The sequence below is a fragment of the Pseudomonas sp. 9.2(2024) genome, assembly GCF_039695385.1.
Taxonomy (GTDB): Bacteria; Pseudomonadota; Gammaproteobacteria; order Pseudomonadales; family Pseudomonadaceae; genus Aquipseudomonas; species Aquipseudomonas paraglycinae.
This window is the reverse complement of record NZ_CP155585.1, coordinates 2,870,172-2,985,514: the sequence shown is the minus strand read 5'-3', so window position 1 is coordinate 2,985,514 and position 115,343 is coordinate 2,870,172. Positions and strand designations below refer to the sequence as shown.

Genomic DNA, 115,343 nt, shown 5'->3' with positions numbered 1-115,343 from the left:
CGCACGTTGGGCCAGCCGCTCGGACCCGCATCGGTGCTGATTCGCGAGGGATCGACCACCGCTTGCGCGATGCGATACGCCATCAACAGCAGTTCGGCGGCGGCCCAGGACTCGTGACGCGGTTCAAGCACCACAGCCCCGGAATAACGCTGGCGCAACTCGACCAAAAAGGCCTCAGCAAGCGCTTCGTCGAACGCCAGCGACGGCGGCAACTGCAGCAGCAGACAACCCAGGCGATCGCCCAGCCCCGAGCACTGTTCAAGAAATGCATCGAGCTCATGTTCGCAGTCCCGCAGACGCCGCTCATGGCTGATCGACTTGGGCACTTTCACGCAAAAGCGAAATCCGTCCGGCACCGACTCGGCCCAACGGGCGTAGGTTTGGCGTTGGTGCGGACGGTAGAAGGAGCTGTTGATTTCCACGCCATTGAGGTGTGCGGCATAGCGTTGCAGGTGAGTGCCCTGCTCCGGGAATGACGGCCAGTATTCGCGGGGCAGGCTCCAACCGGCGCTACCGATGAAGATCGCCGACGCACTCAAAACAGCACCTTGCCTGCTTCACGCATGAAAATTTCCACGGTTTTCGGGCCGATGCCGTCGAAGGCTTGCAAACGTTTTTCGAAGTCCTGGCGGCCGGCGCTCGCCTCGACCATGTTCATTACCCGCCCGGCATATTCTTCATTCAGTTTGGCAGCCAGCGCGAGCAGGCGCTCGGCGGTGGTTTCGTCGTAACGCACGTAATGCGCCTCGCCGAGCATCCGCACCAGTTCGCGGTGAGTGCAATGGCCGAGTTTGCGCGGCGTATCCCGCTGGTGTCGTTCAACGATCACTCGATAGGCTTCGGCGGCAATCTCGGCCTGGATTCGTTTGCCCATCAGGAAACTGGCGAGCAGCCATTTGAACAGCGCTGATTCGTTCAGCGGATGCAGGTCGATGTGCAAGTCTTGGGCGTTGATGGTTTTGGTCATGCAGCTTTTGAGCGAGGGGCGGCGTGATGAGTGCGGGGCTGGCGACGAATGGTTTTGGAGCTTAAAGCGTCAGGTTTCTCCTCGTCGGGCGATGATCGATAAACAGGTTTGAATCACGCCGTTTAAAGACATGTCGGAATGCTTCCGGATGCCTACAAATCCTTGCGCCAGAGCCTACCGCTACGCCAGAATCCGCCGGCTTGTGCGCCTTGGGGTCGGCCGGTAACTTGGATCGGGTCACTGATTTGCAGTGATCGGGTTTAGTAGCCCGTTGGTATTTGAAGAGTGCACAAGTGTCTGTCAGTCAGGTATTCCCATACCTGTATTTGATGGTGGCTGTGCGTAGGGTGCCCCCGGGCACGCCGGCTTTCTTCTTTTCCCCGGTCTACTAACCTGCGCACAGCTGCCACCACCCCTGTTTAGTAGCTCGGGTCTGGCGGCTTCAAAACAGGAAAAGAATGAACATGTTCAAAGTCACGCCAAATCCTCCGGTCACCGAACCGTCCAGCATCACCGACCCAACGTCCCCCTACGAATGCCCTGACTCCAAGAGATTCAACGAAGCCGCCAACCGCGCCCTCGACTACCACCTCGGCCCGATCTCAGCCCACATGATGGCCGCGCCCTACTCCCCCAACCGCCTCTACCAGGCCAACCCGGCCAGCAACAACGAATCCCTGCTCGCCGACGCCGTCGAAACCCTGGGCTCAGCCAACGTCATGCTCAACAACTTCGTCGACCTCCTCGAAGGCCCCCACCGCAAAACCGCGCAGGGCATCGCGCAGATCGTGATGCTGGCGGAACTGGCGGTGAATCAGGTACTGGATAACGTTGTGCCGACGGAATAAAACCCTTGGCGGCAGGTCTCTCCCTGCCGCCCCTGCATCAGTCGATCAATCCCCGCCACTGGATATCCCCCCAATCCCAATTATGCTCAATGAAACCCCGCCCTCCCGCGCGGGGCGGTGATTCTGTGCACGCTCCACGAAATACCTGAACCGGCATCCGCCACAGGCCTTGGGTACGCGACGTTGATGAAGTGCTCCGGCCTACAAAAACAAGCACGACGGAGAACACCCATGGCAGTACTCGACAGCATGTCCACAGGCAGTGCCCCGCACCACAGTGTCAGCCGGGAGGAACGCAAGGTCATTTTTGCGTCGTCGCTCGGCACGGTGTTCGAGTGGTACGACTTTTACCTCTACGGCTCCCTGGCGGCGATCATCGCCAAGCACTTCTTTGCCGGGGTGAACGAGACCACGGCGTTTATCTTCGCCCTGCTCGCCTTTGCCGCCGGTTTTGCGGTGCGCCCGTTCGGGGCAATTGTGTTTGGGCGACTGGGTGACATGATCGGGCGCAAGCACACGTTTCTGATCACGATCGTGATCATGGGTGTATCGACGGCGATTGTCGGATTCCTGCCCGGTTACGCGACCATCGGAGTCGCGGCGCCGATCATTCTGATTACCCTGCGCCTGCTGCAGGGCCTGGCGCTGGGCGGCGAATACGGCGGCGCGGCGACGTATGTGGCCGAGCATGCGCCCAAAGGCAAGCGCGGTTATTTCACTTCCTGGATTCAGACCACCGCAACCCTGGGCCTGTTTATGTCGTTGCTGGTGATCCTCGCCTGCCGTACCGCGCTGGGCACCGAAGCGTTCGAGGCCTGGGGCTGGCGGATTCCGTTTCTGCTGTCGATCCTGCTGCTGGCGGTCTCGGTGTACATCCGGCTGCAACTGAACGAGTCGCCGGTGTTCAAGAAAATGAAGGAAGAAGGCAAGTCGTCGAAAGCCCCGCTGACCGAGTCCTTCGCCCGTTGGGACAACTTGAAAATCGTGATCATGGCCCTGCTCGGCGGCACCGCCGGCCAAGCGGTGGTCTGGTACACCGGGCAGTTCTACGCGCTGTTTTTCCTGCTGCAAACCCTGAAGATCGACCCGCAGACCGCCAATCTTTTGATCGCCGGTTCGCTGCTGATCGGTACGCCGTTCTTCGTGATCTTCGGCAGCCTGTCCGACCGCATCGGGCGCAAGGGCATCATCATGGCCGGGTGCATTCTGGCGGCGGTGACCTACTTCCCGATCTTCCACGCGCTGACCCAGTACGGTAATCCCGACGTGTTTGTCGCCCAGGAGAAGAACCCGGTCAAGGTGATCGCCGACCCCGATCAGTGCGCGTTCCAGTTCGATCCGGTGGGCAAGGCCAAATTCACCAGTTCCTGCGACCTGGCGAAAACCATCCTGGCCAAACGGGCGATCCCGTACGAAAACGTGGTGGCGGAACCGGGCACCGTGGCCCAGGTACGCATCGGCGACAAGGTCATCGAAAGCTTCGAAGGCACCACCCTGCCGGCCGCCGACTTCAAGACCCGTAACGACGCGTTCACTGCCAGCCTCGGCACCGCGCTGAAAGAAGCCGGTTACCCGGAAAAAGCCGACCCGGCCAAGACCAATTACCCGATGGTCTTACTGCTGCTGACCATCCTCGTCATCTACGTGACCATGGTCTACGGCCCGATTGCGGCATGGCTGGTCGAACTGTTCCCGGCGCGCATCCGCTACACCTCGATGTCGCTGCCGTACCACATCGGCAACGGCTGGTTCGGCGGGTTCCTGCCGACCGTGGCGTTTGCGATGGTCGCGGCCACCGGGGACATCTACTACGGCTTGTGGTACCCGATCGTGATTGCGGTGATGACGGCGATTCTCGGGATCTTCTTCATGCCTGAAACCAAGGATCGGGACATCCATCACACCTGACCCCGCTTCGCTCGATGCTGTGCGTGACGTTCGCGCACAGCATCGAGCGTTGTCACATCGGCGTCATTCTCCCTTGGTAACGTCGTCGCGCCCCGATGCCCCGACCACCAAGGTGACCCTCCCGGTGTACTCAAGCCCGACGCGCCAGACCCTCATCCTGCGATCCGACAACATGGCCAGTGACGACTTCGGCGCCCTGTTCTCGCGAATGTTCGGCAACCGTTATGGCGACACACCACCGCCGCCCAAAGACATCATCATTGGCGGCGTTTACGGGCGGTACGAAGGCGTGAGTTTCCGGCGCATGCATTACCGGGGCGATTTCACCGTCGCCTTCCCCGAGCCGTTCGATGAAATCACCTTCGTCATTCCCACCGCCGGCAAGATCGTGTTCAACCATGAATCCGTGGGGCTGAGCGATGTAGGGCTGGCCATCGACAAGGCTGACCTGCGTTCGATGCGTTTTATCGACAATCATGCCCAGCACGGCATGTCGATCAGCCGTGCGGCGCTCACCGAACGGCTGTCGACCCTGCTGGGCAAACCGATCGTGCACAAGCTGCATTTCGAGCCGAGGGTGGATCTGAACAGCCCGGCGTTTCGGGGCATTCGCGCGCTGATCGATCTGGCCACCGGCACCGAGTTCGATCTGCTGCTGAACGCCGGTTCGCTGATGCCGTCACGGCTGCGGGAGATGCTGGTGGACGCGGTGCTGGAGGCGTGGCCGCACAATTTCAGCGAGGCCTTGCGCCGACCCGAGGCGTTGATTGCACCACGGCATGTGAAGCAGGCGATCGAGTACATTCAGGCGCATCCCGAGCAGATGGTCAGCGGGACGGATCTGGCGGGGTTGGTGAACGTCAGCCTGCGGGCGTTGCAGGAAGGGTTCCGGCGGTTCGTCGGCACCTCGATTGTCGCGTACCAGCGACAGGTCAGACTGGAGTGCGCTTGCGATGCGTTGAAACAAGGCCAATCGTCATCGGTGACCGACGTGGCCCTGCAATTCGGGTTCAGCAACGTCGGCCGGTTCTGCCAGTACTTTCAGGATGCCTACGGCGTGAGCCCCGCAGAAATGCGAAAAGGACTGCGCTGAGGCAATCCTTTTTCTTCACCTTCAGTTGATCAGAACTGATAACTGGCCTTGAGCGCGCCACTGAAACCATGGCTGTCGCCGCCACCGCTGGCACCGACTTCAGCGCCCAGGCTCAGAGCACCGAGATTGGCCATCAGGTTGACGCCGCCGCTGAACTGATCGCGGTTGTCGAACGCCGCACGTTGTTCGATATCCAGCCCCAGCATATGACCTTCGCTGTCGACCTGATGATCGCCCAGCACATGCTCGTAGCCGACCCGCACGCCCGGCACCAGTTGCCACGCGCCCATCGGCATCGGGGCGAACGAAACGTCGAGATTGGCCACGGCGCTGCGACGGGTTTCCTGAATGTCATCGACATTGAGGGCCAGTTCGCTGCCCTTCTCCTGGAAGCCTGACAGGTCCAGACGGCTGACCCGCACGCCGAGGCTCGGCTCCAGAATCACAATGTTCAGCGGCATCCGATAACCGAGTGCCAACGTGGCGCCGCTGAGATTACCGTTGGTGTCGCCCTTCGCCGAACCCAAGCCGCCGCCGAGGTCGCGCTTACTGTCGTAGTCGACGTAACCGGCGCTGAGGTTGGCATCGACAAACAGGCCACGTTCCAAGCTGGTGAAGTCATAACGGGCGCCAAGGTCGAGGAAAGTGAAATCGGTATCGGCCTCGCCACCTGCGCCGCCCACCGAACCTTTGCTGTAACCGATGCCGCCGCGAGCGCTGAGTTGTTCGGAAAAACGCTGGGTGACGCCAACCATCAGGCCCTGACTGTGTTCGTTGCTGCTTTGCGCATGGGCCGAGCCATCGGTGCCCAGGTAACCGGCGAGCGCGGTGTTCCACAAGCGGTATTGGCCGACTTTGAGGTCAGTGCCGCTGGCGAACGGCGCGGCGGCCTGCTCGATCATTGCGTTCTGACGCAGCAGGTAACTGGCCGCATCGGCGTGCACCTGACCGCCGACCGTGGACTCGACACCGCCCAGACTGCCGGCGTCGATGGCCGATTGCAGGTAATAGTTGTAGGCGCTGTAAGTGCCCGAGAGTTTACTGTTCTGCAACTCCTGCAACAGTTGTGCGCCAGCGGCGGCGTTGCCGATCAGCCCTGCCTGACCGGGCAGGCTGTTGTACTCGACCATTTTGCCTCGCAGCACATAGATGGTTTCCTGGGACAGACCCAGCCCCTGTTTGAGGTAGTTGTCCATGCTGCCGTATTGCGCGGTCACCTGATCCAGACCCGCTTGCAGGTAACTGGCCTCGACGCCCAGCAGCGGCGCGTAGATCGCGGCCATGCTCGGCGGCATCATCGCCAGGGTCTTGGCCACGCGGTCGGCGGTGTAGTCGTTGGTCGCCAGGTAGTTGCTCATGATCGTCGCGTTGTCGACCCCGGCGATGCTTTGCAGCACAGCGGCCGTCCAGCCGGTGCGATCCTTGCCGGCGGTGCAATGGAACAGCGCGGCGCCGTCGACGCCGGCCAGTTCGTTGAACAGCACGCCCAACTGCCCGCGCATGCCGGCGTCGCTGACAAACGCACGGTTGGTCTCTTGCATCATCGCAGTCGCTTCGGCCGCGCTTTTGAACGAGACCGTGGTGATGTTCGCCCCCGAGGTGGTGGCGCCGATGATGTCGATGTTCTGGTAGGTTGCCCCGCTGATCATCGTGTCCGGCGTGGCCGCAATTTCGCTTGGGGTGCGCAGGTCGTAAACGGCCTTGATGCCCAGACCGTTGAGGGTCGCCAGATCCGACGCCGTCGGCGTCAGCGCATTGGAGCGGTAGAACACACCGGCGCGCATCCTGCCGTCATGGGTCGTGGAGTAAGCCGTGGTAATACCGGCGACATCGCGGAAGTTGTCGATGCCTTGCAGGCGCGGGGTATCAAGGTCGGCCGCGTGGACGGCGGCGATGGACAGACTCAACACGGACAGCGAACACAGAAAACGTGGAAACACGATGCAGCCTCATTGAAAACCGGTTGGGCTGCCCACTATCTGCAAGGTAATGTGACTGAATATGACAAAACGTCGAAGACAGCCAATCCCGGCGCGATCTGTCCTTCGGCTGCGCGTTCTGTCCGTCAAACGGGCTAAATCCCTGCCGATATTTGACGTTTTTTTTGCAAGAGGCAGGGTAAAGTGCCCTCTCCGGCCATCCTGGAAGCAGTCAATGAACCTCCAAAGCCCTCAAGACGCCGATGATGAAATCCTCAATCAAGCGGCGCACTGGTGCCTGCGTCTGCAAGACGACAGCTGCACCCCTGACGAGCGTCAGGCATTTCAGCAGTGGATTCAGATCAGCCCGCGCCACGCCTTCGAATACGCGAAGATGCTTGAGGTCTGGGAATTGAGCGATCAACTGCCGGACGAGCGCGAAAAGTCGAAAAAGCGCAAGGCCTTGACCCTGCCGTGCAGCTTCGAAGAGTTTCAACGCAATCTGGCGCAGCGTAATTAGCCCTGCACCGGGATCGACGAAAACAGCAGTGCGCCCCACTCGAAGCAACGTTTTGTCCTTGAATCAAGGTTAGAATCCGCGCGGTTCGGCTAACAGTTTAAGGATGACCCCGCATGTCCACCCACGACACCTCCCTGCAAGACACCGCCGCCCCCGACGGCGTCTGCTTCGGCTGCGGCAGCAGCAACCCGCACGGCTTGCACATCAAGAGTTTCTGGCATGAGGACGGCGTGCACGTCATGGCCGAGCATGTGCCCGAGGCCAAATACTGCGGCTGGCCGGAGCTGGTCTACGGCGGCCTGATCGCCATGCTGGTGGACTGCCATTCCAACTGGACGGCGATGGCGTATCACTACCGGGCCGAGCAGCGTGAGCCCGAGACCCTGCCACGCATCAACTGCGTCACCGGCAACCTCGGCATCAAGTTCATCAAACCGACGCCAATGGGCGTGCCGCTGACATTGAAGGCAAAAGTCGAAGGTGAAGTCGGGCGCAAGACCCGGGTGATCTGCGAGGTCTACGCTGGGGATGTGCTGACGGCGGTGGGTGATTCGGTATTCGTGCGAGTGGATACCGAGCAGTTGGCAGCGGCGGCGCATGGACGGAATGAAGATCAATGAGTAACCGAGCAATAAACATTGTGGTGATTATCGCGATCAGCGTGATGGTGGTTGGCAAGCTGGAGTGGCTGACGAATTCGTATTTGCTGGCCCTGGCACAAGCGGGCGGTGATTTTGATCAGATGATTATCGACATCTGGTTTGGGGTGGCCTTTCACTCTCTGGTAGTGATCGTCGTGCCGCTGCTGCTGGCGTACTTCAAACAGACGCTTGCCAGTTATGTCGTGTTGATACTCGCGTTGTCGATCTACATTCTGCTCATCACAGGTGTCAATACTATTGCCCTGGTCATCGCCGGGCTAATGATCGCAGCAGTGGTATATGCGGTATTCACGCAATCGATCAACCTGATCCGGTACTTTCGCGCGAAGTGACCCGACTTACCGTTTACCTGGAGCCCCGGCCATGCCCGATCGCAAAATCATCATCCCCGACTCCATGAAAACCATCGTCGAACGCGCCGGTTACGCGCCGGCGGTTGTGGTCGGCGACACGCTTTACTGCGCCGGCCAGGTGGGCCGGACGGCTGACTTGAAGGTCATCGAAGACCCCGAGCAACAGTTCATTCGTGCCTGGGAAAACCTCGACGAAGTGCTGAAGGCCGGTGGCTGCACCTTCGACGATGTGGTGGAGATGACCACCTATCACGTCGACATGAGCCAACACATGCCGGTGTTTCGCGAAGTGAAAAACCGCGTGTTCCCCAAGGGCTTCTGCGCCTGGACTTGCATCGGCGTCAGCGAACTGGCCCATCCGGGGCTGCTGGTGGAAATCAAATGCGTGGCCGTGCGCAGGCGCGCTATACCTGAGTAACGCCATTGCCCCACATCGAGGTGTTAAACCATGAACTTGACCCTCTATTACCACCCATTGTCGTCCTACTGCCACAAGGCGCTGATCGCCCTCTACGAACACAGCGTCGCGTTCGAAAAACGCTTGATCGACCTGTCCAGCGAAGCCGAACGGGCCGAGCTTCAAGCATTGTGGCCGCTGGTCAAATTCCCGGTGCTGCGCGATCACGCGCGCCAGCGCACGGTGCCGGAATCGAGCGTGATCATCGAGTACCTGGATCATCAACCGGGGCAGTCGCAACGACTGATTCCCGAAGACTGGGAGACCGCACTGGACGTGCGTCTATGGGACCGGTTTTTCGACCATTACGTGATGACGCCGATGCAGCAGATCGTCGCCGACCGCATCCAGTCCGCCAATGGCGACCTGAGCAGTCAGCGAGCGCTGCTGGCCACGGCGTACGGCATGCTCGAACAGCAACTGGCCGACCGCGAATGGATCGCCAGCGCGGATTTCAGCCTGGCCGATTGCTCCGCCGCACCGGCCCTGTTCTATGCCAGCACGCTGGTGCCGTTCGCCGCCGAACAACCGCGGCTGAGCGCCTATTTCGAACGGCTGGTGCAGCGCCCGTCGTTCAGTCGGGTCATCGAAGAAGCTAAACCGTGGTTCGACTTCTATCCCTTTGCCGAGGCCCTGCCCCAACGTTTCCGCTGAGGCTCGGCCTCACGCCGGCTGGTGACTGGTCACGCAGTGAATCCCGCCACCACCGGCCGCGATGGCGTCGATGTTGATCTGCACCACGTCGCGGTTCGGGTAGAGCTTTTTCAGCAGGTCGAAGGCCTTCTTGTCGGCGTCCTTGTCGCCGAACTCCGGAGCGATCACCGCGCCGTTGATCACGAAATAGTTGATGTAACCGGCCGCGAAATCGTCGTTGTCCTTGTTGAATTTGGTGTTGCGCGGCTTCAGCGGTGGCGAAACGGTGTGGATCTGCAACGGACGACCGTCGGCGTCGGTGGCTTTCTTCAGGATTTCCAGGTGCGCCAGGGTGACCTTGTTGTCGTAGGAGCGCGGGTCGGTGTCGAGGTTGGCGATGACCACGCCGGGCGTGACAAAGCGCGCGTAGAAATCGACGTGTGCATCGGTGATGTCCTTGCCCTTGATGCCCGGCAGCCAGATGATCTTGCGCAAACCGAGGCGTGCTTTCAGTTCCGCCTCGACGTCAGCCTTGCTCCAGCCGGGGTTGCGGTTTTCGTTGACCCAGCAGCTTTCGGTCATGATCGCGGTGCCGTGGCCGTCGACTTCGATGCCGCCGCCCTCGCCCACCAGTTCACTGCGCTGGTAGGTCGCCTGCGCATCGGCCGCCACGCGCTTGGCGATCTTCGCGTCTTTAGAGTGCTGCTGCTTGTTGCCCCAGCCGCTGAAGTTGAAGTCCACGGCGCCGAGTCCGTTTTTGTCGTCGATGACGAAGTTGGCGCTGATGTCACGCATCCAGATGTCGTCGAGGTTGGCGATCTGGTAGGTGATGTTGGAGGTGCCGCAGATCTCTTCGGCCAGGCTGCGTTCGCCGCTGCGGCAATAGATGGTCAGCGGTTCGTAACGGGCGATGGCGCGGGCGATCCGGCCCAGCGCTTCCTGAACGTCTTCGGTGAAGTCTTCCCAGATCGCATCCTGCGCGCCGAAGGCCATGTAGGCGCGTTCGTGTTTGTCGCCCTCGTCGGGCATGAACCAGCGACCTTCGCCGGCCGCCAGTACCCGCGCCGGTGACAGACCGAGGCCCATGACGGCAGCGCCTACGCCGGCGGCGACTGAAACCTGTTTGATGAACTCGCGACGAGTCGGCATGTGTACGTTCCTGATGGGTAAGGGGCCGCCGGGGCGGCCCGGAAAAATCACTTGGCAGTGGCAGTCTTGAACTTGGTCCAGGTGCGCATGCGGGCGCGCATGTCGGCCTGGGGGATATCCTTGCCCGGTATCAGACGAGCATAGGTCGCTTCGTCGAGGTAGATGTCCGGGTTGTTGCGCATCGCCTCATCCACGTTCGGCCGGGCCTTGGCGTTGGAGGTCGGGTAACCGGTGAAATTGCTGATCGCGGCCATGTTCTCCGGGCGCATCACGAAGTTGATGAATTCGTAGGCGTATTCCGGATGTTTGGCATCGACCGGAATGGCCATGGTGTCCATCCACACCGTGGTGCCCTCACGCGGCACGCGGTACTGGAAGCGGGTCTGCTTGCCGGCGCTGTCCGAGGTGCGCTGAGCCTGGGTCATGTCGCCGCTGTAGCCGAGGGACAGACACAGGTTGCCGTTGACCAGATCGGTCACCGGTTGCGACTGGAACTTGCGTATGTACGGCCGCAGCTTCATCAGCAAGTCACTGGCCGCCGCCAGATCCGCAGGCTTGGCGCTGCGCGGGTCGCGGCCCAGATAGTTGAGCACCACAGCCAGTACTTCATCCGGCGAGTCGATCATCGAAATCCCGCAATCGGCGAATTTGGCCGCCAGTTCCGGTTTGAACAGCATGTCGAGGCTGTTGACCGGGGCGTCGGCCATGCGCTGTTTGATCTGCTCGGCGTTATAGGTCAGGCCGATGGTGCCCCAGGTGTACGGCACGGTGGCCTTGTTCGAATGCTCGTAATGGCTGCGCAGTTTTTGCAGGCCCGATTCGATATCGTTCATCGCGGTGATCTTCGAAGGATCCAGCGGCAACAGGCTGCCGGCGCGCATCAGCCGTTCGGCCACGGTGTCGCCGGGGAAGATCAGGTCGTAGCCGCTGCCACCGGACAGCATCTTGGCTTCCAGGGTTTCGCTGCCGTCCATCACGTCGTAGATCACCTTGATTCCGGTCTCGGCAGTGAATTTGCTCAACGTGTCTTCAGCGAAATAATCCGCCCAGTTGTACAGCCGCAAGGTCTTGTCTTCGGCGTGCACCGTCGACATCAAACCGGCCAGCGCAAGGCCCAGTGCACCCAGCAACCATTTGTGTGAAGTAGGCATATCAGACTCCTTGGGGATTCCAACGGGCGTTAAGGTGACGGCCGTCCTGGCTCAACAAGGCGCCGTACATTTCCGGACGACGGTCGCGGTAGATGCCCCAGCTCAGGCGATCTTCACGCATGGCTGCCAGATCCAGGCTTTGCACCAAAACACCGGTGCTGGCGCGGTCGGCTTCGGCGAGCATTTTTCCCTTGTGGTTGCAGATGAACGACGAGCCGTAGAAATTCATTTGCAGCGTCGCATCGGTCCCGGCCACTTCGCGGCCAACCCGGTTGGAAGCGATCACCGGCAGCAGGTTGGCAGCCGCGTGGCCACGCATGGTCATCTGCCAGTGGTCCCGCGAGTCCAGATCCGCGCAGCCCGGTTCCGAGCCGATGGCCGTCGGAAACAACAACACTTCGGCGCCCATCAACGCCATGCAGCGGGCAGTTTCCGGGAACCACTGATCCCAGCAGATGCCCACGCCGAGGCGGCCGAACGCGGTGTCCCAGACTTTGAAACCGGTGTCGCCGGGGCTGAAATACTCCTTCTCCTGATAGCCGATGGCGTTGGGGATATGGGTCTTGCGGTACACGCCCAACAGGCGCCCGTCGGCATCCGCCACGCTTAGGGAGTTGAAGTAGGCGTTGCCGGCCTTCTCGTACCAGCTCAGCGGCAACACCACGCCCAGTTCGCGGGCGAGCGCGGCGAAACGCGACAGCACCTGACTGTCGCGGTACTCCTCGGCCAGCGCCATGTGCTGATGGCTCTGCTCGATGCAGAAATACGGCGTGGCGAACAGTTCCTGCAACAGGATCACTTGCGCACCCTGCGCGGCCGCTTCACGCACCAACTGCTCGGCGCGGTCGAGGTTGCTTTTCAGGTCCCAGGTGCACGGCATCTGGGTGGTGGCGACTTTGAGCAACGTCATCGATCAACCCTCCACCGGCCAGGCTGGCTGTTGCTGGGTGATGCAGTGCACACCGCCGCCGCCATGGGCCAGATGATTGATCTGCACCGGCACTACTTCGCGGCCCGGGAACGCCTTGGCCAGGGTTTCTGCCGCGACATGGTCGGCCTCGATGCCGTACGCCGGCATGATGATCGCGCCGTTGGCGATGTAGAAGTTGGTGTAAGAGGCGCAGAACACTTCGGCTTCGGTGTCCACCGCATCGGTGGCTTCGTACAGCTCGATCAGCTCGAATTTGCGGCCCCGGGCGTCGGTGGCCAGCTCCAGTGCGCGGCGGTTTTCCCGCACGACTTCGGCGTACACCGAGCTGCGATCGTGCGTCGCGTCCACCAGCAACACGCTGGGGCGAGCGAAGGCGCAGACGCCATCGACGTGGCCGTCGGTCATGTCGCCGGTGACGTAATCCGGATCGCCCGGCAGCCAGATGGTCTTCTTCACGCCGAGCAGACGGCTGAAGATCTCTTCCATCTCGGCCTTGCTCACGTCGGGGTTGCGGTTGGGGTTGAGCAGCACCGATTCGGTGGTGATCAACGTGCCCTCGCCGTCCACATGGATCGCGCCACCCTCGTTGCTCAGCGCCGTGCCGAAGCACTCGCCGCCCAAGTGATTGAGCACGCGGCGGGCCAGGCTTTCGTCCAGATCATGGGCCGACTTGCCGCCCCACGCGTTGAAGCGCCAGCTCACCCCGGCCAGACCTTGTTCCGGGTGAACCACGAAGCTCGGGCCGGAGTCGCGGCACCAGCTGTCGTTGACGGCCAGTGGAATCAGTTCGATGTTCGGCCCGCACAAGGCTTTGGCGCGGGCGATGGCCGACGGATCGACGACCATTTTCACCGGTTCGAACCGGGCGATGGCATTGGCGACGCGGGCGAAATCTTCCTGCACCAACGGCAAAGTGACGCCCCAGCCCGACTCCCACAGGGCCTGATTGTGTGGCCAGACCATCCAGGTCGCCGCGTGCTTCACCCACTCTGCCGGCATCATCCAACCGCTGTTGTTGTTTTTGTTCTGCTGCATGGTAAAAAGCCCTTTGAGTTAAGCCATTGTGTTCAATGAAAACAGCCTTGGCGGCGTTGACGTGCATGCTAATGGCGGCCTGAAGGGCAAACAAACGATGGATTTAGCGGAAAACTGATTAGAGGAACTTATCGATCATGCTGAAACACTGGCCACCCCTCAGCTCGTTGCGCGGCTTCGAAGCCGCCGCAAGGCTGGGCAGCTTTCACAAGGCCGCCGAGGAACTGAGCCTCACGCAATCGGCCATCAGCCAGCAGATCCGCAGCCTTGAGGCGTATCTGGAGCAACCGCTGTTTTTCCGCAGCGGGCGCAGCGTCAGCCTGACCGACGCCGGCCACGATCTGCTCAGCACCACCCAGGCCATGCTGCAGCAACTGTCGGTGGGCATCCGGCGACTGGGGCAATACCAGAAACCCAATCAACTGGTGCTCAACACCACGCCGGCGTTTGCCCGGCACTGGTTGCTGCCGCGACTGGGGGATTTCCGCCGTCAGCATCCGAATGTGGACCTGTGGATTTTCAGCACCGATGAAGTGCCGGACATGGCGACCCAGACCATCGATCTGGCGGTGCGCGACGACATCAGTTCGCAGGCTGAATGCAGCTTCAAGGTGCTGCATGCCGACCGCCTCTACCCCGCGTGTCATCCGAGCTTGTTAAGCGTGCCGAGCGCCCAGCGGACGACGCTGCACGGCGAGCGGGAAATGGACTGGAGCCATTGGGCGGTGGAATCGGGGATCGATGTCGGCCAGCAGGATCAGGGCCTGAATTTCTCTGATCCGGGCCTGTTGTTGGACGCGGCGTGTTCAGGTCTGGGGATTGCGCTGGTCAGTCAGTTGCTCAGCCGTCAGGCGCAGCAAAACGGGCTGTTGCAGCCACTGGTGGAGCAAACCATTCGCGGCCCGAACTGGGCGATGCTGACGCACCGCGACAGCGAGAACGACCCGATGGCGCGATGCTTCAGTCAATGGCTTTCAACTCAACTGGCAGAACCCGAGCCGCCGGCTCAGACGGCCGTCAAATGACCTGCGCCTGGCCGGCCTTCCAGTCGCCCGAACAGTACGTAATGCTGATAACCGCTGGTGAACGCCCCGGCGGAAATCGCATTTCTGACGTCCTGGTTCAGCTCCAGATATTGCGCTTCGTCAAAGTGTTCGGCACTGACTTCACCACTGCGCCCGAGCCTGTCACTCTCGATCGGCAAGCCCATGATCGTGCGTCGCTGGAAGTCGATTATCCGGTTGACAGCGTGGCTCTGCAGCGGTCCCTGATTGGAGTGCCCCGAGTAGATGTGCAATCCGTTGTTCGCACAGCGATTGCACATGTCGACGCAGTTCGGCTGGGTGGACTTGAGCCTGGTCAGTTGTGCCAGCGGCATATCAAGGTACTTGCCCACCTGATATTCGGTCTGATTGAAAATGGAACAACACAGGATGGTGTTGCCATTGCAGTCGAGCACCAGCCAGTCATCCTTGAGCCCGCATGCCTGCTTCGGATAATGGCGAACCAGATTGACCAGGTCGTCGAAGGGTGGCAACGCGAGTCGCTGCAGGGTCTCGCGATCAGTGTCGGTCACCGACGGGTCGCGCTCGATCAGCGCCAGCGTCTTCTCCAGCGGCATCATCACTGAATACCCGGTCGAGAACTCGAAGCCCAGACGCTGGCTGAATTCGCGCATCAGCCCTTCTTCTTCCATGTTGTCGAGGTAGCGGTGGTAGTAGACCTCGATCCGCGTGTTCAAGCCATGTTGCTGCTTGAGCTCATGCAGTTTGATCATATTGGCCTTGACGACTTCAATGTCGCCGCCTACGTGCCCCTGCTCGTACGTCTGCTGATAAAACCCGGACAGCGAGATACGGAAGAACCATGGATTGGCGAGCATCGCTGTCTCCATGTTTTTCGCCAGATTCAAATTGGAACTGATACCGCTCTGCAAACCGGCGGCATTGATGATCTCGACAAACTCGCCGATGCGCGGGTGGATCAACGGCTCGGTCCAGTTATACAGAAAAATCGACTCGACCCCTTCGCTTCGGGCCTTCTCGACGATCTTCCTGAACATGTCAACTTGCATGGCTTTCTTGAAGTTGACGTTTTCCGAGTTGCCCATCGGACACGAGGGGCAGCTCAAATTGCACGCGCCGACAATATCGATGTACATATTCATTGCGAGTGAAGCTCCTTGATTGAATAGCGGTGCATCCAGACTTGCCGACTTTATTGATCGCCGATATTCGCTATTTTTTTGACAGTCCGGGAGCGCGGTCAGCAAGTTCCGCGCCATTGGCACGGGTGGCCATCAATTCCACGATCCAGTCGATAAATACCCGTAGTTTTTGGCTGATATGCCTGTTCGGCGGGTACGCAACGTACAGCGGCATCGGGTCAAGCGCCCAGCCCTCGAACAGTGCAACCAACTCACCTCGGGCCTCATGCTCCGCCGACATGTAACTCGGCAGCCAGAGCACACCCAGACCGGCAAGGCCTGCCGCCAGATAGGCGTTGCCATCATCGACCGCCAGAACATGCCGGCCCTTGATCAGCAGGTTTTCCGTGGCATTGCGCAAGGCGTAAGGCACCGGTCTGCCGGTGCGCGCCCAAAGAAAACCGACCACCCGGTGATGGCTGTTTTCCAGCTCACGGGGATGCATCGGGGTGCCGGCGCGGGCCAGATAACTCGGCGCGGCGTACACGCCAAGCTGAAGATCCGCCACCTTCCGGGCCATCAGTGACTGATCGCGCAGCTCCCCGCCACGGATAACGCAATCGACGTTTTCATCGATGATGTCGACGATCCGGTCACTGACGCCCATGTCGATCTGGATCTCCGGGTAACGCGCGTAAAAATCGGGCAGCGCCGGCACCAGAATCAGATTGGCCAAGGGGCTGGGCACATCGACCCGCAAGCGTCCCTTGGGCTGCGCCGCCGCACCGGGAAGACTGGTCTCGGCGTCGTCCATGTCCGCCAGCAACTTGATCACCCGCTCGTAATAGGCCGCGCCGTCCGCCGTGGCATTGACCTTGCGCGTGGTGCGGTTGAGCAACTTGACCCGCAGCCGCGCCTCCAGTTGCTGGACGAGCTGGGTCACGGTGGTCTTGCTCATGTGCAAGGTTTCGGCGGCCTTGGTGAAACTGCCCGCCTCCACCACCCGGGCGAAGGCTTGCATCGCGTCAAAACGGTCCATATCCCACCTCTGATAGCGGCTCGATTGTTTGGGATTTGCAAACAGTGATCGCCAAGGTTGCGCGTTTATCGCGCCGAGGCAAGTCCCTAGAGTTGCTCCATCACCGGTTTTCAACCCATTGAAGGAGCCCCCCCCATGACTAATGCCCAGCCAAAACGCGACGTGGTTTTTCCGCCGGGACGCCATGCGCTTTACGAGCGCAATCGTTATTCGCCGGCGGTTCGCTCCAACGGTTTTCTGTTCGTCTCAGGGCAAGTCGGCAGCCTAGAGGACGGCTCGCCCGAGCCGGATCTGAAACAACAGGTGCGACTGGCTTTCACCAACCTCAACGCGATTCTCGGTGCGGCCGGCGGCAGCTTCGATGATGTGGTGGACGTGACGGTGTTCATGGTCGATCCGCAATCGACCTTCGAAACCATCTGGGAAGTGGTGCCGGAGTTCTGGGGCGAGGCGCCGCACCCGACGATTACCGCAGTCGGCGTGACGTGGCTGTATGGGTTTCAGTTCGAGATCAAGGTGATTGCCAGGTTGCCGGAGGAGACACGGGCGTAGGCTTGCGGCAATTGCTCACAATCCGTGTTCAACGGCTTCACCGAAGCGCTCTTGATGCCATTTCTGCGATCAATATTCTGTCCTCATGTTGTTTTTGCCCCGGACAGAAAAGAGCGCAAGCCATGCCCAGCCCGAGAACGCTGTACCAGAAGCACATCGACAGTCACACCGTCTGCACCCTCGACGATCAGGGCCACGTGCTGCTTTACATCGACCGCCAGGTCGCCAACGAATACACCAGCCCTCAGGCCTTCAGCGGCCTGCGCGAGGCCGGGCGTACGGTGTGGCGGCCTGCGGCGACGCTGGCGGTGGTCGATCATGTGAACCCGACCGCACCGAAACGCATCGCGACCATGCCCGACGCCGGGGGTGCGCGTCAGGTGTCGTACTTCGAAGAGAACTGCCGTGACTTCGGCATCGAGCTGTTCGATGTGCTGGACAAGCGTCAAGGCATCGAACACGTCGTGGCGCCGGAACAGGGCTTCATTTTGCCGGGCATGGTGGTCGCGGCCGGTGACAGCCACACCACCACTTACGGCGCACTGGGCGCGTTCGGTTTCGGCATCGGCACTTCGGAAATCGAGCACCTGCTGGCAACCCAGACGCTGGTCTACAAACGTCTGAAAACCCTGCGGGTGACGGTCAACGGTGAGCTCGGCGCAGGCGTCACCTCCAAGGACATCATCATGGCGCTGATCGAGAAGATCGGCGCGTCCGGCGCCACCGGTTACGCCATCGAATTCACCGGCCCGGCCATCAGCGCCCTCAGCGTCGAGGCGCGCATGACCATCTGCAACATGGCCGTCGAGGCCGGCGCCCGGGGTGCGTTCATGGCGCCGGACGACAAGGTGTTCGCTTACCTGCAACGCAAGCCGCGTGCGCCCAAGGGCAAGGTCTGGGAGCAGGCAATCGAGCGCTGGAAAACCCTGCACAGCGACGAGGGCGCGGTGTTCGATCGCGAAGTCATCCTCGATGTCGCCGCGCTGGAGCCGATGGTGACCTGGGGCACCAGCCCCGATCAGGCCGCGCCGATCAAAGGGCACGTGCCGGACCCGGCCGCCCAGCCCGATCCGATCCTGCGTCAGGGCCTGCAGCGCGCCCTCGACTACATGGGCCTGACACCCGGCATGCCGCTGAGCGAAGTGACGATCAGCCATGCCTTTATCGGTTCCTGCACCAATGCGCGGATCGAAGATTTGCGTGATGTGGCCCGCGTGGTGCGCGGCAAGCGTGTGGCGGCCCACGTACGAGCGATGATCGTTCCCGGCTCGACGCTGGTGCGCAATCAGGCCGAGGACGAAGGCCTGGCGCAGATCTTTCTCGACGCCGGTTTCGAGTGGCGGCAATCGGGTTGTTCGATGTGCCTGGCGATGAACGACGACGTGCTCGCGCCAGGCGATCGCTGTGCGTCGAGCACCAATCGCAACTTCGAAGGCCGTCAGGGCGCCGGTGCGCGCACCCACCTGATGAGCCCGGCGATGGTCGCCGCCGCCGCCATCAGCGGCCATTTGACTGACGTGCGCACCGTCGCGCTGGAGGCTTGAACCATGCAACCTTTCGACACCGTCAGCGGCAGTGCCGCGCCGTTTCTCGCGTCAAACATCGACACCGACGTGATCATGCCCAAGCAGTTTCTCAAGGGCATCGATCGTCAGGGGCTGGATCGCGGGCTGTTCTTCGATCTGCGCTTTCTCGCCTCCGGCGAACCCAACCCTGAATTCGTGCTCAACCAACCGGCCTGGCAGGACGCGGCGTTTCTGGTGACCGGCCCGAACTTCGGCTGCGGTTCCAGCCGCGAACACGCGGTGTGGGGCTTGAAGCAAGTGGGGATCCGGGCCTTGATCGGCACCACGTTCGCCGGGATTTTCTACGACAACTGCCAGCGCAATGGCGTGCTGGCGATTCAACTGGATGACGCGCAGTTCAAGCGCGTGGCCGAGGCGATCAGCGTCCCGAAGACAGCGCGAATCAGCATCAACCTTGCGCAGCAGATCATCGAGCTGACGGACGGCACGCGGATCGCGTTCGAGATCGATCAGTTGCGCAAACAGTCGCTGCTGCTGGGGCTGGATGCCATCGGCACCACGCTGCAACGCACCGAGCAGATCCGCGCCTTTGAAGCGCGGCATCTGGCGGACAATCCCTGGCTGGGTTGATGGCAAAAAAAAACGGGCGGTTCATTGAACCGCCCGTTTTCATTCCACAGACAAATCGCGGAAGTACTCTTCCAGAAATTCCACGCACACCCGCAATTTCGCCGACTCGCTGAGCCGGGTCGGATAGACCGCCCAGACATTGGCGCTCTGGGTGTAGCCGTCCAGCACCTGCACCAGCCTGCCCTGCTCAAGCATCGGTTTGACGTCCCACATCGAGCGCAACAGGATTCCGCCGCCGCTCAAGGCCCACTCCAGCACGATCTCGCCGCTGTTGGAGGACAACGGGCCATTCACTCGCACCGTTTCTTCCTGTCCGTCCTTGCTCAGGGTCCAGATACCGAACGCGTTGTTGCGCTCCTTGAGCACCAGACAATCGTGGTCTTTCAGATCTTCAAGAGACTGCGGCGTGCCGCGGCGTTCGAGGTATTCCGGCGTGGCGCACAGCACGCGCCGGTTGCTCACCAGTTTGCGCGCCAGATGCTGGCCCGGCAGGTCATCGCCGACGAGGATTTCCAGATCGAAGCCCTCGCCCACCAGATCGACCACCCGGTCGAACACGTCCAGCCGGATGTCGAGTTTCGGACACGCCCGGGACAACTGACTGATCGCCGGCGCCACATGATTGCGACCGAAACCGAAGCTGCTGCAAATGTGCAGCGAGCCCGCCGGCTGGTGCCGGGCCTGGGAAATCTCGCCGAGAAACTGATCGAAATCCCCCAGCAGTTTCTCCGCCCAGATCCGCACCCGCTCGCCATCGTCGGTCAACGCGATGCGCCGGGTGGTGCGGTGCAGCAGCTTGGTCGCCAGCGTGGTTTCCAGCACCGAGATGCGTTTGCTGACGTAGGCCGGTGAGAAGCCCAACTCGTCGGCGGCGCTGGCAAAACTGTTCTTGCGGATGACGGTGAGGAAGACCTTGAGGTCTTCGGGCAAGGGAAATTGGTCACGATTCGTGTTCATAGGCCGCATGCTTCCGCTGTTTATCACGCATTTTGCGAAGGATACCATCGAATCACCGCCTCGCCACCCGAGCCCGGTGCACCGTGGTTTCCCGTCAATCCTCGATAAAAACAAGCATGAGGACATGCGTCATGAGCGACTCCCTTGAGCAATCCCTGAACGTCGACGGCCCGCGCGCCGACGGCTTCATCCAGCGCCTGCGCACCTACGAGATCGGAGTGATCCCGCTGCCGATCTTCCTCGGCATCGCCGTGATCGTGTTTCTGTCGGCCCACCTCGGTTTTCTGCCGAAGAACATGATCGGCGGACTGGCCGTGATCATGACCATGGGCGTGTTCTTCGGCCAGATGGGCTCGCGTCTGCCGATCCTGCGGGAAATCGGTGGCGGCGCGATTCTGTGCCTGATGTTGCCGTCGGTGCTGGTGTTCTACGGCTTCTTCGGCGCGCCGACGATCGACGCGACCAAAATGCTGATGAAGGAAGCCAACTTCCTGTACTTCGTGATCGCCAGTCTGGTGGTCGGCAGCATCCTCGGCATGAGCCGGTTCATTCTGGTCCAGGGCATGATCCGCATGTTCATCCCCTTGCTGGCCGGCACCCTGGCCGCCGTCGCGAGCGGGCTGATCGTCGGCAAGCTTGCCGGCTATAGCGTCTACCACACGTTCTTTTTCATCATCGTGCCGATCATCGGCGGCGGCATCGGCGAAGGCATCCTGCCGCTGTCGCTGGCCTACTCGGCGATCCTCGGCGGCACGCCGGACATCTACGTCGCGCAACTGGTCCCGGCGGCCGTTGTCGGCAACATTGCAGCGATCATCTGCGCGGGTTACCTGGCACGGCTGGCGCTGGAACGCCCGGCCATCAACGGTGAAGGGGCGCTGATCCGGGCGAAAGCCGAAAACGATAAATTCAAGGTCAAGGATGAGTCCGCCACCGCCATCGACCTGCGGGTCATGGGCGCCGGGGTGCTGGTCATCTGCACCTTCTTCGTCCTCGGTGGCCTGCTGGAAAAGGTCGTCGGGATTCCGGGGCCGGTGATGATGATTCTCGCGGCGGTGCTGTTCAAATACGTGCGTGTGCTGCCGGAGAAACTGGAAAAAAGCGCGCAGTCTTTCTACAAACTGGTTTCCGCCGCCTTCATCTGGCCGGTGATGATTGGCCTTGGAATGTTGTATGTGCCGCTCGACAGCGTGGTGAAGGTGTTTTCGATCGGCTATGTGCTGGTGTGCCTCAGCGTGGTGGTGTCGATGACCGTCGCCGGTTTTTTCATCGGCAATCTGATGAAGATGTACCCCATCGAATCGGCCATCGTGACCTGCTGCCACAGCGGCCTGGGCGGCACCGGCGACGTCGCGATCCTGTCGGCCTCGAACCGGATGCCACTGATGCCCTTTGCCCAGATCTCTACCCGTATCGGCGGCGCCTCGACGGTGATCCTGGCGACGCTGTTGCTGGGGTTCGTTGCCTGAACAGAATCGGCTTGTTGCCGGTGAGCTTCCGGCGGTTCATCAACCCGGCTCCGCAGTTTTCCGCACGGTTGCCGCTAAAAAACTAGAACTCGCGCCAAAGCGCTGCATCCAACGTTTAAGCCAACGGAGGTCAGCGCCATGAACAACGACAGTAAAGCCCCACCTACCGATACGTCCGGCAAACCGGTCGATGTGGTGAAACGCGATCTTGAAGACCCGGACGACGACACGCGCGGCGTGGATGAGGTCATCACGCCCTCGTCGACCCGCACCAAGGAGCAGGACGCTGAGGAGTTGCAACGCAAGGTCGACGAAATCGAACGCAAGGTTGCGGACGGTAATTGATCGGTTCGTCAAACGCAGGTCTTTGCCAGGTTTTCGGGCTACATCGGTCGCGCCGGCTTGCATGGCGATCGCTGAAAAGCCCGAAAAACCTGACCGGCGATACCGTCCTGGAAATAAGTAGCTGTTTTCCCTGAAATTTATTGGTTTCAGGGGTTCACAGAACGCAAGAGCGCTGGTAAAGTGCCGCCCACTGTTGCAGAGGTCCTCCCGGGACTGAAACCAATAGCTACAGGGGCGTCGCCAAGCGGTAAGGCAGCAGGTTTTGATCCTGCCATGCGTTGGTTCGAATCCAGCCGCCCCTGCCATTTTTTCCTCGTTTCACCCTCCTCCGCGTCACCTCCGCCTCAACGGCAAATCACTTCTTTGAATTCAACGTAATCGCCGAACGCACCAGCGCTTTCAGAGCCTTGGCATTGATCGTGTCGTCTTCGTGAACATCTATCGCCCGCCGGGTATTGCCTTCCAGACTGACATTGAACAGTCCTGACGGATCCTCCATCGCCGCGCCTTTGGCAAAAGTCATTTTCACCACGGCCTTGTAGGTTTCCCCGGTGCAGATGATGCCGTTGTGTGACCAGACCGGAACGCCGCGCCACTTCCACTCCTCGACGACCTCCGGGTCAGCCTCATGAATGATCGCGCGGATCTCGGCCAGCTTCTGGCCACGCCAGTCATTCAGTTCCTTGATTCTTGCATCGATCAGCGCAGAGGGATTCTCAGTCGCCGCGCCGCTGCTGTCCTTCTTCATATCCTTGTTCTCCCGAAAACCTTTTCCGCTATCCAGCGTAGCGCCGACTGGGCGAAACGCCGGGCAAAAAAAAGCCCCGCAAGGTGCGGGGCAAAGAAATGGTTGGTTGCGGCCAACCAAAGGAGCATCGTCAAAAGCGTTAACCGTCAGGCGTTACAGGCACTCCTGGGCAGCCCGTTCAAAACTCGACGGAATGAAACTCGAAGCCAGCAAGTGGCGCTCATATAAAAACACCTTGCCGCCGTCCTGTGCCTTGTAGGCTTCCAGGACGTTGTCCGCCGCCACCTTGCTCGGCACCACGATCCGGTAGCTGCGCTGGGTCTGCGACACGGTCGGGTTCAGCGCACTGCCCTGCAGTTTCGGCACCACGCATTCGGCGTACTGGGCGGGCGTCTTGTGCGTCTGCAGGGTCAGTGTCGGGTCGTTTGGCGCAGAAGCGCAGGCGGTCAGCAACAAACTGGCAGAAGCCATGGCAGGGATAAAAAAGGCACGCATGGATAAAATCCTGAAAATAAAAAGTTCGGTTCTTCGGCAACGTTCAGTGTCACGGGCACTGCCGTTGCCGTTTTGCTTTAGGTGTTCAGCCTGCACTTACCAAGGCTTTGAGCGAGTCATCGAACTGCTTCAAGGCACTCAGTTGCAGGTCGCGCTGCTGTTCGATCCCGGCAGCGATTTCGGGCGCTGCCTTGTTGTGTACCCACACTGACGGCAGTTGCTTCTCCACCGCGCCTTCGGCCTTGCCGATATATTGCAGGTTGGCGTCGTAGAAGCGTGCGGCGAACCGCGCCTCGACCTGACTGTTGCGTTGGGTCAGCAGACGGTTGTGAGTGTCGAGCATCACCACCACGTCCGGATGAGCCTGCACCAGCGCAACGAGGCTGTCGTAGACGGTCACCGAGAGAAACTGTTGTTGCAGCGAACTCATCAGCCAGTCGATGGCCAGTTCCGGATCGGAGCTGTCGACGAAGGCGTCACGGATCCGCGCATCGAGCGCATCCTTGGCACCGTTCACCGCCACATCGTGGTAACGCTCGAGGTATTGCAGGTTGTCCAGAGTGTTTTCGCTGTACAGCACACCGACGGTTTGCGAGTGCTGCAGCGCGGCGCTGCTCCCGGCGACGGGCAGAAAATGGCACGACCTGGCGTCGTCTGCATAAGCCGGGGCTACGGTGGCGGCCACCCCGCCCATCAGCAGGGCGACTACAGCCAGTCGGGTCAAAGTCTTCATCGCGCAATTCCTTCAGCGGCGTGTTCGATGGAGGCGATTTTCCGCCCATCGGCGCCAAAGCAGAACTTGCGTTTCTTGATGGTCACTATTACTTGAACCAATAGTTGCGCGGCGTGCAGACTGCTGCACACTCAATCACAACGAAAACAGATGAGGATTACCCGTGCGAACCTTTGATCTGATCCGCGATGCCGTCCTGCCCGAATTCCGCGACCGGGTGGCCGAATACCTGGTCGAATACGAAACCGTGCTGGGCCAGTCAGCGAACGATTCAGAGTCGGTGCGGGCCGTGGCCAATCAGTTGCGCGGTTATCTGCGCGGCCTCAATACCACCCGAGTGCTGGGCATGGCGGATTGGGAAGAGCTCGACCGGCGCGTGCTGAACACCTGGCTAGCGCCCGCTTGATGACACGCTAGACTCTTCAGGCTGCGCCCGCAGCGCCAGACCTGGAGGTGTCCCATGAGCAATAACACCGAACCCACGACATTCACCGGCTGGGCCGCCACCTCGGCCGGCGCGCCGCTGGAGCGCTTCAGTTACGACCCCGGCCCGCTGGGGGATGAAGAAGTCGAAGTCGCCGTGGAGTACTGCGGCGTCTGTCACTCCGACCAGTCGCTGATCGACAACGACTGGGGCATCAGCCAATACCCGTTCATTCCCGGCCATGAAGTGGTCGGCCGCATCGTGCGCACAGGCCCGCAGGTGCGCGGCCTGGAAGTCGGCCAGCGTGTGGGGATCGGCTGGTACAAGGGCAGCTGCATGCATTGCTCGTCCTGCATCGGTGGCTCCCATCACCTTTGCGCCACCGCCAAACCGACGATCATCGGCAGCCATGGCGGATTCGCCGATCGGCTGCGCACTCACTGGGCGTGGGCGCTGAAACTCCCGGACAACCTCGACCCGGCCCTCGCCGGCCCGCTGTTCTGCGCCGGCTCCACGGTCTTCAATCCGCTGGTGGAATTCGACATCAAGCCGACCGACCGGGTCGGCGTGGTGGGCATCGGCGGGCTCGGTCACCTGGCGCTGCGCTTTCTCAATGCCTGGGGTTGCGACGTTACCGCGTTCACCTCTTCCCTGAACAAACAGGACGAAGCCAAACGCCTCGGTGCCCACAAAGTCGTCGCCTCCACCGACAGCGAAGCGCTGAAAGCGATTGCCGGCACTCTCGACTTTCTGCTGATCACCGCCAACGCCAACCTCGACTGGACGGCCATGCTCGCCACCCTGCGCGGCAAGGGCCGGCTGCACTTCGTCGGCATCGTGCCCGACGCGATTCCGGTGCACGTGTTCAACCTGATCCCGCAACAGAAATCCCTGTCAGCCTCCCCAGTCGGCTCGCCTGCCACGGCGGCGACCATGCTGGAGTTCTGCGCGCGGCATCAGATCCTGCCGCAGGTCGAGGAATTTCCGATGAGCAAGGTCAATGAGGCGGTTGATCATCTGCGCAGCGGCAAGGCGCGGTACCGGATTGTGTTGAACGCCAGCAAATGAACCCAGAGGCGCGCGAGTCAAAAACTCACGCGCCTTTTTTTGCGCTTGCTGAAGACCCATCAATATTTTTATACCTGCACGCCAAAAACAGAATTTCATTTATAGATACGCAATCCCTAGCCTCTCGCCATCGTCCACTTGCGAGAGGCTCCCATGCCATTTGTCATTTACATCTTCACCCTCAGCGCCTTCGCCCTCGGGCTCGCTGAATTCGTGCCGATCGGCCTGACCGAGGTCATGGCGCAAAGTCTCGGCGTTAACGTCGAGGCCACCGGCGCGACCATCACTGCCTATGCCTTGGGCGCTACCGTTGCCGCACCGATCTTCAGCGCACTGACCGCCAGTTGGTCACGCAAGAACGTAATGCTCGCCACCGCATTGGTGTTCAGCGCCGGCAGTCTGGCGGCGGCGTTTTCCAGCACCCTGACGCTGATGCTGATCGCCCGTTTTATCGCCGGTATGGGCCACGGTTTGTTCCTCGCCGTGGCGTCGAGCACCGCCGCGCGCCTGGCGGGTCCCGGCCGAGCAGGCAGCGCGGTCGCCGTGGTGTTTGGTGGTTTTACGCTGGCCATGGCCATCGGCGTGCCGATCAGCACCTATCTGGGCGGCGTGATGTCGTGGCGTCTGGTGTTGGCCGCCATTGCGGTGTTCGGTGCGATCGGCTTCTTCGGCCTGCTGTTCGGCATGCGCGATCCACTGCCGACCGCCGCCGACAGCGGTTCGGCACTCGATAGCCTCAAGGCATTGTTGAACCGGAAACTGTTGGCCGGTGCGCTGGTCACGGTGCTCGGTTACGCCGGCTCTTTTGTGGCCTACACCTACATCGCTCCGGTGCTGACGGATGTCACCGGCACCACCGCCGCCACCGTCGGCGTGTTCATGTTGCTGTACGGCGTGATGGCTGCGATCGGCAACGTGCTCGGCGGCAAACTCACCGACGCCTGGGGCGTCGACCGCGCGAGCGCCACGCTGATTGCCGGCATTGCGCTGGTCACCGCGGGCATGTGGGCGTTTTCCGGATCGTCGGTGTTGATGGGTGTGCTGGTGGCGTTGCTCGGAATGTTCAGCTTCGCGGCCGTACCGGCCTTGCAGGCGAGACTGATCGGGATTGCCGAACAGCATGCGCCTCACGCCCACGGCGTCGCTGCCGGCCTGAACATTGCCGGGTTCAACTCCGGCATTGCCCTCGGTTCGGTGGCCGGTGGCGTGACAATCAGCCAGATAGGCCTGAGCTATGTCGGCCTCACCGGCGCCGTGGTTTCGGCACTGGGCCTGCTGCTGATTCTCGGGCAGATGTCCGCGAGCTCCGCGCCGCGTTATCGTCCGGCTGACAACGCCTGACGAACCTTGCTTCGGGAAACGCTGCAACGGCGTTTTCCCGAGGCGAGCACGCCTGCCGCCCGCCATGGTAAAAACCAGATTCAGCCCCCGGACATCGCCAACCCATGAGCCATCTCACGCACCTGCGAACCTTCCTCGAAGCCTACCGCGCCAGGTCGTTTTCCAAAGCTGCCGAGCATCTGGGCATCACCCAGCCGGCGGCTTCGATGCACGTCCAGGCTGTGGAAGCGCTGGTGGGCAAACCGCTGTTCCATCGACTGCCACGAGGTGTCGAGCCGACCGAAGCCGCCGATGAGCTGGCCCGCTCGGTCGCGCCTTACCTGGACGGTCTGGAAAACAAGATCGCCTCGCTGCGCCCCGGCCTGCTCAAGGGCGGCACGATTCATCTGGTCGGCCCTTCGGATTTCATTCACTCGCAAGTCGCCGCCCGCCTCGCACCGTTGATGGATGAAGGATTCCTGCTGCGTTTTCACACCGGCACGAAAAAGCGCATCTACGAAATGCTCGAATCAAAACAGATCGATTTCGCAATCACCGCTTCCCTGCCCGACGAACAGACCCATGGGTTCGCCCATCTGCTGACCGAACGCATGCTGCTGGTCTACGCGCCGAGCCTGCTGGATCGCTTGGGCCAACACCCGACTCAGGAGCAACTGACCCAGGTGCCGTTGATTGCCTTCGACGAAGACCTCGCCCTGGTGCGCCCGCTGTGGTCGTCGATGTTCCAGATCGCCCCGCAACTGCAAGCGTCGCTGACCATTCCGGATCTGCGGATCATCAAAGACCTCGCCATCGGTGGCCACGGCTGGACGGTCCTGCCGGATTATCAATGTGCCGATGCGATTGCCGATGGCCGCCTGATTTCCCCGACCGTACCGGCTGAAGCGCCGGTCAACGTGCTGTACCTGGTGTGGCGCAAGAGCGCGTTGCAGAGTCCGAGCCGGGTGTATGTGCGGGACTTTCTGTTGAATGCATTCTCCCCGATGTGACAAACCAGCAAATAACCAGAAAGAATTAACAAATAAACAATCAGTATTTATCGTTATAAAAATCTCGGCGTACTCTCACCTCATCCCGTCATTGAACACAGTGAAGTGCGCCATGAAACCGACTGACAACCTGATCGACTTCGCCGTCTACCGCAAACGCCGTCACGCCCAGCAACAGGCCCGGCTGATGTGGGAAATGTATGCGCGCAATGCCGGTTATCAGGCTTGGCAGTGGGTGCAGGCCGCTCGTTCCGGCGAGACGCGTCAAGCGTGAACGCGCGTGAACCCTCGCGCTTTCTGGCGAGCGCCGATGAACCTGTGCTGGACCTGAACAATCTCGAATCCCTGGAAGAAGACCCGATCTGTGAACGCGTCGCGCAGAACCTGCAACGTCTGCGCGGCAAGCGGCATCTGTCGCTCGATGCCCTCGCCCGCCAGTGTGGCGTGAGCCGGGCGATGCTGGCGCAGATCGAATCCGGGCGCAGCGTGCCGTCGATCAAGGTGCTATGCAAAATCGCCAAGGGTTTGAAGGTGTCGGTGGCGGCGTTTCTCGAACATCGCGCGTTTGAAGGCGTGGCCGTGTTGTCGGCGAGCCAGAGCAAGCGGCTGGTCAGTGCCAGTGGCGCCTTTGTCAGCCGCGCGCTGTTTCCCTTTGATGTGGCGCGCCAGTCGGAATTCTATGAACTGCGCCTGAGCCCCTTGGGCGAAGATCAATCCGAAGGCCACGGCCCCGGCGTCCAGGAAAATCTGGTGGTGGCTCAGGGCGTGCTGGAGATCAGCGTCAACGACGAGCGCTATCTGCTGTCGACGGGCGACTCGATTCTGTTTTACGCCGACCAGCCCCATCGTTACCGCAACCCCGCCGACAGTGAAGCGGTGGCGTATCTGGTGGTCACTTACCCCGAACGCCTGGACTGACAAACAGACAACAAAAAGCCCGACCGGGAATCTCCCGGTCGGGCTTTTTCATGCGCTGGCGAAAATCAGCAGGTGCAGCACATCATCGGCATGCCGTTGCAGCTCATCATCATCGGCATGCTGCAGTCGTTCATCATCTTCATCATCAGGGCGCAGCAGTTCTTCATCATGTCCATGTTCATGCCCGGCATCGGCATGATTTTGCACATCATGCAGTCGGCCATCATGGTGCATTCCATCACGCACTTCATCGATGGCATCGGCATGCCCATCATCGGCATTGGCATCATCATGTTCATCATCGGCATGGCCATGGCCGCCGGGGACATGCACATCATGCTCATGTTGCCGCAATGCATCATCATCGGCATGCCGCAGTCCATCATCATCTGCATCATTTCAGCGCTGTTCTTGAACATGGCCATGTCCATGCCAGCGGCCGACATCATCTTGCACATCATGCCGTCGTCCATCATGTCGCAGCTCATGGTCGCCATCATCATCGGCATGCCCGTCATCGGCATCATCGGCATGTTGGCGTTCATCGGCATTTGCATCTGCATGGCGTTCATCATGGTGTAGCTCCCTGAGGATTAAGAACTGGATGAGAAGTTGATGGAGCGGATTCTAAGGATTGGGAAATCCGCAACAAGCTGTCCATCGAGCAGCAAAAACTGCTGTTCAAACGCTTCAAGTGCAGCGTTCCGTGCGACTTGAACCGTTGCAGCAGCAGAGTAGACGCCATGACAGATCCGGCTAATGCGGAAGCAGGTTTTTGAATGTCATGGATATGCGATCCAACACCAAGCAAATAACTTAAAGAAATAATCGTTCTAACCAGCGGGCATTATTTTCACTGTGTTTGCTTATTCCATTAGTTCAGCAACGATCCACTTTTTAATCTTTTATTGCTATTAACCCTCCCCTCTATAATTCGGGACAGTTCTTAACAATAAGGAAGTTCCATGCCGCAACGTTTACTACTGGCAGCACTGTTCCTGGCGGTCGCCGGGTGTGCCAGCCCTCCTCCGGTTTCCGTGCATACCAAGGATCCCGCCAGTTCGACCCTGCAAGGCGATGCCACACGACCCGCGCAGGCGCAATGGGTGCGCACCGAGTTGTACTTCTCGGTGGGGCCGCTGGAAGGCCAGGAAGGTGTGGTGAGCCCTGCGCGCTGGCGCGAGTTTCTCGATCAGGAAGTGACGACGCGGTTCCCGGACGGGTTCAGTGTGTTGGATGCGTATGGGCAGTGGAAAGACCACGACGCGAAAGTGCCCGAGCGGCTGGCGACCAAGGTGATCGTGATCCTGCACGAAAGCGGGCCGAAGCGTGAGAGTGACATTGAGGCGATTCGTTTGGCGTATAAGCGGATTACGGGGGATTTGTCGGTGCTGCGGTTGTCTCAGCCGGCGGCGGTGTCCTTCTGATCCGAGGTCTTTTGCAGAGCCTGCCGAGGTGTCGACACCAGGCGGCTCAACCCGGCCAGCAAGAACGCCCCCACCAGCAACACCCCAATCCCCAGAAAAGCGCCGAAACCAACCACCGTCACACTGGAATACAGCATGTACACGCACAGCCCGAAGAACAACAGCGGCAAAACCGGATAAAGCGGCACCCTCACCGGCCGGGGCACCTCAGGAAAGCGCCTGCGCAGAATGATCAACGCGAGACTGCTCAAACTCAGAAACAGCCAGTACACCGGCGTCAGATACTCGACCATGGTGTTGAAACCGCTCTGGGTAAAACTGCCAAACACCACCAACACCAACGCCACCGCCCCCTCCGCCAGCAACGCCTTGCGCGGTACACCGTCACGCTCGTCCCATTCGCCAAATCGTCGCAGTTGCGGCACATCGCGGGCGGCGGCGTAGGTGGTGCGGGCGCCGACCAGCAAGGTTGAGTTGATAGTGGCGATGGCCGCGATGCCGACCATCAACAGAATCAACAGCACGCCCGGGGCACCGAAGGCGCGGTTCAACAATTCCACCGCCGGCGCATTGCTCGCCGCCAGGCCTTCGAATCCCAGCCCCTGGACGAACGCCCAGTTCAGTGCCAGATAGATCGTCATCAGCACTGTCAGCGCACCGAGCATGGCGATGAAGATCCCGCGTCGACCGTCGCGCACTTCGGCGGACAATGTCGCTGCATCGCTCCAGCCGCCGAAGGCCAGAAACACGAAGATCATCGCCGCAGAAAACCCTGCCGCGCCGGTGTGTTCGGGCACGACCGGATCGCTGGGCAGCGCGGGTTCGATCCCTTGCCACGCCAGCCAGACTCCGGCGCTGGCAATGCTCAGGAACCCGAGAGCAAGCAGCCCGACCAGCACCGTCTGAGTCATGAAACCAATATGCTTGCCCGTCAGATTCAACAGCACCAACGCGCCAATGATCGCGCCGGCAAACACCCCAGACCCGTAATGTCCCAACGGCACGACCGCATTGAAGTAGTCGGCAAACATGAACGCCGACAACGCGATCCACCCGGTGTGCATCACCGAAAATCGCGACCAGGCAAACAGGAACCCCATGCGCTCACCATAAGCGGTGCGCAGGAAATGATAGTCACCGCCCGGATGCGGGAACGCGGTGGCCATCTCGGCAAAGCACAAGGCCCCGGCCATTGACGCCAGTGCGCCGAGCACCCAGACCCAATAGAAATGTTCCGGCCCGACGTTCAAGGCAACGGTCGGCGCGGTTTTGAGAATGTCGGTGGTGATGACCATGCCCAGCGTGATCAGCAATGCCTGGAACACCGGCAGGTGCCGCTTGGGGCCATTGGATTGAGTCATGAAGGTTCCCGCTGATGATCCGCCATCCATGGCGGAAAAGACTCAGAAGCCGTAGGTGGCGGTGGCGTAGTAATACGCGCCGTTGGTGCCGATCGGCGAGAGCACGTCGTACGGCAGGTTACCGCCGTAGTTGATGGCCGATCCGGAGCGTTCCGGGTAGTTGTCGGTCAGGTTGTTGCCACCCAGGGCGATGCTGAATTTCGGGGTGAATTTGTAGGTCACCTCGGCGTCCAGTTGCCACACTGCGCCATAGGTTTGCTCAGGCTGCGAGTCGCCGAAATCGAACACCCGAGTGGTCTCGCCCTGACGGGTCAGACGCCCGAGCAGGCCCCAGTGTTCGCTGGTCCAGTTGGCGGAAAACACGAAACGATCCTTGGGCGCGGCGTCGGTCAGGGTGTTGCGTTCCTCGACGCCGACCAGCGCGTCATTGCCAATCCCTAAGGCGGTCAGCTGCGACGGCGTGCCCTTGGTGCTGGTGACCTTGGTGTGGTTGTAGGTGTACGCGGTGGTCAGACCCAGTTGCCCGTCGTAGAACGGCTGATGGTAGTTGAGCACCAGTTCGGCGCCGTCAGTGCTGGTGTCGGCGGCATTGGTGAAGAAGTTGACGTCGTGCACGCCCGGCACGCCGAAGTTGTCGTTGATGTAGCTTTCCAGCGCGTCGCTGCCGATTCGCTGCGACAGGGTGATGCGGTCTTTGACGTCGATGCGGAACACGTCGAGCGACGCATCGAAGCGTTCGTTCAACTGGAACGTCAGGCCGAGGCTGAAGTTCTTCGAGGTTTCCGGATCGAGTTTTTCTGCGCCCAGGGCACGGGCAATCGGATCGTTGACCGACAGCACGCGGATATCGGTGAGCGTGCCGCCGTCGCCGAAGTTGCTGGTGGTGTTCTGGAAGCCGCTCTGGGCCAGCGACGGCGCGCGGAAGTTGTTCGACACCGCACCGCGCAACGCCCATTGATCGGTCAGCTTGTAGCGACCGCTGAGCTTGCCGGTGAGTTTGCTGCCGGCGTCGTCGTAATGTTCCCAGCGCGTGGCGGCATCGACGAAGAAACGGTCGGTGAGATCACCGGACAATTCGGCGTAGGTGCCGAACACGTTGCGATCCAGATCCGACTCTTCACTCGGGCGCAGACCGTTGGCGCCATCGGCCCCGGAGCCGATGTAAGAGGCTTCGTCTCCGGCAAAGGTCAGGTAGTTTTCGTAACGATATTCACCGCCCACCGCCAGCACGAACGAGCGGCCACCGAGGCGCAATTCGCGGCTGAAATCCAGGTTGGTGGTGGTCTGGCGCAACTCATAGTCACCAGTGTCGAAGCGGGTCGGCGAGTCCGCGCCGAGGCTGACGTTGAGGGTGCGGCGGGTTGCCGATTCGAAGCGGTTGCGACCGTGGGTGACGCTGCTGTCGAAATCCCAGTCGTCGCCGATCAGGCCTTTGTAACCGGCGGTGGCGGAGATGTCGGTGTTGTCGCCCAGCGATTGCGGCAAGTAGCCGTTGGGGTAGAACTGCGGCTGCTCGGACGGGTAGCGATAGAACTCGGCGCCGGTGGTGTGGCGTTCGTTGTAGGTGCCGAAGCTGTAGGCCTTGCCGCCAGCCAACGGCAATTCTCCGTTGAACCAGGCGTTGACGTCCCGCGCCACGCCGTCGCCCATCACGTAGTTGCGCTGGCCCGGGGTGTCGGCGAAACCGTCGTAGCCGGCGCGGTTGGTCGGGTTGCGATCCTTGTACTCGGTACCGCCGCGAATGAAGCCGCCCTCTTCGCCCAACCGCGTACCGATCTTGGCGGTGGTGACGCTGTTCTGGCCGTCGGTGGTGGTTTTGCCGATGGCGTCCTGGTGGGTGTGGTAGGCGCCGTAGCTGGTGGAGACTTCGCCGCCTTCGGGGGCGTCGTCGAGGATGATGTTGATCACCCCGGCAATCGCGTCCGAGCCGTACTGCGCACCGGCGCCGTCACGCAGCACTTCGATGCGTTTAATCGCGCTGATCGGGATCGAGTTGAAGTCCACCGGCGCCGTGCCGCGACCGATTTTCGACGAGTCATTGACCACCGCCGAGGTGTGCCGGCGCTTGCCGTTGACCAGCACCAGCACCTGATCCGGGCTCATGCCGCGAAGCTGCGCGGCGCGCACGTGGTCGGCGCCACCGGAGTTGGACTGGCGCGGAAAACTGAACGACGGCAACAGCGTCTGCAACGCCTGGCCCAGCTCGCCGCCACTGGCGCCGGCGGTCTTCAGGTCCTCGGCGGTCAGCACATCCACCGGCACCGGCGAATCCAGCACCGTGCGAGCGGTGCCGCGAGTGCCGGTGACCAGCACGGTACCCAGCCGTGTGTCATCGTCGACGCGCGCGGAAGTCTCTTCGGCTTGCGCAGGAAGTTGCCAGATTGCACTGACAACAGCGATGGCGAGTAATGGACGCGAACGGTGAATCATGCGACAGCTCCTTGAATCGCAGTTAATAACCGGCCGCTGCCGAATCATGAAGTGTCGGCAATCGGTGCACGGCAATTTCTGCTGTAGTTTTGATATTCAGAAAGGCAGCCAAGTGTGTTGAGCAACTATCGGCTGTTAGAGCGCAAGAACCCCAAAGTTAGTAGAACCCCCTGTTTACCGATCCTAGACGAGCGGTCGCACGCCGCAAAAGAACCAATAACGCTTAGGTTATGCCCGACGAACGGAGTGTTGCCTGAGCAACACTTGTGTTTGCGCAACAACATGAACACCCAACTAACCAACAACTAATCACGCACGAAAACGCACTCCACGTTGTTGTAGAGAGCGTTATTAATCTGTGTTTTTTCGGTGCGAAGTTAGATGCCGTCAGTCGAAGTCCTTTTCCCGCCAGGCATCTTCGGCAATATCCAGCGCATCGCCGCTGAAACGCTGTTCAATGAACGGATCGGCGTGCAAGTGAAAGCCGTTGCGCTCCCAGAAGCCCGGTTGTTCCTGATCGGTGAATTCGAGCCCGCGCAGCCATTTCGCGCTCTTCCAGAAGTACCGCCCCGCCACCACCAGCCGCAGCGGCCAGCCATGCTGCGCGGTCAGCGGCTGACCGTCGTAATGGGTGGCCAGCAGGCTGTCCGGGTGCAGCAGGTCATCGAGATGCAGGTTGGTCTGGTAATCGTGATCGGCGTGGGCCATGACGAAGGACGACGTCGGCCGGATGTCCAGGGCCTGCAACAGGTCTTGCAGGTGCACGCCGCTCCAGCGGGTGTCGAACTTCGACCAGCGTGTCACGCAATGAATGTCGCATTGCAACGAGCGTTGCGGCAGCGCTTGCAGATCGGCGTAGGTCAGCTCGACCGGGTTGGCCAAGGTGCCGAACAGGCGCAGCGACCACGTCGCCAGGTCATAGGCCGGCACCTCGCCTTCGTGCAGGATCGGAAAACGCTCCGTCAGCACCTGCCCCGGTGGCAGCCGTTCACCCAGCGCCACATCCGCTTTCGGCGAACGGCTCTTGCGCAGGCGCGCAGCCTTGTCGTGCATGGCGGCTCCTCAGTTCGCCACGGGAATCCACGGTGCCCGCGCGACATTGGCGGTGTCACCGAAGGCCGGCAGTTTCTGCCCCAAGTCCCGTACGTTTTTCACGTCCAGATCCAGCAGTTGCTGACGGGTGATCAGGGTCGGCGGCACCAGCACCTTGTGCCCCGGATTTTCCCCGGCAATCAGCATCGCCAGACTGCGCACGCTGATCGCCCCGGCCACTTGCGGATTGACCGCAGCGGTGGCGGCCCAGGCGCTGTCCGGTTCTTTCATGATCTGGATGTCGGCAGTGGAAATGTCGGCGCTGTAGATCTTCACCTTGCGGCTCAGACCGGCCTCGTCCACCGCGATCTTCGCGCCTTTTGCGAACTCGTCGAACGGCGCAAAAATCACGCTGATCCCCGGATTGGCCCGCAACACGGCGCTGGCCTGATCCGCCACCGAGTTGGCAATCGGCGGATTGAGCGTGCCGAAGCGCGCCTTCTCGACGATCCCCGGATTGCTCGCCTTGACCTGGCTCCAGATTTCGTCGCGGCGCTCCATCGGCGTGAAACCGCTGATGTAGACGTAACCGGCGTCGAAGCGGGTGCCGTTGTCCTTGACCGCTTGATCGAGTGCCAGTCGCGCCAGTGCATGGTGATCCTGCTCGACCTGAGTCACTTGCGGCGTGTTCAGGTCGACGTCGAACGCGACGACCTTGATGCCTTTGGCGAGGGCCCGATCAATTGGCCCTTTGAGGGTTTCCGCGAGCCCCAATTGCACGATGATCCCGTCGACACCGAGGTCGGCAGCCTGATCGATCATCTCGCCCTGGCTCGCCGCCTGTTGCCGCGCGTCGAACACCCGCAGGTTGGCGCCCAGCGCTTCGGTCTGTTTCTCCACCCCGCGCAGATAGGCTTCAGGGAAATCCCCGGAGAACAGATAGCCCACCAGCGCGATCTGTACCTGACCTTTATCGAACGGCGCCGGCGCACCGGGCAAGGCCTTGGCCTGGGCATTGAAGGCCAGCGCCGAGAGCAGCGCCCCGGCGAGGCAATGACGTGCGAACTGTTTGATTGAACCGTGCATGGATCTTTCCTTGAAGCATCAATGAACCGGCTCAGCGCGCCCGATGCGCGAGGCCGAAGGTGAACATCAGGGCCAGCACCAGCACCAGTCCCTTGACGAAATCCTGCGCGTAATACGGCGCGTTGAGCATGGTCAGGCCGTTGAGCAACGAGGCCACCAGCAGCGCGCCGACCAGCGTGCCGAACGCGTTGGGCTTCTTCGCCCCGAGCACGGCAAAACCGATCAGCGCAGCGCCCAGCGCATCGAGCACCAGACCGTTGCCGGAGCTGACATCGCCGCGCCCCAATCGCGCCGCCAGCAGCAAGCCGCCCAGCGATACGAGCAGCGCCGAGAGCACGTAAGCCAGCAACTTGAAGCGCTGTACCGGCGCACCGGCCAGACGCGCCGCCTGCTCGTTGCCGCCAATCGCATAGAACAACCGGCCGATGCGCGTGCGTTCGAGAAACAGCCACACCGCCACCGCGACCACCGCCGTGATCAACACCGGAACCGGCACGATGTCCCACAGTCGTCCTCGACCCAATGCCAGAAACACTGCGCTGAACGAACCCTCGGCTTCATCGCCGTTGGGTAAAGTCATGCCCACCGCAATCGAGCGTCCGCCCGTGGGAATCAGTTGCACGCCGATCACCAGGAACATGCTGCCGAGCGTCGCGAGAATGTCCGGCACACGCATCTTCACGATCAGCCAGCCGTTGAGCAGCCCGACCAGCGCGCCACCGGCCAGGCTGATCAGCACTGCCGGCACCGCGCCCCAGCCGAGCACCACCATCACGTAACTGGCGATCATCAGGCTCATGGCGGCCACCGCGCCGATCGACAGATCCAGCCCGCCCACGGCCATGGTCAGCGTCACGCCCAAAGCCAGCAGCGCGACAATCGACACCGATTGCAGAATGCTGAACAGGTTGCCAACGCGCAGGAACGCCGGTTCCGCCACACTGAAAAACACCACGATCAACGCCAGCACCCACAGCAGGCCGTATCGGATCAGCGCTTGCACGAAGCGCTCGGTCGGCGCCGGGGCGGATGACAACAGGGAACTCGAATCAGGCACTCGCTCTACTCCTTGGCGCGGCTTGAACAACAGAATTTTGCGGATCGCTGCCGGCCAGCGCCGCGACCAGGGTGGCGCGATCCAGCCCGGCACGCGGGTACTCGGCCACCACCGCGTGATCGCGCACCAGAAGGATCCGGTCGGCGATCTCCAGCGCTTCATCGACGTCCGAGCAGATCACCAGCGTGGCGCGGCCAGCGGCGCTATCGCGCAACAACTGGCCGATCTCGCGCCGGGCACGCACATCAACGCCCTGAAATGGCTCGTCGAGGATCAGCACCCGGCCCTCGCCAAGCAGCCAGCGACCGAGCACGACTTTCTGCTGATTGCCGCCGGACAACGCACTCATCGGCACATCGATGCCGGCGGTCTTGATTCCCAACGCTGAGACTTGCGCCTCCACCGCCGCCGCTTCGGCGCGGTTGCGGATGAAACCGCCACGGGTGAAGCGTTCGAGGAACGGCAAGGTCAGGGTTCGACGCAAAGAAAAATCCGGCACCAACGATTGGCTGGCGCGATCCTCGGCGGCGAAGAACACACCACTCTGGATCGCCTGCCGTGGCGAGCCCGGCTGCCAGTCAGCGCCGTCCAGTTGCAATGAGCCGGACACCGGTTTGCGCAGCCCGAACAGCACTTCGGCGATTTCGCTTTTGCCGGCGCCGAGCAATCCGGTCAGCACCACCACTTCGTTTTCGTGCAGGTTCAGATCAAAGGCCTGGGTGCGCGGCAGGACTTTTATGTCGCGCAGTTTCAGCACTTCACGCCCCGCCGCTCGCGGTGTGTAGACGTGAGCTTCCAGCGCCTGACCAAGCATCGCCTCCAGCGCCTCGGGCAATTGCCGGGCACTGAATTCACCGGCCAGTTGCCCGTCACGCAACACCACGGCGCGGTCGGCCACCCGTTGCAGATCGGACAACCGATGAGAGATGTACAGAATCGCCACACCACGACTGCGCAAGGTGTCGATCAGCCCGAACAGGCGCTGCGCTTCGGCATCCGACAGGGCCGCTGTCGGCTCGTCGAGAATCAGCAGGCGCGGTTGCAGGGCAAAGGCACGGGCCAGCACCACCAGTTGCCGTTCGGCCTGGCCGAGGTGCTCGATCGGTTGCTCGAGCGGCAGCACCAGACCGAGGCCGGCGGCGATGCTCGCGGCGCGCTCCAGCAGACGTTTGCGATTGAGCCAGAAGTCGGCGTCGGGGCGGCACAGTTCATCGAGCAGCAGGTTTTCCGCCACGCTCAATCCGGGCGCGATGCCTTCATTGATCTGCTGATGAACCGCGACGATGCCGAAGCGGCGCGCCGACAGCGGCGAACTGAAATGCCGGGGCTGGCCATCGATCCAGATCTCGCCGCCGTCGTGGGTCTGGCTGCCGGCGAGGATCTTCACCAGCGTCGATTTGCCCGCCCCGTTGGCGCCGAGCAGCGCCACCACTTCAGCGGGAAAAATATCCAGGCTGACCCGGTCCAGCGCCCGGTTCGAGCCAAAGGTCTTGCTCAGTTCACGTACACGAATCAGTGGTTCGGAGACCACGGCGACAGGCGCACCCATAAAATTCCTTAACGTCGATGAGCCAGCGAACGCACCAGTCGATCGCCCAGGCTTTGCACGCCCTGGACGAGGATGACCAACACCACGACGGTGGCGACCATCACTTCATTGTTGAACCGTTGATAGCCGTAGCGGATCGCCAGATCGCCCAATCCGCCGCCACCGATGACCCCGGCCATGGAAGAAAAGCCGATCAGCATCACCAGCGTCAGGGTGATGCCCGCCAGCAAGGCCGGCAGCGCTTCGGGCAACAACACTTTGAAAATCACATGGCGGATGTCACCGCCCATGGCGAGGATCGCTTCGATCCGGCCCTTTTCGACTTCGTCCAAAGCGTTCTCGACGATCCGCGCAAAAAACGGGAAGGCGCCGATGGTGATCGGCACCACGGCGGCGGTGCTGCCCAGCGTGGTGCCGACCACCAGCCGGGTCAGCGGGATCAGGGCAATCAGCATCACCACGAACGGCAGCGAACGGCCGAGGTTGATCACCGCGCCCAAGGCCTGATTGAGCCTCGGCAACGGGTACAGACCCTGACGGCGGCTGATGAACAGCAACACCCCCAGCGGCAAACCGATCAGTAACGTGAACAGCCCGGCGAGCAGCACCATGTACAGGGTTTCGCCAGTGGCGTTGAGCACCAGTTGCAGGATTTCATTCCAGTCGATCACGCGGTTCATGAGTGGGCCGCCCGTACGCCGTATTGCCGCAGAAAACTCAAACCGGGCGCGTCATGCCCCAGCGGCAAGCCGCAACTGGGGCGCAGTGAAGCACCGAGGGCGGACTGCGGATCGGCGAGCAATCGGGCCACCGGCCCCGCCTCCACCAGTTTTCCATTGGCCATGGACGCGGCGTGATCGCAGATCGACTTGACCACGTCCAGCTCGTGGGTGATCAGCACGATGGTCAAACCGAGCTGGCGGTTGATGTCGCGCAACAGCTCCAGAATCGACGCGGTGGTTTCCGGGTCGAGGGCGCTGGTGGCTTCGTCCGAAAGCAGATACGCCGGGCGCGCCGCCAGGGCCCGAGCGATGCCCACCCGCTGCTTCTGCCCACCGGACAGTTGCGATGGAAAGGCTTCGGCCTTGTCGCTCAAGCCCACCAGCTCCAGCAGTTCCCGAACCCGTTCATGGCGCTGTGATTTGGCGACTTTGGCGATTTCCAGCGGCACCGCAACGTTGTCGAACACGTTGCGCGAATGCAGCAGGTTGAAGCCCTGGAAGATCATGCCGATGCGCTGACGCTGGCGGCGCAGTTCGCTATCGGCCAGCACCGTGAGGTCTTCGCCGTCCAGCAGAATCCGCCCGGCATCCGGGCGTTCGAGCAGATTGAGGCAACGCAGCAGCGTCGATTTACCCGCGCCGCTGCGCCCGAGAATCCCGTAGATCGCCCCATCGGGAATGCTCAGCGACACCTGATCCAGCGCCGGGGTCGACGCTGACGGATAGGTCTTGCTCAACTGCTCGACGACGATCATGGCTTGACGTCCGCCACCGGGATCACCGAGCCCTTGAAATTCTCGGCGATGTATTTGGCGACTTGCGGCGAGGTCAGGTCCTTGGCCAATTGCTGGATGCGCGGATCGTTTTCCAGTTTCGGCGTGGTCACCAGAATGTTGGCGTAGGGGTTGTGTTCGGCCTTCTCCAGACCCAGCGCATCCTTGGCCGGCACCAACCCGGCTTCCAGCGCGTAGTTGCCGTTGATCACTGCCAGGTCCACGTCGTCCAGCGCGCGGGGCAGTTGCGGCGATTCGATTTCGAGGATCTTCAGGTGTTTCGGGTTTTCGGCGATGTCCTTGGGCGTCGCCTGATCGGCCGCCGGGTCATTGAAACCGGCTTTGAGTTTGATCAGGCCGTTGTCCTGCAACAGGTACAGCGCGCGGCTCAGGTTGGTGACGTTATTCGGTACGGCGACCGTGCCTTTGTCCGGCACCTGGGCGAAGGTTTTGTGGCGATGGGAATAGATGCCCAGCGGTTCGATGTGCACCGTGGCGGCCACCGCAAGTTTTTCACCGAGGGCCTTTTCCTGGGATTGCAGGTACGGCAGATGCTGGAAGTAGTTGGCGTCCACATCGCCGTGCACCAAAAGTTCGTTGGAGTTCACGCCCTGCGGGATTTCGATCACCTTGAGATTGAGCTGCGGATCGAATTTCTGGATGTACGCCAGAATCTGCGCATGGGGCACCGGGTCGGCGGCAACGCGCAATGGCTCCAGCGCTTGAGCGCCAAACGAAGTCACCAGCGCGCCGAGGACGGCCAGGGTCAGGCCTGCTTTTTTCAACACTGCTTTTTTCAACATGGGAAAAATCCTTTTGCAAGTGATAGATCAGGCGCTGGCGGTCTTGCGAAGCGGTGTCCGGGTATTCGACGCATCGGCGTAAAAGCGCTGCGCGACATCGGGATGGGAGCGCAGTCGGCCCTTCAGATAATTCCAGCCGACATCGCGGAACAACGGATTGAGCGGATCGCTGGCCGGACCCCGCGCCTCACGCAACAGCGCCGTCGGCAAGGGATAAAGCGGCACCACCGCATCCAGCTGCGCACCGAGGAAAAACGCGATGGACAGCCGCTCGCTGCCCACCGGTGGCGACACCACTCGATGCACCGTGGCGCGCAGGTAACCGTTGGTGGCCAGCTCCAGCAGCTCGCCGATGTTCACCACCAGCGTATTGTCCCGAGGCAGCGCATCGATCCAGCGCCCCTCTTCGATTTCCACTTGCAGGCCGGCCTGCTGGTCTTGCAGCAGGAAGCTGAGAAAGCCCGAATCCTTGTGCGCCCCGACGCCCTGATTGCTCGCCGTCGAGGCTTGCCCCGGATAGCGCATCAGCTTGATGTGTTCGTTGGGTTTGTCGCCGTACAACCGGTCAAAAGCGTCTTCAGGCAGCGACAGTGACTGGGCGAAAGCGCGCAGCAGACGCAGCGACATTAGGGTCATCGCCTGCTGCCAGTCGAGCAGCAGCGGCTTGAGTTGCGGCAACGCTTCGGGCCATTGATTCGGCCCTTGCAGCCGCGCCCACAGCGGACTGTCGGCGTTCAATGGCAAGACGTCGCGCTCGGCGCCCAGATCGAATTGCTCACGTTGATCGGGCTGGCCTCGAGTGATCTCGGACGCGGCGCGGTTATAACCGCGAAAGTGCGGCGAATTGATCATGCCGACGGCGGTTTTCTCGCTGTCGGGCAAGGCGAAGAACTGGCGCGCGTAGTCCTGCACTTGCTCGAGCAGGTTGGCGTCGATGCCATGGCCGGTCAGGTAGAAAAAACCCACATCACGGGCGGCGTGACGCAGGTCATCGAGAAAGGCCTGGCGTTGCGACGGCGTACCGTCGAGCTGGGACAGGTCGAGGATGGGTAATGCGGTGATATCTGAGGTGTGCGGCATGATTCACTCCCGTGTGAATCAAACCTGAAGAGTCCGTGATCGATTCAGCGTGTGCCGTCATGGCAATCGGGAGGTCTATCGGTTTGATGCTTTTGATTCGTCTATGGAACAAAACTAAACGATATTAAAAACACCGAACAAATATCTTTTTTGCATTAGCTTAGTTCCAACATTTTCCTGAAGAGAGGGAGCCATGGGCTCCCTCTCTTGCTGTCACGCTTCCTGCAACGCCCGTGGCCGTTGACTGCGCTGCTGCGCCGCCGCATCCGGCGCCTGCTGCAACTGGAAGTCGAACTTCAATTCGGCACGACGTCCCGCTGCATCCTCCAGAAACTCGACCTCCCCGACCAACCCTTCACGCGTCGCGTACGCAAAGTCATCCCACAGGTATTTGTCTCCCGACAGATTGATCTGCGTCGTCAGGTGCCGATGCCCCGGTGCGGAAATGAAGAAGTGAATATGAGCCGGGCGCTGGCCGTGGCGGCCGAGCAGGTCGAGGCATTCCTGGGTCGGGCCTTGCGGGTCGCAGCCATAACCGGAAGGCACGATGCTGCGGGCGCGATAGCGACCTTCGGCGTCGGTGATGATCCGGCGGCGCAGGTTGTAATCAGACTGGCTCTGATCGAAGAACGAGTACGTGCCCTTGGTGTTGGCGTGCCACAGGTCGACTGTGGCGCCAGCGAGCGGTTGACCCTGCGGATCGAACACCTGGCCTTCGAGGAACATTACGGTGGCGACGCCCTCCTCGCTGCCGTCGTCCATCCGGCATTCACCTTCGTACAGCGGCGCGCCGGCCACGTACAACGGGCCTTCGATGGTGCGCGGCGTGCCGCCGGTCAAGCCGATCTGGGCATCCTTGGCGTCTTGCAGCAGGTCGAGAAAATGCTCGAGGCCGAGGCCGGCCACCAGCAGTCCGGCTTCCGAGCGGCCGCCCAGGCGGTTGAGGTAATCGACGGCTTTCCAGAATTCGTCCTCGCTGATCTCAAGGTCTTCGATGATCCGGGCGGTGTCCTGCAACACTCGCAGGACGATGGTTTTCAGGCGCGAGCTGCCGCCATCGTTGGCGAAACCGGCGGCTTCTTCGAAGAATTTTTGCAGCTCGGCAGTGTGGGCAATCTTCACGGTCATGGTGTTCACCTCATCTTGTTGTTGTGGGGGCGAGTCCGGGCTCAGCGGTCGTCGGTGTGGATCGACGAGGGATGGCGGCAGAGGCCGTCGATCTCGATCTCCATGTAGGGAAACAGCGGCAGCAGCATCAGGGTGTCGTGCAGCGCTTCGACGCTGGGCACGTCGAACACGCTGTAATTGGCGTAGTGCCCGGCGATGCGCCAGAGGTGGCGCCACTGGCCTTCGCGTTGCAGGCGCTGGGCGAGTTCCTTCTCGTCGGCCTTGAGTTTTGTGGCAACGGCCGGGTCCATGTCGGCGGGCAATTTCACGGTCATTTTTACGTGGAACAGCATGGCGTTCTCCTTGGGGAATCAGTACCGGCGAAAGCGCGACAGGCGCTCTTCATCCAGCGTCAGGCCCAGGCCCGGGGTGCGTGGAATGTGCAGGTGAAAGTCGCGGTACTGCGGGCGCTCGGTGACGATGTCTTCGGTCAGCAACAGCGGGCCGAACAGCTCGGTGTCCCAGGTCAATTGCCTGAGCGTGAGGAACGCATGGGCCGAGGCCAGGGTGCCGACGGAGCCTTCGAGCATCGTGCCGCCGTACAGGGCGATGCCGGCGGCTTCGGCGATTTGCGCGGTGCGCAACACGGCGCGCGGGCCGCCGTTCTTGGCGATCTTCAGGGCGAAGACGCTGGCGGCGCCGTCGGCGGCGAGGCTGAACGCGTCCTCGACGCTTTCAATGGATTCGTCGGCCATGATCGGCGCCGGGCTGCGCTGGTTCAGACGAATCTGCCCGGAACGATTGACCCGCGAGATCGGCTGCTCGATCAGGTCGATGCCGTTGTCGCCGAGCACCTGACAGCCGCGAATCGCCTGGGATTCGTCCCAGTACTGGTTGACGTCGACCCGCACACTGGCACGCTCGCCCAGGGCTTTCTTGATCGCCACCACGTGTTTCAGATCCTGCTCCAGCGGGTTGGCGCCGATCTTCAATTTGAAGATCCGGTGCCGCCGCGCTTCCAGCATTTGCTCGGCTTCGGCGATGTCGCGGGCGGTGTCGCCGCTGGCCAGGGTCCAGGCCACTTCGAGGCTGTCGCGGACCCGGCCGCCGAGCAGTTCGCTCACCGGCAGGCCGAGGCGTTTGCCTTGGGCGTCAAGCAATGCGCTCTCGATGCCGGACTTGGCGAAGGTGTTGCCCTTGGCGACCTTGTCGAGCTTGTGCATCGCGGCGTTGATGTTGTCCGCGTCCAGGCCGATCAGCGCCGGCGCCAGGTGCGCGTCGATATTGGCCTTGATGCTTTCCGGGCTTTCGTAGCCGTAGGCCAGGCCGCCGATGGTGGTGGCTTCGCCGACGCCTTCGACACCGTCACTGCAACGCAGGCGCAGGATCACCAGCGTCTGGTTCTGCATCGTGTGCATCGCCAGTTTGTGCGGGCGGATGGTCGGCAGGTCGACGATGATCGCCGACAGGTTTTCAATCAGGATCCGGTTCATTTCAGTGTCCATTCAAGCGTGATCAACCGAGGTCCCCGCCACCGACCGGCAGGGTTACACCAGTGATATAGGAGGCGTCGTCCGAGGCGAGAAACAGGATCGCGCCGACCTGTTCATCAACGGTTCCGTAGCGTTTCATCAGGCTGCTATCGAGGGTTTGCGCGACGATTTCCTGATACCAGGCCTGCTCCTGCGCGGACTGTTCGGCGGTGTTGCGCGGGATGCGCCGGGGCGGCGCTTCGGTGCCGCCGGGCGCGGTGGCGTTGACCCGGATCCCGCGCTCGGCGTTTTCAAAGGCCAGGCAGGCAGTCAGCGCGTTGATGCCGCCCTTGGCCGCGCCGTAGGGAACGCGGTTCAGGCTGCGGGTCGCAATCGACGACACATTGACGATCGCGCCGCGCCCCTGCTTGAGCATGTACGGCAAGGCGGCGTGACAGCACCACAGCGTCGGGAACAGCGAACGGCGCACTTCGGCCTCGATCTGCTCGACGTCGTAGTGCTCGAACGGCTTGGCCCAAATGGTGCCGCCAACGTTGTTGACCAGCACATCCAGGCGCCCGAACGTATCGATGGCGGCGCTCATCACCCGGGCGCAATCGGCGTATTGCTCAAGGTCGGCGGTCAGCGACAGCACGCCCTCGCCTTGCAGTTCGTGAACCAGTTCGGAGCGGTCGACAGCAATGACCTGCGCGCCCTCCTCCAGCAAGCGCTCGCACACCCGGCGACCGATGCCTTGCGCCGCGCCGGTGACCAGCGCGACCTTGTTGGCGAATCTGTTGTTCATGACAACCTCGCAATTCAGAAAGAAGACTCAGGCCGCCGCGAATTTCTCGTAGTAGAAGTTCGCCGGCGTGATGCCCTGTTCGCGGATGTACTGGCTGACCGCCTCGACCATCGGCGGCGGGCCGCACAGGTACACGTCGACATCGCCTTCGTTGAGGTGTCGCGGTTCGATGTGCTGGGTGACGTAGCCCTTGAGCGGGTGCTGACTCTGCGGATTGGTCACACAAGCGCCGAAGCTGAAATTCGGGATGCGCGCGGCGAAGGCTTCGAGGCGGTCAAGCTCGACGAGATCAAAATCGTTGGTCACGCCGTAAATCAGGTGAACCGGATGCTCGCTGCCCTGTTCGGCGATTTTCTCCAGCATCGCCGTGAACGGTGCCAGCCCGGTGCCGCCGGCCAACAGCAACAACGGTCGCTTGATCTCGCGTAGGTAAAAACTGCCTAGCGGCCCGGCGAGATTCAGACTGTCGCCGGCCTTGGCGAGCCCGGTGAGGAAGCTGCTCATCAGGCCGCCGGGGACATTGCGGATCAGGAAACTGACCTCGCCGTTCTTCTGCAACGAGCTGAAGGAATAGGCGCGGGATTGCTCGCTGCCCGGCACTTGCAGGTTGACGTACTGACCGGGCAGGAACGCCAGTTTGCTCAGGGATTCACCCTTGAGCGACAGCGCGATGGTGCTTTCGGAGAGCTGACGAACATCGCTGATCGACGCCTGATAACTCGCCTGTTCGGTCTTGCACACCTGCGAGCCGACCGGCACCCGCACCACGCAGTCGCTTTCGGCGCGCATCTGGCAAGTCAGGACGAAACCCTGGGCCAGTTCGTCTTCACTCAAGGCGTCTTCGATAAAGTTGTCGCCCATGTCGTATCGCCCGGCCTCGGCGAAACACTTGCAGGTACCGCAGGCGCCGTCGCGGCAGTCCAGCGGGATGTTGATGCCTTGGCGGTAAGCCGCGTCGGCAACGGTTTCGTGGCCGGAGGCCTCGATGAAACGGGTGACCCCGTCTTCGAAATTCAGTGCGATCTGGAAACTCATGGTGCACCTCGCTCACAGCGTCGAGCCCGGCTCGCCGCCGTCTCGATCAGATGTGGTAGATGTCGATGACCTGACGGACGTAATCGTTCTTCAGCACGACTTTCTTGGCCTTGATCAACGGCTGTTCGCCGCGCAGGTCGAGGGTGTAGAAGCTGGTGCCGAAGTAACTGTCGGTGACCTGATAGCGAAAGCTCAGGGTGTGCCAGTTGAAGCGCACCTGACATTGGCCTTCGCCCTGCTCGACGATCTCGATGTTGCTGAGATTGTGCGAGGTGCGGGTGTCGGGAATGGTTGCGCTGGAGCGCTCGGTCTTGATCCGGAACACCCGGTCTTCAAGGCCGCCACGGTTGCCATACCAGATCAGCGAGATTTCGCTTTGCGGGTCTTCGGTCAGAGTGTCGTGATCGTCCCAGGCCGGCATCCAGAAACTGGCGTCGGCGGCGTAGAGCTCCAGCCACTGATCCCACTGGCCGTCGTCCAGATAGCGCGCTTCGCGGTAGAGGAAATCGCGCACGGTGTCGTAGAGGTTGCTCATCACACAGCCTCCACGGGAATCAGATCCGGTTCGGTCGAAGCAGCCTTGAGCATGGTTTCCTGCCAGTACTTGTGTTGCAGCACGAACAGGCCTTCGTCCTCGGTGCGCATGCCGGACAACAAAGGTTTGAGGTCGATTTCCTCGGCCGCCGCGTCCGCGCCTTCGACCCAATGGGTCGCGCCACGGGACATGTCGTTCCAGCCGCGCCCGGCGCCGTAACCGGTCTGGCACGAGCGGAACTCTTCGAGGTCATCCGGGGTGGCCATGCCGCTGACATTGAAGAAATCTTCGTACTGGCGGATACGCTTGGCCCGGGCCTCCGCGCTTTCGCCTTTGGGCGCGATGCAATAGATGGTGATCTCGGTCTTGTCGACAGAGATCGGCCGGGCGATGCGGATCTGCGAGCTGAACTGATCCATCAGGTACACGTTGGGGTACAGGCACAAGTTGCGCGAGTTCTCGATCATCCAGTCGGCGCGGGCCTGGCCGAAGTCCCGCGCCAGCTCGTCGCGGCGCTCGTACGCAGGACGATCCTCGGGGTTGGCCCAGCGAGTCCAGAGCAGCAAGTGGCCGTGGTCGAACGAGTAGAAACCGCCGCCCTTCTTCGCCCAGCTGCCGGCGCTCATGGTCTTGATTTCTTCGCCGGCGTCGCGCTGCTGACGCTGGTTCTGGGTGGCGGCGTAGTTCCAGTGCACGGAGCTGACGTGATAGCCGTCGGCGCCATTTTCGGCGGTGAGTTTCCAGTTGCCTTCATAGATGTAGGAGCTCGAACCGCGCAGCACTTCCAGGCCTTCGGGTGACTGATCGACGATCATGTCGATGATCTTGGCCGACTCGCCCAAGTGCTCGGCGAGGGTTTTCACATCGGCGTTCAGGCTGCCGAACAGAAAGCCGCGATAGGACTCGAAACGCGCGACTTTGGTCAGGTCATGGGAGCCTTCGCAGTTGAAGCCTTCGGGGTAGCCGGCTTCGCTTGGGTCTTTGACCTTGAGCAGTTTGCCGCTGTTGTTGAACGTCCAGCCGTGGAACGGGCAGGTATAGCTGGAACGGTTGCCGGACTTGTGCCGGCACAACATGGCGCCGCGATGGCTGCACGCGTTGAGAAAGGCATTGAGTTCACCGGCCTTGTTGCGGGCGATGAACACGGGCTGGCGCCCCATGGTGAGGGTCAGAAAGTCGTTGGCGTTGGGGATCTGGCTTTCGTGGGCGAGGTAGATCCAGTTGCCTTCGAAGATGTGCGCCATCTCCAGTTCGAACAGCCGCGGATCGGTGAACATCTCCCGCTTGCAGCGGTAGGCACCCTTTTCGGGGTCCTCTTCAAGCATGGCATTGAGGTAGTCGATTCCCAGGGACATGGCCGGGGCCTCCATTGTTATTGTTCAGGCCAGGTCAGATTAGGGAGGCAACGCGGACGGCAATATCCGAATCCTGCAGAGCGCTATCCGTTTTGTGCAGGACGGCGCGGCAGGTGCTTCAGATTGTTTCGGGGCGGGAATTCAGTGGCGGCGTTTGAAGGTCACGGACGGCAATTCGCCGAACTGCTGGCGATAGCTTTCGGAGAAGCGCCCGAGGTGCAGGAAGCCGTAGTCCAGCGCCAGTTCGGTGAGGTTGCGCACCGGGCAGCTCGGGTCGTTGAGACAGGCATGAATGCGTTCCAGCTTGCGCTGGCGGATGTATTGCATCGGGGTCACGCCGAGCTGGCGTTCGAACAGCGCGTACAGGGAACGCGGGCTCATGTTCGCCTGGGCCGCGAGGTGTTCGGCGGGCAGATCCAGTTTCAGGTTGCGCTCTATATAGTCGAGGATCCGCTCGAAACTGACGCTCGGCGAACTCAGGCATTCACGGCTGACGTTGGTGTTCATCAGCGAGATCAGTTTGCTGCCGACGATCTGCGCGTAATGCTCCTGCACCCGCAGCAACGGATCGCTGGCTTCGGCTTCCTGGCAGATCATGCCCAGCAGGTTGGTAAACCCTTCCAGCTCGTCGAGCCGGTAATGATTGCGCAGAAACCGGATGCCCCCGGCAGGATGCAGCCAGCGCTGATCGTCGCACACTGACTCCAGCACGCTGACCGGCACCTTGAGGATGAATTTCTCGCAATCGTCGGAATAGGTCAGGTCGACCGGATCGTCCGGGTTGATCAACAGCAATTCGCCCGGCACCAGATGATGCTCGCGCTTGTGCCCGCGCCACAGGCAGTTGCCTTGCAGCAGGACTTGCAGGTGATACACGGTTTCCAGCGCCAGCGACGTGACGCGAACGCTGCCGCCATAGCTGATGCGGCACAGATCGAGGTCGGCGAGTTTGCGGTGGTTGAGGCTGGCTTGCGGGTGGGTGGTTTTGGACAGGCCGATGAAATGCTGACCGACGTGCTGGTTCACATAGTCGGAGACGGCGTACGGGTCAGCGTGGCGAAACACGCTGCTGCGGTCGCTCAGCAGGCGGCTGTCCATGGGCAAGGCACTCGATCTTGTCGTTATGATGATGGTCACGGTTTACGCCATCACCGGTCACAGTACGCCGGCTTGCCGGATCGGGCAATTGGACGAAGGTTCGGGTGTCCGGTGATCGAACGGTTTCATCGAGCAGCAGGTTCAGTGCAATGTGTGCCAGTAAAAATGAATGAATTCGTCTTCATACTCGGCGAAAAGCGAGACGATGAAGTCCGTTTTCATCGAGTACATCAATAACGCACCGACGAAACCGGAAGGTTCGTGCAGTGGTTGCTTGAGCGGTACGATCAGTTCGACCGCCCGTTCTGCCACCAATTGGTTGAAAACCTCTTCGGAAATCGGTTCAAACTGCGCGCCGCCAACGTATTCCGGGAAGCAGTGATCCCCACCTGGTTCACGTTCGTGCCACTCGGCATTCAGCCACACATTCAAGCCGTTCGTATGATGCGATTTGCTCACACGGGTAATTCGAATGTACTCCTGACCGCACGGAACGAGGAAGGCGCTCGATGGATACGTCAGGTAATAAAGACCGGGACAATCGTTGTGGCAGGGCCAAAAAAGCAGCTGTTGTCGCGTGAGTTGGTCAAAGTCGTTTCTGTCGAACATGAGAACCTTTGGCTGATAAAGGGATGAGCATACATTTGCAGCGCCAGAGTGCTTTTCAGGTAGCAGGACAATGCGCCCCTGCAAGGTGCACCCAACCCCTCAGAGCAAACTCCACGACACCCCGACATACATCGCCATGCCCTCACCCGGTGTGGAGCGTGCCGCGTCCAAGCCTTTATCGTCATAGCCCGGCGTAACGGTAGCGGCGTAGTGCTTGTCGGTCAGGTTGCGCATGTCCAGCCAGGTCTGCCAGTCGCCCTTGGGGGCGTTGTAACCGAGGGTCGCGCCGAAGGTGGCGTAAGGATCGGCGTAATAGCTGTTGGCGTAGTCCACTGCGGTTTTCGAGACCAGTTGCGTGTTGACGGCCGCGAAGAAACCTTGTGGAAAGTCGTAGCGCAACTCGCCCTGGTAGTAATGCATCGGCAGGCCCGGCAAGCGGTTGTCGCCGAAGCGGTCGTCGTCGCGGTAGTGGAAGTCGCTGAAGGTGTAGGCCTGACGCAGGCTCAACTTGCCGCCATCGCTCGCTGACCACAGGTTGCTGTTCAGGCTGGCTTCGACACCTTGGTGTACGGTCGGACTGGCGTTGAGTTCGTAAGGCGTGGTGGCGTTGGCGTCCGGCAACACCGAAAGCAATTCGTGGCGCACCTGAGCGTAGTACCACGCCAGGCTCCATTCGCCGAGCGCGCTGTCGCCGCGGCCGCCGAGTTCCAGGGTGGTCGCGGTCTGGTTTTGCAGCTTGACCGGATCGCGCTGGGTGCCGGTGGCGGCGCCGCTGCCAGCGGGGAAGCGTACGTTGGAGCTGTAGATCAGCGACCACGGATGCGGCGCTTCGACCGAGCGGCTGAGGTTGCCGAACAGTTGCAGATCCGGCGTCACCTGATAGCGCAGACCCAGACGTGGCGCGTAATCCCAGTCGCCAAGGCTGGTCTTGCCGCCACCTTCCGGGTAGGTGACCGCGCTTTCGCGTCGGGTGTAGATCGCGGCGAGGCCGGTGGTCAGCCACAGGTCGTCGGCGATTTCCAGGTCGTTGCCCACATGCAGGACAGAATCCGAACCCTGATAAGTGAAGTTGCGCATGTGAGTGCCCGGCGCATAACCGGCGGTATTGCCGGTGGGAATCCGCACCCGTTCGCTGGCACCGTCGTTGGGCAGGTGTTTGGTCACTCGCAGGCCCACGGTGCTGTTGCTCTCCATCCCCCAGAGCGTGTCGCGGCGCTTGTAGTCGAACGTGCCGCTGACATCGGTGTAGGCGACCTTCAGGCGATTGGGGCCTTCGCGCAGGTCCATCGGGTAATCGTGATAGACCAGACCGGTCTGAATGCTCGAATCGTCGTCGATGTAGTACGTGGTCTTGTTGCCGATGAAGGTGCTGCCGGGCTGATCGCGGCTGTCGTTGCGCGTCACGTAGGCCGGGTTGGCCGCGCGCGGATCGTGCTCGATGGAATGTTTGGTCACCCGGCCGGCGAGGTCGTTGTCGGTCTCGCGGTGACGGATGTAGAAGCGGGTTTCCAGATTCGGATTGAAGCGATAACCGAAGTTGGCGATCACGCCCTGGCTCTTGCTGGCGGTGTGATCCTGATAACCGTCGGAATGCGCGTCGGTCATCGACAGGTAGTAATCGAAATCGCCCAGCACCTGACCGGAGCTGACTTGTCGCTGGGCATAACCATGGCTGCCCATGACATAGCGCACATTCAGCAGTGGCGCGTTATACCCCGTGTGGCTGACGTAATCGACGGCGCCGCCGAGGGCCAGCGCACCGCGATCAAAACCGTTGGCGCCGCGCAGCACTTCAACATGGTCGAGCCACAGCGGCTCCAGCAGTTCATAAGGCGTGCCGCCGGGGCCGGTCAGCGGCAGGCCGTCGAGCATCGTGTACAGCCCCGAGGCGTGGGCGCCGGGAGCGCGGTTGATGCCCGAGCCACGGATCGAGATTTTCGTCCCTTCGTTGCCCGCCGACTGGGCATAGACGCCGGGCTGATACGCCAGCACATCCTGATTGCTGGCGACCCGGCCCTGCAAAGGCTGGCGCATATCCACCACGTTGCTGCCACCCGGCACCTCGGCCAGACGAGCCTTCGCCTCTTCCACCGACACATCTTCACCGCTCTGATCCTCGGCCCCGATCAGCACTTGCCCCAGTTCCAGCCCCTGGGATTGCGCCTTGAGCGGACAGACAAGGGCCAGTCCCAGCAAGGCAGCGGGCAGGGTTTTGAGCGACGGCATCGGGTGAACTCCAGACAGGCGGGAACGGACAGTGACAACTGCGACGTATGAAAGAACGAAGGAAACACATGGCGATTTTGTTTTTTGTCAGGTAAACAGGCGGCTGAAATTCGGGACATTGATTTGAACAAGGGAGATGCAGGGATGGCCGAAGAAGTTCTGAAGTCGAAAATGGTCAACTTTCTGGTGACCGATGCTGAACTGAACTACGAAGATGTAGGCGAGTTCTACGAGGTCGTGGGAAGCGGCAATGTCGGCGTACTGGCCGGGGTGCTCGAGGGATTCAGAAATCACTATGGCGGATTGTGGGTGGGCGGCAGAGTCACCGTCACCGAAAACGCCGTTCACTTGAATGCCAATGCCATGAACCGCATGGTTCAGGACGGGACACTGGATGTCGAGATACCGATGCCGGCGATCCGCAAGGTCACCGTCGAAGGCGGTTTCGTGACGAAGATCGTCCGTCTCGACACAGACGCCTACAGTGTCAAATTCCGTTGCTATGGTGCCAAGGACGTTGCCTCACTGATCGCCAAACAGGCCCTTTCGCAATCACTGAAACGCGCGCGGTAGTTTTGTCGCAAGACAACAGCGCCACCGGTCGTTGGGGTGGCGCCTGGATCACCCCGTCAATTCTTGCACTTGGCCAACACCACCTGACAGGTATCGGGCGTTCCGCCCGAGCGGCCGGCGTAGCGCATGCAGTTATTCATGGATTTTTTTTGCGCGATGCCCAAGGTCGCGCCCCAGGCAAGACCGCCCTCGCCTGACGTCGGCACCGCTTTGGCATAACAGCGATCACCGGTGGTCGCGTAGTGAGCCTTGCTCGAACAGGACGCCGTCAGCGTCAGCAGGATCGCGCACAGGCCATACGAGCATCGGCGTACCCAGAATTCGCTCATCTCGTTTCACCTGCAGCAAGTGGGGCTGACCTGTTCGGTCTAGCCGCAATGACTCGCAAACCGCTCATTACTCTGTCGCCTGCCGGTACTGACGCGGGGTGAACCCGGTCGATGCCTTGAACTGGCGAGTGAAAGCGCTGTGATCGGTGTAGCCGCATTGCAGCGCCACCTCGGTGATCGGCAGTTCGGTGTGCAACAGGCGATGGGCATGTTCCAGCCGCACTTTCTGGATCATCTGCCTCGGCGTCAGGTGGAAGACCCGTTTGCAGTAGCGCTCCAGTTGCGCCACCGAGATACCGGCGATCCGGGTCAATTCGCCCAAGGTGACACGCCGATTGAAATGCGCGCGGATGTGTTCGTCGACCGCCGCCAGGCGCTGGAACGCTGGATGTTTTTCGCTGGCCGATTGCAGGTCCACCGAAATCCCCGCGAGTCCGATGATCTCGCCGTCACGGTTGTACAGCGGACGCTTGTGCGTCAGGCACCAGCCCGGTTCGCGACTGCCGTACAGGTGCAGTTCCAGCTGATCCTCCAGCACGAAACCCTCTTCCAGCACCCGCCGATCCTGCTCGGTATAACCGGGCCCGAGTTGCGCCGGAAATACCTGCGCACTGGTTTTCCCGAGCAACGGTTTCAAGTCTTTCAGGCCGCAGCGCTGCACCAGCGTGCGATTGGCCAGAACGTACCGCGCCTGCACGTCCTTGATGAAGATCGCCGCGTTCGGAATCGCGTCCAGCATCGGCAACAGCGGTGCCACGCCGCCCAGCAGTGCGTCGAGGGTATGCGGCCGATGGCGCTCATCGTCCTGACAGAGGATCGCAAACGCGTTCTGCATGTGAAGGTCTTCCCCGGTGAGTGGATCGGCCTGAAAACGTGCCCGCCCGGAGGCGTGCGCGTGCAGATTGCAGCAACGTTTGCGGCGTGTCGAGCGCCGCTGTCTTTCTTCGCAACTGTGCCGATTTCGTCATCCGCAGCTGCGCAAAACATCAATCGCCCGACGCCCGATGAGTTCACTGTTTAGCCGTTCCAGTGACTCACACCTGCCTATCCAATAACTCACAAGAAGGCGATGCCATGTCAGGCCAAGGCAAGTTCAAAAAACAACTTTCATTGATCGACCTCACCTTTATCGGGCTGGGGGCGATCTTCGGTTCCGGCTGGTTGTTCGCGGCCAGTCACGTGTCGGCGATTGCCGGGCCGGCGGGGATTTTTTCCTGGTTGCTGGGCGGGTTCGCCGTGTTGCTGCTGGGCATCGTCTACTGCGAACTGGGCGCGGCATTGCCAAGGGCCGGCGGCGTGGTGCGTTACCCGGTTTACAGCCACGGGCCGCTGCTCGGTTACCTGATGGGTTTCATCACTCTGATCGCGTTTTCCAGTCTGGTGGCGATCGAGGTGGTTGCCTCTCGCCAATACGCAGCGGCATGGTTTCCGAGCCTGACCAAGGCCGGCAGCGGTGATCCGACCCTGCTCGGCTGGCTGGTGCAGTTCGGCCTGCTCTGTGTGTTCTTCCTGCTCAACTACCGCAGCGTGAAGACCTTCGCCAAGGCCAATAATCTGGTCAGCGTTTTCAAGTTCATCGTGCCGCTGCTGGTGATCGGCGTGCTGTTAACCTTCTTCAAACCGGAAAACTTCCAGGTTCAAGGCTTCGCGCCTTTCGGACTCTCGGGCATCGAGATGGCCGTCTCCGCCGGCGGCGTGATCTTCGCCTACCTCGGCCTGACTCCGATCATTTCGGTGGCCAGCGAAGTGAAAAATCCCCAGCGCACCATTCCGATTGCGCTGATCCTGTCGGTGCTGCTGTCCACGGCGATTTACGTGTTGCTGCAAACGGCTTTCCTCGGCGGCATCCCGACCGAATTGCTCGCCAATGGCTGGGCCGGAGTTTCCAAGGAATTCGCCCTGCCGTACCGCGACATCGCCCTGGCACTGGGCGTGGGCTGGCTGGCGTATCTGGTGGTGGCGGACGCGGTGATCTCCCCCAGCGGCTGCGGCAACATCTACATGAACGCCACGCCTCGGGTGATCTACGGCTGGGCGCAGACCGGCACGTTCTTCAAGGTCTTCACCCACATCGACGCGAAGTCCGGCATCCCGCGTCCGGCGCTGTGGCTGACCTTCGCCCTGTCGGTGTTCTGGACCCTGCCGTTCCCATCGTGGGAAGCGCTGATCAATGTGGTGTCCGCCGCATTGGTGCTGAGTTACGCAGTGGCTCCGGTGACCGTCGCCGCGCTGCGTCGCAATGCACCCGACATGCCGCGCCCGTTCCGGGTCAAGTGCATGGGCGTGCTGGGGCCGGTGTCGTTCATCATCGCTGCGCTGATCGTTTACTGGTCGGGCTGGAACACCGTGTCCTGGCTGCTGGGCCTGCAAATCCTGATGTTCGTCGTCTACCTGCTCTGCGGCCGCTTCGTGCCGACCGCCCACCTCAGCCTGTCCCGGCAGGTGCGCTCGTCCGCGTGGCTGATCGCCTTCTACGCGGTGACCATCGTCCTGTCGAAACTCGGCACTTTCGGCGGTCTGGGCATCCTCACCCATCCGTTCGACACCCTGGTCGTCGCCGCCTGTGCGATGGGCATTTATTACTGGGGCGCGGCCACCGGCGTACCGGCACACCTGCTGCGTCTGGAATCGGAAGAGGATGAAAGCGAGGTCGCTTCGCCGTCCCCTGCCTCCGCCGCCAACCCGCGCGCTGCCGGCGCTTACTGAAATCACTCAACGGGACCTGTCCATGAAACGAGTACACGTCATTGATTCTCACACCGGCGGCGAACCCACGCGTCTGGTGATGAAAGGTTTTCCAGATCTTCCGGGCCGCACCATGGCCGAGAAGCGCGATGCCCTGCGCAACCAGCATGACCAGTGGCGCCGCGCCTGTCTGCTGGAACCGCGCGGCAACGATGTGCTGGTGGGCGCGCTGTATTGCGAGCCGGTGTCGCCGGACGCCACCTGCGGCGTGATCTTCTTCAACAACGCCGGTTACCTCGGCATGTGCGGCCACGGCACCATCGGCCTTGTCGCATCGCTGCAACACCTGGGGCTGATCGCGCCGGGCGTGCACAAGATCGACACGCCGGTCGGCCCGGTCAGCGCAACGCTGCATGAAGACGGCGCCGTGACGCTCGGCAATGTGCCGGCTTATCGATTCCGTAAACAGGTGGCGGTGGAAGTGCCGGGGTACGGCCGCTTCCTTGGTGACATCGCCTACGGCGGCAACTGGTTTTTCCTGGTCTCCGAACACGGCCAGACCCTGACGATGGACAACGTCGACACCCTGACCGACCTCACCTGGAAAATGCTCAAGGCCCTCGAAGAGCAAGGCATCCATGGCGAGGACGGCGCAATCATCGACCACATCGAACTGTTCGCCGATGACGCCGAGGCCGACAGCCGCAACTTCGTGATGTGCCCCGGCAAAGCCTACGACCGCTCCCCTTGCGGCACCGGCACCAGCGCCAAACTCGCTTGCCTGGCCGCCGACGAAAAACTCGCGCCGGGCGAGCGCTGGGTGCAGGCGAGCATCACCGGCAGCCAATTCGAAGGCCGCTTCGAATGGGAAGGCGATCGCGTTCGCCCCTACATCACCGGCCGCGCCCACATGACCGCCGACAGCACGCTGCTGATCGACGAAACCGATCCGTTCGCGTGGGGCATCTGAGCCGCTGCGCTGCTTTTCCATACCTATCTGAATGACCGTTCCAAGGAGAACAATAATGAGCGACAACATCTTCACCGGCTGCATGCCCGCCCTGATGACCCCGTGCACCGCCGCGCGCAAACCGGACTTCGACGCGCTGGTGGCCAAGGGTCGCGAGCTGATCGACATCGGCATGAGTGCGGTCGTGTACTGCGGTTCCATGGGCGACTGGCCGTTGCTCACCGAAGCCGAGCGTCAGGAAGGCGTGGCGCGCCTGGTGGCCGCCGGGATTCCGACCATCGTCGGCACCGGCGCGGTCAACACCCGTGAAGCGGTGTCCCACGCGGCCCATGCGGCGCAAGTCGGCGCGCAGGGCTTGATGGTGATTCCTCGGGTGCTGTCCCGTGGTGCTTCGGCGGCGGCGCAAAAAGCCCATTTCGCGGCGATTCTGCAAGCCGCGCCGAACCTGCCGGCGGTGATCTACAACAGCCCTTACTACGGCTTCGCCACCCGCGCCGACCTGTTCTTCGAACTGCGCCGTGAATACCCGAACCTGATCGGCTTCAAGGAATTCGGCGGTGGCGCCGATCTGCGCTACGCCGCGGAAAACATCACCTCCAAGGACGATGCCGTGACCCTGATGGTGGGTGTCGACACCCAGGTCGTGCACGGCTTCGTCAACTGCAACGCCACCGGCGCCATCACCGGCATCGGCAACGCCCTGCCCCGCGAAGTGCTGCAACTGGTGGCCCTGAGCAAGCAGGCGGCCAAGGGTGATGCCAAGGCCCGACGTCAGGCCCGTGAGCTGGAATCGGCGCTGGCAGTGCTGTCGTCCTTCGACGAAGGCACGGATCTGGTGCTGTATTACAAACACCTGATGGTGCTCAACGGCGACAAGGAATACACCCTGCATTTCAACGAAACCGATGCGCTCAGCGACTCGCAACGCCGTTACGCAGAAGCCCAGTACACGCTGTTCCGTCACTGGTACGAAAACTGGTCGGCGGAACAGAACTTCGCCTGACCTGCCGCTGCGCTCAAGCCCGCCGCCACCCGCGGCGACGGGCCTTTTCGTGACCTGCTTTATTGATAAGGAATGCGCCATGACTCTGACGGGCCAACTGCTGATCGGACAGCAATCCCTCACCGGCGATCGCGACGTCATCCACGGGATCAACCCCGCCACCAACTCGCCTTTGCAACCGGCCTACGCCGGCGGCTCTGCCGAGCACGTCGAGCAGGCCTGCGCGCTGGCCTGGGCGGCGCTCGACGGTTATCGCGAGACATCGCTCGAGGCACGGGCCGAATTCATTGAAACCATCGCTGGCGAAATCGAAGCGCTGGGCGACGAACTGATCGACCGCGCCATGGCCGAAACCGGCCTGTCGCGCCCGCGCCTGCTGGGCGAGCGGGGCCGCACCTGCCAGCAACTGCGCCTGTTTGCCCGCACCGTGCGGGCCGGTGAATGGCTGGATGTGCGAGTCGACCCCGCGCAACCGCAACGCAAGCCAATACCGCGTTCGGATCTGCGTCAGCGGCAGATTCCACTGGGTCCTGTGGCCGTGTTTGGCGCGAGCAACTTCCCTCTGGCGTTCTCGGTAGCCGGTGGCGATACCGCTTCGGCGCTGGCCGCCGGTTGCCCGGTGATCGTCAAGGCCCACGGCGCCCATCCCGGCACCAGCGAACTGGTTGGTCGCGCCGTAGCGCGGGCGGTCAAGGCCTGTGGTTTGCCGGAAGGTGTGTTCTCGTTGTTGTACGGCTCCGGCCGTGAAGTGGGGATTGCGCTGGTCAGTGATCCACGGATCAAGGCGGTCGGCTTCACCGGTTCGCGCAGTGGTGGGCTCGCGCTGATCAAAGCGGCACAAGCCCGGCCCGAGCCGATTCCGGTATACGCTGAAATGAGTTCGATCAATCCGGTGTTGCTGTTTCCGGCAGCTCTGCAAAATCGCGCCGAGGCATTGGCCCAGGGTTTTGTGGCTTCGCTGACATTGGGCGCCGGTCAGTTCTGCACCAATCCCGGTCTGGTCATCGCCCACAAGGGGCCGGCGCTGGACGCCTTCATTGGCGCCACCACTGAATTCGTTCAACGCAGCCCCGCGCAGACCATGCTGACGCCGGGGATTTTCAATGCCTATGAGTCCAGCGTGAATGCTCTCGCGGAAAATACCCGGGCGCGCATTGCCGCCGTCGGCCAGCGCGCGACGGAACCGAATCAGGGCCAGGCTCATGTGTTCGTCACCAACGCCGCCGATTTCCTTGCTGATCATTCGTTGCAGGCCGAAGCCTTCGGCGCCGCGTCCTTGATCGTGCAATGCGCCAGCGACGCTGAGATCCGTCAGGTGCTCGAACAGCTGGAAGGCCAACTGACCGCCACGCTGCATCTGGATGACGAGGATCTGGAGCAGGCCCGCGCCTTGCTGCCGACCCTGGAGCGCAAGGCCGGACGCCTGCTGGTCAACGGCTGGCCGACCGGGGTCGAAGTCTGCGATGCGATGGTGCATGGCGGGCCGTTCCCGGCGACTTCCGATTCGCGCACCACCTCAGTGGGCACGGCGGCGATCCTGCGTTTCCTGCGCCCGGTCTGCTATCAGGATTTCCCCGACAGCCTGCTGCCCACCGCGCTCAAACACGCCAATCCACTGTCGCTGCGTCGCTTGCTCGATGGCCAAAGGGAAACCGCGAAAAATGCCGAATAACCCGCACGACATCGCCGTGGTCGGCGCCGGCATCATCGGCGTCGCGAGCGCCCTGCGCCTGGCCCGTCAGGGTTTGCGGGTGGTGGTGATCGATCCGCAGGAACCGGGCCACGGCGCCTCGTTCGGCAACGCCGGGCACCTGGCGACCGAGCAAGTATTTCCGATTGCCGACAGCTCGATCCTCAAACGCCTGCCCGCCATGCTCATGAACCCGATGGGGCCGCTGCGCCTGGACTGGAAATACCTGCCCCGCGCCTTGCCCTGGTTTGCGCGGCTTTTGCTGAACCTGCGCTCGGCGCCGTTCCAGCGTACCGTCGCCGGGTTGAGGGCGCTGAATGAAAGCTCGCTCGACGCCTGGCAGCGCTTGCTTCATGACATTCAGCGCCCCGACCTGCTGAAGATGGAAGGTTCGCTGCTGGTGTTCGAACGCCCCGACTCGCGTCCGGCCCTCGAAGCATTACAGCGACGCATGCAACAGCAGCAGGTGCCGGTCGATTGGTGGCAGGCCGGTGCGGTACGCGAGACCGCGCCGCAACTGAGCGAACAGATTCAAGGCGGACTGTTTTTCCCGAACACCGGGCACTTCATCGATCCCTACCGCGTCGTGCGTGAGTTGGTGGACGCGGCGAAAGCCAGCGGCGTGCAGTTTGTGAAACAGGCGGTTCAGGGCGGGCAACTGCATGAGCATGGCGTCAATCTGATGACCGGAACCGGCACCCTGTCAGCTCGCCAGGTGCTGATCGCCTGCGGCGCCCACTCGGCAAAACTCACCGCCGCACTGACCGGCAAAAACGTCCCGCTGGATACCGAGCGCGGCTATCACCTGATGCTGCCTCACGAACACAACCGACTGCCCTTCCCCGTCACCTCGCTGGAACGTAAATTCATCATGACACCGATGTCCGACGGGCTGCGCCTGGCCGGCACCGTCGAATTCGCCGGCCTCGAAGCCCCACCGACCATGGCCCGCGCCTGGCAGTTGCATCGGTTGAGCAAAGGGTTGTTTCGTGATGAGTTGAGTGTCGAGGCAGCCACGCCATGGATGGGATTTCGGCCGTCGCTGCCGGATTCGTTGCCGGTGATTGATCGGGTGTGTGACGGGAGGGTGTTCCTTGCGTTCGGGCATCAGCATTTGGGGCTGACGCAGGCGGCGGTGACGGCGGAGATGGTTGGGGGGATGGTATTGCCGTCGGCGCAGGACACGGCGCGTATTCTCCCGTCGAGCGAGCGCTACCGGCTGGATCGTTTTTGAGTGGCCGGCTATCGGGCGCCCTGCTGATATTCCCGGGGCGTACACCCGAACTCTCGGCGGAACACCGTGTGCAGGTATTGAGCGGATTTGAAACCGCACGTGCGGGCAACGTCCGCAATCGCCGTGTCGGTTTTTTCCAGTCCGCGAGTGGCCGCCGCCAGTTTGAAACGCAGAATCTCGTCATGCACGCTGCAACCACGCACTGCGCGAAAGTGCGACTCCAGCGAGGAACGCGACACGCCGACATAAGCCGCCACTTGCGCGGTCTTGATGCCCTGGCAGGCATATTGGCGAATGAACAGCAGCGCCTGCATCACGTAGGAGTTGCCCAAAGGTTGATGCAAGCTCGACACCTGCACGTTGATCGCTTCAGGCGGGATCAGGAAATGCTCGCCCGTTGACGGCTTGCCGTGGAGCATCTGGTGCAGCAGTTGCGCGGCGGTGCGGCCCATGGTTTCGGTGCCCTGGATCACTGAACTCAGGGGGACCCGGGTCAGGCTGCGGGTCAACGGGTCATTGTCGATGCCGATCAGCGCCACCTGCTCCGGCACGGCGATGCCGGCGGTCAGGCAGGCTTGCAGCAACTGCCGGGCGCGGGCATCACTGACTGCGATGATGCCAATCGGCTTGGGCAGGCTTTGCAGCCAGGCGATCAGCTGTTCGACGGCGCTGTCCCACAGCGGCGCGCTGGTCCCCATGCCGCGATAGACCTCGGCGTGCAAGCCGTCCCGCTGCATCAATCGTAGAAAAGCCTTTTCGCGCTCCTGGGCCCATCGGTTGGCCTGCGCCTCAGGCAGGCTGAAGCAGGCGAACCGTTGCAGCCCGGCCTCGATCAAGTGCTCGTAAGCCATGGTGATCAGCGCGTTATTGTCGGTCGCGACGTACGGGATGCCTTTGGGATAGGCGCGCTCATCCTGATAAGAACCGCCCACCGCCACCACGGGCAATTTGATGTCGGCCAGCGCCTCGCCAATCAGCGGGTCGTCAAAGTCGGCAATGATTCCGTCGCCTTGCCAGCGCTCGATGCCCTTCAAGCGGCAGAGAAAATCCTCCTCCAGAAACAGATCCCAGGACGCGCGCGTGCTGCTCAGGTAGTTGCCGATGCCGCTGATGATGCCGCGGTCATAGATCTTGCTCCCGTTGAACAACAGGGCGATGCGGTGAACAGGCGGTACGGTTTTCATTGTTTTCAGGCTTGTTCCGGGCCCCTTGCCGTAGAGGCGGTCTGCACAGACTAGGCGCGCAGAGGGCGAATCTCAATACGCAAAATCGCACTCCGTGTTGGTGATTTTCGTAATCGGCAGGCACAGGGCCGTTGCTAGTATCGGGACACGCCCAAGAACAACAACCAAGAACAACAAGGACATTGCCAATGCCGTACTTCCCCGATGTCGACCGGATTCGCTACGAAGGTCCTGCCAGCGATTCTCCCCTTGCCTTCCGTCACTACGACGCCGACAAGATCATCCTCGGCAAGCCGATGCGCGAACACCTGCGCATGGCCGCCTGTTATTGGCACACCTTTGTCTGGCCGGGCTCCGACGTGTTCGGCGCAGGGACATTCAAGCGCCCATGGCAACACGCCGGCGACCCGATGGAACTGGCCATTGGCAAGGCGCAGGCCGCGTTCGAGTTTTTCTCCAAGCTGGGTATCGACTACTACTGCTTTCACGACACGGATGTCGCCCCCGAAGGCCACTCGCTGAAGGAGTACCGCAACCACTTCGCCCAAATGGTCGATCACCTGGAACGCCATCAGGAAGAAAGCGGAATCAAGCTGCTGTGGGGCACTGCCAACTGTTTCAGCAATCCGCGCTTTGCCGCCGGTGCCGCCAGCAACCCGGATCCTGAAGTGTTCGCCTGCGCCGCGGCCCAGGTCTTCAGCGCCATGAACGCGACTCAACGCCTCAAAGGCTCCAACTATGTGTTGTGGGGCGGTCGCGAGGGCTACGAAACCCTGCTCAACACCGACTTGAAACGCGAGCGCGAACAACTGGGTCGCTTCATGCGCATGGTGGTCGAGCACAAGTACAAGATCGGTTTCAAAGGCGATCTGCTGATCGAGCCCAAGCCGCAGGAGCCGACCAAGCACCAGTACGATTACGACAGCGCCACGGTGTTCGGTTTTCTCCAGCAGTTCGGTCTGGAAAAGGAAATCAAGGTCAACATCGAGGCCAACCACGCGACCCTGGCCGGTCATAGTTTTCATCACGAAGTGGCGACGGCCGTCTCGCTGGGGATTTTCGGCAGCATCGATGCCAACCGGGGCGATCCGCAGAACGGCTGGGACACCGATCAATTCCCCAACAGCGTCGAGGAAATGACCCTCGTCACTTATGAAATCCTCAAGGCCGGCGGGTTCGGCAATGGCGGGTTCAACTTCGACTCCAAGGTGCGCCGCCAGAGCCTCGACGAGGTCGATCTGTTTCACGGCCACGTCGGCGCCATGGACGTCCTCGCCCTGTCGCTCGAGCGGGCCGCCGCCATGGTCCAGAACGATCAGCTTCAGCGGCTCAAGGACCAACGCTACGCCGGCTGGCAGCAGCCGTTCGGCCAGGCGGTTCTGGCAGGCGACTTCAATCTCCAGTCACTGGCCGAGCACGCCTTCGCCAACGAACTGAACCCGCAGGCCGTCAGCGGCCGGCAGGAAATGCTCGAAAACGTCGTCAACCGTTTCATCTATCGCTGATCGCCAAAGGGGACTGCGGGCGCTGTGACATTTGCGCGACAAATCTGTAGTCCGTTGCGTCAGCTGATTCTCTACAGTTCCATCAGCCCGATATTCATCGTCAGGCCGTGTCTTTCAAACAAAAATAAAAGGACGCACCACCATGAAGAATGTAAAACGCACGCTGCTGGCCAGCGCCCTGGCCCTGTTGTCGCTGCCGGTGATGGCCGACGCGGCCCATCCGAAAATCGGTTTCTCCATTGATGACCTGCGGCTGGAACGCTGGTCCCGTGACCGGGATTACTTCGTTGCGGCAGCAGAGAAAATGGACGCCAAGGTCTTCGTGCAGTCGGCCGATGCCAACGAGCAAAAGCAAATTTCGCAAATCGAAAACCTCATTTCCCGCGGCGTCGATGTCATCGTCATCGTGCCGTTCAACGCTACCGTGCTGACCAATGCGGTGGCCGAAGCGAAGAAAGCCGGGATCAAGGTCGTGTCCTATGACCGTCTGATACTCAACGCCGATATCGACGCCTACATCTCCTTCGATAACGAAAAGGTCGGCGAAATGCAGGCCAGCGGCGTGCTGCACGCAGCGCCCAAGGGTAATTACTTCCTGCTGGGTGGTGCGCCCACCGACAACAACGCGAAAGTGTTGCGCGAAGGTCAGATGAAGGTGCTGCAACCGGCCATCGACAAGGGCGATATCAAGATCGTCGGCCAGCAATGGGTGAAGGAATGGAACCCGACCGAGGCGCTGAGCATTGTTGAAAACGCCTTGACCCGCAACGACAACAAAATCGACGGCATCGTCGCCTCCAACGACGCCACGGCCGGCGGCGCCATTCAGGCCCTGGCCGCTCAGCAACTGGCCGGCAAGGTGCCGATCTCCGGACAGGACGCGGACCTGGCAGCGGTCAAGCGGGTGATCTCCGGCACTCAAACCATGACCGTTTACAAACCGCTGAAACTGATTGCCTCCGAAGCCGCCAAACTCTCGGTGCAACTGGCGCGCAACGAGAAGCCCGCCTACAGCTCGCAGTACGACAACGGCAGCAAAAAAGTTGACACCATCCTGCTCACCCCGACCCCGTTGACCAAGGACAACATCGACCTGCTGGAACAGGACGGCTTCTATACCAAGGCGCAGCTCGCCGGAAAGTGACATTCAGTGAGTGATGCCCCCGCAGGCGTTTTGCGCCTGCGGGATCAGTCCAGTATCTGTCGCTTATGAGTCTCTGCCATGTCCGACTTTCTGCTGCAAATGAACGGCATCGTCAAAACCTTCGGCGGTGTCAAAGCGCTCAACGGCATCGACCTCAAGGTCCGGCCGGGCGAGTGCGTCGGGCTGTGCGGCGAGAATGGCGCCGGCAAGTCGACGCTGATGAAAATCCTGTCTGCGGTCTATCCCCATGGCACCTGGGACGGTGAAATCCTCTGGGACGGTCAACCGCTCAAGGCGCAATCGATCAGCGAAACGGAAGCCGCCGGCATCGTCATCATTCACCAGGAACTGACGCTGGTTCCCGACCTCTCGGTGGCCGAAAACATTTTCATGGGTCATGAGCTGACGCTGCCGGGTGGGCGGATGAATTACCCGGCGATGATCCACCGCGCCGAAGCCCTGATGCGTGAACTGAAAGTGCCGGACATGAACGTGTCGCTGCCGGTTTCGCAGTACGGCGGCGGTTATCAGCAACTAGTGGAAATCGCTAAGGCCCTGAACAAACAGGCACGCCTGCTGATCCTCGACGAACCTTCTTCCGCGCTGACCCGTTCGGAAATCGAGGTGTTGCTGGACATCATCCGCGACCTCAAGGCCAAGGGTGTCGCCTGCGTCTACATCTCCCACAAGCTCGATGAAGTGGCCGCCGTGTGCGACACCATTTCGGTGATCCGCGACGGTAAACACATCGCCACGACCGCCATGGAAAACATGGATATTCCCCAGATCATCACCCAGATGGTCGGCCGGGAAATGAGCAACCTCTACCCCACCGAAACCCACGACATCGGCGAGGTGATTTTCGAGGCGCGCCACATCACCTGCTACGACGTCGACAACCCCAAACGCAAACGGGTCGACGACGTTTCGTTCAGCCTCAAACGCGGGGAAATCCTCGGCATCGCCGGGCTGGTCGGTGCCGGCCGCACGGAGCTTGTGACCGCGCTGTTTGGCGCCTACCCCGGTCGCCACGAAGGCGAAGTCTGGCTGGACGGCAAACCCATAGACACCCGCACACCGCTCAAATCAATCTGCGCCGGCGTGTGCCTGGTACCCGAGGACCGCAAGCGTCAGGGGATCATTCCCGACCTGGGTGTCGGCCAGAACATCACCCTGGCCGTGCTGGACAGTTTCTCGAAACTGACCCGCATCGACGCCGAAGCCGAACTGGGCAGCATCGATCGGGAAATTTCGCGCCTGCACCTGAAGACCGCGAGCCCGTTCCTGCCGATCACCAGCCTGTCCGGAGGCAATCAACAAAAAGCCGTGTTGGCGAAGATGCTGCTGACCAGGCCCCGGGTGCTGATCCTCGACGAGCCAACCCGAGGGGTGGATGTCGGCGCGAAGTACGAGATCTACAAGTTGATGGGGATGCTGGCCGCCGAAGGCGTGTCGATCATCATGGTGTCTTCGGAGCTGGCCGAAGTGCTCGGCGTTTCCGACCGCGTACTGGTGATCGGCGAAGGCCGGTTGCAGGGCGATTTCCTCAACCATGAACTCACTCAGGAGCAGGTGCTCGCCGCAGCACTCAGCCAGCCTGACAGCCATAACAATAAAGATCGGAAATCCGCGTAAATGAATCAGGTCAAACAACTTTTCACCCGCTACAAGATGCTCGCACTGGTGTTTGCCGTGGCGCTGATCTGGCTGTTCTTCAGCTGGCAGACCGAGGGCGGATTCCTGACACCGCGCAACCTCTCCAACCTGCTGCGCCAGATGTCCATCACCGGGATCCTCGCCTGCGGCATGGTGCTGGTCATCATCAGCGGCGAGATCGATCTGTCGGTCGGCTCATTGCTGGGCCTGCTCGGTGGCGTGGCAGCCATTCTCGACGTTGTCTATCACGTACCACTGCTGGCGAACCTGAGCCTTGTGGTGGTGTGCGGATTGCTGATCGGCCTCGCCAACGGTTACATGGCGGCGTACCTGCGCATTCCGTCATTTATCGTGGGGCTGGGCGGGATGCTGGCGTTCCGGGGGATTTTGCTGGGAATCACCGGAGGCACGACCATTGCGCCGGTGTCTCCGGAGCTTGTTTACATTGGCCAAGGTTATTTGCCACATGCAATCGGCGCCGGCCTGGGCGTCCTGCTGTTCGCACTGACGTTGTTCCTGACCTGGAAACAACGGCGCAATCGCGCCCTTCACGGCCTCGCGGCACACTCACTGGTGCGTGACGTGGCACGCGTGTTGTTGATCGGCGCGGTGCTGGCCGGGTTTGTCCAGACCCTCAACAGCTACGACGGCATTCCCGTGCCGGTCCTGCTTCTGTTGATTCTATTGGGCGGATTCAGCTACGTGACCAGCCAGACCGTGTTCGGCCGACGCGTCTATTCGGTGGGCAGCAACATGGAAGCGACGCGCCTGTCCGGTATCAATGTGCAGGCCGTGAAACTCTGGATTTTCGGGATCATGGGCGTGATGTGCGCCCTCGCCGGCGTGGTCAACACTGCGCGCCTGGCCGCCGGCTCCCCCTCGGCCGGCAGCATGGGCGAACTCGACGCCATCGCCGCCTGCTTCATCGGTGGCACCTCGATGCGCGGCGGTTCCGGCACAGTCTACGGCGCCCTCCTCGGCGCGCTGGTCATCACCAGCCTGGACAACGGCATGTCCATGCTCGACGTCGACAGTTACTGGCAGATGATCGTCAAGGGCAGCATTCTGGTGTTGGCGGTTTGGGTGGATGTGAGTACGCGGACCGGGCGGCGTTGAAATGAAGGCATCTCTGAAAATGCGAAAAGCCTCCTTTTGAAGGCAGGCTTTTCGTTACGCCTGGAGCTTTTCGATATCTAGGAAGGCATCAGCCAGTGCCGCTCAGTGGTCCACCCGAGAAAAACCTTACAACCCTCCCGCTCTTGGTGAGCCGAAGTCAACCGACACCCAGATACCGCCATGCGCAACCCGATCATGGCGGGAAGAAATCGTCCCTGAAATGCGCCGGATTGAGCGGCGAAGTGCACTTCAATGTTTCCAAGCACGCTCTCCAATCGAGACTGATCCAGCATCGACAGATAAAACATCATCTGGCGCCACGCATACGCGGTGTTTTTCAACATGACCAGACGTGCATGGTAGAACTTGATCTGCATCTGCTGCCGACTGCATATCCATTTGAAACATGCCTCGGCCATTGAACCCAAGCGATCATGTAACAGCGTCTTCAGGTCCAGATCATCAAACAGGATTGCCAGATTTTGCGTGGTCAATATCTGTTGCTGTTCGATGATCGTGCCGTTGTTCGCCGGGCTCCATCTACCGATATCGGCATTCGCCCGCCGCGCGCACAAACCTGCCAGCACACCACTGTTGCTTCGTGAATTCCGCTGCTTGGGTAGTGCAGCCAACTGATCCATATCGATATCGTAATAGCGTGCGTAAAGAGATCCGGCCATCAGCCGGACTGAACGCTTGGCAGCCTTCACGAACTTGCCGGAGAAAGCGCCCATGAAAATGTCAGCCGCGATCTCCTCTACGAAGGGAAGATCCAGCTTGGCCGATTCGGCAAGCGAGGAAAATTCCTGAAGCAACTTGTTTGGCAGAATGGCCTGAGGAAATGCAACAAGGGTCAATGCGGACGCCTCGACCAAAGCCTGTCTGGCACCTTCAATCGCGAGAGCGCCAGCCTCGTACTCGGTCTCCAGGGCTTTCACCCAAGGTAAATCATCGACTCTCACCTGACGCTGCATGTTCAGCAGCAATAGAGAGCGTCGACGCCTGAAAGCACGATAGGTAGCGACAGACAGTGCCCGCAGCGCTACGTCTCGATATCCGGCGCTACAGATTTGCGCCGTCATCGCTGGCAGCACTTTCGCCACGGTATCTGCGGATGTAATGACCCCATGTTCAATCAACTCTGCAACCGTTCCCTTTCGGCAGCGTTCGAGGCGTCGACGAATCGAAGGAGGAATGGTCTCCCCCTCCTTCAATGAATAAGCCTTCGCCTCTTCGTTGGTGATGGGCGTCAGTAACGGCGCGAAATCAGAGATGCCTTCCGAGACTGGATATCTCGCCAGTCGCGCGGAAGCAGCCTTGGCAATCAGATGGTGTGCCGAGGCTGATACGTGATGGCGCTGCTGTGCGCGCTTGCTGGAATGTTCTTCGGACTCAGGGTGTCCATGCTTGGCTACAAAGTCGTCGACGATTCTGCGAATGCGCCCAACCTGGCGCCCCGTTAGCGATGCAGGATCGATAGAGCATTGCTTGAGCAATGCCAGCAACTCCGCCGCCCGATCACTGGAGTTACCCGCGCGGCGGGGATCAGCCTCAGTGGCGATATCAAATTCTTTACCGAGCACCGAAGCGCGCTCGAACCAGCCTTCAGGGTAATGCCTGCAAGGCCAACCATCGTTGTACGTCAGCAGGAACAGCGAGACCGCCGTGTCGTAGAGGGGCAACCTGCGTTCAACAACATGCTTTTGGACGGTAAGACGAGGCTGGGGTAAGAGGTCGGACAGCCGCAGGCTGATTTGACCAGCATTGAAAACTTCAACTTCAGCCATCGAGAGTGGGCGCTCGTTGGCTGCCGCGGGAAAGAAACGCACTCGTTCGAAGAAAGGCGCGATCTGCTCGATCAACGTCCTGGCTTCTTCGACGCGTTGTTGCCCCAGAAACCAGGCCACTGTCAGCAAAGCGGCCTCTTCCGGTACATCGATCCGATAGTCTTCGTTCGTCAATCGCTCTTGCAGCGTTCTGACGCCTTCGTCTGAAAGATGCCACCTATTCAAATCGAGCCGTTCGTATCCCGCTCGAATGCCAGGAATCGATGACGCCAACAGGCGCTCATGAGCGGTCAACTCGCCACCGGCCAGAAGGTTGCCCGTTGCAAAGCCGCCAGTGGCCACTTCCAGCGTGATCCATTCTGGCAGGTTGGCAAACGGCGTCCGCGAGCCATACAGTGTACGGCCATGCATCAGGTTTTCGAGAACCTTTTGCCAGCGTTCGATCCTGGCAAGTGCTTTCGGACTGGCGTCATTGTCGCGTGCAGTAAGCGCGCGAGACAGTTGAAAGTGCGCATAACCGGCGTTTATTTCGCCGAACGCACCCGATTCACCCTCAGGCCTGGACATACTTCCTTGTGACCTACTATGTAGTGGGTCCGGGGGCTGGATTCGAACCAGCGCCCACCCGGTTAAGAGCCGAGTGTTCTACCGCTGAACTACCCCGGAACAGAGCGCGCATTGTCGATGAGTGGCGAAAGTATGTGAAGCTCGGATTCAGGGATTTTGTTGCGACAAATCTCTGATCGTTAAGCCTTCATCACTCAATGCAGCGCTTATCCAAACGCTACGCGCACAAAATCAATAAAACTCCTCAACTTCGGCGTCAGCCTCGGATCCGGCGCATACAGAAGATTCATCGGCGAAACCGGCACCTTGTACTGCGGCAGCAGACTTACCAGCGTCCCGCTTCTCAGCGAATCCTTGACCAGCTCCAGCGGCAGCATCACCACCCCCAGCCCCGCGACGGCCCCGGACAGTAACGGATCGCCCTGATTAATCGTCAATCGGCTTTTAATCGGTACATCGATACAGCCTTCCGGGCCTTCGAATCGCAGGTGTGAGCGGCCGTCCGAATAGGCGAACGCCAGACATTCATGCTCCTGAAGGTCCCAAGGCGTGGTGATGGTTGGGCGGCGTGCGAGGTAGGACGGTGCCGCGCACAACACCATTTGATAGGGCATCAGCGGCAGTGCCTTCAGGCCGCTGTCGGCGAGTTCGCCAATGCGAAATACAGCGTCGTATCCGCCGTCCACCAGGTCGACCAGTTCGTTCGACAGCGTCAGGTCCACCGACACTTGCGGATAACGAACCATGTACTCCAGCAGCTTCGGCGACAGCGTGCTGACGCCGAACGTGACGGGCGCATTGATCCGCAACCGGCCGCTGGGCACGCCCCGGGTCACGGCGGCCATTTCTTCGGCGGCATCCATGTCAGCCAGAATCAGCTTCGCCCGCTGATAGAAGGTGCGTCCGAAATCAGTCAGGCTTTGCTTGCGGGTGGTGCGGTTGAGCAGCGAAACGCCCAGATGCTGCTCGAGCATTTTCACTTGCTTGCCGACCATTTGCGGGGACAGGTTGAGCTCGTCCGCCACCGCGCTGAAGGAGCCCAGCTCCACCGCTTTGACGAAGGTGGCCATGAGTGTGAGGCGATCCATTGGAAACTCGTTGTTTCTAGTGTTGCGCCATCCTAGGCCTTTATCCGGAGCAGGCCAAAGCCTAAATTGGCGTCCATGGCACCGGCTCACGTCGGTGCAATTTCATCGATAACCGAGGAAGTACAGATGGCACGCATTGTCAGGATTCATGAATACGGTGACGCGAGCGTCCTCAAACTGGAAAACGTCGACGTCCCGGCGCCCGCTGCGGACGAAGTGCAGATCGAGGTCAAAGCCTTTGGCCTGAATCGCGCCGAAGTGATGTTCCGTAATCACGCCTATCTGCAGGAAGCGGAGTTTCCCAGCCGTCTCGGCTACGAGGCTGCCGGTGTGGTGGTGGCGGTCGGCGCCAACGTCAGCGAGTTCAAGATCGGTGATGCCGTCAGCCTGATTCCGCCGCTGGACATCGCGCGCTGGGGCACTTACGGCGAACTGGCCAACGTGCCCGCCCACCTCACCGTCAAACACCCGCAGAACCTGTCGTTTGAACAAGCGGCGGCGTCCTGGATGCAATACGTCACCGCGTGGGGTGCGCTGGTCGAACAGGCCAGATTGCAAAAGAACGATTTCGTGATCGTCACCGCCGCCTCCAGCAGCGTCGGCCTGGCAGCCTTCCAGATCGCGAAAATGGTCGGCGCCACCTCGATTGCCGTCACCCGCACCCGCGCCAAGAAACAAGCTTTGCTCGACGCTGGCGCCGCACACGTGATCGTCAGCGACGAAGAAGACATGGTTGCAGCCGTCATGGCGCTGACCGACGGCAAAGGCGCGCGGGTGGTGTTCGATCCGGTGGGCGGCCCGTCGTTCGAACCGCTGACCCAAAGCATGGCGCGCGGCGGCATCCTGCTGGAGTACGGTGCCCTGAGCCCGGAGCCAACGCCGTTCCCGCTGTTCACCGTGCTCGGCAAATGCCTCACCCTCAAGGGTTACCTCTACACGGAGATCGTCTCCGACCCGGCCATCCTGGCACGCGCCAAGACTTTCATCGGCGACGGGCTGGCATCGGGTGCGCTGCAACCGATCATTGCCAGGACATTTGCCCTGGATGACATTCAGGAAGCGCATCGCTTTCTGGAGGCCAATCAGCAGGTCGGGAAGATTGTCGTCACGGTTTGAGGTGACGAGTCCCCTGCTTTGCTGTTTGCGGTAGAAACGACGAAAGCCTGCTTTTTTCAAAGCAGGCTTTCGTCTATCCGGCATCCGGTTATTTCTGATGCGCCGTCAGCGCGGCATAGCCGTTCATCAAGTTGCGGTAGTTCGGGATGCGCTGGGACAGCAGGTTGCCCAGGCCTTCGATGTCGTTGCGCCAGTCGCGGTGCAGTTCGCAGGCTACCGAGAACCAGTTCATCATCTGCGCGCCGGCCTGGGTCATGCGGTTCCACGCGGCTTGCTGCACGGTGGTGTTGAAGGTGCCGGAAGCGTCGGTCACCACGAATACGTCAAACCCTTCCGCCAGCGCCGACAGGGTCGGGAACGCTACGCACACATCGGTCACGACACCGGCAATGATGATCTGCTTGCGGCCGGTGGCCTTGATCGCCTTGACGAAGTCTTCGTTGTCCCAGGCGTTGATCTGGCCTGGGCGAGCGATGTACGGCGCGTCCGGGAACATTTCCTTGAGTTCCGGCACCAGCGGGCCGTTCGGGCCTTGTTCGAAGCTGGTGGTGAGGATGGTCGGCAATTCGAAGAATTTGGCCAGATCGGCCAGCGCCAGCACGTTGTTTTTGAACTCGTTTGGCGAGAAGTCCTGAACCAGAGAAATCAGGCCGGTCTGGTGGTCGACCAGCAGAACCACGGCGTCGTCTTTGTTCAGGCGGTTGTAGGTTGGAGTGCTCATGTGTGAATCCCTTTTTAGTTGTGGAAGTGCGTTTGCGTTCAAGATGGGCACAGATTACTGACTCGCCTGAAAGCGATAAATCGCCTGAAAAGCGTTTCACCGTCAACTAAAAACGGACAATTCGCTCTAAGTGCCGAGCAGATCACACAGCCAGCCCGACCTTCCCTCCGATCCTTGTCATACTGTTCACTCGCTCACAACGACAGCCAGGGAATGTTGATGCCCGGACGCAACACGCAAGCGCCCACCCCAGATGAAACACCGCGCGCGCCTCGCCAAGGCGTGAAGGCCGGCTCGACCTTTCGCCTGACCGTCAGTTTCATGCTGATGGTAGTTGTGGCTTTTCTGACCGTCGAGAGCTGGAGGACGTGGCGCGATTACCGTTCGGTGTTTGCTTCCGCACGCGATTCGGTGACCAACCTCGCCCGCGCCACGGCGCAACACGCCGAGGACACCATCCGTCAGGTCGATGTGCTGACTGCGGGGCTGGCCGAGCGGGTCGAAGGCGATGGTTTGCAGAACCTGGATGTGGCGCGGATTCACAAGCTGCTCATCCAGCAATCGAAAATCATGCCGCAGCTGCATGGCCTGTTCATCTACGGCCCGGACGGCCAGTGGATCGTGACCGACAAGGAGGTCACGCCTGAGACGGCCAACAATGCCGACCGCGATTATTTCCAGTATCACCGCACCCATGAAGACCGGCGCGTGCGTATCGGCCAGGTGGTGGAAAGCCGTTCCACCCATGACCTGATCATTCCGATCTCGCGGCGTTTGAATAACCCCGACGGATCGTTCGCCGGCGTGCTGCTGGGGACGGTCAAGGTCAGTTACTTCGTCGACTATTACGGTGACTTCCGCATCGATGACAAAGGCGCGCTGGTGCTGGCGATGCGCGACGGCACGATCCTCGTGCGCCGGCCGTTCATTGCCTCGGTGGTCGGCAAAAGCCTGGCGAACAGCGAGATCTTCAAGACCTACCTGCCCAACGCCAATCAGGGCATTGTCCAGATCCGGGCGGTGGTCGACGACACCGAACGCCTTTACGGCTATCGCGCCCTGACCACCTACCCACTGGTGGTCGAGGCTGGTTTGTCCCGGGATTCCATCGTTGCGCCGTGGCGCCAGGACCTGCTGAAAAACGGGTTTGTGCTGGTGTTCCTGATTCTGGTGCTCGCCTGTTTCGGGCTCATCGTCCTGAGCCAGTTGCGCCAGCGGATGGCGATGGAACGGGAGATTCGCTCGGCGCACAAAACGATGCGCGACATGGCGCTGACTGACAGCCTCACCGGCCTCGGCAACCGTCGGCGCCTGGACGCGGCGCTGACGGATGAGATTCGCCTGGCCCGACGTCAGGGTTCGCCGCTGTCATTGATCATGCTCGATGTCGACTACTTCAAGCGCTACAACGACCAGTACGGCCACGCCGCCGGCGATGACTGCCTGATCGCGGTCGGCGACGGCATCCGCAAAGCAGTCAAGCGGCCTTCGGATCTGGCCGTGCGCTATGGCGGCGAGGAGTTCACCGTGCTGCTGCCCAACACCGACAGCGCCGGGGCGATTCAGGTCGCCGAAGATATTTTGCAGACCATTCGCTCGCTGGAACTTGAACATGCCGGGCATCCGCTGGGGTATGTCACTGCGAGTGCGGGGATTACCACGCGCTATCCGGTTGACGATGCGGTGACCCCGGCCACTTTGCTCAAGTCCGCCGATACCTGTCTGTATCAGGCCAAGCAGCAAGGGCGGAATCGCTGGTGTTCGGCGCAGGCATCGCGGCAAATCCAGCCGATTGCGGCGATGCCGCGGACGGATCGCTGAATGTGACTAAAACCAGCCAATTCCTGCGTCCTTCACGCACATAAGCAGCGTCCTACAGCAGCCGTCCCTCACGCCTGATTACGTGGGCACCCTCGCCTTCGATACCGTCTTCTGCCTGAACCGGACAGAACACAGACGATGCGAAGAAAAGGCAAAGGTACCGAACTCCGAAACCAAACGCTCAAATCAGAAGCCCGCAAACTTGCGCACGAAACGCTTTCCATGGATCCAGGAGCTCTGGCAGCCGGGATTGATGCTCAGTTGCTCAGGATCGACCCGATCACGCCCTTGGCAATCAACGCATACCATCAGTGGAGCGGGCCCATTGGATACCCATGGGATGATGTACTTGAGTGGAAAACAAAAGATGCAAAAGGTCTGGACTTGGCTTTCTGGTACGAAGATGAGCTGTGCGGTTTGTGCTATGCAACGCCACGAAAAAGCACAATCTGCATAAAAATCGTTCTTTTGCAGGGTCACACCTACAAGGCCCATACCCTGCGAGGCTGGATCGCACCAATGGCACTACTGACAACAGAGTTCTATGCCCGAAAGCTGGGATGTACCGAAATTGAAGTACAAGAACCTGACTCAGGTGCTATCTCCTACTACCAAACGCTTGGATTTTATTTTGACACGACTGACCGCCTTGTCTTTCCACTGGTCCACCCATAAGATCGACTCAAGCAACCCGGCACGAGAGGTGTCCATGAAACACAAGAAGCCAAAAGCCCAATCAGCGCCTGCTTCCAGACTTCGTGCCGAAGAACCCTGTTTGCCCAACAGGGTCTCCGCCAGTCAGCGGCATTTTTTGAAAGTAGCCGCAGCCTGTGGCAAAGAAATGGAGCCTGATGGTTGGCTCGCCGGTGGCAGAACCTGAATCCCGCTTTGAAAAAACCGCCTGATTGGCGGTTTTTTTTCGCTTCAATATTGGCGTGCCCCGCGCCGGGCGCTCCAAAGACAGTGACGTGAAGCAAAAGCAGGAGAATTCCGAAAGCCCGCACTTCATGGTTTATTTACCGACTCAACCTTGGAATCAGCCCACACTCCCTCATATCAAGAAACATCTGCGACCCACTCGAGAGGAAGGACATGCCATGACCACTCAAACCGAAACTGCCATTCTTGCCGGCGGCTGCTTCTGGGGCATGCAGGATCTGTTGCGCCGCTACCCCGGCGTGCTGCAGACGCGGGTCGGTTACACCGGCGGCGATGTGCCGAACGCCACTTATCGCAATCATGGCAATCACGCCGAGGCCATCGAAATCGTCTTCGACCCCGCCGTGATCAGCTATCGGCAGATCCTTGAGTTTTTCTTTCAGATCCACGACCCGAGCACACCCAACCGTCAGGGCAACGACCTCGGTCAGAGCTATCGTTCGGCGATCTATTACCTGAACGAGCAGCAACGCGATATCGCTGAAGACACTGCGGCTGATGTCGATGCATCGGGCCTGTGGCCAGGCCGGGTGGTCACTGAAATCGAACCGGCGGGACCGTTCTGGGAAGCGGAGCCAGAGCATCAGGACTACCTCGAGCGCATTCCGAATGGCTACACCTGCCACTTCATTCGCCCGAACTGGAAGCTGCCGAAACGCGGTTGAGGTCGAGAGGGGCTCGGTGCTGTAACCCGTTCATCTATTGCTGCAGCGACACCTGACTGCTTGTATCCTTGCGCGCGATGAGGACGAACGGCTGCCGTTATTGCCTTGATCCAATAGCCTCTGGAACGGAAAAACGGACTTTCCATAAGGTAGTGACGTGAAGCGAGATACGCACCTGGTTGTGCTTTTGCTGTTGGTTATCGGCTGTTCCCTGGCCTCACTGACTGTCTGGAAGGTGCTGGCCTCTCGAGAGCGAGCGCTGGAGGAAGTGGACGTTCACGGGTTGAACCTGACCCAGGCGCTTGTCACCTATTCCGAAGGCATTGTCCGCCAAAGTTCGGCGCTTTTGCTCGGGCTCGTCGAACGCCTGGAAACCGAAGGCAGTGGCCCCGTTCAGATCCAGCGGATCAGATCGCTGATCGACCGGCAGGAACCGCTGATGCCACAGCTCAGCGGCATCACCATCTACGACAGTCAGGGACGCTGGCTGATGTCGTCCAACCGGCCGATTCCGGCCGGGGCAAATAGCAGTGATCGGGCCTATTTCATTCATCACCGCGATGATCCCTCCCCCGAGACCTTTATCGGTCCGCCCATTCAGAGCCGCTCCAATCAGGAATGGGTCATCACCGTCAGTCGACGCTTCAATGATGCTCGCGGTGAGTTTGCCGGAGTGGTCGCGGTGACCTTGGGCATCGAAAACTTTCTGCGGCTGTTTGGAAAGATCGATGTCGGCCAGGAGGGTGCCATCGGGTTGTCTTATACCGATGGTACGTTGTTGGTTCGCTACCCCTTCCGCGAGCAGGACATGGGGCGCAATTTTTCAAAATCACCGATCTACGCCAAGTATCTGGTGGATCGCTCTGTCGGCACCGCCTCGTTCACCTCCAGCCTGGACGGTGTGGAAAGGCTCTACGCCTTTCGCAAAAGTGACCGGCTGCCGCTGATCACGACCGTCGCACTCGGGAAACGCGAAGCCCTCGCCGCGTGGCGAACGGAGGCGCTGCTATCGGCCGTGGTGGTGACGGGCCTGCTCGCGCTTACCGGTCTCATCGGTTGGTTTTTGATACTGGATATCCGACGCAGAACCCAAGTAGAAGCAGAGTTGATGGGCACTCAGCAGCAGTTGCTTTCGTCAAACAGGCAACTCGAGCTGTTGGCGATGAAGGACGCCCTGACCGGTCTGGCCAATCGACGCTGCTTCGATGTGACGCTGGACCTGGAGGCGCGACGAGCGCAGCGCGACGGCACGTCCTTGGCACTGCTGATGATTGATATCGACTACTTCAAACTGTTCAACGATTCCTACGGGCATGTTGCCGGCGACGATTGTCTGCAACGCGTTGGCAACGTCGTGGAGACGTGCGTGCGCCGTCCCTCGGATCTTGTGGCGCGGTATGGCGGTGAAGAGATGGGCGTCATCATGCCCAATACCGACAGCGAAGGTGCGCAGATCGTGGCGCAACTGATCCTCGACCGGTTGCAGCAAGCGAACATTTCCCACGAATCCAGCCCGTTGGGACGAGTGAGTGTCAGCATCGGGATTGCCACTGCCGCCGGTTCCCGACTCACCCCCGTGCAAGGTTTGATCGAAGCCGCCGATCAGGCGCTGTACAGTGCCAAGGCCTTGGGGCGAAACAGGTCGGTGAAACTGCCGGGCTTGATCTAGCCTTAAGTGAAACCACGCGGGAGAAAACCACCATGTCCCTCCCCGAGCCACTCGCGCTGACAACCCGTAGATGGAATGACTATGTATGGGGCAACGCAAAATGAAAGGGTCGTACACCGAGGGGCCTTTGGCGCGTCCTCCTTTTTGTCCTTGGTCCTTTGCTTGACGCTTGCAGCACCAGCCCAGGCTGACACCTGCCCTGCCGGCGAAAAACAAGTATGCCTCGACAGCTGCATTTGCCTGCCGGACCCGGAACGTCTGTCTGAAGACCTTTTCCGGATGGCGGCACCGGTCCTGGCGCAGGGCTTGACTCAGGCCCGCGCCGAAGCCGCCAGTACCGACATCAAACCGATTCCCCCGCTCATCCGGGAGCAACTGCTGCGCTGGTATGACCCCGGCGTCCTCGATGCCGTGCACTACAAAGTCACCAACGACGGCCAATACAACGCCGCCACGGCCATCCTGCAAAATCCGGATGTCGGTGCAGTGACGCTGATCGACATCATCCTGTTCCGCGACGCTGAAACCGCAGAACACAACGTCGCGCTCTGGGCGCACGAACTGAAGCATGTGCAGCAGTTTCAGGAATGGGGAGTCGAAGGGTTTGCGCAGCGGTATTCGCAGGATTTCAATGCGGTCGAGGCACCGGCGTATGCGATACAGAGCGAGGTCAGACGTTGGCTGCGAGCCGAAGCCCGATGATCGGACATCCCCTGCGTCCATGCCGGGGCCAACCCCACCGTTCAAGCACCAGAAAAACCCTAGGCCTCGCCCGCCGAAACCGCCGCCCTCGCCTGCCCATGTTGCCGCGTGGTCACCAGCCCGATAAACGAAATCGCCAGCGCCAGCCCAATGGTCGACGTCACTTCCAGACGATGCTCGGGCGTCACCATCATCACCGCCAGTGCGGCGCAGATGAAGACGATCACCAGCCACGTCAGCCACGGAAACAGCCACATGCGAAACGTCAGCTCGACGTTTTGCCGACGCAACATCCGGCGCATGCGCAATTGCGAAACCGCGATCACCAGATACACCAGCAACGCAATCGCGCCGGAGCTGGCGAGCAGAAACTGGAACAGCCCCGCCGGCATGAAATAGCTGAACAGCGTCACCCCGGCGCCGATCACGGTGCTGGCAATCACCGCTGCCCTCGGCACGCCCGCTGCAGAGGTAACCTTTAACGGTTGCGGAGCATCGCCGCGACGACCCAGCGAGAACAGCATCCGCGAGGAAATGTAGATCGAGGAATTCATGCAACTGGCCACCGCGATCAGCACGACCACATCGACCAGAAATTTGGCATTGGGAACGTTCATCAGCTCCAGCGCGCGCTGGTAAGAGCCGACCGACGCCAGCAGCGGATCGTTCCAGGGCACCACGGAAATCACCACGAAAATCGACAGCAGATAAAACACGCCGATGCGCCAGATCACCGAGCGCGTGGCCTTGGCGATGTTCTGCGCCGGGTTGCTCGATTCGGCGGCCGCGATGGTCACCGCTTCCGTCCCGATAAAACTGAACATGATGGTGATGAAAGCCCCGACCACCGCCGACAAACCATTGGGCGCAAACCCGCCGTGTTCCTCCATCAAGCGGCTCAAACCGCTGGCCTCACGCTCCGGAATCCAGCCCATCAACACCGCAAAACCCAGCCCGATGAACCCGATGATCGCCACCACTTTGGCCATCGCAAACCAGAACTCGAACTCGCCGTACTTGGACACGCTGAACAGGTTGGTCACCACCAGCAAAATGATCGACAGCAACGCGAACAACCACGCATCGACCTGCGGAAACCACTGATTCAAGACATGCCCGGCGGCCAGCGCTTCGATCGGAATGACCAGCACCCAGAACCACCAATACAACCAACCAATGGTGAACCCCGCCCAACGGTCGATGGCCTGATCGGCATAGGTGGAAAACGATCCCGTGTCCGGATGGGCCACGGCCATTTCACCGAGCATGCGCATGACCAGCACGACCAGCAGACCGGAGAAGAGATAAGCAAGCAAGACTGCCGGGCCGGCGGCGGCAATGGCGTGGCCGGAGCCGACAAACAGCCCCGCACCGATGATGCCGGCAATGGAAAGCATGGTGACATGACGCGGCTTGAAGCCCTGCGCCAACTGACCGTTCGAGTCCTTCGAGTTCAGACTATTCATTGTTTTTGTTGTTCTCTGGTGATCGACGTTTGGGCGTACTGACGACGTGTCAGGCGATCATCATTTCTTCCTGTTGCCCTGCTCCAGAGCGGCGCACCTCAAGCGCTGCAGCGTTACAAATCGGTCGGACGACGACGCAGGGCGATGAAATGATGCGTCACCTTACGTGCCTGGAGTTGATCGCAAATAGCCTGGGAGCGGCACGACGGTGTCTGATTTCGACATGGTGAATGGCATTCGGGCCCGTTCGAGAGCGCCATCACAGAATAAAAAAGGGGCGCTGATTTATTCAGGAAAAATAAATCAGTCCCCCCTTTTTCTGGCCGGTGTCAGCCCTTGGTCAGATCAACCAACGGTGTCTGCCGCACCTCGGTCTCCCGCCCGCCCTGAATGTCGCTCACCTGCTTCAAGGCCTTATCCACCGCCGCCTTATCCGCCAACAAGCTGTAGCTGATGCGGAACTGTTTGTGTTCCTTCGGCCCGATGGTGGGCACCAGGTTCAGTGGGCGCTGATAACGGCGGTTGTAGGAAAAACTCGTCCCCGGCTCCAGCCCGGTGACATAACCCTGACCTTGGGTATCGGTGTTCTTCCACAGGGAAAACACCGGCAATGTCTGCGTATTGAAGCCAACCGAAACGCCCAGGCTGCCAGCCTTGTTATGCAATATGGTTAACGTATCGCCCTTGGCATCGGCATACGGCACCACGTTGTAAACCGTTTCGTCGTAGTCCTTGGTCGGTGCGCGGTAGGTTTGCCATTCAGCCAAATCGCCCTTGGCTTTGTCGTTGAACGGCGACACCTGTTTCACCGGCGCGGCGAAACGAGCGCCCTGCTCCAGGAACGGGGTGCTGAAGTTGCTGTGGTACAGCGCCTGGTATTCCTTCGGATAGTCACCGTTGTTGGTCAGGGTGTCGTTGAGGGCGAACACTACGCTGCCGGGTTCCGTGACCAGTTCGGTGGCGACGGAGAAGTCGACTTTCTTGAACGCCTGCTCTTTCAGCTCACCGCGCAGGGTGATGGCGTACGGTGGCGTTTCATCGATGTGCAGGGTGACTTTGTTCGCAGGAATGTTGGCGGCCCGGCCGTGCAGGGTCAGCAGTTCGCCGTTGTCGACGCCGGGGTGGCCGACCCATTCGTATCCGCAGCGGGTCACCAGCTCGTTGAAACCTTCCAGCCAGCCCAGACCACCGCGGCCATTGAGTTCGATGAAGGACGGATTGACCACTTCCTTGACCGGCGAATCCCAGCCCATGCGCACATTGCCGACCGAGGCCTGCAAGACGTTCATTCCCCGTGTCGGCACCACCGAGAGCTTCATCGTGCCGTTATCGATGTCGACAATGCTGACGCCCTCCTGCCGACCACCATGCAAGGTGCGCAGGCTGACGCTGAAGGGTTTGTCGGTTTTCACGCCCAGTTGCTGGCTGGTGATCTGCCAGTTTTGAGCAGCTTTATCGGTGTCGAGCAGAACGTAATCCCAGGCCATGGCATGGGAGGCAGCAGACAGTGCGCTGAGGGCAACAACGAGTTTGAGCGGGGTCATGGGAGCAGCCTTTCTTGGAGTTGTGCCGTTTTTATAAACCTGCTGAAACGTTTCATCAAGCTATGTTTCCAGCCAGTCATAATGAAGCTGCGGAAAACGCTTTTGCAGCCATTCGATAAAAACCTGAACCTGGGGTGCCAAATGCGTCCGACTTGGGTAGAGCAACGAAACAGGGCGAGGAGCTGGCCGATAGGGCTTTAGAATTTCCACCAACCCGCGACTGGCCAAATGCTCGGCAACGGTAATCCCAGGCGCCTGGATTATTCCGAAACCCGACACACCACACTGGACATACGCATTCGACTCGGTGACGGTGATGCCGGCGTTACTCACAAAGGATCGATCCTGACCTTTTAACGTGAAATGCCAAGGCAATGTCCTGTTGTTCTGACCGGACAAGAAGTTGACGCCTCGATGGGAGACCAGATCGTCGAGTGTCGCGGGTTCCCCGTACTGGTGCAGATACTCGGGCGCGGCACAGGTCACCATGGTCGCCATTGCGATTGGGCGAGCGATCAAGGTCGAATCCGGTAGATCACCAATACGCAACGCACAGTCGACGCCCTCGCCGATCAAGTCGACAGCCCGGTCAGTCACGCCCAGAACCATGTTGATACCTGGGTAGGAGGCGGTGAATTCTTTAAGGCTTTTGATGAATTCCAACTGCGCGAAAGCGGTCGGGATATCGACACGAAGTCGGCCCGTGAGCGTTGCTCCGGATCGGTCAAACATTGAGGTCGCAGCAGAAATATCCGCCAAAATCTCCTGCACCCGCTCATAGAACCTCTCGCCCTCGGCGGTAAGGGCCACCTTTCTCGTGGTGCGCTGAAACAGGCGCACGCCCAATGACGTTTCCAGCTCCTGGATATACCGGGTGACCTGGGGCCGCCCGATGTCCAGCGATTCGGCGGCTTTGGTAAAACTGCCGAGTTCCGCAAGCCTGGCAAACAGTCGCATCGATTGAAGCAGTTCCATGTCGCTACCCTATGAACCCCGCTTGACCGCGAGTTGAACATGATTGTTGCTCAAGGATAGAACAATCATGTCTTTTGCCACGCATTTATTGCGCATCGTCAAAAGCGAAAAATGCATCCAAGGCAGAACCTGCTCTGGTTCAAGGCCATTAACGTGTATTTGGAGATTCGCGATGAAAGCGTGGTTATTGAAAGATTTCGGACTCGACAACCTGCAATTGGAAGAGGTCGCGACGCCGCAACCCAAGGCGGGCGAATTGCTGGTCAAGGTCGGTGCTGTCTCGCTCAACTTTCGCGACAAGGCAATCGTCGACGGCATTTATGAACCGCACATGGTGCCCAAACCACTGATCCCGGTGAGCGATGCCGCCGGCACGGTGGTAGCGATCGGTGACAACGTCACGCGCTTCAAAGTCGGTGATCGGGTCAACTCACATCTTTACTCACGGTGGCTGGATGGCGAGCCAGGCCCGAACGAACCCGATTACTGCTTCGGTTCACCGCTACCCGGCGGCTTGGCCGAATACATGATCATCCATGAAGACAGCGCCGTCGGTGCCCCGGACAACATGAGCGACGAAGAGGCGGCCACACTTCCGATTGCTGCGCTCACAGCCTGGTATTCGCTGGTGGACTTTGGACAGATCCAACCAGGCCAGACCGTATTGGTTCAAGGCACGGGAGGTGTGTCGATATTTGCCGTGCAGATCGCAACTGCGCTTGGCGCGAAGGTCATCGCAACGTCGAGTAGCGATCAGAATCTGCAAACCGTCAAGGGGCTGGGGGCCGTGGCAGGCATCAACTACAGAACGACGCCGAACTGGGCGGACGAAGTGCTGAAGCTGACCGAAGGCAAAGGCGTGGATTTACTACTCGATGTGGCCGGCGGCAGCGGCATCAATCAATCGGTCGCAGCAACCAAGGCATCGGGGCGCATTGCGCAGATCGGATTTTTAACGGGGCAAACCGTAGAACTCAATCTGATGCCACTCATTTTCCGCCAGACGACCATTCGCGGAATCGCCGTGGCGCCGCGCTCATCATTCGATCGAATGAACACATTCCTCAACCAACACAAGATCCGCCCCGTGATCGATCAGGTGTATCCGTTCGAGAAAGCACGTGAGGCTTATGAGCATCTCGCAAGGGGAGCATTTGGGAAGGTTGTGATCAAAATCGCTTGATAACCGTAAGGCGCCAATCTGGCGCCTTTTTTTTGCCTGCCTCAGCGCTCAGAGGTGTGGCTGATTTCGACATCGCGAGCCGCGATCAGAGTTCTGTAGCGCAGCCGATGCTGCACACAACAGATTACGGCTGGTTTCCAGAAACGAGTAAACCGGGCAGAAAGCCGCCGCGTTTAAAGCCTTTTTGGGTTTGTGTTTAGAAACGCCCGGCATTACTTCCCCACGGCTACAGCGTCTTGCGTCATTGCCTACGACTACGCCAGAATCCGCCGGCTTGTGCGTCTGGGGTGCGGGTTTTATCGTTTCCGGGTCACTGAAAAACAGTGATCGGGTTTGGTAGCCCGGATTACCTGTCGCATCGCAACACCAGATTGCAGGGACTCTTTCGTCCTCTGTTTTATGGTGGCCATGCGTAGGGCGTCTTCGGACGCGCCGGGTATCCAGGTGACCGGTCTACCAACCTCCGTATGGCCACCACCCTCGTTTGGTAGCGAGGCTGATGGCACCACTTTTTCACCCTGGAGTTACATCTATGTTCAAGCCAACACCGAACCCACCGGAAACCGATCCGGTTTCTCCTTACAAATTTCCCGATTCCCGAACCCTCAACGAAGCGGCCGAACGCGCGCTCGATCACTACCTCACACCGCAGCAACGGATCATGGGCAGCCATCACAAACACGACCCCATGTACATGGCCAACCCGGCCTACAACACTGAATCCCTCCTGGCCAACGCCAGTGAATCATTGGGATCCGCCAGCGAGATGCTCAACAACTTCGCTGCCACGCTGGAGCCTGCCCATCGCAAGACTGCGATCGGGATTGCACAGTTGGTGATGTTGAGTGAGTTGGCGGTGAATCAGGCGTTGGATCATGTTGAGGTGAAGAACTAACACCTTGCCGTCTGTCGCGGCTGATTAGTAGGGACACCTGAACAAACAACCGAAGCTGCCATATTAAATGGCAGCTATCGGTCAAAAATGTACTCTCACCAGATATCATTTTTTGGAACAAAATCAGAAAAACGGATCTACGAAATCAAGGGTGATTCACTTCTTAATGGTATCTACGAGCTTTGACATCGAGCCGAGCAAATTCTTTGTATTTTCTAAATCGACTTTTGTTCTTTCTAGATCCACGGTGCTCTGCCCTTTTTCTAGAACAAAGTTCCTCTCGGTTTTAGAGAACTCCCCAATCACCCTTGTAATTATTTCTTCATTACCGGTTCGCAACGCGCTATCCAACGAAACAAACTTTAGCTCGATATTCGTCAGCTCATTTTGAAAATATTTTATCTCACTTAATCCGGACTTATACAGCTTGAGGAAAAAAAATGAAAAAATCTCCACAAACAAACTTAAAGTTAGTCGAGGTGCGTAGTGACTTAACAAGGTGTCGCTAGTGAGCACGATGTTGCGATCTAACACTGTAGCAGTAAGTATACTCACTGCCGCAAGTGTAGTTAAAACCCCTATCACTAGATTGACATTGCCTCTGCGGCCTAGCGCTTCTAGCTCCGCCCTCAATCTTAGGCGCGTATTTTCTAACTGCCCTTGTATGCCAGAAGCCTGTGACTCAATCTTGAAGTGATCTGAGTATTTTTTTTCAATTTCTTTCAATACTGAATTCGAAGCGTTGGAAATTATGTCGCCTGTTATTTTTGCGACTATCAACTCCCTCTCGCTTTCAGGAAGCAGATCATCAACCTTTCTATTGTTGCGGGTTATATTTTCAAGTTTATTTATTTTTTCCTCTACATCCTGCAAGTCCTTCCTTTTTACAAAGGTGCCGTGAGACATCTCATTTCTGAGGACGCGCAGCTCATCCCTTAAGTAGCTGTCATCTTTCGAATCGAAACGATTTCCGCGCAAGTAGTTCATCAGTACAATAGCTGCTCCATAACCAGTAAGTAAGATGGAGGCAATAAATACTCCGGACTCGCTGAATGGAAGGTATTTAGAAAAATCACTTTTTGTAGCATATAGAAGAAAGCCTGCTCCGATTAGTGCATAACCAAGAGGATTTAGCTTTTTGAAAACTGAATCTAATACGCTCAATCAATTCTTCCTTTGTAGCAAAACGAGAAATATGCACCACGCGCGGAGAAGTAGGGCATCATTTATGCCAGCATTCATTACTAATGTGCAGCCCTTTTTATTACTAATCACCGCATGACATCAGCAGAATCAGCTGCAATTTCAGTGTTGCAAGTCAATTAAGGGCTGACGATGACCTTGATGTCCGAACCCGAGATACTTTTGATGTATGAGTAGCTAGTTCCCAAGACGGCCAACTGCTCCTTCGATACCTTCTTCGCTGATATCGCGGGTTGGACGATCACAAACTTGAAAATCAGCTCATGGTCGTGGCATTTGTTTCGCAGTATCTCCAGCTGCTGAGGGGTGCCTTTCAGAATTCTGTCGAAGTCCTTCAGCAGTGATTGCTGGTAACGATCCATCAGGCGGTTGAAGAACTTATCGCCCGTGTACAGCCATTTCACCGATCTCGACGCCTGACCGCATACTTCATATACGTCAGCGACTCGCGCCCCAGGCGCAGCCACACCATCTGTCATAGGACAGAACTTGCAGTGGTATAGGTCGACGTAGATAGCGTCTTGGTTCTCCCGAATTGCCACCAGATCAGCGATCTCGCCTTTACCGTCATCATTGAACACGATTGAGTAATCGTCAGCGATCTTTTCAAAGGTGAACCCTTGTACTGAATCCTTGCGTTGCTCTGCACGCATAGACTCCTGATGGATTTTCGTCGTTCCCCAATCCCAGGGTTCAAGCAAACTGGCAGGCAGTTTTACATCCATGCTGTTGAGCGAGTACTGAAGGTAGTTGCCCTGCACCATAGAACCGTCGACCTTGAGCAATACCAGCGGCTCTCCATCTAGGTAAGAATCCAGTGGCATTTCGTGGGGGTAAAGGATCTTCACACCTGGGCAGGAGGTCTTATATCCATCCTCCAGCAATTGGATGGAAATGGTGTTCAGTCGGCGCTCCTCGCCCTCGTTACTTGCAACAATGATGGGGATCTCTAACGTTCGCGCATCACTGTACTCAGGCTTACCAAGCTCGACATCGAGCAGGTTGAAAGTCTCTCCCTGAAAATACAGCGAGATCCTTTGCTCATTTTCGATCGCGATTGACACAGGCCAGTCGGCGTAGAACAGACCCTCCGGCCATCTGCTCTTGATTTGGTCGGCACGCATGACATTTTTGAGGACGTCACCAGGGTCGATGGTGTTGTCGTTGAGTTTGATTGCCATGCGCTTGCACCACTCGACCCAATAGTTGATCGGAGAGGAGTTCATCTCCCAGATCTTGCCCTTGTGCGAGCATCCCACGGTGGTTCGTTCTCCATCCTCAAAACCAGTGGCGAAAATGTTCGACTTTGTTGCATTACCTTTCTCTATATCGCTGATCACCTGGTTGATGTCGCGCCCCACATGCATCGTAAACCGCAGGTCTTTCCGGGCGCGGGACAGGCCAACGTTCTGCAGCTTCATCAGTTTGATGTCGTGGAGCGTACGGAACACCGGCTCACCATTGATGCGACGAGAGTCTTTAACAACCAGATTCAGGAAGCGGGTTGCCTGGGTATCGTCACCCGATGAGTGAATGAAAAGGATTTTCTGCGCCTTGTCATAGAACGCGATGTATAGGTTCCAGCTGGTATCTACGATTTCTTCGGTCTGAGCCCACCCAACCAGCGTCTCTCGACGAGTCACGGCAATGACAGTATCTGCCTGATCATTGATCGAAAAGTACTGCAGTGTCTCCCTGCGGCCATCCAAGCTCTGCGCCCGCTGCGGCGTCCAGTCTTTGGGAGAGACGTGATAAGCCACGGCGCTGATTTTGGGGCTCGGGTTCAACCCAAAGATCACCTGTGCATCGTCACCGTCAGCGAACTGCTCATTGAAGTCCGCCTTCTCAATTTCCCGGCTGACCTTTTTCTCACTCACGTTGCGAATGACTGCCCCCCAGTCAGCACTCTCCTTATAAAGGTCAGCCATCTGGTGGTCGGTTTTCTGATTAGCAATGTTCGCCACGAATTTGGCATCACCAAGAGCCGCATCCACCCGTGTCAGCCGGCCGATGAACTGAAGCGTTACTGCAGGGCTTTGGTGTTGATCATGAATTGCGGCGATTTTGAGCTCAGGCAGATCGAAGCCTTCCCCAAGCATGTCGACGCAGACAATAATTCGGTGTTTCTTCTTGACGATATCCGCCATCACCCTGGCTTGATTTGGCACCTTGCTGTGAATCAGAACTGGCGTTAGGTCGGCGTGCTGCTTGTAAATCTTAAACAAGTCTCTCGCACGCTTGTGCGACCTAGCCCGCACCATCATCAAATGGTTGTACCCAGCCTCGAGGTCAGCCCGGAGCAGCTCAACAGCCTTGTCTGCTATGGCCTGGTCGGACAGCTTGAGGTTGTATTCTCGTACCGGATGGAACTCGATGCCTTTGAAATAGCCATCAAGCTGCGCATCCCGGAGCGGGTAGTTGTAGATAATCTTTCCGGCCAGAGCCAGACCATCCTCCCGGAATGGCGTCGCTGTGAACTGAATACAAGGTTTGCCCCTGAAGGCGATTTTGATTCGGTTCCAACTTGCTGCGACGACATGGTGAGCCTCATCGATCATCAGGTGGCTGCACATGTTCACCAGCGCGCCCAAGGCGGCGTCTTCGAATAGCAGCAGGGCTTGGGGAGTGGCCACAATGATATTGGCAGTAGCTAATTCAGCAACCTGCGCCACAGACAGGTTCGAATCGATGGCTGCAACAATGGGGTTACGCGCCGCATCCGATACCGCCCCCACAGTGCGGAGCGTCTTCATCTCCGCGCACTTACCCACCAACTGCGTCCTGAGGGCATCCGAGGGGACTAGGATCAAGGTTCTGATCATCCTTGCAGCAATGATCAGTGCGAGCATGGTGTCGGTCTTCCCCGTACCGGTTGGCATGACAACTGTGGCGGTCGAAGACGGATCAACCACCAGGTGCCCTAAGGTTGCATAAAGCGCAGCCAACTGCGGCTTACGCAGGCCGTGCGCGTTCGTCTTGGGATCGTCGAGGTTGAAATTAAAGAGATGGCTTTGCCAGCTTTGGTACACGTCCAAATGCGTTGTGACTACATCGTCCATGGCGATTACCTGAAGACAGAAAGGACTTCCGGGAGGGGTGGCGATATGGTAGCACGCCCCCTATTGCTTGCATGCCTTAACCACATAAAAATAATGGCAAATTCGCCGAGCCCCGCACAGGATTACCGAGCGAGAAAAGGCGACGCATTTATTTGTAGGATCAACCGGCTGCTTTTGGCCGATAACAGTCACCTACAAGCGCTGTCACCCATCTCAAACCGCCCCACCGAAAACAACGAAAGATCCAGCTCACTCTCCCCCCGCAAACACCACTGCGCAAACGCCTCCCCCAGCGCCGCCGAGTGTTTGAACCCATGCCCGGAGCACGCCGACACCACCAACGTGTGCTGCAACCGTGGATGCTCATCAATGATGAAATGCCGATCCGGCGTGACGGTGTAGGCGCAAACCGCTGACTTCACTACCCGATCCGTCAGCCCGGCAATCCGCCCCTGCACCTGCTGCTCGTACATCTCGCGTTCTTCCTCGGCCGAGACTGTGCGATCCAGAGTCTCGGGCGTGGATGCGCTGTGATACTGCGCCGTAGCAACCTTCAAACTGCCCTCCCCCGGCAATGCGGGAAAGCCGTAGAAATCGTCGTCCGGGCCGTGTGTGAAGATGAACGTGGGTGAGTGGCCGACCAGTCCTGCGTCGGGCTCGGTCTCGAACCAGAACAGTTTTTGCCGATAGACGCTGAGCAGTTTGTCGAACGGTGCGCCGAGCAAGCCGCCCGCCCAGTTGCCGGCGGTGACCACCAGTTTGTCCGCCCGTACGGTGCGCTGGTCGGTGGTGACGGTGACGCCTTGTTCGTCCGAGCTGATGTGAGTCACGGTCTCGCCCTTATAGAGCGTGGCGCCGTGTTGTTCGGCCAGTCTGAGTTGCACGTCGATGCAGCGTTCAGGCCGTACAAAACCGCCTTCGGGCTCGAAGTAGCCAATGGCGTCGTCGCGCACCTGGGCAAACTGCGGGAAGCGCTGGCGGATCTGGGTAGCGTCGAGGACTTCATGTTCGATGCCGTAGGTCTGCGCCAGGGCGATGGTGCGCAGGGTGAAGTCGGTTTCGTCGGCGGGATCGAAGTCGGGGCTGGAGGTCAGCACCAGCAGGCCGGTCTGTTCGAATAGGGACTCGCCTGACAGCGCTTCCAGTTCGCGCCAGATGCGGTGGGAGTTGCGCACGATGGGCACGTATTGCGCGCCCTCGCCCACGGACAGCCGGGTGATGCGGGTGTCGCCATGGCTGGAGCCGAATGTGTGCGGCGGATGGTGGCGGTCGATGCCGACCACGTTGACCCCGGCCTTCGCCAGTTGATACACCGTGGCCGCGCCCATGGCGCCGAGGCCGATGACCAGTGCTTCGCATCGTTCCATGATTGATTTCCGCTCAGGCAAAAGAGCCACAGTGAAGCGGATCGGGCGCTGGAAAACAATCCGCTGAAAGCCGCGCTCTGGCAAAAATGCGGGAAGCGAGCTGATGGGCGTCCCACTTACTGTCAATCAGCCGTCTGTCGGTGCTAGCTGTAGTCGAACGAAATTTGATAGTCGTTTGTACTCAGAGCGATCTGGTGCTGAAAATACGGCTGAATGGTCGCAACCCACTTTTCGACAACGTTGAAGCTGCCATTATTGATGTTGCCCTCCACTGGAATGCCTAAGGCATTCAATACTGACTCATCATCCCCCAGATTTCTTGACGACTCCTCGCCTTGGAATTGCAGGGTTGCTGTGCGTACCACTCCAGTCTCAGTTCCAGTCCCATCTCTTTCTCACAAATATCTTTTTTGACGAAAAAAGGGACGGTGGCCACGTCCCCTTTGCTCTCCGCAGTATCAGTAATTCGCACAGGTGCCCATGAAATACTCCAGACCGCTCGGGAAGCTGACATTCAGCAGGGCTCCCAGTGCCGCTACCTGATCCTCGCGCAGTAACAACTCACCTGGTTCCAGCTCGGCCAGGGGCTTGGACTCAATGAGTTGTGCAACTTTTTCGTTCATTTCGCTACCGTCGATATCCAGCTCGAACTGCAGCGTGTCGTCTTGGACGTGACCGGGGTAAAAGCCGGTTATTGAAAGGAAGAGCATCGCTTGTTCCTTCATGAAAAAAAGGCCAAATATATTCTCGTGAATAGATCCGCCCCCTTTACTTTTTCTGTCTATACATTGCATGTCAGTTGGAAATAGAAATTTCGATCCTCAATCGACCTACCGACAAGCTCTTCGATTGCTTGCATTTGTGGCTGGCTCAAATCATAGCCTTCCCACCCCTGCGGTTCTTCTTTCCAACCCATGATGGCTTTGATTTGCTCATCACATCCCTGTGGCAATTCGATAACGAAAGCCTGGAAGTCTGTCTCGATGTCAAAAGCTTCTACTAAAAATCTCAAGGTTCAATGCTCCTTTTCTTGCCTTTTTTAGATTTTTTATTCTTTTTTGTTGATGTCGGCTCGCCTGTGTTCGGATCGAACTCTCCGAGGTGTTTACCTCTCGCATCATATTTTTCGACCGTACCGTGCATAGAGTCCCACTCAAGAATCAAGCCCTTTGCAGTTTTCCATCTTTTGCGCTTCGCCCCACCACCTTGTACAGACGTTTTACGGCCTACGATTCTTGCATCAGGAAAGGCTGGGAGCACGTCAGGAGCCGGATGGTACTCGTGGTCCCCCGCGTGGGTGCTGACAACAATGTATACCGGCTTAAGCCCCGACTCTGCGGGAAACACCAGAATGAAATCCCGATACTCCGGCGGATAAACCGGATTCACCAGAATCCCGTCCGCCGCTTTCGTCGGCGGATACACCCAGATATGCGGCGCCTGCGGAGCAGCCTCCAGTGCCGGAATACCGAGGATGTCGGAACCGTCCACGGCAGGCGTCCAGACCAGCTCAACACCTTCGCCAAGATCCGCAATAAACCGGCTACCACGTGCAGCGAACTGCACGACATCAACCATCTCCCAATCGCGATTCTTGCCGGTGTAGAAGCCGTAACCCTTGAGGCTGCCGTCGGCCTGCTGTTCAACGCGCAAGCGCACGCGGGTTCGGGCCTGTTTGAGGGCGAGCAACTGGTCTTCGGTATAGAGCGCGCTGTCGCCCAGGTTCGAGGGCATGAACATCGCCACCAAACCGAGCAACGGGCTGATGACAGCAGCAGAGGCCATCGCAGGCAATGCCTTGAACGCTTCACCCGCAAGGGCAAAAGTGCCCAGCCCCGCAGGAATGGCAGTGCCGCTGATTTTCTTGAGCTCAACCCCGCCGCTGCTATCGGCTTCCCGGCCACCGAGCAAAATCAGCTCGCCGTAATCCTTCAGGCTATCAGTCGGCACCATCCCCGAAGGATTCGAGTAATCGATGATCGCGTCCGGCAGCTTGCACGACTTGGCAAACACGCAACCCGCACGCACCGGCTCAGACTTGTTCGCCGCCACCTCACGGCTGCGCTCAAAGGCGTCCTGTCTCGCCAGCATGGCGTCGTACTTGTCTTGTCGGTCTTGCTGATCGGCCAGTTCGGTGGCCGTCATGTAGCGGTAAGTGACGTGATGCCCGTCGCCTGCCGGTGGGTTGGGAACCCGGGGAATGTCCTTTTGACCAGCCACTGATTGTCCTTTCGTTCATGCATCGACAGCCCCTCTCAAGGGGCCGCACGACGTTAACGAAGCAGGAAAATCGTGGCTGTAGGACGTATCTCTAAAGAGGTGGGGATTGTTCGACGTGAACGGATTGCATCTCGGCAACAACCGCCTCGATCACACACAAAGCCGTCGGTGACAGGCTTCTACCCTGCAAACTCACCACCCCGATTTCAGAATGAAATTCCGGCCTGTCCACAACATGAAGCTCGATCAAACGCCCCACCCGAATGTCTTCAGCCACGGCGCCATGAATGACGCCGAGGATGGTGTCGGTTGAACCAGCGACGGTTTTGAGCAGGGCCACGTCGTCGCACTCCAGCACGATGGGCAGCGCCTGGCGGGTGGAGATGCCGAGGGTTCGGGCGGTCTCGAGTTTCACGACTTCGGGCAAGCGCGTCGTGGCGATGCCATAGCCTTCTAGCTCGCCCATCGCCACTTTACGCCCGGCCAGCGGATGCTCCGGACGCACGAAGAAGCCTGCCGAAACCTGGCCCAGCGAGCGGATCAAAAGATCGGATTCCGCGGTGAAGTTACGGATATCGGCAACGAAGAATTCGATCCCTTCAGCGCGCAGCCGCGCTTCGAGAATCTGCCAGTTGTTCACTTCAACACGCAGGGTGACCGCCGGGTGATCCAGGCGCAGTCGCGGCACGACTTGATGCATCAACATGGCCGACGGGAACGGCCCGACGCCAAAAGCGAGGCTACCCAGTTGGCGATCGCTATAGAGCGCCATGTCCCGCTCCAGCGAGCGGGCATCGAACAGCAACCGTCGCGCCCGCTCGATCAGAAACGCCCCCGCCGGTGTCGGGCGGACGTCGCCGGTGTCGCGGTCGAACAGGCGCTGCCCGGTTTCGCTCTCCAGCGCCTGAATGCTGCGGCTCAGGGCCGGCTGGCTGAGGTGAACGCGTTCGGCGGCGCGGCCGAAATGGCGTTCATCGGCCAGCGCGAGAAGGTGTGACAGTCGTTTGAGGTCCATTCACCCGATGCTAGCGACGCATTATCCGGATGTAAACAATGCATTGGCTACATCGCCGCCCTGCCCCTAGGCTGGAGCGCATTCGACACTCGGAGAACAACAAGAATGAAACCGATCCTCTACACGATCATCGCCCTGACGCTGGTGTCCCTCGGCGGCTGCGACAACAAGCCCGGCGTCGCAGCCGGCGACGCCACGCCCGCCACGGCAGCGGTGATCCAGGCGTCGATCAAGGGCCTGGACCTCAGCGACAACCGGGACATGGAAAATGCCCAGCGCGGTTTCATCGCCCGCCCCACCGGCAAGATCCTTGGCTCTGACGGCAATGTGCTGATCGATTTCGATGCGTACCGCTTCGTCGAAGGCCAGGCGCCAGCCACCGTCAACCCTAGCCTGTGGCGGCACGCGATGCTCAACGCGCAGATCGGTCTGTTCAAGGTTCGCGATGGGATTTACCAGTTGCGCGGATTCGACATCGCCAACATGACGCTGATCGACGGGCAGACCGGCTGGATCGTGGTCGACCCGCTGACCTCCCGTGAATCTGCCGCAGCGGCGTTGGCATTTGCGCGCGAGCATCTGGGCAACAAGCCCGTCACCGCGATCATTTTCACACACGACCATGCCGACCATTTCGGCGGTGTGCTGGGCATCACCTCAAGCAGCGAAGTCGCCCAGCGCAATATTCCCATCGTCGCGCCTGCCGGGTTCATGGAGGAAGCCACCAGCGAAAACATCCTGGCGGGCCCGGCGATGGCGCGGCGTTCGATGTATCAGTTCGGCAAGAACCTGACGCCGGGCGCCACCGGCATCGTCGACACCGGTCTGGGCAAAAACGTCGCCTACGGCAGCATGGGCATCCTGCCGCCGACGCAGATCATCGACCAGCCGATCCAGCCGCTGGTGCTCGACGGCGTCAGCTTCGTGTTCCACAACATGCCCGGCGCGGAAGCCCCGGCCGAGCTGACCTTTTCGATCCCCGCGCTCAAGGCGTATGGCGGCGCGGAGCTGCTGGCGCAGACCATGCACAACCTGCTGCCGATACGTGGCGCCAAGGTGCGCGATGCGCTGCGCTGGTCTGACTACACGCAAATCGCCCTCGACGAGTTGGGCGACACCGAGGTCTATTTCGGTCAGCACAACTGGCCGATCTGGGGCAACGAGCGGATCCGCGAATTCATCACCAAGCACCGCGACGTCTACAAATACCTGCACGACCAGACCGTGCGCCTGATGAACGCCGGCTACACCCCCAATGAGATCGCCGAGAAGATCCAGCTACCGGATTCGCTGGCCTCGTACTTCGGCACTCGCGGCTATTACGGCGACCTGCGCCACAACGTCAAGGCGATCTACCAGCTGTACCTGGGCGCCTACGATGGCAACCCCGCGCACTTGAATCCGCTGGTGCCCAAGGAATCGGCAAAGCGCTACGTCGAATTGATGGGAGGCAATGCCAAGGTGGTCGAGGCCGCGCGCGAGGCCTATGACAAGGGCGAATACCGCTGGGTCGCCGAGCTGCTGGATCAGGCCGTGCTCGCCAACCCCGACGACACGGCCGCCAAAGAACTGCTGGCCTGCGCGTACGAACAGATGGGCTATCAGGCGGAATCGGCGACCTGGCGCAACAGCTACCTGACCGCGGCCATGGAGCTGCGCAACGGCCCGCCAGCCAAGGGCGTCAAACGCTCCGACCTGATCGAACTGATGAAGCAGACGCCCACTGAGCGCTTCCTCGAAGCCATGGCCGCAAGCCTCGACGGGCCGGCGGCGGATGGCAAGAACTGGACGTTCAATCTGGTGCTGACCGATACGAATGAATCGTTCGTGCTGTGGATCGAGAACGCCGTGCTGCACTATCGAAAAGGCCCGACGGCAGAGAATGCCAACGCAACGCTGACTGTCACCAAGGACCTGTTCGTCCAGTTGCTGGGGGGCACCGCCGGGCTGAAGGAAACGCTTACCTCCGATGATCTGAAGGTGGAAGGCAGCAAGGTCGATCTCGTGAGGTTTCTGGGGCTGCTGGAAAAGGCGCCGGGGAATTTTGCGATTGTTGCGCGGGCGCGCGACTGATTCACAACGCACCGTGCGAGTGTAATGATTCGGCCAGTCGGTGCAGTGTGTCAGCACCGACTTTCTGCCTTGAGCAAATACGGCTAGGCGCATTCAGGCCGCGATCGTCGATGCTAAGGCCGACCGAATTTCCAGGACTTCCACACCGTGCCCGACACTCCGACTCAAATGGCCTACGCGAGACGCTTCACGGCGGTACTCGCCTACATCGACGCCAACCTTGAAGGCGACCTGTCGGTGAAGGCGTTAAGTCAGGTTGCGAACTTTTCCGAGTTCCACTTTCACAGGCAATTTACGGTATTCGTCGGCGTGCCCGTTTCTCGTTATGTGCAGTTGATGCGCCTGCGTCGTGCGGCGCACCGCTTGATCGCCCTGCCTCACCTCTCGGTGATGGACGCCGCGCTGGATACTGGCTTCGATAGTCCCGAGGCGTTTTCGAGGGCATTCAAGCGAGCCCTCGGCCTCTCGCCCGGGGCCTTTCGCAAGGCACCGGACTGGAAGGTCTGGCATTCGGTCTTTGCCATTCCGCATTTCTCAAGGAGCATTGCCATGCAGGTACGAATTGTCGACTTCCCCGAAGTTCGCGTCGCCGCACTCGAACACCGCGGCCCGCCAGGGCTTCTCAATCAAAGCGTGCAAACGTTCATCCGGTGGCGCCAGCAAAGTGGCCAGTCACCCGTGGCGTCGAGCCGCACGTTCGGGATTCCCTATGGCAATCCCGACACGACACCAGCGCAAGACTTTCATTTCGCGATTTGCGGTGAGATTCACGACACCGTGGCGCCCAATGCATTCAATGTCGGCGAACTGATCATTCCCGCCGGTCGCTGCGCCGTCGTCCGTCATGTGGGCTCCACCGATCACATCGGCGAAACCATCTACCCGATCTACCGTGACTGGTTACCGGCCAGCGGCGAAGAATTGCGTGATCACCCACTGTTTTTCGAATACTTGAGCATCAGCCCCGAGACCCCGAAAGATCAGTGGCAAACGGATATCTACGTGCCGCTGCGCTAGCCTGCTCATGCCCGATCTGCTCGTGCAGCAGGTCGGGCAAATGCGCACGACTGCGAACAGAATCAGGCAAGCAATCCGGAGAAATGCGCTAACAGAATGGGGACACGGAACGTGAAGATGGCTGTCCGACTGATCCTTCGAGGACGTTCCCATGCTTGTACACGCCTACGGTGCCCACGCCGGCGATAAACCCCTTGAGCCGATGCAGATCAATCGCCGCGCGCCGGCGGCCCATGATGTGCAGATCGACATCGCCTTCTGCGGCATCTGCCACTCCGACCTGCACCAGGTGCGCGCCGAATGGGCCGGGACCCAATTCCCCTGCGTGCCGGGGCACGAGATTGTCGGCCGCGTTTCGGCAGTCGGCGCCCATGTGTCCGACTACAAGGTCGGTGATCTGGTGGGTGTCGGCTGCATCGTCGACAGCTGCAAACACTGCGAGGATTGCGAGACCGGTCTGGAAAACTACTGCGACGGCATGATCGGCACCTACAACTTCCCGACCCCGGACGCACCGGGCTGGACCCTCGGCGGCTACTCGCAAAACATCGTGGTGCATGAGCGTTATGTCCTGCGTATCCGTCACCCTGAGGCGCAGTTGGCCGCCGTCGCGCCGCTGCTGTGTGCGGGCATCACTACGTACTCGCCGCTGCGTCACTGGAACGCCGGGCCGGGCAAAAAGGTCGGTGTGGTCGGTATCGGTGGCCTGGGCCACATGGGCATCAAACTGGCCCATGCGATGGGCGCGCACGTCGTGGCGTTCACCACCTCCGAGTCCAAGCGCGAAGCCGCAAAAGCACTGGGCGCCGATGAGGTCGTGGTATCGCGCAATGCCGAAGAAATGGCCGCGCACACCAAGAGCTTCGACTTGATCCTCAACACCGTCGCCGCGCCTCACGATCTCGACGCGTTTCTAGTGCTGCTCAAGCGTGACGGCGCCCTGACGCTGGTCGGTGCGCCCGCCTCACCGCATGCGTCACCGAACGTGTTCAACCTGATCATGAAGCGCCGGACCATTGCCGGTTCAATGATCGGTGGCATTGCCGAGACCCAGGAGATGCTGGATTTCTGTGCCGAACACGGCATCGTTTCCGACATCGAGCTGATTCGCGCGGACCAAATCAACGCGTCCTACGAGCGGATGCTGCAGGGTGATGTGAAATATCGTTTTGTGATCGATAACTCGACGCTGGCCGGCTGAGCCCTTACTCCGGCAAACCCGCCAACCGCAAACCTTCGGCTAACCGGGCGACGTCTTCAGGCCGTTGAATGGGCAGCCACGCGCTCAGGCTGGACACCCGCAATGTCGGGTCCAGCTGACGCAGCCGTTCCATGGCCTGCCCGGCTTTGTCGGTTCGCCCGCCGAGCGCGTGGCTGGCGGCGATCAGGGCCGCCGCTACCAAAAGACTGGGAAGATTTCCCTGCGCTTTCTCGGCCCAGGAAGTCGAGAGCTCGAAGCGACCCGCGAAGAAGTGTGCCAGCGCCATCCCGACCTGCATGCGGAACATTTCCGGATCCAGCGGGCTCAGGCGCACGGCATGCTCGAGGTTGGCAATGGCGGCTTCGGTTTCGCCACCCAAGGCGCGCAGGATACCGCCGAGATACCAGGCCGGCGCCAGATTGGGGTTGAGCACTCGAGCCCGATCCAGCAAAGCAATGCCACAATCGACATCCCCGGTCAGATGGGCCAGGGCATGACCGCAGCGGGTCAGCGCCACGGCGTCATCGCGCCCCAGTTCCACACCCATTCGCGCCAGCCGCGCACCTTCGGCGATTTCCCGGGGCCGGTCGGTCATCCAGCCGTTGAGCTTGCGCCAGAAGTGGCACCACGCGGCCATGCCATACGCCGAGGCGAATTCCGGATCCAGTTCAATCGCCCGGGAGAACAACGCCAGTGCCTGCTCGATCGCCTCTTGGGTGCCGATGTGCAGTTTGGCCGTGCCCCGCAGGTAGTAATCATAGGCATCGAGGCTGTCGGTGGGCTTGCGTTTGGCCCGCTCGATTTCCGCGCGTTCAAGCTGCGGCGCAATGGCGCCCACTACGCTCTCGGCCACTTGATCCTGGAGTTCGAAAATATCGTCGAGCAGGCCTTCGAAGCGCTCGGCCCACAGATGCGTGCCGCTGCACGCATCAATCAACTGGCCGGTGATGCGGATCTTGTTGCCGCACTTGCGCACGCTGCCTTCCAGCACGTAACGCACACCCAGCTCTTGCCCCACACCCCGCGCATCCACCGCCCAGCCCTTGTAGGTGAAGCTGGAGTTGCGGGCGATGACGAACAGCCAACGCAGGCGCGACAACGCGGTGATGATGTCTTCGACGATGCCGTCGGCGAAGTAGTCCTGCTCGGGGTCGCCGCTGAGGTTCTGGAATGGCAGGACGGTGATCGAAGGCTTTTCCGGCAGGACAAGTGTCGTGGCCACTTCGGGTATCGCAGGCGCTTCGGGCGCATTGACGGGGCTGTCGCTCGAGGTGATTTCACCGACAAAGCGATAGCCCTTGCGCGGCACCGTGCGCACCAGGCGCTGCTGCTCGCCGGTGTCGCCGATGGCCTTGCGAACAGCGTTGATGTGGCTGGTGATGGTCGATTCGGAAACGATCCGGCCGCTCCATACGGCGCTCAACAGTTCGTCCTTGCTCACCACCCGCTCGCGGTTGCTGACCAGCAGCAACAGCAGATCGAAGACCTGCGGCCCGACCGTCACGACTTGCCCGTGACAGGTCAGTTCCCGGCGCTGCTGGTCGAGCAGGTAGTCTTCAAACACAAATTGCACGGTGGCTGTTCTCTGGTCTGGCGCCCGCGACGCCGTGTCCGGGCAGGCGATTGTTTTGCGCTCGATCATACGGCAGACCTCGGGCCGCCGCACCGGTCTGCACACTGGTCTACGCATCTGCCGACGGATTGGCCTGTCTGGACAAAAAACCAAGACAAATCCAAGGTCACCACAAGGATTTGCCCGAGCGCCGCAAGCATGCTCAACCCACATCGACAGCAATGGTTGCCGTCGGCAAGTGGAGAGTTGCCATGAAGATCGTCGTTATCGGAGGCACCGGCCTCATCGGATCGAAACTTGTGAACAATCTGCGCGAACGCGGCCACGATGCACTCGCCGCCTCCCCTAACACCGGCGTCAACAGCATCACCCGCGAAGGCCTGGCCGAAGCGATGGACGGCGCCCAGGTGGTGGTCGACGTTTCCAACGCCCCTTCGTGGGAAGACCAGGCTGTACTCGACTTCTTCGAGACCTCCACTCGCAACCTCCTCGCCGCCGAAGCCGCCGCTGGGGTTCGCCATCACGTGGCGCTGTCGATCGTCGCCAGTGAGCGCTCGCCTGCCAACGGCTACTTCCGCGCCAAGGTCGCGCAGGAGAACCTGATCAAGGCGTCGAGCATTCCGTACACCCTAGTGCGGGCCACGCAATTCTTCGAATTTGTCGGCGGCATCGCCCAATCCGCCACCGTCGGCGAGGAAGTGCGCCTGTCGCCGGCACTGATCCAGCCCATGGCCTCCGACGATGTCGCCGCTGCCCTCACCGACGTTGCCTTGGCAGCGCCGATCAACGGCACGCAGGAAATCGCCGGCCCCGAAGCCATGCCCCTCGACGAGCTGGTGCGGCGCTTTTTCCGCGCCACTCACGACACCCGCAAAGTGATCCCGGACGTCCACGCCCGCTACTTTGGCGGCGAGCTCGACGACCAGTCGCTCACCCCCGGCAGCAGCAACCCGCGCCTGGGCCCAACCCGCTTTGAAGACTGGCTGGCGAAATCGACCCAGCGCTGAAACACCCCACTCAATTGAAGGAGTATCGCCATGTTCAGCCGAATCCTGCTGGCCGCCACGTTTGCGGCCCTGTCGATATCATCTGCCTCGGCCGCCGAACCGCAGGCGGGCAAGGTCACCGTGGTGTTCGACCGCGCCCTGCCCAACGTTCCGGGCAAATCCATGCGGGGCGTGCTGGTGGAATACGCGCCCGGTGGATCTTCGCCGGCGCACTTTCATCCGAAGTCCGCGTTCATCTACGCCACGGTGCTTGAGGGCGCCGTGCGCAGCAAGGTCGGTGACGCGCCGGAGAAGGTCTACAAGGCCGGGGAAAACTTCGTCGAGCAACCGGGTGACTTCCACGCGGTGAGCGCCAATGCCAGCACCACTGAGCCGTCCCGTCTGCTGGCGGTGTTCGTGCTCGACAGCAGCGAGACCGACCTGGTCAAACCGGTCAAGCCGTAACCGATCCTTACGCCAATCCACCTCCGGCAGCGTGGCTGCCGGAGAGTACCGCTACGGGGCGCGATCAAGGTCGGCGTTGCAAAACATGCCCGATCAAAGCATTGATCTTTCGCCCCACACCCAGTAAAAAACCGTCTTCCCTTTCCACCCTTGCAAGGAGCAGCGGATGCTCGAACTCGCCACGCAACGCCTTGACCTGCGCACGATGGTCGAATCCGACTGGCCGCTGTTCCTCAGGCTGCACTCCGAGCCGCAAACCATGCAGTACGTGTTCGGTGAAATCGCCGAGGACCAGGTGCGCAAAGGCTTCGAGCATCGGCTTCCGGCCTGGGGGCCGCAGTCGGATCACTGGTTGTGTCTGGTGGTGACCGACAGGGCCAGCGGGCAGGAACTGGGCGTGACCGGATTCCGCATTCTGTCGCCGGGGCATGCCGAGGTGGGTTGCCTGCTGTTGCCCGAGCATCAGGGCAAAGGCTTTGGCACCGAGTCGCGGCAGGCGATCATCGACTATGCCGCCGTCATCGGCCTGGACTCGTTGGAGTCGACCGTGACCGACGGTAATATCGCCTCCTGCAAGGTGTTGGAGAAATGCGGTTTTGTATTCGAGCGCCGCGTGCCACAGGCCTATCAGATTGGAGATCGGTGGTTTGACGACCTGATCTACCGCTATCAAATCAGCTGACCCCGTTTTATCAGCGACCGCCAAGGAGGCCCTCGTCGTGAATCCTTATCAATGCCTGCCACCCCGCGCTTTCTGGCGCACCGCCGTGGCTGACAAGCCCGCGCTGACCATCGATCAACTGTGGACGCCGCAGTTCGAGATCGGCAACAAGGACGCCATCGTCACCGCCGGCTCGTGTTTCGCCCAGCACATCGGTCGTGCGCTGGTGGAGCGCGGCATGAACTGGCTGGATGCGGAACCGGCCCCGGCCGAATTGCCCGCAGCCGACTGGAAATCCCACAACTACGGGGTGTTCTCGTTCCGCACCGGCAACCTGTACACCCCGGCGATGCTGTGCCAATGGCTCGAATGGGCTTTGGGCGTGAGCCTGCCCCCCGACGAAACCTGGGCCCATGACGGGCGTTTCTTCGACCCGTTCCGCCCCGCCGTGGAGCCCGACGGTTTTGCCAGCGAGGACGCGCTGTTCGCATCCCGCGAAGCCACACTCGACGCCATCCGCACCGCCCTGCGCCGGGCCAAGGTCTTCGTGTTTACCCTTGGCCTGACCGAAGCCTGGCAGAACCGCCAGACCGGGCTGGTGTATCCCGTGTGCCCCGGCACCGTGGGTGGCACCTTCGATCCGCAGCTTCACAAGTTCTGCAATTTCGGCTTCATGGACACCTATGGCGACATGGTCCGGGCGCTGGAGTTGATGCGTTCGATCAACCCGCAACTGCGCCTGCTGCTCACCGTGTCACCAGTGCCCCTGACGGCGACCGCCACGGGCGAGCATGTGCTGAGCGCCACCACCTATTCCAAATCGGTCCTGCGCGCCGTCGCCGGGCAGCTGTGTGAAGACCTGCACGACGTCGACTATTTCCCTTCCTACGAAATCATCACCGGTACGCCGTTCAAGGGCGCGTTCTATCAGCCCAACCAGCGGGAAGTCACGCCCGAAGGCGTGGCGTTCGTCATGCAGCAGTTTTTCGCCGGGCTCGACGCGGTTCAACCGGTGCAGAAGCCGGCCAGCGTTCCTTCCACCTGCGTGTCCAGCGAGGAGCTTGTCTGTGAAGACGCCGTGCTCGATTACTACGCCTAGGTTTCTGCTGCTGGGCGACTCCCATGCTGGGGTCATCGGCAAGGCGGCGCAGGCCCGCGGGTTGCCGTTCAGCGGTGGGCCGCTGGGCACCGGCCGGGATTTTGCGGTCGACTTTTTCAGCCTGACCCGCCATGACGTGGTGTTTCGGGAGGCCGAGATGGAGCGCCTGTATCGCCAGGCCCTTGAGCCGTTCGAAATGCCGCAACTGGCGGAGATCGGCGTGCCGCTGGTCAGCACCATCGGCCTGAGCCTGCACTACCTCGCCACCGCGCCGAACTGGACGTGCTACCAGACGCCGGACGCCGAGTTCGATGAAGGTTTTCTCGCCGGGCCGCTGTTCGAATCCATTGTCGACACCCTGTCCCGGCCTGCGCTGGCGTTCTATGAACAGGCCCGGGCGATGAACCTCAAGGTGTTCGCCGTATTGCCGCCGCAGCGGGTTCCGGAGTTGTCCGACTCACGAGTGTTCATGGCCGCGCAGGCGCTGCTGATCGAGCGTCTGCAAGGACTTGGCATCGAGCTGATCGACGTGCGCGCGGCAGCGAATGATGAGCAGGGCTTTCAGCGTTCGGCGTACTGCGAAGTGGATGACCCGCTGCACGGGAATCTGGCGTTCGGCGAGTTGATCGTCGAGCAACTGCTCAAACAAGGCCTGTGAATGACCGGTGGGAACGGCACCGCCGCTCCCGCCGTTTTTTTAGATTCAAGCTTTCGGCTGCGTCCCCAGAATCGTCACCCGCTCGCCATACCGCGAGTGCGGAAAATAATCCCAGACCGCATGGTGCTGGGTGCAACGGTTGTCCCAGAACACCAAGGTATTCGGCGCCCAGCGCACGCGACAACTCAGAACTGGTTCGCGAGCCACCAGATCGAACAGCATGTTCAACAGCACCTGGCTTTCCCCGCCGGATAACTGGACGATGTGCGACGTAAACCCGGAATTGACGAACAGCGTTTTGCGCCCGGTTTCCGGGTGGCGAACCACCACCGGGTGCTCGGTTTTCGGCAGGTTGGCCGGTGCTTCATAGCCCTTCCACGGAATCGCACCGTCATGGATCGCCGTCAATTCGCCGAGAAACTGCTGCATCGTCGGCGACAGCATTTCCAGCGCCAGGTGCATGTTGGCGAACAGCGTATCGCCGCCCGTGCCGATGGCCGGGGTTTCCTTGACGTACAGCATCGAACCCATGGACGGCGCCAGGTCGGCGGTGCCGTCGGTATGCCAGGTTTCGCCGGCCACGTAGCGCGATTGCGCATTGGCGCGGACCACCACCAGCTCCGGGTCATCGCCGTCGATGTCTTCCACCGGCAGCGCCCGCAACTCACCGAACAACCGGCCAAACGCCTTGTGCTCGTCCACCGTCAGGTGCTGATCGCGGAACACCACCACGTGGTTCTCCAGAAAGGCCCGGCGGATTTCCGCGAGCTGCTCGTCGCTCAGCGGTTGTGAAAGATCGACGCCGCCGATCTCGGCGCCGATGATCGGCGTGATCCGCTCGACCGTGATGTGCTGATACGGCGCGCGCCGTTCTGCGGCGATGCGCTCGATCGCCTTGAGTGCCAACTGATCCATGTTCCCTCACCTTTTTTATTGGAACGACACCGATGACTGCTCGCGCAGCGAACGCGGGCGCATGTCGATCCAGTGCTCGTTGATGTAATCCAGACAGACCTGGCGTTCGCCGCGCATCCCCGCCTCGCTCCAGCCGCTGGCCATCGGCTTGCCCGCCGGCCACAGGGAATACTGGCCCTGAGCGTTGATCACCACATCGAATTGCAGTTGTGCGTCATTCATGTCGTTCTCCTGTTGAACGGGATTGCAGTGTGGCCAGACTTCGCTCGAGCCCGGTGGCGAGATGGTTGAATACGGCATGTCGCTGTTCGTCGTTCTGCGTGCAGGCCCCGACGTAAACCCGTACGGATGCCGCGCAAATCTGCGCGCAGGTGTCTGCGTCGTCGTCCGCGAAGGCCCGGGCCGACACTTCGGCGTTGGCGCTGGCATGCGCGTGGGCAAACGCGGTGGCGGCGGCCTCGGTATTCAGTTGCGCGTAGTACTCGGCGAACGCCTCGGCATCGCCGAAGTGCTCGGCAATCATGGCGCTGTTGGCCGGCGCGAGGCCGTAGGTCAGCGCACTGGCGTGGGCCTTGGCGTAAGCAGCGTCGTAGGCGTAGGCCTTGCGATACAGCGCCAGCAACACCGGTTTGAGCGTGGCTCGCCATTCGCCCTGACGCCCGATCACGCCGAGCGCCGCCCGCTGATGCAGGCTTTGCAACGCGAGCAGCGCCTGCTGATGTTCCGGCACGGCTTCGCCGAGCATCGGCATGACCACGTCGGCCTGCCAGAAATGAAACAGCCGCAACGGCACGGCACCCTCGCCATTGTCTATCCGCTTGCGCAGGTCGTCGGCCTGTCCGGTCTCGCACAGTACTTGCACTAAATTCAGTAGCCATCGCGGCATCGAGATCGGTTCATTCATGGCGCCGGCTCATCCGTACCGATCACCTCGGCCAGCAACCGCGCCCAGCGGCCCGCCACGATGCCGTAATGATCAGTGTCCAGGGTTTGCCAGCTGCGCAACTGCGGCAGCAAGGCCTGCCAGTTGCGTTGCAGGTCGTCCGGGTTCCAGTCGTTACCCAGCCCGTAAGGATTGGCGTGCCCGGCGATGAACAGCCGCACCGCCGTGGTCGCCAGCGCCGGTGGCTGGAAGTCGATCATGCTGGTCATGTTGTTGCGGCAGCACACCGTCAACCGTTGCAGATAGGCCTGACGTTCCTCGACCATGCCCTGCCCTTCGACCGCCGGCCAGCGCTGGGCAAATTCGCGCTGGAACACCTGCTCGATGGTCTGCTCGTCGATGCCGGCCAGTTCCACACCGGCATCGGGCGCGGGTGGGTCGATCAGGTACAACAACGGCTGCCTGAACCCGTCAGCCCGGGCCTGATGACACAGCGCCTGCGCCACCCATGCACCAAACGACCAGCCTGCAAGACGCCAAGTGCAGCCGTGCGGAAGGTGGATTTTGATCGCCTCCAGATACCAGCGTGCACGCTCCTCCACGCTGATGTTCGGCAACTGCGGCAGGCGCAGCGCCGGGTCGGCGATCACGCACACGCCCAGTTCCGCCGGCAGCGCCGACACCAGTTCCCGATAAGCCTGAACATCGCCGCCCACCGGGTGGATCAGGTACAGCCAGTCGCGGCCGGCACCGGCATGCCATTGATCGATCCGCACTGCGTCGTGCCAGCCCTGCAGTGTTACGCCGGGAGCCTCTTCAACCGTAGCGGTCGAGACCAGCCCCAGCACCTCGCTCAGGCTGACCTTGTGGCTGAATTGCGACAGCTGGAACACCTCACCGGTGGCCGCTTGCAGTTCGTCGATCAGGTCGAGCAGCGTCAGCGAATCAGCGCCCAGGTCGTACAGCGAATCGTCATCTTCCAGCTCGGCCACACCGAGCCACTTGCACAGGCACTCACGCAAGCGCACCGACAGATCCACGCCCTTCGGCGCCTCGACCGGGGTGGCCACAGCACCGTGACGAACCGGATAAAACCGCCGCGCCGTGTCGATGCCGGTGGTGGAGATCAGCAGCTGCGGCAACTGCGTCGCCATCGCCAGATCGAACACCCGACAGCCTTCTTCGGCCGACAAACCGACCGTCAGATGCTCCAGATGCGCGGCGTCTCCACCGTTGCTGGTGGTGGCCATGCCGATGTCGCGCCAGATGTCCCAGTTGATCCCCAGACGCAGGCAAGCGTCGGCCGGGTTCGAGCGATAGTGAGTGAAGCCGTCGAGCACCCCGCTGGCCGCCGCGTAATCCAGATGCCCAGCGCCGCCGAACAGCGCCGACATCGACGAGCAGTACAGGACAAAACCCGGCTTCAGGTGCTCGATCAACGCCTCGACCGCCAGCATGCCGCGAGTCTTGGCGGCCATGGCCTCGGCCATTTCCCGGGCATCACGGTGGCGAATCAGGCTACCCGCACCGACGCCTGCCGCATGAATCACCCCGCTCAGGCGACCGTAGCGAACGGCCAGTTGATCGAGGATCTGCGGCCAGCGTGGCAGGTCGGCGATGTCCGCTTTGATGCAGTCGATCCGCGAAGCGTACGCCGCCAGCGACTCAGGCAATTGCCCTTGGCGCGAGATCAGCACCACACGGCGCGCGGGTGCCCGTAGCAGGTGTTCGCACAAGGTCCGACCGATGCCGCCGCTGCCGCCCAGCACGAGGAATGTTCCATCTTCCGGTAAAAGTGACGTCGTTGCCGGGCCGGTCAATGGCTGAGGCATCAAGCGTGGCTGCCAGAGGTAACCGTCGCGCACCGCCATTCGCCGAGGCAACGAAACCGGATCGGCAAGCAACGCTGCCAACTCGCCGGCCTGCGCTTCGAGACGTGGCGACGGCCAGTCCAGCCAGTGGCAACGCACCGGGTATTCCTGCGGCACCACTTCGGTGATGCCGGCCAGCGCTGCCAATTCGGGACGCTGAACCTCGCCGTCCACCGGACACGCCTGCCATGACATCAACCACAAGCGCAGACGTGTCGTGCGCGGGGTTTGCCCCCAGGCCTGCATCAGCGCACTGACCGTGTCCAGGCAAGCCCACTGCGCCAGATCCAGCGATTGCTCGTTGACCGCGCCCGACACCGCCAGCGGCAAGGCATGCAGCCAGTCGAGTTCGCCGAGTTCAGGCTCTGCAACCTCGGTGAGCAAACGGTGCAGGGCTTCGGTGTCCAGCGGATCAAGCTCGAAACGGTCCGAGCTCAGGCGCTTGAAGCCATTGCCCGCGCGCACTTGAATCACGCGTCGATAGACAGTGTTCAGGCTCGCCAGCAAGGTCGATTCCGGCGCCTCATGGCTGCACAGAATCAGCACCTCACGGGATCCGGCCGTCGCTGTCGCGCTCAGGCGTCGGGTGCGCACCCACTGCCGCTGGTGGAACCAGTCCGCCAGCGGTTGCCGCGCAAGGGCTGGCGCTTCAGGTTCAGCAGCTACAGGCGTCTGGAAACGATACGGCTGAAGATCGAACGACGACGGCGGCAAATCCCAGGGCGGCGGTGCCGAGCGCTGCGACCACTGGATATTCGCGCCTTCGTACCAAGCGTCCAGCAGTTCCTGCGGCGATTGATCTCGGGCGATCACCTGCGCGCTTGAGACCGTGACTTCCTTGATCGCTGTCGGCTGCAATGGAATGGCCTCACCCGTCCCACAAACCATTGCGAAGCGCCAGCGCAACTGCCGGCGACCTGACTGCAAGTGCCGCAGCAACGCAGTCTGCTGTTCCGGGTTCGCATGCAGATATTCGCGAATCACCGCGATATCGCGCAGCAACTCCGCCCGGCTGTGAGCCGAAATCATCAGCAGCGGCAACGTTTCCTCGACACTTTCCTGCGCCGTGGGCGCAGCACCGACGATGACATGCGCATTGGTCCCGCCAATCCCGAAACTGCTGACACCGGCCAGTCGCCGACGCCCTTGCGGCCATGGCCGGGACGTGGTCGGCACGTAGAACGGTGAATGTTCCAGATCGATCTGCGGGTTGATCCGGCCAAAACCGAGGTTCGGCGGCAGCACGCCATGGAACACCGCAAGGCTGGCGCGAATCAGCCCGACCACCCCCGCCGCCGCGCCCAAATGACCGATCTGGCTTTTCACCGAAGCCAGCGCGCAATGACCGACCGGCGCATCGCCGAAAGCCTTGGTCAACGCCGCAACCTCGATCGGATCGCCGAGCAAGGTGCCGGTGCCATGGGCCTCGATGTAGCCGATGTCGGCACCGGTCAACCCGGCCCGACTCAGGGCATCGCGGATGACCGCGCTCTGCCCGGCCACCGACGGTGCGGTGTAACTCATCTTGGCCCGGCCATCGTTGTTCAACGCCGAGCCCTCGACCAACGCATAGATCCGGTCACCATCGGCCCGCGCCTTGGCCAACGGTTTGAGCACCACCACGCCGTAACCACTGGCGCCGAGGGTGCCGCTGGCATCGTCGCTGAACGGACGGCACAGACCGTCGGCGGAAAAGATGTGCTGCGAGCGATGCCGGTAGCCCTCGGTCAGGGTCGGGTCGATCAGCACTCCGGCCGCGAGCATCACGTCACTGTCGCCCTGACGCAGCATCGAACTGGCCAGGTGCACGGCGATCAGCGAACTGCCGCAAGCGGCCTGCACGCTGAGGGCCGGGCCGTTGAGGTCCAGGTGATACGCGGCTTTGGTCGCCAGAAAATCCTTGTCGTGATGCAGCGCCAGTTGAAAACCATCCGGCAGATCGTCTTCGGCGGTTTCGCGTAGCATCTGCTGAAAGTAGGTGGTTTCGCCGCAACTGGCGATCAGGCCGATGCGCGGGCCGCCGGTCGAAGGGACGATGGCCGCGTGTTGCAGGGCCTGCACGCACGCCATCAGCAAATGCCGCTGTTGCGGGTCCATCAGCCGCGCTTCCTGGCGGCTGATCCCGAAGTACTCGGGATCGAAATCGAGCATGCCGGCCAGTTGACTGCGGGCGCCGACCAGGCCCTCTTCGGCGACAAAGTGCTCGATGCCCAACCCATTGCCTTGCACCATGGCCCAGAACTCGGAAAGGTTCTGCGCCCCGGCCACATTGACCGACATGCCGATGATCGCCATCGGCTGATGACCCTCATCGGTCTGCCGTACACGCTCCGCCACGTCCACCGGCGCGGTCGACAGATGCGCTGCCAGCCGCCGCACCGTGACGTGCTCGAACAGATCGGCCATCGTCACCTTGTGCGACAGCTCTTCGGCGTAACGGCCATGCAATCGCATCAGGCCGAGGCTGGTGGCGCCGGCCTCGAAGAAGGTCTGCTCCGGCTCGATGTCCCGGCCGATCACGGCCTGGAACAACTCGCTCAGTTGCCGTTCCAGTGCGGTCAATTGAACAACCGGTGCTGGCGTGCTGCGCCGTTCCAACGCCTCGCCCACATTCGGCAAGGCCTTGCGATCGATCTTGCCGCTGGGGGTGCGTGGCCAGCGGTCGATCCGTCGGTATTCATCGATTCGCACATGGGCCGGCAGCCGCTGCGCGACCTGACGATCCAATTGTTGCGAGGTCGCAGGTTGGCCATCGAGTTGCAACCAGGCGATCAGCCGTGGTGGATCGGCCTGCACCGCCACCACCGCGTTGACCACTTCCGGCACCTGCATCAGCGCCGCCTCGATCTGCCCCAGTTCCAGACGATGGCCGCTGAGTTTGATCTGTTGATCGTCACGTCCCAGGTAAAGCAGGCAGCCCTGGGCATCGGCCCACGCCAGATCGCCGGTGCGATAGTACAAACAGCCGTCTGCCAGCTCGACAAACCGCGCGGCGTTCAGCGCAGAATCTGCCAGATAGCAGCGGGCAACCATCGGCCCGGCTACCAACAGATAACCACGACTGCCGATCGGCACCGGGCGGTCGTGCTCATCCACCAGCAGCAACCGGGCATTGCCGACGGCATGGCCGATCGGCGCGCGCAATGGCCAGTCCCGCGCCACGGACGGCAGGCGCAAGGCGCTGACCACGTGGGTTTCGGTCGGGCCGTAGTGGTTGAACAGCGAGGCGTGCGGCATGCCGCCGAACCAGTTGCGCAGCGCGTCGGTGCAGAGCAGTTGCTCGCCGGCCGTGATCACTTCACGCAACGCCGACGGGTAAATGCCCCGGTTCAAGGCGGTTTGCGCCAGATGCTGCAAGGCCACGTATGGCAGGAACAGGCGCTCGATCCGCGCCTCGACCATGTAATCCAGCAACGCCTCGGCATCCTGACGCCAGCGCGGAGTGATCAGGTGATAACAACCGCCGCCGCACAGGGTGCTGAAAATCTCCTGGAACGACACATCGAACGACAGCATCGAGAACTGCAGGGTCACCGCTTTCGCCGGCAACTGCCCTTCGGTGCGCTGCCATTGCAGCAGGTTGCACAGGGTGCGCTCGGACACTTGCACACCTTTGGGCGTGCCGGTGGATCCGGAGGTGAACAGCGTGTACAGCGGCCGCTCGCCGGCGTGGCGCGGACGCTCGAACGCTTCGGCATCGGCGTGAAGATCGATCCGATGCGTGGCGAATCGCCCGGCGTTCAGGTCGTCGAGTGCGGCCGCCGTCGTGTCGCTGAACAGCACACAGTGCGGTTGCGCCTGCTCCAGCACCTGACGCTGGATCGCCACCGGATAAGCAGGATCCAGCGGCACGGCGGTCAGGTTGAGTTTGGCCAGCGCCAGCAAGGCGACGATGTGCTCCACCGAGGCATCGAGAAACAGCACGACATGCAACGGCGCGTTCCCGGCCGGCAACGGATGGCGCCCGATCAGGGTGGCCGCCAGAGCATCAGCCAGCGCATTCAGCTCGCTGTAGGTGAGACGGTGCTGCCCCTGAACCAGCGCAATCGCCTCCGGCGTGCAATGCACTTGATGCTCGAATCCGTCCGCCAATGTGTTGAACGGCAGCGCAATCTGCGGGCCCTCGCTGGCCGGTGGCAGGTTGCGTCGATACGGACTGAGCAAATCGTTGAGATTGGCCGCCGGTGTTTCCAGCAACAAATCCAGACCACGGCGGAACAATGCGTTCACCGCCCGCATCTGTTCGGCATCGAAATAGCTGCACTGATATTCCCACCAGCATTCCAGTTGCGAACCGCTGCCCACCATCAACAACGTCAGCGGGCACTTGGCGTGCAATTGCTGGTTGAATGCCAGCGTGGCGCGCAGGTTCGAGTCGGCCAACGCGGCGTAATCGGTGTTTTCCAGCACGAACATGAAATCGAACAGCAAGGGGCTCGACGACAGCCGCAGGTCTTCCACCAGATCCGCCAGCGCCACGTCCTGCAACGCCAGCACTTCGCGCACAGTGGCGGTCTGCTTGCGCAACTGCTCACTCAGGGGCAATGGGTTTTCAACGGCGGTGGGGATCAGCACGGTGTTGGCAAACATGCCGACGGTGTCTTCGAACTCCGCCAGCGGCCGGTTGGACACCGGGCTGGCGATCCGTGGCCGCTCGCACCCGGTCAGGGCGTACAGGCTCCAGGCGAAGACACTGAACAGCACTTCGAAACGGGTCAGCCGTTGTTGGGTGCAATAGCGTTCAAGGGCAGCGCTACGGAGAGTGCCCAAGGGTTCGCGGTGCAACCGGGCGTCCGGGCTGATTTCGCGCATTGGCATCAATGCAGGCGATGGTTCCTCCTGACGGCGGTGCAATTCGGCGAGGGCGCGGCGCTGGTCGCGATAATGCGGATCGACGCTCCACTGGCGCTGCCACTGGCCAAACTCCAGCGTCGTCAATCGGGCGTCTGGCGGCGGGCTGTCTTCGCCTTGCAGGACATCGGTGTAAAGCTGCGTCAGGTTCTCGAACAGCAGGTTCACCGACCAGCCATCGACGATGATGTGATGCAGGTTCAGCAACAACCGGCAGCTGCCATCGGCGAACGGCAACAGCCAGGCCTGAAACAGGTTCGGGGTGGTCAGGTCGAACGGCGCGGTGAAGACCAGCTCGGCGAAGGCCTGCCAGTTGTCCTCGGTGAAATGCCCGACCGCGAAGGTGCGACAGGTCGGGCCCTGCTCGGCGATTACTTGATCGAGTCCGTCGGCACCCGCCGCGAATGCAGTGCGCAATCCCGGATGACGCTGCACCAGACGCCCCAAAGCCTCGGCCAGTGCCGCAACTTCGACACCTGCCGCCAGATGCAGAATCAGCGGCACGCTGTAGGCGGTCGAGGTCGGCGAGCGTTGTTGCAACAGCCACAAACGGCGCTGCTCTGCGGTGGCCGGCAGACGTTTGGCGCTGCTGATCGGAGGCGCAGGTGGGTAGATCGACTCGCGGTTCGTTTCACCGGTCAGTTGTGCGGCCAACGACAAGAACGACTCGTTGAGCAACGTGTCGATCGCGATCTCGCGCTGCCAGCGGACACGGATCGCCGAACGCAGGCGCATGGCCTTGAGCGAATCGCCGCCGCTGGCCAACCAGTCATCCTGCGCATTCACGGCCGGTTGACCGAGCAGCGAACGGGCCTGGCTCAGTAACCAGTCCAGCGCCGGTGAAACGCTTTCGTTATCCGTAGCTGCCAGGACTGGGTGCCACGGACTCAGCCCTTGGGCCAGCAAGCCATCACGGTCGATTTTGCCATTGGCCGTCAGCGGCAGGCGCTCCAGCAGGAACAACTGATGCGGCCGCATATACGGCGCCAGTTGTGCCCGCAGATGGTTTTCGAAGGCGTGATAGTCCAGATCCCCGCGAGGCACGATGAACGCCAGCAACTGATGATCTTCAGCCGCCTGCCGCCGGGTGCAGACGTACACCTGCGCCACACCCGGATACTCCAGCATCCGTTGCTCCACCTCACCCGGCTCGATCCGGAAGCCGCGAATCTTCACTTGCCGGTCGACCCGCCCCAGGTACTCGATCAAGCCTTCGGCGTTGCGCCGGACCAGATCGCCGGTGCGGTAATGCACCTGCGCGCCACTATCGAGGTGGGGCAAACGCACGAACTGGCGGGCGGTTTCTTCGGGCCGGTTGCGATAGCCACGGGCGACGCCGCTGCCACTCAAATACAGCTCGCCCACCTCGCCCGGCGGCACTGGCCGTTGCTGTTCATCCAGCACCAACACGCCAGTGTCCGGCAACGGTCGGCCAATGGGCGCCGAGTCGCCGGCAAAGTCGCGGCTGATCGGCCAGCACAAGGCAAACGTGGTGCACTCGGTGGGGCCATAGACGTTAAAAATCCGGCAGCGGCTCTCAGGATTGTCCCGATACCAACCACGAACAGCGGCGGCACTGATCTGCTCACCGCCAATCAGCACCTGACGCACGCTGGAAAAACACGACGGCCACTCGGCAATCAACGTGTTGAACAGCGACACCGTCATGAACAGGTTGTCGACCTGCGTCCGCTCCAGCACCTCGGCCAGTCGACGCGCATCCAGCACGTCATCGTCGGCGATCATCACGCAGCAACCGCCGTTGAGCAGCGGCGCCCACAGTTCGAAACTGCACGCATCGAACGCCGGGTTGGACAGGCAGGCAAACCGGTCCGTCGGGCGAATCTCGATATAGCCGTCGCTGTGCGCCAGCCGCAGCAAGCCGCGCTCGCCCACCTCGACGGCTTTTGGCGTGCCGGTGGTGCCCGAGGTGTAGAACAGGAACATCACCTCGGCGAAATCTTCGGCCAGCGTTTGCGCTGGAGCGTCCGGCTGATCGAGCAAGGCCTCGACGTTGGTTTGCCACAGTGAAGGCGACCACAGCGGTTCCTCGTCCAGAGTAATCAGGCCGACACACGCCGCATCCGCCAACATCAACTCTCGACGTTTGCGCGGGCTGGCCCGATCCAGCGGCACCACCACCGCACCGACTTTCAGCGCGCCAAGGATCGCCGCCAGCCATTGCCATGAACGCGGCATGCACAACGCCAGCGACTGGCCGGGTTCGACACCGCGCGCCAGCAACCCTCGGGCAATGCGTTCGCTGGCGCTGGCCAGTTCGGCGTAAGTCAGCGTAACCGACTGATCGATCACCGCCGGGGCTTGCGGATTACGCGCCACTTGCTCGGCAAAACGCGCAAGCAATGGCAAGTCTTTGGACGCACTCATCATTTCGCCTCCTGCGCGTCGAAGCGTTGCAGCTCCCGACGGATGATTTGCGAGACCCGGTGGATTTCCGCGCTTTCGAGCATGTCCCAGTGCCCGCCGCTGACCAGTTTCGCCAGATAACCGCGGCCTGCGCGGCGACGCCAGAAGCCACGCAATTCATGCAACTGATGGCGGCTGAAATCTTCCCGCGCCTGAATCAGCACCACGCGGCCGGCGCGCGGCGTGCACTCATAGGCGGCCATGGCCAGCCGGTTGTGGTTGTAGATGTTGAAGTAGCGTTCGACCTGGGCGTCTTCGATGCCGGGGTACATGCCGTTGAAACGCACCAGTTTGTCGCGGAACTCGGCCATGTCGACGGTGCCGATCTGCTCGCGGAAACCCGGGTCGTCGCTGCCCTGGGTGTCGAGCAGCACCACCGTCACCTGACGATGCCCCGCCGCCGTCAACCGCCGCGCCATCTCATAGGCCACCAGACCACCGAACGACAGCCCGGTGAGGATCAGCGGTTGCTGCGTCAGCGGCTCGATCTGGCGCAAGTAAGCCTCGGCCATCGCTTCGACCGTCGGCTCGGTGCTCTCCCCCGGATTCAGCCCCGGCGATTGCACCCCGTACACGCCGGTTTCATCCGGCAGCACCTTGGCCAGCGACAGGTAACAGAACGCCGTGCCGCCCGCCGGGTGAATGCACACCACGTTGTGCCGGCCGCTACCGCGACGGAATTCGATCAGGTTGCTCTGGGCCAGCGCCGGATTCGCCCCGACCCGCAGCCAGCCACCCAGCGCCTCGATGGTCGGGTAGCTGAGCACCACGCGCACCGGCACTTCGACCGCGAACTGCTGGCTGATTTCATGGGCCATTTTGATCGCGGCGATGGAGGTGCCGCCGACATTGAAGAAGTTGTCGCGAATGCCGATCTGCGGCGCCAGCAACAGGCTTTTCCAGATCTGGTACAGCGCCAGCTCGATGTGATCGCGCGGGCTGCTCAGGTTGACCTGACGATTGACCAATTCCTCGTCCGCCAATGCCGTCAGCGCGGCGCGATC

104 protein-coding genes and 2 tRNA genes (2 of these 106 cut by a window edge) are annotated in these 115,343 nt (G+C 60.7%); 48 read left to right on the top strand and 58 right to left on the bottom strand.

Annotated features, from left to right (window positions below; genetic code table 11):
• Positions 1–539 carry the 5' portion of a DUF72 domain-containing protein gene (locus ABFB52_RS13345; RefSeq protein ID WP_129972613.1) on the bottom strand. Its footprint begins 193 nt before the window's first position, so the window shows 539 of its 732 coding nt (coding positions 1–539); the start codon lies at positions 537–539; the stop codon falls past the left edge of the window.
• A complete protein-coding gene (locus ABFB52_RS13340; RefSeq protein ID WP_129972614.1) occupies positions 536–967 on the bottom strand; it encodes a DNA methylase in 432 nt (143 codons plus the stop codon). The genes ABFB52_RS13345 and ABFB52_RS13340 overlap by 4 nt, the downstream gene beginning before the upstream one ends.
• A gap of 464 nt (positions 968–1,431) precedes the next feature.
• On the opposite strand from ABFB52_RS13340, the gene ABFB52_RS13335 reads away from it, so the two are divergent.
• The 3 genes from ABFB52_RS13335 to ABFB52_RS13325 all read left to right on the top strand — a co-directional run bounded on the left by ABFB52_RS13335 (position 1,432) and on the right by ABFB52_RS13325 (position 4,816).
• Positions 1,432–1,815: a DUF6124 family protein gene (locus ABFB52_RS13335; protein ID WP_102718808.1), complete on the top strand. Its 384-nt coding sequence runs from the start codon at positions 1,432–1,434 to the stop codon at positions 1,813–1,815.
• Between the two features lie 231 nt (positions 1,816–2,046).
• Positions 2,047–3,723 (top strand): MFS transporter, encoded by a 1,677-nt coding sequence (locus ABFB52_RS13330; protein ID WP_129972615.1) that lies wholly within the window; start codon positions 2,047–2,049, stop codon positions 3,721–3,723.
• Between the two features lie 124 nt (positions 3,724–3,847).
• A complete protein-coding gene (locus ABFB52_RS13325; RefSeq protein WP_129972616.1) occupies positions 3,848–4,816 on the top strand; it encodes an AraC family transcriptional regulator in 969 nt (322 codons plus the stop codon).
• Positions 4,817–4,845: 29 nt separating this feature from the next.
• Here the strand turns inward: ABFB52_RS13325 and ABFB52_RS13320 are convergent, their stop codons facing one another.
• The gene (locus ABFB52_RS13320) at positions 4,846–6,756 is read right to left on the bottom strand and encodes a tyrosine-protein phosphatase (RefSeq protein ID WP_129972617.1); all 1,911 of its coding nucleotides are present in this window, start codon (positions 6,754–6,756) and stop codon (positions 4,846–4,848) included.
• A gap of 214 nt (positions 6,757–6,970) precedes the next feature.
• Here ABFB52_RS13320 and ABFB52_RS13315 point away from each other — a divergent pair, with 214 nt between their 5' ends.
• The 5 genes from ABFB52_RS13315 to ABFB52_RS13295 all read left to right on the top strand — a co-directional run bounded on the left by ABFB52_RS13315 (position 6,971) and on the right by ABFB52_RS13295 (position 9,381).
• Complete coding sequence (locus ABFB52_RS13315) at positions 6,971–7,255, top strand: DUF4880 domain-containing protein (protein WP_085747460.1); 285 nt, start codon at positions 6,971–6,973, stop codon at positions 7,253–7,255.
• 113 nt (positions 7,256–7,368) lie between these two features.
• Positions 7,369–7,875 (top strand): PaaI family thioesterase, encoded by a 507-nt coding sequence (locus ABFB52_RS13310; RefSeq protein ID WP_129972618.1) that lies wholly within the window; start codon positions 7,369–7,371, stop codon positions 7,873–7,875.
• The gene (locus ABFB52_RS13305; protein ID WP_127797871.1) at positions 7,872–8,249 is read left to right on the top strand and encodes a hypothetical protein; all 378 of its coding nucleotides are present in this window, start codon (positions 7,872–7,874) and stop codon (positions 8,247–8,249) included. The genes ABFB52_RS13310 and ABFB52_RS13305 overlap by 4 nt, the downstream gene beginning before the upstream one ends.
• 31 nt (positions 8,250–8,280) lie before the next feature.
• Positions 8,281–8,688 carry a RidA family protein gene (locus ABFB52_RS13300; RefSeq protein WP_129972619.1) on the top strand — a complete coding sequence of 136 codons (408 nt, stop codon included), beginning with the start codon at positions 8,281–8,283 and terminating at the stop codon, positions 8,686–8,688.
• Positions 8,689–8,718: 30 nt separating this feature from the next.
• Positions 8,719–9,381, top strand: coding sequence for a glutathione S-transferase family protein (locus tag ABFB52_RS13295; protein ID WP_102717432.1), 663 nt, complete (start codon positions 8,719–8,721; stop codon positions 9,379–9,381).
• Between the two features lie 9 nt (positions 9,382–9,390).
• Here ABFB52_RS13295 and ABFB52_RS13290 read toward each other — a convergent pair whose 3' ends face one another.
• Genes ABFB52_RS13290 through ABFB52_RS13275 form a run of 4 tightly spaced genes read right to left on the bottom strand, consistent with a single transcriptional unit; the run spans position 9,391 to position 13,626 of the window.
• A complete protein-coding gene (locus ABFB52_RS13290) occupies positions 9,391–10,509 on the bottom strand; it encodes an agmatine deiminase family protein (protein ID WP_129972620.1) in 1,119 nt (372 codons plus the stop codon).
• Between the two features lie 47 nt (positions 10,510–10,556).
• The gene (locus ABFB52_RS13285; protein ID WP_102686725.1) at positions 10,557–11,660 is read right to left on the bottom strand and encodes an extracellular solute-binding protein; all 1,104 of its coding nucleotides are present in this window, start codon (positions 11,658–11,660) and stop codon (positions 10,557–10,559) included.
• A gap of 1 nt (position 11,661) precedes the next feature.
• Positions 11,662–12,570 (bottom strand): N-carbamoylputrescine amidase, encoded by a 909-nt coding sequence (aguB, locus tag ABFB52_RS13280; protein WP_129972621.1) that lies wholly within the window; start codon positions 12,568–12,570, stop codon positions 11,662–11,664.
• A gap of 3 nt (positions 12,571–12,573) precedes the next feature.
• The gene (locus ABFB52_RS13275; RefSeq protein ID WP_129972622.1) at positions 12,574–13,626 is read right to left on the bottom strand and encodes an agmatine deiminase family protein; all 1,053 of its coding nucleotides are present in this window, start codon (positions 13,624–13,626) and stop codon (positions 12,574–12,576) included.
• 137 nt (positions 13,627–13,763) lie between these two features.
• Between ABFB52_RS13275 and ABFB52_RS13270 the strand changes: the two genes are divergently transcribed.
• Positions 13,764–14,651 (top strand): LysR substrate-binding domain-containing protein, encoded by an 888-nt coding sequence (locus ABFB52_RS13270; RefSeq protein ID WP_085747468.1) that lies wholly within the window; start codon positions 13,764–13,766, stop codon positions 14,649–14,651.
• On the opposite strand, the gene ABFB52_RS13265 is transcribed toward ABFB52_RS13270, so the two are convergent.
• Both ABFB52_RS13265 and ABFB52_RS13260 read right to left on the bottom strand, forming a co-directional pair.
• Complete coding sequence (locus ABFB52_RS13265) at positions 14,633–15,793, bottom strand: radical SAM protein (protein ID WP_085747469.1); 1,161 nt, start codon at positions 15,791–15,793, stop codon at positions 14,633–14,635. The genes ABFB52_RS13270 and ABFB52_RS13265 overlap by 19 nt on opposite strands.
• A 70-nt stretch (positions 15,794–15,863) precedes the next feature.
• A complete protein-coding gene (locus tag ABFB52_RS13260) occupies positions 15,864–16,811 on the bottom strand; it encodes a LysR family transcriptional regulator (RefSeq protein ID WP_129972623.1) in 948 nt (315 codons plus the stop codon).
• Positions 16,812–16,946: 135 nt separating this feature from the next.
• Here ABFB52_RS13260 and ABFB52_RS13255 point away from each other — a divergent pair, with 135 nt between their 5' ends.
• From ABFB52_RS13255 to leuD, 3 genes are all read left to right on the top strand, one after another.
• Positions 16,947–17,363 carry a RidA family protein gene (locus ABFB52_RS13255; protein WP_085649091.1) on the top strand — a complete coding sequence of 139 codons (417 nt, stop codon included), beginning with the start codon at positions 16,947–16,949 and terminating at the stop codon, positions 17,361–17,363.
• Positions 17,364–17,485: 122 nt separating this feature from the next.
• On the top strand, positions 17,486–18,907 hold the full coding sequence (gene leuC, locus ABFB52_RS13250; protein ID WP_129972624.1) for a 3-isopropylmalate dehydratase large subunit: 1,422 nt from the start codon (positions 17,486–17,488) through the stop codon (positions 18,905–18,907).
• 3 nt (positions 18,908–18,910) lie between these two features.
• Entirely contained in the window at positions 18,911–19,519 is a 609-nt protein-coding gene (leuD, locus tag ABFB52_RS13245) for a 3-isopropylmalate dehydratase small subunit (protein WP_129972625.1), read from the top strand.
• Positions 19,520–19,558: 39 nt separating this feature from the next.
• Here leuD and ABFB52_RS13240 read toward each other — a convergent pair whose 3' ends face one another.
• Positions 19,559–20,476, bottom strand: coding sequence for a LysR substrate-binding domain-containing protein (locus tag ABFB52_RS13240; RefSeq protein ID WP_039773187.1), 918 nt, complete (start codon positions 20,474–20,476; stop codon positions 19,559–19,561).
• A 131-nt stretch (positions 20,477–20,607) separates the two neighbouring features.
• Between ABFB52_RS13240 and ABFB52_RS13235 the strand changes: the two genes are divergently transcribed.
• The 3 genes from ABFB52_RS13235 to ABFB52_RS13225 all read left to right on the top strand — a co-directional run bounded on the left by ABFB52_RS13235 (position 20,608) and on the right by ABFB52_RS13225 (position 22,595).
• Positions 20,608–21,945 (top strand): 2-hydroxycarboxylate transporter family protein, encoded by a 1,338-nt coding sequence (locus tag ABFB52_RS13235; protein ID WP_129972626.1) that lies wholly within the window; start codon positions 20,608–20,610, stop codon positions 21,943–21,945.
• Positions 21,946–22,083: 138 nt separating this feature from the next.
• Positions 22,084–22,290, top strand: coding sequence for a hypothetical protein (locus tag ABFB52_RS13230; RefSeq protein ID WP_102717420.1), 207 nt, complete (start codon positions 22,084–22,086; stop codon positions 22,288–22,290).
• 230 nt (positions 22,291–22,520) lie between these two features.
• Positions 22,521–22,595 (top strand) — tRNA-Gln (locus tag ABFB52_RS13225).
• A 50-nt stretch (positions 22,596–22,645) separates the two neighbouring features.
• Here ABFB52_RS13225 and ABFB52_RS13220 read toward each other — a convergent pair.
• From ABFB52_RS13220 to ABFB52_RS13210, 3 genes are all read right to left on the bottom strand, one after another.
• Complete coding sequence (locus ABFB52_RS13220; protein ID WP_129972669.1) at positions 22,646–23,038, bottom strand: DUF1801 domain-containing protein; 393 nt, start codon at positions 23,036–23,038, stop codon at positions 22,646–22,648.
• A 153-nt stretch (positions 23,039–23,191) separates the two neighbouring features.
• Positions 23,192–23,533: a hypothetical protein gene (locus tag ABFB52_RS13215; RefSeq protein WP_129972627.1), complete on the bottom strand. Its 342-nt coding sequence runs from the start codon at positions 23,531–23,533 to the stop codon at positions 23,192–23,194.
• 85 nt (positions 23,534–23,618) lie between these two features.
• On the bottom strand, positions 23,619–24,266 hold the full coding sequence (locus ABFB52_RS13210; RefSeq protein ID WP_129972628.1) for an ATPase: 648 nt from the start codon (positions 24,264–24,266) through the stop codon (positions 23,619–23,621).
• Positions 24,267–24,429: 163 nt separating this feature from the next.
• Here ABFB52_RS13210 and ABFB52_RS13205 point away from each other — a divergent pair, with 163 nt between their 5' ends.
• From ABFB52_RS13205 to ABFB52_RS13180, 6 genes are all read left to right on the top strand, one after another.
• The gene (locus ABFB52_RS13205; protein WP_011333772.1) at positions 24,430–24,672 is read left to right on the top strand and encodes a hypothetical protein; all 243 of its coding nucleotides are present in this window, start codon (positions 24,430–24,432) and stop codon (positions 24,670–24,672) included.
• 54 nt (positions 24,673–24,726) lie between these two features.
• Positions 24,727–25,758: an NAD(P)-dependent alcohol dehydrogenase gene (locus tag ABFB52_RS13200; RefSeq protein WP_085747480.1), complete on the top strand. Its 1,032-nt coding sequence runs from the start codon at positions 24,727–24,729 to the stop codon at positions 25,756–25,758.
• Positions 25,759–25,911: 153 nt separating this feature from the next.
• Complete coding sequence (locus ABFB52_RS13195; protein ID WP_129972629.1) at positions 25,912–27,099, top strand: MFS transporter; 1,188 nt, start codon at positions 25,912–25,914, stop codon at positions 27,097–27,099.
• 104 nt (positions 27,100–27,203) lie between these two features.
• Complete coding sequence (locus ABFB52_RS13190; RefSeq protein ID WP_085747482.1) at positions 27,204–28,088, top strand: LysR family transcriptional regulator; 885 nt, start codon at positions 27,204–27,206, stop codon at positions 28,086–28,088.
• A 112-nt stretch (positions 28,089–28,200) separates the two neighbouring features.
• Positions 28,201–28,362: a hypothetical protein gene (locus tag ABFB52_RS13185; RefSeq protein WP_165369527.1), complete on the top strand. Its 162-nt coding sequence runs from the start codon at positions 28,201–28,203 to the stop codon at positions 28,360–28,362.
• A 53-nt stretch (positions 28,363–28,415) separates the two neighbouring features.
• The gene (locus tag ABFB52_RS13180) at positions 28,416–29,006 is read left to right on the top strand and encodes an XRE family transcriptional regulator (protein ID WP_165369529.1); all 591 of its coding nucleotides are present in this window, start codon (positions 28,416–28,418) and stop codon (positions 29,004–29,006) included.
• 65 nt (positions 29,007–29,071) lie between these two features.
• Here ABFB52_RS13180 and ABFB52_RS13175 read toward each other — a convergent pair whose 3' ends face one another.
• Complete coding sequence (locus ABFB52_RS13175; RefSeq protein ID WP_165369528.1) at positions 29,072–29,581, bottom strand: hypothetical protein; 510 nt, start codon at positions 29,579–29,581, stop codon at positions 29,072–29,074.
• A 390-nt stretch (positions 29,582–29,971) separates the two neighbouring features.
• Between ABFB52_RS13175 and ABFB52_RS13170 the strand changes: the two genes are divergently transcribed.
• On the top strand, positions 29,972–30,433 hold the full coding sequence (locus tag ABFB52_RS13170; RefSeq protein ID WP_129972630.1) for a DUF3574 domain-containing protein: 462 nt from the start codon (positions 29,972–29,974) through the stop codon (positions 30,431–30,433).
• Here the strand turns inward: ABFB52_RS13170 and ABFB52_RS13165 are convergent.
• The 20 genes from ABFB52_RS13165 to ABFB52_RS13070 form a co-directional block, all read right to left on the bottom strand.
• Positions 30,409–31,794, bottom strand: coding sequence for an APC family permease (locus tag ABFB52_RS13165; protein WP_129972631.1), 1,386 nt, complete (start codon positions 31,792–31,794; stop codon positions 30,409–30,411). The two genes, ABFB52_RS13170 and ABFB52_RS13165, sit on opposite strands and share 25 nt — an antisense overlap.
• Positions 31,795–31,836: 42 nt before the next feature.
• On the bottom strand, positions 31,837–34,224 hold the full coding sequence (locus ABFB52_RS13160; RefSeq protein ID WP_129972632.1) for a TonB-dependent receptor: 2,388 nt from the start codon (positions 34,222–34,224) through the stop codon (positions 31,837–31,839).
• 387 nt (positions 34,225–34,611) lie between these two features.
• Entirely contained in the window at positions 34,612–35,277 is a 666-nt protein-coding gene (locus tag ABFB52_RS13155) for a sulfite oxidase-like oxidoreductase (RefSeq protein ID WP_129972633.1), read from the bottom strand.
• Between the two features lie 9 nt (positions 35,278–35,286).
• Entirely contained in the window at positions 35,287–36,342 is a 1,056-nt protein-coding gene (locus tag ABFB52_RS13150) for a substrate-binding domain-containing protein (protein ID WP_129972634.1), read from the bottom strand.
• A gap of 31 nt (positions 36,343–36,373) precedes the next feature.
• Positions 36,374–37,399 carry an ABC transporter permease gene (locus ABFB52_RS13145; protein WP_129972635.1) on the bottom strand — a complete coding sequence of 342 codons (1,026 nt, stop codon included), beginning with the start codon at positions 37,397–37,399 and terminating at the stop codon, positions 36,374–36,376.
• A complete protein-coding gene (locus ABFB52_RS13140; RefSeq protein WP_085747490.1) occupies positions 37,392–38,948 on the bottom strand; it encodes a sugar ABC transporter ATP-binding protein in 1,557 nt (518 codons plus the stop codon). The genes ABFB52_RS13145 and ABFB52_RS13140 overlap by 8 nt, the downstream gene beginning before the upstream one ends.
• Before the next feature lie 8 nt (positions 38,949–38,956).
• Complete coding sequence (locus ABFB52_RS13135) at positions 38,957–39,628, bottom strand: methionine ABC transporter permease (protein WP_074690781.1); 672 nt, start codon at positions 39,626–39,628, stop codon at positions 38,957–38,959.
• Positions 39,625–40,425, bottom strand: coding sequence for a methionine ABC transporter ATP-binding protein (locus tag ABFB52_RS13130; protein WP_085747491.1), 801 nt, complete (start codon positions 40,423–40,425; stop codon positions 39,625–39,627). The genes ABFB52_RS13135 and ABFB52_RS13130 overlap by 4 nt, the downstream gene beginning before the upstream one ends.
• A complete protein-coding gene (locus ABFB52_RS13125) occupies positions 40,422–41,231 on the bottom strand; it encodes a MetQ/NlpA family ABC transporter substrate-binding protein (protein WP_085747579.1) in 810 nt (269 codons plus the stop codon). The genes ABFB52_RS13130 and ABFB52_RS13125 overlap by 4 nt, the downstream gene beginning before the upstream one ends.
• Before the next feature lie 42 nt (positions 41,232–41,273).
• Positions 41,274–42,326 carry an isopenicillin N synthase family oxygenase gene (locus tag ABFB52_RS13120; protein ID WP_085747492.1) on the bottom strand — a complete coding sequence of 351 codons (1,053 nt, stop codon included), beginning with the start codon at positions 42,324–42,326 and terminating at the stop codon, positions 41,274–41,276.
• Between the two features lie 213 nt (positions 42,327–42,539).
• Positions 42,540–43,454 (bottom strand): catechol 1,2-dioxygenase, encoded by a 915-nt coding sequence (gene catA, locus ABFB52_RS13115; protein WP_127797834.1) that lies wholly within the window; start codon positions 43,452–43,454, stop codon positions 42,540–42,542.
• A 41-nt stretch (positions 43,455–43,495) separates the two neighbouring features.
• Entirely contained in the window at positions 43,496–43,786 is a 291-nt protein-coding gene (catC, locus tag ABFB52_RS13110; RefSeq protein WP_085747494.1) for a muconolactone Delta-isomerase, read from the bottom strand.
• An 18-nt stretch (positions 43,787–43,804) separates the two neighbouring features.
• The gene (locus ABFB52_RS13105) at positions 43,805–44,926 is read right to left on the bottom strand and encodes a muconate cycloisomerase family protein (RefSeq protein WP_085747495.1); all 1,122 of its coding nucleotides are present in this window, start codon (positions 44,924–44,926) and stop codon (positions 43,805–43,807) included.
• 22 nt (positions 44,927–44,948) lie between these two features.
• A complete protein-coding gene (locus tag ABFB52_RS13100) occupies positions 44,949–45,710 on the bottom strand; it encodes a 1,6-dihydroxycyclohexa-2,4-diene-1-carboxylate dehydrogenase (RefSeq protein WP_085747496.1) in 762 nt (253 codons plus the stop codon).
• A gap of 27 nt (positions 45,711–45,737) precedes the next feature.
• Positions 45,738–46,745 carry a benzoate 1,2-dioxygenase electron transfer component BenC gene (gene benC, locus ABFB52_RS13095; RefSeq protein ID WP_085747497.1) on the bottom strand — a complete coding sequence of 336 codons (1,008 nt, stop codon included), beginning with the start codon at positions 46,743–46,745 and terminating at the stop codon, positions 45,738–45,740.
• 46 nt (positions 46,746–46,791) lie between these two features.
• Positions 46,792–47,280: a benzoate 1,2-dioxygenase small subunit gene (gene benB / locus ABFB52_RS13090; protein ID WP_011333747.1), complete on the bottom strand. Its 489-nt coding sequence runs from the start codon at positions 47,278–47,280 to the stop codon at positions 46,792–46,794.
• On the bottom strand, positions 47,280–48,635 hold the full coding sequence (gene benA, locus ABFB52_RS13085) for a benzoate 1,2-dioxygenase large subunit (RefSeq protein ID WP_085747498.1): 1,356 nt from the start codon (positions 48,633–48,635) through the stop codon (positions 47,280–47,282). The genes benB and benA overlap by 1 nt, the downstream gene beginning before the upstream one ends.
• Before the next feature lie 141 nt (positions 48,636–48,776).
• Positions 48,777–49,733 (bottom strand): AraC family transcriptional regulator, encoded by a 957-nt coding sequence (locus tag ABFB52_RS13080; protein ID WP_085747499.1) that lies wholly within the window; start codon positions 49,731–49,733, stop codon positions 48,777–48,779.
• Between the two features lie 141 nt (positions 49,734–49,874).
• On the bottom strand, positions 49,875–50,342 hold the full coding sequence (locus tag ABFB52_RS13075; protein WP_085747500.1) for a hypothetical protein: 468 nt from the start codon (positions 50,340–50,342) through the stop codon (positions 49,875–49,877).
• A 99-nt stretch (positions 50,343–50,441) separates the two neighbouring features.
• Positions 50,442–52,568 carry a TonB-dependent receptor gene (locus ABFB52_RS13070; RefSeq protein ID WP_085747501.1) on the bottom strand — a complete coding sequence of 709 codons (2,127 nt, stop codon included), beginning with the start codon at positions 52,566–52,568 and terminating at the stop codon, positions 50,442–50,444.
• A 144-nt stretch (positions 52,569–52,712) separates the two neighbouring features.
• On the opposite strand from ABFB52_RS13070, the gene ABFB52_RS13065 reads away from it, so the two are divergent.
• Positions 52,713–53,141, top strand: coding sequence for a hypothetical protein (locus tag ABFB52_RS13065; protein ID WP_129972636.1), 429 nt, complete (start codon positions 52,713–52,715; stop codon positions 53,139–53,141).
• 56 nt (positions 53,142–53,197) lie between these two features.
• Here the strand turns inward: ABFB52_RS13065 and ABFB52_RS13060 are convergent, their stop codons facing one another.
• Complete coding sequence (locus ABFB52_RS13060; protein ID WP_129972637.1) at positions 53,198–53,470, bottom strand: hypothetical protein; 273 nt, start codon at positions 53,468–53,470, stop codon at positions 53,198–53,200.
• Between the two features lie 67 nt (positions 53,471–53,537).
• Positions 53,538–54,305: an AraC family transcriptional regulator gene (locus ABFB52_RS13055; protein ID WP_129972638.1), complete on the bottom strand. Its 768-nt coding sequence runs from the start codon at positions 54,303–54,305 to the stop codon at positions 53,538–53,540.
• A 239-nt stretch (positions 54,306–54,544) separates the two neighbouring features.
• Between ABFB52_RS13055 and ABFB52_RS13050 the strand changes: the two genes are divergently transcribed.
• The 5 genes from ABFB52_RS13050 to ABFB52_RS13030 all read left to right on the top strand — a co-directional run bounded on the left by ABFB52_RS13050 (position 54,545) and on the right by ABFB52_RS13030 (position 61,052).
• Positions 54,545–56,176 (top strand): APC family permease, encoded by a 1,632-nt coding sequence (locus ABFB52_RS13050; RefSeq protein ID WP_129972639.1) that lies wholly within the window; start codon positions 54,545–54,547, stop codon positions 56,174–56,176.
• 22 nt (positions 56,177–56,198) lie between these two features.
• Positions 56,199–57,125: a 4-hydroxyproline epimerase gene (locus ABFB52_RS13045; RefSeq protein WP_129972640.1), complete on the top strand. Its 927-nt coding sequence runs from the start codon at positions 56,199–56,201 to the stop codon at positions 57,123–57,125.
• Between the two features lie 55 nt (positions 57,126–57,180).
• A complete protein-coding gene (locus ABFB52_RS13040; RefSeq protein WP_129972641.1) occupies positions 57,181–58,128 on the top strand; it encodes a dihydrodipicolinate synthase family protein in 948 nt (315 codons plus the stop codon).
• Between the two features lie 79 nt (positions 58,129–58,207).
• Positions 58,208–59,800, top strand: a complete 1,593-nt coding sequence (locus ABFB52_RS13035; RefSeq protein WP_129972642.1) for an aldehyde dehydrogenase (NADP(+)) — start codon at positions 58,208–58,210, stop codon at positions 59,798–59,800.
• On the top strand, positions 59,790–61,052 hold the full coding sequence (locus ABFB52_RS13030) for an FAD-dependent oxidoreductase (RefSeq protein WP_102686699.1): 1,263 nt from the start codon (positions 59,790–59,792) through the stop codon (positions 61,050–61,052). Before ABFB52_RS13035 ends, ABFB52_RS13030 begins: the two co-directional genes overlap by 11 nt.
• Before the next feature lie 8 nt (positions 61,053–61,060).
• On the opposite strand, the gene ABFB52_RS13025 is transcribed toward ABFB52_RS13030, so the two are convergent.
• On the bottom strand, positions 61,061–62,236 hold the full coding sequence (locus ABFB52_RS13025; RefSeq protein ID WP_129972643.1) for a XylR family transcriptional regulator: 1,176 nt from the start codon (positions 62,234–62,236) through the stop codon (positions 61,061–61,063).
• Positions 62,237–62,424: 188 nt separating this feature from the next.
• On the opposite strand from ABFB52_RS13025, the gene xylA reads away from it, so the two are divergent.
• From xylA to ABFB52_RS13005, 4 genes are all read left to right on the top strand, one after another.
• Positions 62,425–63,741: a xylose isomerase gene (gene xylA, locus ABFB52_RS13020; protein WP_129972644.1), complete on the top strand. Its 1,317-nt coding sequence runs from the start codon at positions 62,425–62,427 to the stop codon at positions 63,739–63,741.
• Positions 63,742–63,883: 142 nt separating this feature from the next.
• Complete coding sequence (gene xylF, locus ABFB52_RS13015) at positions 63,884–64,885, top strand: D-xylose ABC transporter substrate-binding protein (RefSeq protein WP_102686696.1); 1,002 nt, start codon at positions 63,884–63,886, stop codon at positions 64,883–64,885.
• Positions 64,886–64,963: 78 nt separating this feature from the next.
• Complete coding sequence (xylG, locus tag ABFB52_RS13010; RefSeq protein WP_129972645.1) at positions 64,964–66,520, top strand: D-xylose ABC transporter ATP-binding protein; 1,557 nt, start codon at positions 64,964–64,966, stop codon at positions 66,518–66,520.
• Entirely contained in the window at positions 66,521–67,657 is a 1,137-nt protein-coding gene (locus ABFB52_RS13005) for a sugar ABC transporter permease (protein WP_102717401.1), read from the top strand.
• A gap of 77 nt (positions 67,658–67,734) precedes the next feature.
• On the opposite strand, the gene ABFB52_RS13000 is transcribed toward ABFB52_RS13005, so the two are convergent.
• The 3 genes from ABFB52_RS13000 to ABFB52_RS12990 form a co-directional block, all read right to left on the bottom strand.
• On the bottom strand, positions 67,735–70,011 hold the full coding sequence (locus tag ABFB52_RS13000; protein ID WP_129972646.1) for a hypothetical protein: 2,277 nt from the start codon (positions 70,009–70,011) through the stop codon (positions 67,735–67,737).
• A 24-nt stretch (positions 70,012–70,035) separates the two neighbouring features.
• Positions 70,036–70,110 (bottom strand) — tRNA-Lys (locus ABFB52_RS12995).
• Positions 70,111–70,217: 107 nt separating this feature from the next.
• Positions 70,218–71,099, bottom strand: a complete 882-nt coding sequence (locus tag ABFB52_RS12990; RefSeq protein WP_129972647.1) for a LysR family transcriptional regulator — start codon at positions 71,097–71,099, stop codon at positions 70,218–70,220.
• Between the two features lie 126 nt (positions 71,100–71,225).
• On the opposite strand from ABFB52_RS12990, the gene ABFB52_RS12985 reads away from it, so the two are divergent.
• Positions 71,226–72,215, top strand: coding sequence for a zinc-dependent alcohol dehydrogenase family protein (locus ABFB52_RS12985; RefSeq protein WP_129972648.1), 990 nt, complete (start codon positions 71,226–71,228; stop codon positions 72,213–72,215).
• An 88-nt stretch (positions 72,216–72,303) separates the two neighbouring features.
• Here ABFB52_RS12985 and ycaC read toward each other — a convergent pair whose 3' ends face one another.
• A complete protein-coding gene (ycaC, locus tag ABFB52_RS12980) occupies positions 72,304–72,936 on the bottom strand; it encodes an isochorismate family cysteine hydrolase YcaC (RefSeq protein ID WP_007958138.1) in 633 nt (210 codons plus the stop codon).
• A gap of 219 nt (positions 72,937–73,155) precedes the next feature.
• On the opposite strand from ycaC, the gene ABFB52_RS12975 reads away from it, so the two are divergent.
• From ABFB52_RS12975 to ABFB52_RS12955, 5 genes are all read left to right on the top strand, one after another.
• The gene (locus tag ABFB52_RS12975) at positions 73,156–74,757 is read left to right on the top strand and encodes a sensor domain-containing diguanylate cyclase (RefSeq protein ID WP_129972649.1); all 1,602 of its coding nucleotides are present in this window, start codon (positions 73,156–73,158) and stop codon (positions 74,755–74,757) included.
• Positions 74,758–74,895: 138 nt separating this feature from the next.
• Positions 74,896–75,432, top strand: coding sequence for an N-acetyltransferase (locus ABFB52_RS12970; RefSeq protein ID WP_085747516.1), 537 nt, complete (start codon positions 74,896–74,898; stop codon positions 75,430–75,432).
• 422 nt (positions 75,433–75,854) lie between these two features.
• A complete protein-coding gene (gene msrA / locus ABFB52_RS12965; protein ID WP_129972650.1) occupies positions 75,855–76,361 on the top strand; it encodes a peptide-methionine (S)-S-oxide reductase MsrA in 507 nt (168 codons plus the stop codon).
• Positions 76,362–76,518: 157 nt separating this feature from the next.
• The gene (locus ABFB52_RS12960) at positions 76,519–78,030 is read left to right on the top strand and encodes a diguanylate cyclase (protein WP_085747517.1); all 1,512 of its coding nucleotides are present in this window, start codon (positions 76,519–76,521) and stop codon (positions 78,028–78,030) included.
• A gap of 75 nt (positions 78,031–78,105) precedes the next feature.
• Positions 78,106–78,732 carry a DUF4157 domain-containing protein gene (locus ABFB52_RS12955; RefSeq protein ID WP_129972651.1) on the top strand — a complete coding sequence of 209 codons (627 nt, stop codon included), beginning with the start codon at positions 78,106–78,108 and terminating at the stop codon, positions 78,730–78,732.
• A gap of 59 nt (positions 78,733–78,791) precedes the next feature.
• Here the strand turns inward: ABFB52_RS12955 and gabP are convergent, their stop codons facing one another.
• The 3 genes from gabP to ABFB52_RS12940 form a co-directional block, all read right to left on the bottom strand.
• Positions 78,792–80,198: a GABA permease gene (gene gabP / locus ABFB52_RS12950; protein ID WP_129972652.1), complete on the bottom strand. Its 1,407-nt coding sequence runs from the start codon at positions 80,196–80,198 to the stop codon at positions 78,792–78,794.
• A gap of 329 nt (positions 80,199–80,527) precedes the next feature.
• Positions 80,528–81,742: an aldose 1-epimerase family protein gene (locus ABFB52_RS12945; protein WP_129972653.1), complete on the bottom strand. Its 1,215-nt coding sequence runs from the start codon at positions 81,740–81,742 to the stop codon at positions 80,528–80,530.
• Positions 81,743–81,802: 60 nt separating this feature from the next.
• Positions 81,803–82,717, bottom strand: a complete 915-nt coding sequence (locus ABFB52_RS12940) for a LysR family transcriptional regulator (protein ID WP_129972654.1) — start codon at positions 82,715–82,717, stop codon at positions 81,803–81,805.
• Between the two features lie 172 nt (positions 82,718–82,889).
• Here ABFB52_RS12940 and ABFB52_RS12935 point away from each other — a divergent pair, with 172 nt between their 5' ends.
• Positions 82,890–83,900 carry an NAD(P)-dependent alcohol dehydrogenase gene (locus ABFB52_RS12935; protein WP_129972671.1) on the top strand — a complete coding sequence of 337 codons (1,011 nt, stop codon included), beginning with the start codon at positions 82,890–82,892 and terminating at the stop codon, positions 83,898–83,900.
• Between the two features lie 532 nt (positions 83,901–84,432).
• The gene (locus ABFB52_RS12930; RefSeq protein ID WP_129972655.1) at positions 84,433–84,795 is read left to right on the top strand and encodes a hypothetical protein; all 363 of its coding nucleotides are present in this window, start codon (positions 84,433–84,435) and stop codon (positions 84,793–84,795) included.
• A 156-nt stretch (positions 84,796–84,951) separates the two neighbouring features.
• Here ABFB52_RS12930 and ABFB52_RS12925 read toward each other — a convergent pair whose 3' ends face one another.
• The 8 genes from ABFB52_RS12925 to ABFB52_RS12890 all read right to left on the bottom strand — a co-directional run bounded on the left by ABFB52_RS12925 (position 84,952) and on the right by ABFB52_RS12890 (position 93,659).
• Positions 84,952–85,959 carry a hypothetical protein gene (locus ABFB52_RS12925; protein WP_129972656.1) on the bottom strand — a complete coding sequence of 336 codons (1,008 nt, stop codon included), beginning with the start codon at positions 85,957–85,959 and terminating at the stop codon, positions 84,952–84,954.
• A gap of 158 nt (positions 85,960–86,117) precedes the next feature.
• On the bottom strand, positions 86,118–89,057 hold the full coding sequence (locus ABFB52_RS12920) for a DEAD/DEAH box helicase family protein (protein ID WP_129972657.1): 2,940 nt from the start codon (positions 89,055–89,057) through the stop codon (positions 86,118–86,120).
• A gap of 188 nt (positions 89,058–89,245) precedes the next feature.
• Positions 89,246–90,424, bottom strand: a complete 1,179-nt coding sequence (solA, locus tag ABFB52_RS12915) for an N-methyl-L-tryptophan oxidase (protein ID WP_178082619.1) — start codon at positions 90,422–90,424, stop codon at positions 89,246–89,248.
• A 143-nt stretch (positions 90,425–90,567) separates the two neighbouring features.
• Positions 90,568–90,789 carry a colicin E3-like toxin immunity protein gene (locus tag ABFB52_RS12910; protein ID WP_305955789.1) on the bottom strand — a complete coding sequence of 74 codons (222 nt, stop codon included), beginning with the start codon at positions 90,787–90,789 and terminating at the stop codon, positions 90,568–90,570.
• A 93-nt stretch (positions 90,790–90,882) separates the two neighbouring features.
• Positions 90,883–91,134 carry a pyocin S6 family toxin immunity protein gene (locus ABFB52_RS12905; protein ID WP_085747524.1) on the bottom strand — a complete coding sequence of 84 codons (252 nt, stop codon included), beginning with the start codon at positions 91,132–91,134 and terminating at the stop codon, positions 90,883–90,885.
• A 71-nt stretch (positions 91,135–91,205) separates the two neighbouring features.
• Positions 91,206–91,436, bottom strand: coding sequence for a hypothetical protein (locus ABFB52_RS12900; RefSeq protein ID WP_085688188.1), 231 nt, complete (start codon positions 91,434–91,436; stop codon positions 91,206–91,208).
• Positions 91,433–92,644, bottom strand: a complete 1,212-nt coding sequence (locus ABFB52_RS12895; RefSeq protein WP_129972658.1) for a colicin E3/pyocin S6 family cytotoxin — start codon at positions 92,642–92,644, stop codon at positions 91,433–91,435. Before ABFB52_RS12895 ends, ABFB52_RS12900 begins: the two co-directional genes overlap by 4 nt.
• A gap of 91 nt (positions 92,645–92,735) precedes the next feature.
• Positions 92,736–93,659, bottom strand: a complete 924-nt coding sequence (locus ABFB52_RS12890) for a LysR family transcriptional regulator (protein WP_129972659.1) — start codon at positions 93,657–93,659, stop codon at positions 92,736–92,738.
• 105 nt (positions 93,660–93,764) lie between these two features.
• Between ABFB52_RS12890 and ABFB52_RS12885 the strand changes: the two genes are divergently transcribed.
• The 3 genes from ABFB52_RS12885 to ABFB52_RS12875 all read left to right on the top strand — a co-directional run bounded on the left by ABFB52_RS12885 (position 93,765) and on the right by ABFB52_RS12875 (position 97,950).
• Positions 93,765–95,732, top strand: coding sequence for an alkyl sulfatase dimerization domain-containing protein (locus ABFB52_RS12885; RefSeq protein ID WP_129972660.1), 1,968 nt, complete (start codon positions 93,765–93,767; stop codon positions 95,730–95,732).
• 168 nt (positions 95,733–95,900) lie between these two features.
• Positions 95,901–96,749 (top strand): AraC family transcriptional regulator, encoded by an 849-nt coding sequence (locus ABFB52_RS12880; RefSeq protein WP_129972673.1) that lies wholly within the window; start codon positions 95,901–95,903, stop codon positions 96,747–96,749.
• Positions 96,750–96,900: 151 nt separating this feature from the next.
• Positions 96,901–97,950 (top strand): NAD(P)-dependent alcohol dehydrogenase, encoded by a 1,050-nt coding sequence (locus ABFB52_RS12875; protein WP_129972661.1) that lies wholly within the window; start codon positions 96,901–96,903, stop codon positions 97,948–97,950.
• A 4-nt stretch (positions 97,951–97,954) separates the two neighbouring features.
• On the opposite strand, the gene ABFB52_RS12870 is transcribed toward ABFB52_RS12875, so the two are convergent.
• Positions 97,955–99,523 (bottom strand): winged helix-turn-helix domain-containing protein, encoded by a 1,569-nt coding sequence (locus tag ABFB52_RS12870; protein WP_129972662.1) that lies wholly within the window; start codon positions 99,521–99,523, stop codon positions 97,955–97,957.
• A gap of 251 nt (positions 99,524–99,774) precedes the next feature.
• Here ABFB52_RS12870 and ABFB52_RS12865 point away from each other — a divergent pair, with 251 nt between their 5' ends.
• The 5 genes from ABFB52_RS12865 to ABFB52_RS12845 all read left to right on the top strand — a co-directional run bounded on the left by ABFB52_RS12865 (position 99,775) and on the right by ABFB52_RS12845 (position 103,392).
• Positions 99,775–100,530: an SDR family oxidoreductase gene (locus tag ABFB52_RS12865; RefSeq protein WP_102686675.1), complete on the top strand. Its 756-nt coding sequence runs from the start codon at positions 99,775–99,777 to the stop codon at positions 100,528–100,530.
• Between the two features lie 30 nt (positions 100,531–100,560).
• Positions 100,561–100,974, top strand: coding sequence for a cupin domain-containing protein (locus ABFB52_RS12860; protein WP_102686674.1), 414 nt, complete (start codon positions 100,561–100,563; stop codon positions 100,972–100,974).
• Between the two features lie 166 nt (positions 100,975–101,140).
• Positions 101,141–101,656, top strand: coding sequence for a GNAT family N-acetyltransferase (locus ABFB52_RS12855; protein ID WP_129972663.1), 516 nt, complete (start codon positions 101,141–101,143; stop codon positions 101,654–101,656).
• Between the two features lie 37 nt (positions 101,657–101,693).
• Positions 101,694–102,734, top strand: coding sequence for a GSCFA domain-containing protein (locus tag ABFB52_RS12850; RefSeq protein WP_129972664.1), 1,041 nt, complete (start codon positions 101,694–101,696; stop codon positions 102,732–102,734).
• On the top strand, positions 102,703–103,392 hold the full coding sequence (locus ABFB52_RS12845) for a hypothetical protein (RefSeq protein WP_129972665.1): 690 nt from the start codon (positions 102,703–102,705) through the stop codon (positions 103,390–103,392). The genes ABFB52_RS12850 and ABFB52_RS12845 overlap by 32 nt, the downstream gene beginning before the upstream one ends.
• 45 nt (positions 103,393–103,437) lie before the next feature.
• Here ABFB52_RS12845 and ABFB52_RS12840 read toward each other — a convergent pair whose 3' ends face one another.
• The 5 genes in view from ABFB52_RS12840 to ABFB52_RS12820 are tightly spaced (at most 15 nt apart) and all read right to left on the bottom strand, a layout consistent with a single transcriptional unit that may run on beyond the window.
• Positions 103,438–104,307, bottom strand: a complete 870-nt coding sequence (locus ABFB52_RS12840; protein ID WP_129972666.1) for a TauD/TfdA family dioxygenase — start codon at positions 104,305–104,307, stop codon at positions 103,438–103,440.
• A gap of 15 nt (positions 104,308–104,322) precedes the next feature.
• Positions 104,323–104,529, bottom strand: a complete 207-nt coding sequence (locus ABFB52_RS12835) for an MbtH family NRPS accessory protein (RefSeq protein WP_011333696.1) — start codon at positions 104,527–104,529, stop codon at positions 104,323–104,325.
• A complete protein-coding gene (locus ABFB52_RS12830) occupies positions 104,522–105,211 on the bottom strand; it encodes a hypothetical protein (protein ID WP_240864907.1) in 690 nt (229 codons plus the stop codon). Before ABFB52_RS12830 ends, ABFB52_RS12835 begins: the two co-directional genes overlap by 8 nt.
• Positions 105,208–114,303, bottom strand: a complete 9,096-nt coding sequence (locus ABFB52_RS12825) for an amino acid adenylation domain-containing protein (RefSeq protein WP_346836133.1) — start codon at positions 114,301–114,303, stop codon at positions 105,208–105,210. The genes ABFB52_RS12830 and ABFB52_RS12825 overlap by 4 nt, the downstream gene beginning before the upstream one ends.
• Positions 114,300–115,343, bottom strand: partial view of a non-ribosomal peptide synthetase gene (locus ABFB52_RS12820; RefSeq protein ID WP_129973862.1) — the end only. Its footprint extends 3,069 nt past the window's final position; the window shows 1,044 of its 4,113 coding nt (coding positions 3,070–4,113); its start codon lies beyond the right edge, outside the window; its stop codon occupies positions 114,300–114,302. The genes ABFB52_RS12825 and ABFB52_RS12820 overlap by 4 nt, the downstream gene beginning before the upstream one ends.

Bases quoted from the DNA above. Each gene is read 5' to 3' on its own strand.
- ABFB52_RS13140 (WP_085747490.1), bottom strand. From the start codon at position 38,948: ATGGGTGCGCCTGTCGCCGTGGTCTCCGAACCACTGATTCGTGTACGT.
- ABFB52_RS12930 (WP_129972655.1), top strand. From the start codon at position 84,433: ATGTTCAAGCCAACACCGAACCCACCGGAAACCGATCCGGTTTCTCCT.
- benC (WP_085747497.1), bottom strand. From the start codon at position 46,745: ATGAGTTTCCAGATCGCACTGAATTTCGAAGACGGGGTCACCCGTTTC.
- ABFB52_RS12890 (WP_129972659.1), bottom strand. From the start codon at position 93,659: ATGGACCTCAAACGACTGTCACACCTTCTCGCGCTGGCCGATGAACGC.
- ABFB52_RS13135 (WP_074690781.1), bottom strand. From the start codon at position 39,628: ATGAACCGCGTGATCGACTGGAATGAAATCCTGCAACTGGTGCTCAAC.
- ABFB52_RS13075 (WP_085747500.1), bottom strand. From the start codon at position 50,342: ATGTTCGACAGAAACGACTTTGACCAACTCACGCGACAACAGCTGCTT.
- ABFB52_RS12920 (WP_129972657.1), bottom strand. From the start codon at position 89,057: ATGGACGATGTAGTCACAACGCATTTGGACGTGTACCAAAGCTGGCAA.
- ABFB52_RS13310 (WP_129972618.1), top strand. From the start codon at position 7,369: ATGTCCACCCACGACACCTCCCTGCAAGACACCGCCGCCCCCGACGGC.
- ABFB52_RS13060 (WP_129972637.1), bottom strand. From the start codon at position 53,470: ATGAGCGAATTCTGGGTACGCCGATGCTCGTATGGCCTGTGCGCGATC.
- ABFB52_RS12985 (WP_129972648.1), top strand. From the start codon at position 71,226: ATGGCACGCATTGTCAGGATTCATGAATACGGTGACGCGAGCGTCCTC.
- ABFB52_RS13155 (WP_129972633.1), bottom strand. From the start codon at position 35,277: ATGCACGACAAGGCTGCGCGCCTGCGCAAGAGCCGTTCGCCGAAAGCG.
- ABFB52_RS13030 (WP_102686699.1), top strand. From the start codon at position 59,790: ATGCCGAATAACCCGCACGACATCGCCGTGGTCGGCGCCGGCATCATC.
- ABFB52_RS13000 (WP_129972646.1), bottom strand. From the start codon at position 70,011: ATGTCCAGGCCTGAGGGTGAATCGGGTGCGTTCGGCGAAATAAACGCC.
- ABFB52_RS12865 (WP_102686675.1), top strand. From the start codon at position 99,775: ATGAAGATCGTCGTTATCGGAGGCACCGGCCTCATCGGATCGAAACTT.
- xylG (WP_129972645.1), top strand. From the start codon at position 64,964: ATGTCCGACTTTCTGCTGCAAATGAACGGCATCGTCAAAACCTTCGGC.
- catA (WP_127797834.1), bottom strand. From the start codon at position 43,454: ATGACCGTGAAGATTGCCCACACTGCCGAGCTGCAAAAATTCTTCGAA.
- ABFB52_RS13185 (WP_165369527.1), top strand. From the start codon at position 28,201: ATGAAACCGACTGACAACCTGATCGACTTCGCCGTCTACCGCAAACGC.
- ABFB52_RS12970 (WP_085747516.1), top strand. From the start codon at position 74,896: ATGCGAAGAAAAGGCAAAGGTACCGAACTCCGAAACCAAACGCTCAAA.
- ABFB52_RS13340 (WP_129972614.1), bottom strand. From the start codon at position 967: ATGACCAAAACCATCAACGCCCAAGACTTGCACATCGACCTGCATCCG.
- ABFB52_RS12855 (WP_129972663.1), top strand. From the start codon at position 101,141: ATGCTCGAACTCGCCACGCAACGCCTTGACCTGCGCACGATGGTCGAA.
- ABFB52_RS13285 (WP_102686725.1), bottom strand. From the start codon at position 11,660: ATGCCTACTTCACACAAATGGTTGCTGGGTGCACTGGGCCTTGCGCTG.
- ABFB52_RS12905 (WP_085747524.1), bottom strand. From the start codon at position 91,134: ATGCTCTTCCTTTCAATAACCGGCTTTTACCCCGGTCACGTCCAAGAC.
- ycaC (WP_007958138.1), bottom strand. From the start codon at position 72,936: ATGAGCACTCCAACCTACAACCGCCTGAACAAAGACGACGCCGTGGTT.
- leuD (WP_129972625.1), top strand. From the start codon at position 18,911: ATGCAACCTTTCGACACCGTCAGCGGCAGTGCCGCGCCGTTTCTCGCG.
- ABFB52_RS13210 (WP_129972628.1), bottom strand. From the start codon at position 24,266: ATGAAGACTTTGACCCGACTGGCTGTAGTCGCCCTGCTGATGGGCGGG.
- ABFB52_RS12885 (WP_129972660.1), top strand. From the start codon at position 93,765: ATGAAACCGATCCTCTACACGATCATCGCCCTGACGCTGGTGTCCCTC.
- ABFB52_RS13190 (WP_085747482.1), top strand. From the start codon at position 27,204: ATGAGCCATCTCACGCACCTGCGAACCTTCCTCGAAGCCTACCGCGCC.
- ABFB52_RS13230 (WP_102717420.1), top strand. From the start codon at position 22,084: ATGAACAACGACAGTAAAGCCCCACCTACCGATACGTCCGGCAAACCG.
- ABFB52_RS13005 (WP_102717401.1), top strand. From the start codon at position 66,521: ATGAATCAGGTCAAACAACTTTTCACCCGCTACAAGATGCTCGCACTG.
- ABFB52_RS13130 (WP_085747491.1), bottom strand. From the start codon at position 40,425: ATGATCGTCGTCGAGCAGTTGAGCAAGACCTATCCGTCAGCGTCGACC.
- ABFB52_RS13270 (WP_085747468.1), top strand. From the start codon at position 13,764: ATGCTGAAACACTGGCCACCCCTCAGCTCGTTGCGCGGCTTCGAAGCC.
- ABFB52_RS12830 (WP_240864907.1), bottom strand. From the start codon at position 105,211: ATGAATGAACCGATCTCGATGCCGCGATGGCTACTGAATTTAGTGCAA.
- ABFB52_RS13170 (WP_129972630.1), top strand. From the start codon at position 29,972: ATGCCGCAACGTTTACTACTGGCAGCACTGTTCCTGGCGGTCGCCGGG.
- ABFB52_RS13330 (WP_129972615.1), top strand. From the start codon at position 2,047: ATGGCAGTACTCGACAGCATGTCCACAGGCAGTGCCCCGCACCACAGT.
- ABFB52_RS13040 (WP_129972641.1), top strand. From the start codon at position 57,181: ATGAGCGACAACATCTTCACCGGCTGCATGCCCGCCCTGATGACCCCG.
- ABFB52_RS13050 (WP_129972639.1), top strand. From the start codon at position 54,545: ATGTCAGGCCAAGGCAAGTTCAAAAAACAACTTTCATTGATCGACCTC.
- ABFB52_RS13175 (WP_165369528.1), bottom strand. From the start codon at position 29,581: ATGATGAACGCCATGCAGATGCAAATGCCGATGAACGCCAACATGCCG.
- ABFB52_RS13045 (WP_129972640.1), top strand. From the start codon at position 56,199: ATGAAACGAGTACACGTCATTGATTCTCACACCGGCGGCGAACCCACG.
- ABFB52_RS13025 (WP_129972643.1), bottom strand. From the start codon at position 62,236: ATGAAAACCGTACCGCCTGTTCACCGCATCGCCCTGTTGTTCAACGGG.
- benA (WP_085747498.1), bottom strand. From the start codon at position 48,635: ATGTCCCTGGGAATCGACTACCTCAATGCCATGCTTGAAGAGGACCCC.
- ABFB52_RS12935 (WP_129972671.1), top strand. From the start codon at position 82,890: ATGAAAGCGTGGTTATTGAAAGATTTCGGACTCGACAACCTGCAATTG.
- ABFB52_RS13275 (WP_129972622.1), bottom strand. From the start codon at position 13,626: ATGCAGCAGAACAAAAACAACAACAGCGGTTGGATGATGCCGGCAGAG.
- ABFB52_RS13335 (WP_102718808.1), top strand. From the start codon at position 1,432: ATGTTCAAAGTCACGCCAAATCCTCCGGTCACCGAACCGTCCAGCATC.
- leuC (WP_129972624.1), top strand. From the start codon at position 17,486: ATGCCCAGCCCGAGAACGCTGTACCAGAAGCACATCGACAGTCACACC.
- ABFB52_RS13080 (WP_085747499.1), bottom strand. From the start codon at position 49,733: ATGGACAGCCGCCTGCTGAGCGACCGCAGCAGCGTGTTTCGCCACGCT.
- ABFB52_RS13235 (WP_129972626.1), top strand. From the start codon at position 20,608: ATGAGCGACTCCCTTGAGCAATCCCTGAACGTCGACGGCCCGCGCGCC.
- ABFB52_RS13240 (WP_039773187.1), bottom strand. From the start codon at position 20,476: ATGAACACGAATCGTGACCAATTTCCCTTGCCCGAAGACCTCAAGGTC.
- ABFB52_RS12940 (WP_129972654.1), bottom strand. From the start codon at position 82,717: ATGGAACTGCTTCAATCGATGCGACTGTTTGCCAGGCTTGCGGAACTC.
- ABFB52_RS13300 (WP_129972619.1), top strand. From the start codon at position 8,281: ATGCCCGATCGCAAAATCATCATCCCCGACTCCATGAAAACCATCGTC.
- ABFB52_RS13305 (WP_127797871.1), top strand. From the start codon at position 7,872: ATGAGTAACCGAGCAATAAACATTGTGGTGATTATCGCGATCAGCGTG.
- ABFB52_RS13065 (WP_129972636.1), top strand. From the start codon at position 52,713: ATGGCCGAAGAAGTTCTGAAGTCGAAAATGGTCAACTTTCTGGTGACC.
- ABFB52_RS12955 (WP_129972651.1), top strand. From the start codon at position 78,106: ATGACTATGTATGGGGCAACGCAAAATGAAAGGGTCGTACACCGAGGG.
- ABFB52_RS12840 (WP_129972666.1), bottom strand. From the start codon at position 104,307: ATGGATCAGTTGGCACTCAAGGCGATCGAGCGCATCGCCGCAGAACGG.
- ABFB52_RS13150 (WP_129972634.1), bottom strand. From the start codon at position 36,342: ATGCACGGTTCAATCAAACAGTTCGCACGTCATTGCCTCGCCGGGGCG.
- ABFB52_RS13315 (WP_085747460.1), top strand. From the start codon at position 6,971: ATGAACCTCCAAAGCCCTCAAGACGCCGATGATGAAATCCTCAATCAA.
- ABFB52_RS12875 (WP_129972661.1), top strand. From the start codon at position 96,901: ATGCTTGTACACGCCTACGGTGCCCACGCCGGCGATAAACCCCTTGAG.
- msrA (WP_129972650.1), top strand. From the start codon at position 75,855: ATGACCACTCAAACCGAAACTGCCATTCTTGCCGGCGGCTGCTTCTGG.
- ABFB52_RS13215 (WP_129972627.1), bottom strand. From the start codon at position 23,533: ATGCGTGCCTTTTTTATCCCTGCCATGGCTTCTGCCAGTTTGTTGCTG.
- ABFB52_RS12880 (WP_129972673.1), top strand. From the start codon at position 95,901: ATGGCCTACGCGAGACGCTTCACGGCGGTACTCGCCTACATCGACGCC.
- ABFB52_RS13195 (WP_129972629.1), top strand. From the start codon at position 25,912: ATGCCATTTGTCATTTACATCTTCACCCTCAGCGCCTTCGCCCTCGGG.
- ABFB52_RS13200 (WP_085747480.1), top strand. From the start codon at position 24,727: ATGAGCAATAACACCGAACCCACGACATTCACCGGCTGGGCCGCCACC.
- ABFB52_RS13055 (WP_129972638.1), bottom strand. From the start codon at position 54,305: ATGCAGAACGCGTTTGCGATCCTCTGTCAGGACGATGAGCGCCATCGG.
- ABFB52_RS12990 (WP_129972647.1), bottom strand. From the start codon at position 71,099: ATGGATCGCCTCACACTCATGGCCACCTTCGTCAAAGCGGTGGAGCTG.
- solA (WP_178082619.1), bottom strand. From the start codon at position 90,424: ATGGAACGATGCGAAGCACTGGTCATCGGCCTCGGCGCCATGGGCGCG.
- ABFB52_RS13165 (WP_129972631.1), bottom strand. From the start codon at position 31,794: ATGACTCAATCCAATGGCCCCAAGCGGCACCTGCCGGTGTTCCAGGCA.
- ABFB52_RS13035 (WP_129972642.1), top strand. From the start codon at position 58,208: ATGACTCTGACGGGCCAACTGCTGATCGGACAGCAATCCCTCACCGGC.
- catC (WP_085747494.1), bottom strand. From the start codon at position 43,786: ATGCTGTTCCACGTAAAAATGACCGTGAAATTGCCCGCCGACATGGAC.
- ABFB52_RS13255 (WP_085649091.1), top strand. From the start codon at position 16,947: ATGACTAATGCCCAGCCAAAACGCGACGTGGTTTTTCCGCCGGGACGC.
- ABFB52_RS13120 (WP_085747492.1), bottom strand. From the start codon at position 42,326: ATGCCGCACACCTCAGATATCACCGCATTACCCATCCTCGACCTGTCC.
- benB (WP_011333747.1), bottom strand. From the start codon at position 47,280: ATGAGCAACCTCTACGACACCGTGCGCGATTTCCTCTACCGCGAAGCG.
- ABFB52_RS12835 (WP_011333696.1), bottom strand. From the start codon at position 104,529: ATGAATGACGCACAACTGCAATTCGATGTGGTGATCAACGCTCAGGGC.
- aguB (WP_129972621.1), bottom strand. From the start codon at position 12,570: ATGACGTTGCTCAAAGTCGCCACCACCCAGATGCCGTGCACCTGGGAC.
- ABFB52_RS13220 (WP_129972669.1), bottom strand. From the start codon at position 23,038: ATGAAGAAGGACAGCAGCGGCGCGGCGACTGAGAATCCCTCTGCGCTG.
- ABFB52_RS13265 (WP_085747469.1), bottom strand. From the start codon at position 15,793: ATGAATATGTACATCGATATTGTCGGCGCGTGCAATTTGAGCTGCCCC.
- ABFB52_RS13290 (WP_129972620.1), bottom strand. From the start codon at position 10,509: ATGCCGACTCGTCGCGAGTTCATCAAACAGGTTTCAGTCGCCGCCGGC.
- ABFB52_RS12945 (WP_129972653.1), bottom strand. From the start codon at position 81,742: ATGACCCCGCTCAAACTCGTTGTTGCCCTCAGCGCACTGTCTGCTGCC.
- xylA (WP_129972644.1), top strand. From the start codon at position 62,425: ATGCCGTACTTCCCCGATGTCGACCGGATTCGCTACGAAGGTCCTGCC.
- ABFB52_RS13160 (WP_129972632.1), bottom strand. From the start codon at position 34,224: ATGATTCACCGTTCGCGTCCATTACTCGCCATCGCTGTTGTCAGTGCA.
- xylF (WP_102686696.1), top strand. From the start codon at position 63,884: ATGAAGAATGTAAAACGCACGCTGCTGGCCAGCGCCCTGGCCCTGTTG.
- ABFB52_RS13260 (WP_129972623.1), bottom strand. From the start codon at position 16,811: ATGGACCGTTTTGACGCGATGCAAGCCTTCGCCCGGGTGGTGGAGGCG.
- gabP (WP_129972652.1), bottom strand. From the start codon at position 80,198: ATGAATAGTCTGAACTCGAAGGACTCGAACGGTCAGTTGGCGCAGGGC.
- ABFB52_RS12825 (WP_346836133.1), bottom strand. From the start codon at position 114,303: ATGATGAGTGCGTCCAAAGACTTGCCATTGCTTGCGCGTTTTGCCGAG.
- ABFB52_RS13100 (WP_085747496.1), bottom strand. From the start codon at position 45,710: ATGAACAACAGATTCGCCAACAAGGTCGCGCTGGTCACCGGCGCGGCG.
- ABFB52_RS13105 (WP_085747495.1), bottom strand. From the start codon at position 44,926: ATGAACCGGATCCTGATTGAAAACCTGTCGGCGATCATCGTCGACCTG.
- ABFB52_RS12975 (WP_129972649.1), top strand. From the start codon at position 73,156: ATGCCCGGACGCAACACGCAAGCGCCCACCCCAGATGAAACACCGCGC.
- ABFB52_RS13070 (WP_085747501.1), bottom strand. From the start codon at position 52,568: ATGCCGTCGCTCAAAACCCTGCCCGCTGCCTTGCTGGGACTGGCCCTT.
- ABFB52_RS12860 (WP_102686674.1), top strand. From the start codon at position 100,561: ATGTTCAGCCGAATCCTGCTGGCCGCCACGTTTGCGGCCCTGTCGATA.
- ABFB52_RS13295 (WP_102717432.1), top strand. From the start codon at position 8,719: ATGAACTTGACCCTCTATTACCACCCATTGTCGTCCTACTGCCACAAG.